The sequence below is a fragment of the Turicimonas muris genome (genome assembly GCF_002221595.1).
Classification (GTDB): domain Bacteria; phylum Pseudomonadota; class Gammaproteobacteria; order Burkholderiales; family Burkholderiaceae_F; genus Turicimonas; species Turicimonas muris.
This window is the reverse complement of the sequence record NZ_NHMP01000007.1, coordinates 1-107,867: the sequence shown is the minus strand read 5'-3', so window position 1 is coordinate 107,867 and position 107,867 is coordinate 1. Positions and strand designations below refer to the sequence as shown.

General features: G+C 43.0%; 92 protein-coding genes, 6 tRNA genes, 1 pseudogene and 2 CRISPR repeat arrays. Of the genes and pseudogenes, 58 read left to right on the top strand and 41 right to left on the bottom strand.

Annotated features, from left to right (window positions below):
* Window positions 1-219 precede the first annotated feature (219 nt).
* From ADH67_RS10545 to ADH67_RS10535, 3 genes are read left to right on the top strand one after another with little or no spacing between them, the layout of a single operon-like run.
* The gene (locus ADH67_RS10545) at window positions 220-1,449 is read left to right on the top strand and encodes a DUF401 family protein (RefSeq protein WP_066592820.1); all 1,230 of its coding nucleotides are present in this window, start codon (window positions 220-222) and stop codon (window positions 1,447-1,449) included.
* Window positions 1,450-1,494: 45 nt separating this feature from the next.
* Window positions 1,495-4,200: a DEAD/DEAH box helicase gene (locus tag ADH67_RS10540; RefSeq protein WP_066592818.1), complete on the top strand. Its 2,706-nt coding sequence runs from the start codon at window positions 1,495-1,497 to the stop codon at window positions 4,198-4,200.
* 19 nt (window positions 4,201-4,219) lie between these two features.
* Window positions 4,220-4,471, top strand: coding sequence for a hypothetical protein (locus tag ADH67_RS10535; protein ID WP_143597744.1), 252 nt, complete (start codon window positions 4,220-4,222; stop codon window positions 4,469-4,471).
* A gap of 252 nt (window positions 4,472-4,723) precedes the next feature.
* On the opposite strand, the gene serB is transcribed toward ADH67_RS10535, so the two are convergent.
* From serB to ADH67_RS10505, 6 genes are read right to left on the bottom strand one after another with little or no spacing between them, the layout of a single operon-like run.
* Complete coding sequence (gene serB, locus ADH67_RS10530; protein WP_066592812.1) at window positions 4,724-5,584, bottom strand: phosphoserine phosphatase SerB; 861 nt, start codon at window positions 5,582-5,584, stop codon at window positions 4,724-4,726.
* Window positions 5,581-9,057 carry a transcription-repair coupling factor gene (gene mfd / locus ADH67_RS10525; RefSeq protein ID WP_066592810.1) on the bottom strand — a complete coding sequence of 1,159 codons (3,477 nt, stop codon included), beginning with the start codon at window positions 9,055-9,057 and terminating at the stop codon, window positions 5,581-5,583. Before mfd ends, serB begins: the two co-directional genes overlap by 4 nt.
* The gene (locus tag ADH67_RS10520; RefSeq protein ID WP_066592807.1) at window positions 9,050-9,922 is read right to left on the bottom strand and encodes a uracil-DNA glycosylase; all 873 of its coding nucleotides are present in this window, start codon (window positions 9,920-9,922) and stop codon (window positions 9,050-9,052) included. Before ADH67_RS10520 ends, mfd begins: the two co-directional genes overlap by 8 nt.
* Window positions 9,916-10,356, bottom strand: coding sequence for a ribosomal protein S18-alanine N-acetyltransferase (gene rimI, locus ADH67_RS10515; RefSeq protein ID WP_158212640.1), 441 nt, complete (start codon window positions 10,354-10,356; stop codon window positions 9,916-9,918). Before rimI ends, ADH67_RS10520 begins: the two co-directional genes overlap by 7 nt.
* Before the next feature lie 40 nt (window positions 10,357-10,396).
* A complete protein-coding gene (gene tsaB / locus ADH67_RS10510; protein WP_066592802.1) occupies window positions 10,397-11,116 on the bottom strand; it encodes a tRNA (adenosine(37)-N6)-threonylcarbamoyltransferase complex dimerization subunit type 1 TsaB in 720 nt (239 codons plus the stop codon).
* 29 nt (window positions 11,117-11,145) lie between these two features.
* Window positions 11,146-11,799: a hypothetical protein gene (locus tag ADH67_RS10505; RefSeq protein WP_143597743.1), complete on the bottom strand. Its 654-nt coding sequence runs from the start codon at window positions 11,797-11,799 to the stop codon at window positions 11,146-11,148.
* A 190-nt stretch (window positions 11,800-11,989) separates the two neighbouring features.
* Between ADH67_RS10505 and ompR the strand changes: the two genes are divergently transcribed.
* A complete protein-coding gene (gene ompR / locus ADH67_RS10500; protein WP_272894039.1) occupies window positions 11,990-12,763 on the top strand; it encodes an osmolarity response regulator transcription factor OmpR in 774 nt (257 codons plus the stop codon).
* 90 nt (window positions 12,764-12,853) lie between these two features.
* Window positions 12,854-14,176, top strand: a complete 1,323-nt coding sequence (locus tag ADH67_RS10495) for an ATP-binding protein (protein WP_236578508.1) — start codon at window positions 12,854-12,856, stop codon at window positions 14,174-14,176.
* A 5-nt stretch (window positions 14,177-14,181) separates the two neighbouring features.
* Here the strand turns inward: ADH67_RS10495 and ispF are convergent, their stop codons facing one another.
* The 7 genes and pseudogenes from ispF to ADH67_RS10465 all read right to left on the bottom strand — a co-directional run bounded on the left by ispF (window position 14,182) and on the right by ADH67_RS10465 (window position 20,334).
* Window positions 14,182-14,667, bottom strand: coding sequence for a 2-C-methyl-D-erythritol 2,4-cyclodiphosphate synthase (ispF, locus tag ADH67_RS10490; protein ID WP_066592790.1), 486 nt, complete (start codon window positions 14,665-14,667; stop codon window positions 14,182-14,184).
* Window positions 14,664-15,371: a 2-C-methyl-D-erythritol 4-phosphate cytidylyltransferase gene (ispD, locus tag ADH67_RS10485; protein ID WP_066592788.1), complete on the bottom strand. Its 708-nt coding sequence runs from the start codon at window positions 15,369-15,371 to the stop codon at window positions 14,664-14,666. The genes ispF and ispD overlap by 4 nt, the downstream gene beginning before the upstream one ends.
* Before the next feature lie 297 nt (window positions 15,372-15,668).
* Window positions 15,669-17,099 carry an FAD-dependent oxidoreductase gene (locus ADH67_RS10480; RefSeq protein ID WP_066592786.1) on the bottom strand — a complete coding sequence of 477 codons (1,431 nt, stop codon included), beginning with the start codon at window positions 17,097-17,099 and terminating at the stop codon, window positions 15,669-15,671.
* Window positions 17,096-17,275, bottom strand: a pseudogene (locus tag ADH67_RS13535) (LuxR C-terminal-related transcriptional regulator); the annotation flags it as partial. The pseudogene ADH67_RS13535 and the gene ADH67_RS10480, both read right to left, overlap by 4 nt.
* A gap of 35 nt (window positions 17,276-17,310) precedes the next feature.
* The gene (locus ADH67_RS10475; RefSeq protein ID WP_236578507.1) at window positions 17,311-17,721 is read right to left on the bottom strand and encodes a response regulator transcription factor; all 411 of its coding nucleotides are present in this window, start codon (window positions 17,719-17,721) and stop codon (window positions 17,311-17,313) included.
* The gene (locus ADH67_RS10470) at window positions 17,722-19,533 is read right to left on the bottom strand and encodes a sensor histidine kinase (RefSeq protein ID WP_066592784.1); all 1,812 of its coding nucleotides are present in this window, start codon (window positions 19,531-19,533) and stop codon (window positions 17,722-17,724) included. It lies immediately after the preceding gene.
* A gap of 156 nt (window positions 19,534-19,689) precedes the next feature.
* On the bottom strand, window positions 19,690-20,334 hold the full coding sequence (locus ADH67_RS10465) for a nitroreductase family protein (protein ID WP_066592783.1): 645 nt from the start codon (window positions 20,332-20,334) through the stop codon (window positions 19,690-19,692).
* Between the two features lie 122 nt (window positions 20,335-20,456).
* Between ADH67_RS10465 and ADH67_RS10460 the strand changes: the two genes are divergently transcribed.
* Window positions 20,457-21,440: an NAD-dependent epimerase/dehydratase family protein gene (locus ADH67_RS10460; RefSeq protein WP_066592781.1), complete on the top strand. Its 984-nt coding sequence runs from the start codon at window positions 20,457-20,459 to the stop codon at window positions 21,438-21,440.
* A gap of 79 nt (window positions 21,441-21,519) precedes the next feature.
* Window positions 21,520-22,281 carry a ZIP family metal transporter gene (locus ADH67_RS10455; protein WP_066592779.1) on the top strand — a complete coding sequence of 254 codons (762 nt, stop codon included), beginning with the start codon at window positions 21,520-21,522 and terminating at the stop codon, window positions 22,279-22,281.
* 63 nt (window positions 22,282-22,344) lie between these two features.
* On the opposite strand, the gene ADH67_RS10450 is transcribed toward ADH67_RS10455, so the two are convergent.
* Window positions 22,345-23,211: a sulfurtransferase gene (locus ADH67_RS10450; protein WP_066592776.1), complete on the bottom strand. Its 867-nt coding sequence runs from the start codon at window positions 23,209-23,211 to the stop codon at window positions 22,345-22,347.
* A 200-nt stretch (window positions 23,212-23,411) separates the two neighbouring features.
* On the opposite strand from ADH67_RS10450, the gene xseB reads away from it, so the two are divergent.
* Genes xseB through murB form a run of 4 tightly spaced genes read left to right on the top strand, consistent with a single transcriptional unit; the run spans window position 23,412 to window position 27,503 of the window.
* Complete coding sequence (gene xseB / locus ADH67_RS10445) at window positions 23,412-23,666, top strand: exodeoxyribonuclease VII small subunit (protein ID WP_066592774.1); 255 nt, start codon at window positions 23,412-23,414, stop codon at window positions 23,664-23,666.
* 18 nt (window positions 23,667-23,684) lie between these two features.
* Window positions 23,685-24,593, top strand: coding sequence for a polyprenyl synthetase family protein (locus ADH67_RS10440; RefSeq protein ID WP_066592771.1), 909 nt, complete (start codon window positions 23,685-23,687; stop codon window positions 24,591-24,593).
* 2 nt (window positions 24,594-24,595) lie between these two features.
* On the top strand, window positions 24,596-26,461 hold the full coding sequence (dxs, locus tag ADH67_RS10435) for a 1-deoxy-D-xylulose-5-phosphate synthase (RefSeq protein WP_066592768.1): 1,866 nt from the start codon (window positions 24,596-24,598) through the stop codon (window positions 26,459-26,461).
* A gap of 10 nt (window positions 26,462-26,471) precedes the next feature.
* Window positions 26,472-27,503, top strand: coding sequence for a UDP-N-acetylmuramate dehydrogenase (murB, locus tag ADH67_RS10430; RefSeq protein WP_286313573.1), 1,032 nt, complete (start codon window positions 26,472-26,474; stop codon window positions 27,501-27,503).
* 71 nt (window positions 27,504-27,574) lie between these two features.
* On the opposite strand, the gene ADH67_RS10425 is transcribed toward murB, so the two are convergent.
* The gene (locus ADH67_RS10425; protein ID WP_066592757.1) at window positions 27,575-28,753 is read right to left on the bottom strand and encodes an aspartate aminotransferase family protein; all 1,179 of its coding nucleotides are present in this window, start codon (window positions 28,751-28,753) and stop codon (window positions 27,575-27,577) included.
* A gap of 179 nt (window positions 28,754-28,932) precedes the next feature.
* Window positions 28,933-29,196 carry a 30S ribosomal protein S20 gene (rpsT, locus tag ADH67_RS10420; protein WP_066592754.1) on the bottom strand — a complete coding sequence of 88 codons (264 nt, stop codon included), beginning with the start codon at window positions 29,194-29,196 and terminating at the stop codon, window positions 28,933-28,935.
* A gap of 496 nt (window positions 29,197-29,692) precedes the next feature.
* Between rpsT and murJ the strand changes: the two genes are divergently transcribed.
* Both murJ and ADH67_RS10410 read left to right on the top strand, forming a co-directional pair.
* Window positions 29,693-31,243 carry a murein biosynthesis integral membrane protein MurJ gene (gene murJ / locus ADH67_RS10415; protein WP_066592751.1) on the top strand — a complete coding sequence of 517 codons (1,551 nt, stop codon included), beginning with the start codon at window positions 29,693-29,695 and terminating at the stop codon, window positions 31,241-31,243.
* A gap of 96 nt (window positions 31,244-31,339) precedes the next feature.
* Window positions 31,340-31,546, top strand: a complete 207-nt coding sequence (locus tag ADH67_RS10410) for a hypothetical protein (RefSeq protein ID WP_066592748.1) — start codon at window positions 31,340-31,342, stop codon at window positions 31,544-31,546.
* A gap of 54 nt (window positions 31,547-31,600) precedes the next feature.
* Here ADH67_RS10410 and aroC read toward each other — a convergent pair whose 3' ends face one another.
* Complete coding sequence (gene aroC, locus ADH67_RS10405) at window positions 31,601-32,671, bottom strand: chorismate synthase (RefSeq protein WP_066592745.1); 1,071 nt, start codon at window positions 32,669-32,671, stop codon at window positions 31,601-31,603.
* Between the two features lie 262 nt (window positions 32,672-32,933).
* On the opposite strand from aroC, the gene ADH67_RS10400 reads away from it, so the two are divergent.
* The 12 genes from ADH67_RS10400 (at window position 32,934) to ADH67_RS10345 (ending at window position 42,332) form a co-directional block, all read left to right on the top strand.
* Window positions 32,934-33,482, top strand: a complete 549-nt coding sequence (locus tag ADH67_RS10400; protein ID WP_084081469.1) for a GNAT family N-acetyltransferase — start codon at window positions 32,934-32,936, stop codon at window positions 33,480-33,482.
* A 42-nt stretch (window positions 33,483-33,524) separates the two neighbouring features.
* Window positions 33,525-33,818, top strand: a complete 294-nt coding sequence (locus ADH67_RS10395; protein WP_066592742.1) for a hypothetical protein — start codon at window positions 33,525-33,527, stop codon at window positions 33,816-33,818.
* A gap of 550 nt (window positions 33,819-34,368) precedes the next feature.
* A complete protein-coding gene (locus ADH67_RS10390; RefSeq protein ID WP_066592740.1) occupies window positions 34,369-35,061 on the top strand; it encodes a hypothetical protein in 693 nt (230 codons plus the stop codon).
* 87 nt (window positions 35,062-35,148) lie between these two features.
* Window positions 35,149-36,063 carry a cation diffusion facilitator family transporter gene (locus ADH67_RS10385; RefSeq protein WP_066592739.1) on the top strand — a complete coding sequence of 305 codons (915 nt, stop codon included), beginning with the start codon at window positions 35,149-35,151 and terminating at the stop codon, window positions 36,061-36,063.
* 27 nt (window positions 36,064-36,090) lie between these two features.
* On the top strand, window positions 36,091-36,540 hold the full coding sequence (locus ADH67_RS10380) for a hypothetical protein (protein WP_066592738.1): 450 nt from the start codon (window positions 36,091-36,093) through the stop codon (window positions 36,538-36,540).
* A gap of 136 nt (window positions 36,541-36,676) precedes the next feature.
* Window positions 36,677-37,435, top strand: a complete 759-nt coding sequence (locus tag ADH67_RS10375; RefSeq protein ID WP_066592737.1) for a sulfite exporter TauE/SafE family protein — start codon at window positions 36,677-36,679, stop codon at window positions 37,433-37,435.
* Between the two features lie 11 nt (window positions 37,436-37,446).
* Window positions 37,447-38,394 carry an NAD-dependent epimerase/dehydratase family protein gene (locus ADH67_RS10370; RefSeq protein ID WP_066592735.1) on the top strand — a complete coding sequence of 316 codons (948 nt, stop codon included), beginning with the start codon at window positions 37,447-37,449 and terminating at the stop codon, window positions 38,392-38,394.
* Window positions 38,395-38,538: 144 nt separating this feature from the next.
* Window positions 38,539-38,865: an FMN-binding protein gene (locus ADH67_RS10365; protein WP_066592733.1), complete on the top strand. Its 327-nt coding sequence runs from the start codon at window positions 38,539-38,541 to the stop codon at window positions 38,863-38,865.
* A gap of 288 nt (window positions 38,866-39,153) precedes the next feature.
* A complete protein-coding gene (locus ADH67_RS10360) occupies window positions 39,154-40,089 on the top strand; it encodes an ABC transporter substrate-binding protein (RefSeq protein ID WP_066592731.1) in 936 nt (311 codons plus the stop codon).
* Complete coding sequence (locus ADH67_RS10355) at window positions 40,090-40,653, top strand: hypothetical protein (protein ID WP_066592729.1); 564 nt, start codon at window positions 40,090-40,092, stop codon at window positions 40,651-40,653.
* Between the two features lie 229 nt (window positions 40,654-40,882).
* Window positions 40,883-41,941, top strand: coding sequence for a response regulator (locus tag ADH67_RS10350; RefSeq protein WP_066592724.1), 1,059 nt, complete (start codon window positions 40,883-40,885; stop codon window positions 41,939-41,941).
* 40 nt (window positions 41,942-41,981) lie between these two features.
* Window positions 41,982-42,332: an Hpt domain-containing protein gene (locus ADH67_RS10345; RefSeq protein WP_066592722.1), complete on the top strand. Its 351-nt coding sequence runs from the start codon at window positions 41,982-41,984 to the stop codon at window positions 42,330-42,332.
* 34 nt (window positions 42,333-42,366) lie between these two features.
* On the opposite strand, the gene ADH67_RS10340 is transcribed toward ADH67_RS10345, so the two are convergent.
* Genes ADH67_RS10340 through ADH67_RS10330 form a run of 3 tightly spaced genes read right to left on the bottom strand, consistent with a single transcriptional unit; the run spans window position 42,367 to window position 44,072 of the window.
* Window positions 42,367-43,161: a peptidylprolyl isomerase gene (locus ADH67_RS10340; RefSeq protein WP_066592719.1), complete on the bottom strand. Its 795-nt coding sequence runs from the start codon at window positions 43,159-43,161 to the stop codon at window positions 42,367-42,369.
* Window positions 43,162-43,188: 27 nt separating this feature from the next.
* Window positions 43,189-43,455, bottom strand: coding sequence for a BolA/IbaG family iron-sulfur metabolism protein (locus tag ADH67_RS10335; RefSeq protein ID WP_084081468.1), 267 nt, complete (start codon window positions 43,453-43,455; stop codon window positions 43,189-43,191).
* Window positions 43,452-44,072, bottom strand: coding sequence for a septation protein A (locus ADH67_RS10330; RefSeq protein WP_066592716.1), 621 nt, complete (start codon window positions 44,070-44,072; stop codon window positions 43,452-43,454). The genes ADH67_RS10335 and ADH67_RS10330 overlap by 4 nt, the downstream gene beginning before the upstream one ends.
* Window positions 44,073-44,345: 273 nt before the next feature.
* On the opposite strand from ADH67_RS10330, the gene ADH67_RS10325 reads away from it, so the two are divergent.
* The 9 genes from ADH67_RS10325 (at window position 44,346) to ADH67_RS10280 (ending at window position 60,658) form a co-directional block, all read left to right on the top strand.
* Window positions 44,346-47,117 carry a M16 family metallopeptidase gene (locus ADH67_RS10325; protein WP_066592714.1) on the top strand — a complete coding sequence of 924 codons (2,772 nt, stop codon included), beginning with the start codon at window positions 44,346-44,348 and terminating at the stop codon, window positions 47,115-47,117.
* 468 nt (window positions 47,118-47,585) lie between these two features.
* Window positions 47,586-51,854, top strand: coding sequence for a type II-B CRISPR-associated RNA-guided endonuclease Cas9/Csx12 (gene cas9, locus ADH67_RS10320; RefSeq protein ID WP_066592711.1), 4,269 nt, complete (start codon window positions 47,586-47,588; stop codon window positions 51,852-51,854).
* Between the two features lie 3 nt (window positions 51,855-51,857).
* Window positions 51,858-52,865: a CRISPR-associated endonuclease Cas1 gene (cas1, locus tag ADH67_RS10315; protein ID WP_066592708.1), complete on the top strand. Its 1,008-nt coding sequence runs from the start codon at window positions 51,858-51,860 to the stop codon at window positions 52,863-52,865.
* A 7-nt stretch (window positions 52,866-52,872) separates the two neighbouring features.
* On the top strand, window positions 52,873-53,163 hold the full coding sequence (gene cas2 / locus ADH67_RS10310; protein WP_066592705.1) for a CRISPR-associated endonuclease Cas2: 291 nt from the start codon (window positions 52,873-52,875) through the stop codon (window positions 53,161-53,163).
* Window positions 53,132-53,743, top strand: coding sequence for a CRISPR-associated protein Cas4 (cas4, locus tag ADH67_RS10305; protein WP_066592703.1), 612 nt, complete (start codon window positions 53,132-53,134; stop codon window positions 53,741-53,743). The genes cas2 and cas4 overlap by 32 nt, the downstream gene beginning before the upstream one ends.
* A 157-nt stretch (window positions 53,744-53,900) precedes the next feature.
* Window positions 53,901-57,178: direct repeats of the CRISPR family, unit length 37 nt; unit sequence GTTTCAGTTGAAGGATGTAAGTTTGTACAATTGAAAC.
* Between the two features lie 388 nt (window positions 57,179-57,566).
* The gene (locus ADH67_RS10295) at window positions 57,567-57,830 is read left to right on the top strand and encodes a FeoA family protein (RefSeq protein ID WP_066592701.1); all 264 of its coding nucleotides are present in this window, start codon (window positions 57,567-57,569) and stop codon (window positions 57,828-57,830) included.
* Window positions 57,820-58,047 (top strand): FeoA family protein, encoded by a 228-nt coding sequence (locus ADH67_RS10290; RefSeq protein WP_066592699.1) that lies wholly within the window; start codon window positions 57,820-57,822, stop codon window positions 58,045-58,047. The genes ADH67_RS10295 and ADH67_RS10290 overlap by 11 nt, the downstream gene beginning before the upstream one ends.
* Before the next feature lie 7 nt (window positions 58,048-58,054).
* Window positions 58,055-60,403, top strand: coding sequence for a Fe(2+) transporter permease subunit FeoB (feoB, locus tag ADH67_RS10285; protein WP_066592697.1), 2,349 nt, complete (start codon window positions 58,055-58,057; stop codon window positions 60,401-60,403).
* A 6-nt stretch (window positions 60,404-60,409) separates the two neighbouring features.
* Window positions 60,410-60,658 (top strand): FeoC-like transcriptional regulator, encoded by a 249-nt coding sequence (locus tag ADH67_RS10280; protein ID WP_066592694.1) that lies wholly within the window; start codon window positions 60,410-60,412, stop codon window positions 60,656-60,658.
* A gap of 89 nt (window positions 60,659-60,747) precedes the next feature.
* Here the strand turns inward: ADH67_RS10280 and ygfZ are convergent, their stop codons facing one another.
* The gene (gene ygfZ / locus ADH67_RS10275; RefSeq protein ID WP_066592691.1) at window positions 60,748-61,662 is read right to left on the bottom strand and encodes a CAF17-like 4Fe-4S cluster assembly/insertion protein YgfZ; all 915 of its coding nucleotides are present in this window, start codon (window positions 61,660-61,662) and stop codon (window positions 60,748-60,750) included.
* 235 nt (window positions 61,663-61,897) lie between these two features.
* Here ygfZ and mltG point away from each other — a divergent pair, with 235 nt between their 5' ends.
* From mltG to holB, 3 genes are read left to right on the top strand one after another with little or no spacing between them, the layout of a single operon-like run.
* A complete protein-coding gene (gene mltG / locus ADH67_RS10270) occupies window positions 61,898-62,908 on the top strand; it encodes an endolytic transglycosylase MltG (RefSeq protein WP_236578505.1) in 1,011 nt (336 codons plus the stop codon).
* A gap of 2 nt (window positions 62,909-62,910) precedes the next feature.
* A complete protein-coding gene (tmk, locus tag ADH67_RS10265; RefSeq protein ID WP_066592685.1) occupies window positions 62,911-63,525 on the top strand; it encodes a dTMP kinase in 615 nt (204 codons plus the stop codon).
* Complete coding sequence (gene holB / locus ADH67_RS10260; protein ID WP_066592683.1) at window positions 63,516-64,553, top strand: DNA polymerase III subunit delta'; 1,038 nt, start codon at window positions 63,516-63,518, stop codon at window positions 64,551-64,553. Before tmk ends, holB begins: the two co-directional genes overlap by 10 nt.
* Before the next feature lie 4 nt (window positions 64,554-64,557).
* Here holB and ADH67_RS10255 read toward each other — a convergent pair whose 3' ends face one another.
* The 3 genes from ADH67_RS10255 to ADH67_RS10245 form a co-directional block, all read right to left on the bottom strand.
* A complete protein-coding gene (locus tag ADH67_RS10255; protein WP_066592676.1) occupies window positions 64,558-66,123 on the bottom strand; it encodes a tyrosine-type recombinase/integrase in 1,566 nt (521 codons plus the stop codon).
* Window positions 66,124-66,401: 278 nt separating this feature from the next.
* Window positions 66,402-66,485 (bottom strand) — tRNA-Leu (locus tag ADH67_RS10250).
* A gap of 287 nt (window positions 66,486-66,772) precedes the next feature.
* On the bottom strand, window positions 66,773-67,330 hold the full coding sequence (locus tag ADH67_RS10245; protein WP_066592673.1) for an NUDIX domain-containing protein: 558 nt from the start codon (window positions 67,328-67,330) through the stop codon (window positions 66,773-66,775).
* Window positions 67,331-67,508: 178 nt separating this feature from the next.
* On the opposite strand from ADH67_RS10245, the gene ADH67_RS10240 reads away from it, so the two are divergent.
* Complete coding sequence (locus tag ADH67_RS10240) at window positions 67,509-67,742, top strand: hypothetical protein (RefSeq protein ID WP_236578504.1); 234 nt, start codon at window positions 67,509-67,511, stop codon at window positions 67,740-67,742.
* Window positions 67,743-68,054: 312 nt separating this feature from the next.
* Here ADH67_RS10240 and ADH67_RS10235 read toward each other — a convergent pair whose 3' ends face one another.
* On the bottom strand, window positions 68,055-68,681 hold the full coding sequence (locus ADH67_RS10235) for a Spy/CpxP family protein refolding chaperone (RefSeq protein ID WP_066592671.1): 627 nt from the start codon (window positions 68,679-68,681) through the stop codon (window positions 68,055-68,057).
* Window positions 68,682-68,918: 237 nt separating this feature from the next.
* The gene (locus ADH67_RS10230) at window positions 68,919-69,326 is read right to left on the bottom strand and encodes a DUF4332 domain-containing protein (RefSeq protein ID WP_066592663.1); all 408 of its coding nucleotides are present in this window, start codon (window positions 69,324-69,326) and stop codon (window positions 68,919-68,921) included.
* 132 nt (window positions 69,327-69,458) lie between these two features.
* Between ADH67_RS10230 and ADH67_RS10225 the strand changes: the two genes are divergently transcribed.
* Genes ADH67_RS10225 through ADH67_RS10215 form a run of 3 tightly spaced genes read left to right on the top strand, consistent with a single transcriptional unit; the run spans window position 69,459 to window position 71,384 of the window.
* Window positions 69,459-70,361, top strand: coding sequence for a DMT family transporter (locus ADH67_RS10225; RefSeq protein ID WP_066592661.1), 903 nt, complete (start codon window positions 69,459-69,461; stop codon window positions 70,359-70,361).
* Between the two features lie 2 nt (window positions 70,362-70,363).
* Entirely contained in the window at window positions 70,364-71,065 is a 702-nt protein-coding gene (locus ADH67_RS10220) for an AzlC family ABC transporter permease (RefSeq protein WP_066592658.1), read from the top strand.
* Window positions 71,058-71,384: a branched-chain amino acid transporter permease gene (locus tag ADH67_RS10215; RefSeq protein ID WP_066592655.1), complete on the top strand. Its 327-nt coding sequence runs from the start codon at window positions 71,058-71,060 to the stop codon at window positions 71,382-71,384. Before ADH67_RS10220 ends, ADH67_RS10215 begins: the two co-directional genes overlap by 8 nt.
* Window positions 71,385-71,435: 51 nt before the next feature.
* On the opposite strand, the gene pckA is transcribed toward ADH67_RS10215, so the two are convergent.
* Both pckA and ADH67_RS10205 read right to left on the bottom strand, forming a co-directional pair.
* Window positions 71,436-73,052 (bottom strand): phosphoenolpyruvate carboxykinase (ATP), encoded by a 1,617-nt coding sequence (pckA, locus tag ADH67_RS10210; RefSeq protein WP_066592653.1) that lies wholly within the window; start codon window positions 73,050-73,052, stop codon window positions 71,436-71,438.
* Window positions 73,053-73,248: 196 nt separating this feature from the next.
* On the bottom strand, window positions 73,249-73,569 hold the full coding sequence (locus ADH67_RS10205; RefSeq protein WP_066592651.1) for a hypothetical protein: 321 nt from the start codon (window positions 73,567-73,569) through the stop codon (window positions 73,249-73,251).
* 127 nt (window positions 73,570-73,696) lie between these two features.
* Here ADH67_RS10205 and ADH67_RS10200 point away from each other — a divergent pair, with 127 nt between their 5' ends.
* Window positions 73,697-74,125, top strand: a complete 429-nt coding sequence (locus ADH67_RS10200; protein ID WP_066592644.1) for a PaaI family thioesterase — start codon at window positions 73,697-73,699, stop codon at window positions 74,123-74,125.
* A gap of 386 nt (window positions 74,126-74,511) precedes the next feature.
* A CRISPR array of direct repeats spans window positions 74,512-78,172; the repeat unit is 37 nt; unit sequence GTTTCAATTGTACAAACTTACATCCTTCAACTGAAAC.
* A gap of 77 nt (window positions 78,173-78,249) precedes the next feature.
* On the opposite strand, the gene ADH67_RS10195 is transcribed toward ADH67_RS10200, so the two are convergent.
* The 3 genes from ADH67_RS10195 to ADH67_RS10185 form a co-directional block, all read right to left on the bottom strand.
* Window positions 78,250-79,542 carry a TRAP transporter large permease gene (locus tag ADH67_RS10195; protein WP_066592642.1) on the bottom strand — a complete coding sequence of 431 codons (1,293 nt, stop codon included), beginning with the start codon at window positions 79,540-79,542 and terminating at the stop codon, window positions 78,250-78,252.
* A gap of 9 nt (window positions 79,543-79,551) precedes the next feature.
* On the bottom strand, window positions 79,552-80,022 hold the full coding sequence (locus ADH67_RS10190) for a TRAP transporter small permease (protein WP_066592640.1): 471 nt from the start codon (window positions 80,020-80,022) through the stop codon (window positions 79,552-79,554).
* A gap of 61 nt (window positions 80,023-80,083) precedes the next feature.
* Complete coding sequence (locus ADH67_RS10185) at window positions 80,084-81,157, bottom strand: DctP family TRAP transporter solute-binding subunit (RefSeq protein ID WP_066592639.1); 1,074 nt, start codon at window positions 81,155-81,157, stop codon at window positions 80,084-80,086.
* A 441-nt stretch (window positions 81,158-81,598) separates the two neighbouring features.
* Between ADH67_RS10185 and ADH67_RS10180 the strand changes: the two genes are divergently transcribed.
* The 12 genes from ADH67_RS10180 to ADH67_RS10130 all read left to right on the top strand — a co-directional run bounded on the left by ADH67_RS10180 (window position 81,599) and on the right by ADH67_RS10130 (window position 92,010).
* A complete protein-coding gene (locus tag ADH67_RS10180; protein WP_236578503.1) occupies window positions 81,599-82,180 on the top strand; it encodes a phosphoribosyltransferase family protein in 582 nt (193 codons plus the stop codon).
* A gap of 13 nt (window positions 82,181-82,193) precedes the next feature.
* Window positions 82,194-82,886 (top strand): 5'-methylthioadenosine/adenosylhomocysteine nucleosidase, encoded by a 693-nt coding sequence (locus ADH67_RS10175; RefSeq protein WP_066592637.1) that lies wholly within the window; start codon window positions 82,194-82,196, stop codon window positions 82,884-82,886.
* 120 nt (window positions 82,887-83,006) lie between these two features.
* Complete coding sequence (locus tag ADH67_RS10170) at window positions 83,007-84,101, top strand: threonine synthase (protein ID WP_066592634.1); 1,095 nt, start codon at window positions 83,007-83,009, stop codon at window positions 84,099-84,101.
* Between the two features lie 126 nt (window positions 84,102-84,227).
* The gene (locus ADH67_RS13265; RefSeq protein WP_157108102.1) at window positions 84,228-84,374 is read left to right on the top strand and encodes a hypothetical protein; all 147 of its coding nucleotides are present in this window, start codon (window positions 84,228-84,230) and stop codon (window positions 84,372-84,374) included.
* Window positions 84,375-84,425: 51 nt separating this feature from the next.
* Window positions 84,426-84,502 (top strand) — tRNA-Gln (locus ADH67_RS10165).
* Window positions 84,503-84,843: 341 nt separating this feature from the next.
* A complete protein-coding gene (gene tig / locus ADH67_RS10160; RefSeq protein WP_066595760.1) occupies window positions 84,844-86,238 on the top strand; it encodes a trigger factor in 1,395 nt (464 codons plus the stop codon).
* A gap of 75 nt (window positions 86,239-86,313) precedes the next feature.
* Window positions 86,314-86,949, top strand: a complete 636-nt coding sequence (gene clpP, locus ADH67_RS10155; protein ID WP_272894033.1) for an ATP-dependent Clp endopeptidase proteolytic subunit ClpP — start codon at window positions 86,314-86,316, stop codon at window positions 86,947-86,949.
* Between the two features lie 15 nt (window positions 86,950-86,964).
* Entirely contained in the window at window positions 86,965-88,314 is a 1,350-nt protein-coding gene (gene clpX, locus ADH67_RS10150) for an ATP-dependent Clp protease ATP-binding subunit ClpX (protein ID WP_066592632.1), read from the top strand.
* A gap of 321 nt (window positions 88,315-88,635) precedes the next feature.
* Window positions 88,636-91,038 carry an endopeptidase La gene (gene lon / locus ADH67_RS10145; protein ID WP_066592629.1) on the top strand — a complete coding sequence of 801 codons (2,403 nt, stop codon included), beginning with the start codon at window positions 88,636-88,638 and terminating at the stop codon, window positions 91,036-91,038.
* 505 nt (window positions 91,039-91,543) lie between these two features.
* Window positions 91,544-91,816, top strand: a complete 273-nt coding sequence (locus tag ADH67_RS10140; RefSeq protein WP_066592625.1) for an HU family DNA-binding protein — start codon at window positions 91,544-91,546, stop codon at window positions 91,814-91,816.
* 38 nt (window positions 91,817-91,854) lie between these two features.
* Window positions 91,855-91,930, top strand: a tRNA-Val gene (locus ADH67_RS10135).
* A gap of 3 nt (window positions 91,931-91,933) precedes the next feature.
* A tRNA-Asp gene (locus tag ADH67_RS10130) sits at window positions 91,934-92,010 on the top strand.
* Between the two features lie 114 nt (window positions 92,011-92,124).
* On the opposite strand, the gene ADH67_RS10125 is transcribed toward ADH67_RS10130, so the two are convergent.
* The 3 genes from ADH67_RS10125 to ADH67_RS10115 all read right to left on the bottom strand — a co-directional run bounded on the left by ADH67_RS10125 (window position 92,125) and on the right by ADH67_RS10115 (window position 96,734).
* A complete protein-coding gene (locus tag ADH67_RS10125; RefSeq protein ID WP_066592622.1) occupies window positions 92,125-93,915 on the bottom strand; it encodes an IS1634 family transposase in 1,791 nt (596 codons plus the stop codon).
* 173 nt (window positions 93,916-94,088) lie between these two features.
* Complete coding sequence (locus tag ADH67_RS10120) at window positions 94,089-95,306, bottom strand: YihY family inner membrane protein (RefSeq protein ID WP_066592620.1); 1,218 nt, start codon at window positions 95,304-95,306, stop codon at window positions 94,089-94,091.
* A 30-nt stretch (window positions 95,307-95,336) separates the two neighbouring features.
* Entirely contained in the window at window positions 95,337-96,734 is a 1,398-nt protein-coding gene (locus tag ADH67_RS10115) for an L-serine ammonia-lyase (RefSeq protein ID WP_066592617.1), read from the bottom strand.
* Between the two features lie 145 nt (window positions 96,735-96,879).
* On the opposite strand from ADH67_RS10115, the gene ADH67_RS10110 reads away from it, so the two are divergent.
* Window positions 96,880-97,209: a hypothetical protein gene (locus ADH67_RS10110; RefSeq protein ID WP_066592616.1), complete on the top strand. Its 330-nt coding sequence runs from the start codon at window positions 96,880-96,882 to the stop codon at window positions 97,207-97,209.
* A 161-nt stretch (window positions 97,210-97,370) separates the two neighbouring features.
* Here ADH67_RS10110 and ADH67_RS10105 read toward each other — a convergent pair whose 3' ends face one another.
* The 3 genes from ADH67_RS10105 to ADH67_RS10095 are packed head-to-tail and all read right to left on the bottom strand — an operon-like array spanning window position 97,371 to window position 100,410.
* Complete coding sequence (locus tag ADH67_RS10105; protein WP_066592613.1) at window positions 97,371-97,694, bottom strand: hypothetical protein; 324 nt, start codon at window positions 97,692-97,694, stop codon at window positions 97,371-97,373.
* A 40-nt stretch (window positions 97,695-97,734) separates the two neighbouring features.
* A complete protein-coding gene (locus ADH67_RS10100) occupies window positions 97,735-99,066 on the bottom strand; it encodes a sodium-dependent transporter (RefSeq protein WP_066592610.1) in 1,332 nt (443 codons plus the stop codon).
* 12 nt (window positions 99,067-99,078) lie between these two features.
* Window positions 99,079-100,410 carry a sodium-dependent transporter gene (locus tag ADH67_RS10095; protein WP_066595754.1) on the bottom strand — a complete coding sequence of 444 codons (1,332 nt, stop codon included), beginning with the start codon at window positions 100,408-100,410 and terminating at the stop codon, window positions 99,079-99,081.
* Window positions 100,411-100,597: 187 nt separating this feature from the next.
* Here ADH67_RS10095 and ADH67_RS10090 point away from each other — a divergent pair, with 187 nt between their 5' ends.
* On the top strand, window positions 100,598-100,825 hold the full coding sequence (locus ADH67_RS10090) for a sulfurtransferase TusA family protein (protein ID WP_369911324.1): 228 nt from the start codon (window positions 100,598-100,600) through the stop codon (window positions 100,823-100,825).
* Window positions 100,826-100,841: 16 nt separating this feature from the next.
* Window positions 100,842-102,161, top strand: a complete 1,320-nt coding sequence (locus ADH67_RS10085; protein WP_236578502.1) for a M20/M25/M40 family metallo-hydrolase — start codon at window positions 100,842-100,844, stop codon at window positions 102,159-102,161.
* Here ADH67_RS10085 and ADH67_RS10080 read toward each other — a convergent pair whose 3' ends face one another.
* From ADH67_RS10080 to ADH67_RS10065, 4 genes are all read right to left on the bottom strand, one after another.
* Complete coding sequence (locus tag ADH67_RS10080; RefSeq protein WP_066592597.1) at window positions 102,162-102,998, bottom strand: hypothetical protein; 837 nt, start codon at window positions 102,996-102,998, stop codon at window positions 102,162-102,164.
* Between the two features lie 60 nt (window positions 102,999-103,058).
* Window positions 103,059-104,468 carry a DASS family sodium-coupled anion symporter gene (locus ADH67_RS10075; RefSeq protein ID WP_066592594.1) on the bottom strand — a complete coding sequence of 470 codons (1,410 nt, stop codon included), beginning with the start codon at window positions 104,466-104,468 and terminating at the stop codon, window positions 103,059-103,061.
* 594 nt (window positions 104,469-105,062) lie between these two features.
* Window positions 105,063-105,139, bottom strand: a tRNA-Asp gene (locus ADH67_RS10070).
* 239 nt (window positions 105,140-105,378) lie between these two features.
* Window positions 105,379-105,455 (bottom strand) — tRNA-Asp (locus ADH67_RS10065).
* A 322-nt stretch (window positions 105,456-105,777) separates the two neighbouring features.
* Here ADH67_RS10065 and ADH67_RS10060 point away from each other — a divergent pair.
* Window positions 105,778-107,700: a peptidylprolyl isomerase gene (locus ADH67_RS10060; protein WP_066592592.1), complete on the top strand. Its 1,923-nt coding sequence runs from the start codon at window positions 105,778-105,780 to the stop codon at window positions 107,698-107,700.
* Window positions 107,701-107,867: the final 167 nt, after the last annotated feature.

The following is a 107,867-nucleotide window of genomic DNA, read 5'->3' as shown; positions in this document are numbered from 1 at the left end:
GTACAGTTTAGAAAAGGCCCTGCGAACCGCATCTGGAACGTAGGGATGTTTACTGGAACCGCCTTGGTGCCGAACGGCATGCCAGGTGGTGTGAGAGGGACGGGTAATAACCGGCCCTACTCGATTGCCTTGCGAAAACAATCTTGTCTTTAGGTTCATCAATCGCAAGACTTTTATAATATTGCAACTCAATAAAACAATAATTCCCAAGGTTTTTCAATGGACTCAGTCTTTTATATTGTGATTGCTGCGATGGCTTTGATCGTTGTTCTTTTGCGTTTCAAAGTCATGATGGGAATTTCCATCCTCTGCGGCGGCCTTTTTATTTGGTTATTCGAATCAAGATCTTTCCCTGATCTTTGGGAGGCGGCAATTCAAGCAGCCAAAATCCAAAGAAATTGGGACTTGATATTTTGTTTGTATTTTGTGATGTGCCTGGAAGTTGAGCTTAGAACCAGTGGCTCTCTCTCCGGTCTGGTGAAAACTTTCAGAAATATTTTCTCCAGCAATAAAGTTACTTTGGCTGTTATGCCTGCTTTTCTTGGCTTACTGCCTTCTATGGGAGGCGCGAGATTTTCTGCCCCTATTGTTGAAGAAGCCTCTCAAGGAATAGCCGTCAACGCAGAACAAAAAAGCGTGATTAATTTGTGGTTCCGCCACATCTTTGAATTTTCCAATCCTTTAATGCCCGGCATGATTCTTGCTTGTGGTATTGCCAACGTCACAATCCAAGACTTAATTATTCAAGTAGGTTGGGTGACGATTCTTTGCTTTGTTCTTGGTTGGATATTATTGGTTCAGCCTTTGAAGATTGTTGACAAAGAAAAAGCAACGAATACGACAAATGATCGCGATATTGATTGGAAGAGTCTCTTCTTAGCTTTCGGTCCGATCATTGCTTCTTTCTTATTAATCGTGAGCTTTGGCATTTCAGCAGCCATTTCTATGGGGCTTGTTGTTGTCGGCTTTATTCCAATTTTTTACGCCTTCGGCAGAAAGATTCCCATTAAGAACGTCTTCTTGGAAAGTCTGGATGTAAAGCTTTTAGTAAACGTGGTTCTTATCCTTTACTTTATACAGCTGCTGACAATCACAGGCATCTTGGATGAAATTGTTAATGCCTTTAATTCTTCGTTTTTACCGCAGGAAGTTATTGTCGCTGCTTTGGCTTTTATTTTCGGCCTCATGACCGGTCAATCACAAGGCTATATTGCTGTTGTGATTCCAATTGTCGCTTTAATGTCGCCGGGAAATATTTTGCTGGTTGCGACCGCTATGGTTTTTGGCCTGGCCGGGCAAATGATGACGCCGGTTCATCTGTGTATTCTGGTAACCGTGGAATATTTCAAAGCTAATATGTGGAACGTCATTGGAAGATGCGGTTTTATTTCCCTAGTTATGCTGATTTGCTATTCAGCATGGACTTATTTCAGATATTATCTCTTCTAGTCCAATTTTCTTGAGCTTTTACGGGAAGCGCTTAACCACTGATACATGAAATTAGATCCCATTGAACTTTCCAACATTCTGAAGTACTGGATGACGGTCGAGGAGCTCACGCCTTTTGAGCTCCAGCCGGATATGTTAATGGCAGATTTGTCAGACGGAATAAATACGCAGAATGCCAATATTTTCATTTGGGATAAAGTAAAAGAGGAGGGCAAAAGATCTTTCCAGATAGAGTTGGATCGACTCACGGAAAAATTTGAAGTTGCTGAATATATGAAGATCTTTACTGTCTGTGTTGGAGTAGTAGAGATTAATGAATATGTTAAGAAGGTCGTTAATATTCTCAGCGCATCCAAGTCTAAAAGAGACCTTGAAGTCAGCGATATTGGTTTTTTCGAGTCAGCCGGCAACGGAAAGATGTGCCTTGCAACTTTTAAAATCAACCATTTCGGAAAGGTCCTCCCTCATACATTTAATGCATCCTCAGCTCTGAGTTGGCTGGCTTTACACAATTCTTCTTTAGGCCCGGAACAATTTGATGGTTCACAACAATTAGCCGTCGGCGATGCTCTCGTTTCTCATTTTTGTTCTTTGTGCCGTGACCATCTAAAGAGCGCTTTGAGCTCTAACGTGCCAGAGAAAGATCTAAAAGAGGTGTATTCGGTTGAGTACACCAAGTCTAAGCACGGTGTAAGAAGGCTGAGAGATCTTCGCCAGACAGATGAGTTAAAAGTTAACGTTGCTTTTTTGGATGAAGTCAGCCGTTATGTTTGTAAGCTTGCCGGTATTGCTGCCGCTGATTCTGTGTGGGTTGTAGAACAATTCCAAAAAAGACCGCATAAAGTCGTCGATGATTTTATGAACTCTCCTTATCTGGAACCGTTAGGCAATCTTTCTTTGGCGGTAAAAGAAAAGAATCCGGAATTACTTTTGAGTAAAGTTCTAACGAATTTCTTTAAATATTCTCATGGGAACAGCGTCCGCAACGATGTGTTAAGAGATCCTCGTGCTCTGTACGAAATTGCCGATCCGCGTTTATTTAATCTTGGACGATGGCCTGATTCTTTAAGCAAGAAGTTGTCTGTTTGCCAGCAAATTGCAGTATCTCGGATTTGTCAGGCTAGTGAATACAATCCCATCGTTACCGTTAACGGTCCTCCGGGAACGGGTAAAACAACTCTTCTCCGAGACGTTTTAGCGGACGTGGTCGTCAGAAGAGGGTATGAAATTGCCGGGATTTCAGATATCAGAAACGAGGAAATTTTTGAAATCACCTATTCCGGCACAACTCCCGTGCAGGTTTTAAAACCGAACTTCACCAAGGACTTTCCGATTATTGTTGTTTCCAACACAAACAACGCGATTGAGAATATCTCTAAAGAAATTCCTCTTCAATATGGTTTTGAAGAAGAGGAAGGAGATTATTTCTCTGATCTTTCCAACGAAATTTTTGGGCAGAATCAATGGTCTTGGGGGCTTCTCTCTCTTCCATTGGGTAAGTCCGCCAACTGGAATAAAGCCTACGATGCGTTGTTCAAGCGGGATAAGAATCGCAAATCCGTTCTCTCAAATGTTTTTGCCGCGGAAGAAGAGAAGCTCGGTGGATTTGCTCAGGTGTGCAAACTCTGGGAGAAGGAAAAAGAAAACTTTTTGAAACTGCATACGCAAGTAAGAGAAAGCCTTGCAGAGCAATACAAAGTTTATTTGAAGGACATTAAAGCTGCCTCTCCCGCATCCTGGCTTGGAAGCAAAATAACGTCTATTCTTCATAAAGAAGAAAGCTTAAAGAGCAGCGATCTTTATTTCGATTTCAGTAAGAGAGAAAATTTAGACCGTCATCTGGAACAAATTTATACCGCACCTGAACTCGACAGTCTTCGAACTAAATTATTTTTGTCTTCTCTGAGACTTCACAAATATACGATTTTGATTCATCGGCAGCGTTTCGTGAATTCAATAGAAAAGTCATTCTTGACGATGGGAAACAGAGAGTTTATTAACGATCCGCTTCCTTTCTTGGGAACCTTTTGTTTCTTTTGCCCCCTGATTTCATCTACTCTGGCTTCTTCTCCGCTGCGCTTCGGTAAATATTTGAAAGGCTCTTTGCCATGGGTTTTAATCGATGAAGCCTCACAGGTTACGCCGCAGTCGGCTGTTCTGATGATGCAGAAGGCAAAGAGGCTAATTGTTGTCGGAGACCCCCAGCAGCTTCAGCCGGTAGTTACATTGCCAAAAGTCATTAATGAACTTTTAACGGATGAGAATAAAAAGTTAAGAAACTGGTCTCCCTTTAATTTCAGTCTGCAAAACCTCTGTGATAACACTCAGACCTACGGCACTCGCATCGGAGAGAACATCGAGACCTCTATTTGGACCGGACTTCCGCTTAGAGCCCAAAGAAGAAGTTTTTCTCCGATGTTTGATATTTCAAATGCTATTTCTTACGAAAACCAAATGGTCTTGGGTAAAGAAAGGCGCAATAGAGGCTCAATTGAAGCGTTGATTCCAAGTTTTTGGCTCGATATTAATCCTGAACAGGAATATTCAACAAACGCTGTAGATGAAGAAATTGACGCGGTTATTGATGTTCTTCGTTATATCTATGGAAGATTGGTCAACGCAAATTTGCGAGGTGTGTTGAGCAAACCTAAGACGTTAATGATCGTCACTCCGTTCCGTGCCGTTGCAGCGGCAGTTCGAGGAAAACTAAAAGGCGCAAGCCGAAGCAACGATTTTTTTCCGCATTGTTAGAATCGGCACCACACACGTCATGCAAGGGCAGCAGGCCGACATCGTGATTTTTGTACTAGGTTCGAAGAAAGGCGAGATGGGCTCACGAGCCAGACTTTGGGCAACAGAGCCTCCGAATCTGATAAATGTGGCGGTCAGCCGTGCTATCGAATCTCTCATTATTATCGGCAACGCCAATGAGTGGGAGGGCCTGGGTCCGATGAGCGAAATTGTTTATCAGCTGCGTTTCAAAGGGGAGGGAGTTCTTTCTGACCTTCCTCAAGATGAGTAATCAATTCGTTAGCAGACTATGCTTTAACCAAAGTTCGATACAAAGAAGAATTGATTGTTTTCTAACAATTTAGTATCATCCCCCCAGAATATTCAGGAGGGTGAAACTATATGATTAAAAACGAAAAAGAACAGTCAGAAGCACTGAAAGTTATTGCAATTTCTTCCTTGTTTTCCACTATTGGAAGCGCAGCAATTTTCTTCGCTGCGCAATGGTTCTAACGGTTTCAATTAAGGCCTTTCGAGGCCTTAATTACTGGTTAAATAAGGCTAAAAGACCAGAGAGTGGTGCGAAGTCAAAAGCATATTTCGCATGAGGACGAACTGCTGGTTTGGCATGCCAAGCAATTGATAAACCCGCGGCTTCGAGCATCGGAATATCGTTTGAACCGTCCCCCATCGTAATGAGCTCATTAAGTTCGATGCCATGCTGAAGAGCATATGCGGAAACGTAGGAGATTTTTCCGCGTCCGTCGATGATCGGCGTCCCGAATGGTCCAGTGACTCTGCCCGTTAGTTTACCGTCCTTAATTTCTAACTCATTGCTGATAACGTGGGTAAACCCATATCTTTCTTTAACCACGTTTGTGACGCAGCTGAACCCGCCGGAGACAAGAAGCATTGGAATGCCGGCTTTTTTCAAAGCAGATACAAGCGATTCGGCCCCAGGATTAGGTTTGATATGGAATTTAATAAGACGATCGACTACCGAAGCATCGACTCCGGCCATTAATTTGACTCGTGCGGTTAAACTTTCTGCGTAGTTGCGGATTTTTCCCTGCATTGTCAGTTCAGTGATGCGTGAGACCTCATCTCCTTTGCCAACGAAAGCAGCCATTTCATCCAAAGTTTCTAAATTCAAGAACGTGGAATCCATATCGGTCGCAAAAAGCCTGAAGTCGGTGAGCTTCATATGAGGATCTACCCAGCAGACATCAATCTGCAAAGCCTGAGCTTTTTCTCTCCAGAGCTTTTCAAACTCTTCACGATTCATTCCGGAAAGTCGGACCGAGCAGGGTTCTTTAATTTTTCCCTTTTTACCAATCGACTTCAGAAACTTCTCGAGTACGTATTCACGACCGATTTTTGTCTGAAGAACCAAGTCCTGTTTCACTTTAGTTCCTTTAAGATTTTTATGATTTTCTCTGTTTTTTTATCGACAGTGTCCATTTTATCCGTTAATTTTAATTTAGTTGGTCCAGCCATTTTTAAGAAACGACTACTTTGCAAGAGCCTGAACAGCTTAGCAGGATCAACCGGAGCGTCCGTGTCAAAAGTAATAATGGCTTCGGATTCACCGGCATCAATTTTTCTAATTCCCAGATCTTTGGCTTCAATGCGGATCAAGTGCGTCTTGATGAGAGTGCGGCTTTCGTCAGTCAGCGGACCGAATCGGTCAGCGATCTCCTCCTGAATAGTGATAATTTCCTCACGCTTCTTAGCGGCAGCTAGTTTTTTGTAGAAATTCAACCTCTGATGGACGTCATGAACATAATCAGAGCGCAACAGGGCAGGAGAATGTAGGTTAATTTCAGTTGTGGCTGCTAAAGGGGCCTCTAGATCCGGTTCTTTTCCGGATTTGAGCGATAGAACCGCCTTTTCCAACATTTGGTTATAAACTTCAAAACCCACGCCGGTAATCAATCCGGATTGATTGTCCCCGAGAATTTCTCCGGCGCCTCGGATTTCCAAGTCATGCATAGCTAGGAAGAATCCGCTTCCTAAGCTTTCCATCTCCTGAATTGCTTCGAGGCGTTTTGCCGCATTCTTTGTAATTGCTCCTTCCCCCGGAGTCAGTAAGTAGGCATAGGCTTGGTGATGAGATCTGCCGACTCGTCCTCGCAACTGATGCAACTGCGCCAAGCCGAATTTGTCGGCACGATGCATGATAATAGTGTTGGCGTTAGGGACGTCAATACCAGTCTCAATAATCGTGGTGCAGAGCAGGATGTTGGTTCTCTGAGCATAGAAGTCACGCATTACCTTTTCCAGTTCTCTCTCGTTCATTTGGCCGTGAGCTACGTCGATACGAGCTTCCGGAATAAGTTTTTGAAGCTGGTCGAGACGGTTTTGGATCGTTTCCACTTCATTGTGAAGGAAGTAGACCTGACCGCCGCGTTTCAGTTCACGTAGTGAAGCCTCTCTGACAAGCGAATCAGTTTCCCTCTGAACGAATGTCTTAATAGCCAGACGTTTTTGAGGAGCGGTAGCGATTACTGAGAAATCCCTAATTCCCTCAAGCGACATCGACAATGTCCTCGGAATTGGTGTCGCCGTTAGAGTCAGAATATCCACTTCGGAGCGCATGGCTTTCAAACGTTCCTTCTGCCGGACTCCGAAACGATGTTCTTCATCGATGATGACAAGACCGAGATTTTTGAACTTGACTTGTTCTGAAAGAAGCTTATGGGTTCCGACCACAATATCGATGGTACCGGTTTCAAGGCCCTCAATGACTTTCTTTACTTCCGTTGAACTTCTGAAGCGAGATAGTTCGGCGACTTTAACCGGCCAGTTTGAGAAGCGATCCCGGAAGGTTTCCGCATGTTGTTCAGCAAGTAGCGTAGTCGGACAGAGCACTGCAACTTGTTTATGGCCCATCACTGCAATAAATGCTGCTCGCAGGGCCACTTCCGTTTTACCAAAACCCACGTCGCCGCAGACCAGGCGATCCATCGGTTTGTCGGATTCCATGTCCTGTTTGACGGCTCTGATTGCAGCGAGCTGATCTTCGGTTTCTTCAAACGGAAAGTCTTCGCAGAAGGCTTCGTAATCTTGCTGGCTGTATTCAAAAGCGTGCCCTTTACGGCTTTCGCGCAAAGCATAGATATTTAAAAGTTCGGCTGCAGTATCTCTGACCATCTTAGCCGCTTTCTTTTTCGCTTTTTCCCAATCTCCTTTTCCTAAAGCGTGAAGCGGAGCATTTTCAGGATCGGCTCCGGAATAGCGGGAAATAAGATGCAAATGCGTGATAGGAACATAGAGCTTCGCTTCTTTTGCATATTCAATCTGCAAAAATTCTGCCGGACCTTCAGGCGTCTCTATAGTAGTGAGTCCGCGGTAACGGCCGATCCCATGTTCAAGGTGAACGATTGGATCTCCGACTTTCAATTCCGAAAGATCCCGGATCATCATGTCAAGATTGGACTCGGTTTCCGTTTTTCTTCTTGTTCTTCTTATCGGTTTACCGCTGTATGCGTAAAGTTCCGCTTCTGTGACAATCGCCAGAACCGGACTGCCCAGCTTCAAGCCGGAATATAGAGGGCCGAACGCTAAACAGCATTGATGTTTTGAAGCAATAAATGAGTTGAAATCTTTGGTTAGTTCAACTTTAAATTTATATTCCTTGAAGAGCTGATGGATGGTTTCTAATCTGCCCGGAGAGTTTGCCAAGATAAGAAGTTTGCCATCTTTCTCTTCGATTGTTTTTGCAAAAGTTTTCAGTCCTGATAGAGGATCCTGATTTTTCCTTTGAATAGCAATAGTTGCTTCAAAAATGGGAGTATTATCATTTGAAGAGGAGAGAGAGAGTCTGGGGAATTTTTTACAAAAATCAAAAAATTCCGGAGATGTCATGTAGAGTTCTTTCAGAGGAAGAACCGGGTGAGAATTTTCTGCTTTTAAGAACTTTGCTCTTTCTTCGTTTTCACGATCGAACTGAATAATTGCTTCTTCTATTTCTCCGATAAGTATGAGCTTGGCGGAATCGCCGATAAAATCGAAAAGAGTATCCGTGTGATCGAAGAAAAGCGGGAGATAGTTTTCTATACCCGGAGAAGCGATTCCGTTCTCGATATCCTTATATGTCGTGTATTTGCTGGGATTTCCTTCAAATCTTTCTCTCCAATTGGAAAGGAAAAACTCTCTGGTATTGTCGTTCATCGGAAATTCATGCGCGGGCAAGAGCCGTATTTCCCGGACTTCTTCTAGGGATCTTTGAGAGTCGGGGTCGAAGTATCGAATTTGTTCAAGTTCATCATCAAAGAAATCTAAGCGGAAGGGGAATTTGGAGCCCATCGGATATAAATCCAGAATACTTCCGCGGCTGGCGAACTCACCTTGCTCGACGACTTGGGTGACGTGTTCGTATCCGGCCTGAACTAACTCAGATTTAAGGTTTTGCGGATCAAGAGTTTCGCCTTTTTTCAACATCAAGGAGTTGGAGCCTATAAACTGCTTCGGTGCCAAACGCTGAGTGGCAGTAGTCGCTGAGACAAGAAGAATGTCAAGTTCTCGATTTTGGCTGTTTCTGTTTAGCAGTGTATATAAAGTCTCAAGCCTTTCACCGACTAAATCTGCATGGGGGCTCAGCACATCGTAGGGAAGGGTTTCCCAATCCGGGAAAGATAAAACTTTGAGAGAGGTATCAAAGAAAGGAATCTCCTCCTGGAGTCGGATGACATCGGCGGGATTCGCACAGATGACGACCAACAGTTCTTTTTTCTCTTTTAGGAGAAGAGCATTTTGCGCGATACACAGAGAAAGTTCAGAACCCTTAGGGCGTTCCTCTTTTTTTCTGGTTGCAGGTTTGATGTCAGCAAGCGAGGTGCCAATCAAAGGAATTTTCTTGATTTCATTCTTACTCATTGCGTGCCTTATTCAGTGTATCGAGAACTAAACACCAATCAACCCATGCTTTTCTTTTATCCGAAGGATTGCGGAGCAAAGCGGCGGGGTGATAAGTAACGATGACCTTTCGGGATTTACCGGCGATAACCATGTCAAATACTTTCTGACGCCGTGAGGTAAGTGTTTCATCGGTTCCGAAAAGCGATTTTGCAGCGGGTTTTCCCATTGCCACAATAACTTTTGGATCCATTAATTCAAGCTGACGTTCCAAGAAACTCCAGCAGGCAGCCATTTCTTCAGCCGACGGATCGGCATTCATCGGAGGACGGCATTTGATGGTATTGAGAATGGCTAGATCTTTTCCTCTTTCCAATCCGATAGCGTGAAGAATAGTCGTGAGAAGTTTTCCGGATGGGCCGCAGAACGGAATGCCTTGTCTGTCTTCTTCCGCACCCGGCGCCTCACCGATGAGCACAAGATCCTTCGGAGGAGTTCCTTCACCGGGGACTGCGCAAATTCTATGCGATGAAATATCACAAATATGGCAATTTTTAACCCCCGAGATGATTTCTGTCCATGAGAAATTCTTAATCTTTTCAGTTCGAACCGGGGAGAATGCGTCAGGGGCTACGCCTCTGCCTTCTTTTCTGCGAGCCGGAGTTTTTTTAGGCTGAGCCGGTACGCGATGTGAAGGTATTGCAGGTGATTGGGGACGGGCAGAAGCTGCAGATGGCTGAAGTAAAGCAGCCGGGGCTGTTGGTGCAGGAGCCGGGACATTGACCTGAGCTTGTTTATGCTGAAGTTCTTGAAGCTCCTCTCTGAGGATCCACTCCGGACCAAGGCCTAAGGCCTGCCATAAAGCAGATTTTCTTTCATCTAACATGCAGTCTCCTTGACCATGATTAATGCATCTTCTCTTCCCGTTGGAGTTTTATAGTAATTCTTTCTTGTTCCTACCGCTTTAAATCCGAATTTTTTATAGAGTGCGACGGCAGGATCATTTGATCGGCGGACTTCCAGAAACCACTTTTTAATTTTATTGGTATTTCCGAATTCATTCATGAAAGAAAGCATTCTTCCGGCAAGACCTTTTTTCTGAAACTCTTTAGAGACGCCGATATGCAGCAATTCTCCCTCGTCAAAGACGGATGAAAAAACGACATACCCGGCAACCGATTCCTTGCTGTCGCTTTTACTGACAATACAGTAAGCGTGATGTTCTTTCATCGAAGAGAGAAAGCTCTTTTCCGTCCAAAAGTCTTGCGGGAACAGAACTTTGTCAATTGCCTCCGTTTCCGGAAGGAGCGCTTCGGTCATGAGAGTTATTCTGTAAGACGTCATGGGTCGCTGCAGAAGGTTAAGAAGATTTAGCTTCTTTTAATTTTTTACGTTCTTCAATGGTTTGAGCGACGTGATTTCTCACATACAACGGGCCTGCTTGTTCAGGGGTAATGAGTCTATCCTCTCCATAGTCAATGAGTGCCGGCACAAGCAGCATTTCTGCATTTGCGTCTTCAACCGAAAGTAGTTGAAGAGCGGGCGGAACCTCAACGGTGTATGCAGCAAAAGCATTTCCGCAAAGGGCAGAACAATTCGATTCCTCTGCGTGACGAACTAAATCTTCAGGGGCGGATAGAAAAGCCGGAATACGTTCAACCAGTCTTTCTCCGCGTTTGGTAAAGACTGCGGTGTAGCATTCATGCATTCTGGCATCCGTAGAGACGAGAATGGAATCTTCTTCTTTGAGTGCGTTTATCTGTCTATACGCTAAGGCAAGGAGGTTGTTAACCGCAATCAGCTTCTTATCCAGTGCCCAGCCGATGCCTTGAGCCATTCCGCAGGCGACTCTCAAGCCGGTAAAAGCGCCGGGGCCTGCACCGAAAACAATGGCATCCAAACTATCTAAAGAGCCTGAAGCTTCTTGGAGTGCATTTCTTATCATGCCAAGGATAACAGAGGTGTGTTTCTGACCTGGTTCAGAAGAGATGAAAGCATTTTTGCCAAATCCGGCGACCGCAATGGAACAAAGGGTTCCGGCAGATTCGATCGAAAGCAGTTTGATAGCAGTATCCGTCATTTATAACCGTCCAATTTAACGGTCATATTCTACTGTTGAGAGGCCGGAGTTTCTTGATTTGGGCTAGCAGGTTGAGCAGATGAAGCGGATAATTCTACAGGGTCTTTCGGAGCAGAAAGTTCCCTGTCGGAGGATTGCTGAACTGCCAAATTGTCTTTCGGTTCCTGAAGAGTCTGTACCGAATTGCTGAAGGAGAACATGATGCATTCAGAGTGCATTCTCTCGTTGAGCTCTTGTATCTTGATTTGAAGTTCAAGATCATTTTCAGCTTCAGCCGGGGTCTTGGAGTTTCTCGACTTTGTAGAGGTTAAGTTCTTTTGCGCGTGAACAATTTGCTCGCGCAGAATCATTCTTTCTTCGTTAGTTAAGCGTTTGCGCCAACCGGTCGGAACATCGCTCATGCCGTCATAAAAATGCTTAGGCGCATAGCGATGAGTCATGGCCTGCTTAGCGTTGTTAGGGAGATGTTTTTTCAGTTCCTGGCGTTCCTCGGTGCTCATGGCTCTCCAATGGAAATCTCGATGGCGAGGGGACATGTCAAGCCAAGCTACGGCCTTTTCTTCCATGGGTAAGGTATCAAACGCGCAGGACGGTCCTCTATGCATCTTATTATGAGCCGATACATTTTGATACACACGTTCTTGGCTAGGGTGTGCCTGTACTACGGCTTCAATAGGTAGCATAATAATCACTACTGTTACAGATATCCCAATTAACGTTTTCAAAGGAAGCCTCGGTTCTGTTTTCTGTTTATTGTTATATGTAATGCTATAAAACTCTGTGCCCAAAAGGAAGTTCTAATTTACAAAAGGGTTAAAAAATAGCATAAATTCTGTTGCAAGCTGTAAAAGCAGTAATTTTTAGGTGATCGATATGCAAGGTATGGAAAATTCAAGAAAAGATTCGTTATCTATTGCGAAGAGGCCTCCGCGTGTTCTGGTAGTCGATGATGACGCTCGTTTGCGCGATTTGCTTCGTCAATTTTTAGTAAACAATGGGTTGCATGTCACTGTTGCTGAAAATGCTCAACAGATGAACCGCCTATGGCTTCGTGAACGATTTGACGCTGTTGTCTTGGACGTCATGATGCCGGGTGAAGACGGCTTCTCCATTCTCAGACGCATCCGCGCCATGAAAGACAATACTCCGATCCTTATGCTGACCGCTAAGGGTGAAGACATTGATCGTATTTTGGGTTTGGATTTGGGTGCCGATGACTACTTGCCGAAACCCTATAATCCACGTGAATTGCTGGCTCGTCTTCATGCCATTATGCGCAGACGTGAACCTGTTGAAGCTCCGGGATCTCCAAGCAAGGGCGATGAGGTTGTACAGTTCGGTGACTTCACATTAGATTTAGGTACACGTAAACTTAAGAAAGGCGAAGAAGAAATTCCTCTGACTACCGGTGAATTTGCCGTGTTGAAGACATTTGCACGCCATCCGAGAGTTCCGCTTTCCAGAGATAAACTGATGGAAATGGCACGCGGAAGGGAATACGAAGCTTTTGACCGTTCTTTGGACGTTCAGGTTTCTCGTTTGCGCAAGATTATCGAAGAGGATCCTTCTAATCCGCGTTACCTCCAGACTGTCTGGGGTTTGGGCTACGTCTTTATTCCGGATGGAAAGAGCGACGCTCTGAAGTAATCAACTTAAATTATGGAAGACCAGCAGCATTCAGATTCTCAACAGCGTACTCCAGTTAGGTCTTCGGGCTTATTTTGGAGAACGTTCGGGATGATGTTGATTCTTGTGGTAACAAGTATCGGGGCGTGGCTTTACGTTTTATCCGTAATGGATGAAGAGCCGCGGGCGAGAGGTATTTCCCAAAGGATTACATCGATCACTACCTTGACCCACTATGCTCTAATCAGCTCAGATACGAGTTACCGATTCGACCTGATCATGGCTTTAGCCCAACGAGAAGGTCTCGTCATCCTTCCTAAAGAGAGCGGAGATATTGTTCGGCCGTTACCAAGTGATCGGGTAAATACGATGGTCGAAGAATTTGTCACCCAACAGCTTGGTGCTAAAACGAAACTTGCCTCGAGCATCAACGGCATGCCCGGTCTTTGGGTAAGTTTTACTATTGACGGTGACGAATACTGGCTTAGAACTGAAAAAGACATCAATCCCGAACGATTAGGCCAGAACTGGATTTTCTGGTTCATCGGCATGCTCTTTGTCGTGACTTTGTTTACGGTCTTATTGACCAGCAGAATTATTGAGCCGTTAGAGCGGTTAGCCCGATTTGCTCGAGAATTAGGCCGAGGAAGGGCTCCCGCACCTCTGCCGATTGAGGGGCCTAAAGAAATTCAGGAAGTAAACGAGAGCTTTAATGTGATGGTGCAGGACCTGAAGCGGCTGGCCAATGACCGAGAGGTCTTGCTTGCCGGCGTCAGCCATGACCTCAGAACGCCTATTACGCGCTTAAGACTGGAAGTCGAATTAGCCCCATTATCGGAAGAAACCCGCGATGCGATGTGTTCTGATTTAGACCAAATGGAAAACATCGTTAAGCAGTTCATGGCTTATGTACGGGAAGGTGAACAACCTCTTGAGGTTGTCAACTTTTCTCAGACGGTTCTCGATGCCATCGCTTCGAGCCGTATGAAAAGCTCGGAGGACGTTCAGCTTACTGAAGAGGTTGATCCGAACCTTGAAATTCGCGCTAATCCGACGGATATTTCCCGTGCCGTTCAGAATCTTATCGTTAATGCCGGTAAGTACGGCAGAAGCACGGACGGTATTTTGCGCTTGAACATTTCTCTCAAGCACAACAAGAAGAGGAACTTGGCGGAATTGACGGTTTCCGATGACGGAGCAGGCTTGCCGGAAGAGCAGTTCGAAAGAGTTCTGCGCCCGTTTGAAAGAGGAGACCAGGCCCGCGGCAACACGACCGGTTCAGGGCTCGGTTTGTCAATTGTAGAAAGAGCAGCAAGAGCTGCCGGCGGTTCAGTGCGCTTGTCTCAGAATATTCCTAACGGTTTAAGTATTCATGTCAGTATTCCGCTGGTAGCCACTAGCCTAATAAACCGCGCGCTGAAACCGGAAAAATAGAAGTCTTAAGCTTTTTCAAGCAATACAACAGCTTGAGCGACCACGCCTAGTTCCTGACCTTCAAAACCTAATTTTTCATTTGTCTTGGCTTTGACGTTGACGCAATCCGCATCAATCCGCAGGATGTTGGCTAGGTTCATGCAAATTTCGTTGATATAAGGAGAAAGCTTTGGTTTTTGTGCAATGACCGTGCTGTCGAGATTGACGAGTTTGTACCCTTTATCGTGAACCTTCTGCATAGCTTCGGCTAAGAGCCATTCACTATCGGCCCCTTTGTATTTGTCATCCGTATCGGGGAAGTGTTTGCCGATATCTCCCAAGGCGGCCGCCCCTAAGACCGCATCCGTGATGGCATGCAAAAGAACGTCAGCGTCCGAATGGCCGAGTAATCCTTTGTCATGAGGAATTTCTACGCCGCCGAGGATTAATTTTCTTCCTTCGACGAGTTTATGGACGTCGTATCCTTGTCCAACTCTTAAATTAACTGTCATTTCAGTCCCTTATTTCTTTTATCGAGGATTGCTTCAGCAAGCCAAAGATCTGTGGGTCTCGTAACTTTGATGTTAGTTTCCGTGCCTTCCACCAGGAGGGGAGAGTCGCCGGCTTTTTCCATCGCACTTGCCTCATCGGTTACGCTTTCCCCAGCTTTCTCCAAGGCATCTATTAGGTCAAATGCTTTGAACATCTGAGGTGTTTGAGCTGCCCATAATCCGTCTCGAGGGACTGTGTGGGAAGCTGTTCCGTTATTAGATTCTTTTTTTAATGTGTCGTTGACCCGAACAGCTAGGAGGCCTCCCTTATCATTTTCAATGCACGTGTCGATGAGTTTTGAGACATCGGAAGCGAGCAGGCAAGGGCGTGCGGCATCATGGACCAAGACCCAATCATTCGAGGTGAATGCGGCATAAGACAATCCGTTTTGAACACTGGAAGCTCGTGTTAAACCGCCCACTCTGGCAACCGTTACGGCATCATTGTCGAAGTTCAATGATTGCGCAAGCATATCGGACGGGGATACTACAACGATAACCCGTGTAATTCTAGGTTCAGCCAATAATGCATAGATTGACAGTTCCAGCATCGTCTTGGTGCCGATTTTTTTATATTGTTTAGGAGACTTATCTCCCATGCGGGAGCCGACTCCTGCCGCAACCACAATAGCGGTCAGATTATTGTTGCCTTGATTCTTAATCATTTCAGTAGGAGTAATTATTAGACCTATATATCTTAACAACCAAAGAAAATTTTTGGTACGAATAATTACTTAAAGAAAAAGCTTTATGTACCAAAGGAGGTATTGAAAGGAAAAAGTTCTCTTTAGAATTTGTCTTGTTGATAGAGAGTGCTCTTTAACGACATTTAGTTCTCCTTAGATTTCGACTGGTTAAGAACATGTTGGCAGCTGTTCTTCCCAGTCTTTTTCTTTTTACCGAAGAGCTATATTTCAAGAGAGAAACGGGCGTTGAGTCTTTAGTTCTGTGCGTCGTTCCGGTTAAGAAGAGAGCTTTGCCGCTTCCTTGCCGGCAATCCTTCCGAAAACAACACATTCCACAAGCGAGCAGCCTCCCATCCTATTTTTCCCGTGAATGCCTCCTGAAGCTTCTCCTGCTACATAAAGACCGCCGATTGGCTCTTCATAGATATCTAGTACTCGGGCTTTTGCATCACACTTTAGGCCTCCGCAGCAGTAGTGAACGGCGAGTTTTTCTTTTCCAACAAAATAGGGAGGAAGGTTGATCTGCTGGAGAACAGTGGTTTTATGAAATTGAGAATCCTTTCCGGATGCGGCATCAAAGTTGTAAGCCATGACAGTATCCCCTAAATTCGATACCGGACAATGCATTACGGCGGCTACTTCTTCCAAAGATGCGCATTTGTTGACGATTCCGTTCTTTACTCGATTTTCGAAATTCGGTCCTTTGTGGGATTTGGAATCCGTGAGGACCCAAATCTCGGGTAACCCTAGAGTTAGGACCGTGTCAGAGATTTCTTTAAGAGTTTCTCCTTCATTCACAAATCTTTTGCCGTTCGGATCTAAATAGATATCGCCGCCGACATAGTCGAGTAAACGTCCTCCGAGATAAAACAACGTCTGAATATGTTCTAAGTCAAAAGTGTCGGCCCCGATTGCCACCGCCATTTTGAGCCCGTCTCCGGTGGCTGTGTCAAGGCCTCGTCCGTAAGGATTGGCGGTACTTGTTAAAGAAGGCGACAGACGAGGATCGTATTTCTGGCGTAGAGCTTTGTCTTCTGTATAGCCGCCGGTTGCAATGATGACGGATTTTCCCAGAAGATATTTCAGCTGTCCTACTTCACCTCTAATTACCACACCGTTGACCCTACCCGTCTTTGAGTCCGTCAGCAAGTCGAGGACTCGATGGCTGAAGAGGAAGGTTACTCCTAATTCTCTGGCGGTACGGTTGACTTTGAGGACGTAATCAAATCCAGGTAAGGGGGCCTGTGCGTGAAAGCCTCGAGGATAAACTGCGCCTACCGGGATAAAGGGTCCCGACCATCGAACTCCCATCGATGCCAGCCACTCGTAAGCACTCCGACTTTGTTCCGCTAGGGTTCTGATGAGCTCAATGTTTCCGATTCTTCCGCCTCCTTCAAATATCTCTTCACCCATTAACTCAGGAGAGTCTTTTCGGCCTTGAGCATCAACATTTGTAGGGAGGCAGGCACAAAAAGAGCCGCTGGAGAACTTAGAGTGTCCTCCCAATAAAGGAGTCTTTTCGATCACTAAGACTCTTTCAGCTCCGTTTTCTTTTGCGGATACCGCCGCGGATAGGCCGGCTAAACCGGAGCCGATGATGATCACATCCCAGAGCTTATCCAGGTGAGCCACACCCTGTGCAGAAGCTAACTGCAGAGGAGCAGCTGCCAGCGCAAGGGAGCCTAGAAACTGTCTTCGCGAGATCATAAAGCCTCACCTAAAGAGACTAATGCTTTAGTGAGTTCTGCTGCAGAGTGGACTTCTAACTTGTCGACGGCGTTGCCGCGGTGCATTTTTACTGTGGTTAACGCCACATTCAGAGATTCTGCTATTTCTTTGTTAGAAAGACCTTTGCTTACAAGCTTGATTACTTCGACTTCCCGAGGGGTAAGAGAGTTGAATTTTCTGCGGAGATCTCTTAGTTCTTTTCCGCGCTTCCTTTCTTTATGCCGATGCTGACGGCTTTTTTTACAGCCTCAGCCAGCCTTTCCGGATCAGCCGGTTTTTCTAAGAAAGTAACTGCCCCGTGGGACATTGTGTGGACGGCCATTTCGATGTCCCCGTGACCTGAGAGAAAGATGATTGGAAAATGGGCGAACCCTCTGCTTTCTAAGAGTTCCTGCAGTTCCAGACCTGTCATCCGAGGCATACGAACGTCTAAGATTAGGCAGCCGGGCAAATTCAAATTATCGCGGTTTAGAAAGTCAACGGCATTGTTGTATGTCACGACTTTCCATCCGAGAGCCTCTAAGTAAATCTGGGTGGAGAAGAGAAGACTCTCATCATCATCGACAATCCTTATGAGAGCTTGTTTTTGAAGGTCTTCCATTTAGTTCTTCCTTTGTAATTTTTCTATTGAAATGCTGGCAGTTACTCCGCCTCCGGGTCTTCTTTCAAAATTTAATGCGGCAGAGTGGTTATCGGCGATCTCACGGACAATTGCCAATCCAAGTCCCAGGCCCTCAGGCTTGACACTTTCGCTGAGGGAGGAGAGGCGAGAAATTTGAGTATCCGAGAGACTTTTGCCTTTGTTGGATATTTTCAGCAGCCATTTATTCCCTAAATCTTCCAGGTCGATCTTTATACTGACTTTACCGGTATCGGACAAACTTGCCGAAGCACCGTTTCGGATAATATTCAGAATTAATAGTTCAAGAGACAAAGGATCTGCAAGGATGGGTGCTTCCTGAACTGATGATTTAAGAGGAATCGATGCCTCCGGATCTTCTTGCTGAGCAAAAGTCCTCAAAGCTTTTTCAGTAATTTTGAGGAGATCGGAAGGGACTTGCGGGGCTTGTTCCTTCTTGGCAAATTTTCTGACGCTGTCGACAATGGAGGAAATTCTCCGGGCTTCGCTGTCAATGTTGGAGATAACCTTTGCGGTAATGTCGTCTCCGGAACCCTGTTGTTTTGCTTTGAGCTTCAGTACGGCCGCATAGTTGATGAGTGCTCCTAAAGGCTGCTTTAGCTCGTGGGCAATAATATTGGACATTTGGGAGATTACTCCCGATCTTTCAATGTGAGAAAGACGTTTGCGTCCTTCGATGGCCTCTTGTTCAGCGGCTTCTTTGGCTTTTAATGCTGAAGAAAGCTGAGCGGTGCGTTTGTCAACAAGACGATGGATTCGGAGCTCGTTCAAGAAAAGGAACAGAAGGACAAGCAGAACGATAAATATTTCCGTTGAATAAGTCTTAAGAAGGTTCTTTACCGAATAATCCCGAAGGTTCTCGAACATGCCGAACTTAAGGTCTTTCATAAGGGCCAACATCTCAGAAAAGTCATTGCTGACTGCCCATTCGCTTTTATTGGTATCTGGCATTGTGAAGAGGGCAACCGTAATGTCTTTAACGACTTTATCCGGAGCATTCTGCATTGAAGCCATAACGGTTCCGGGGTAAAGACCTACGGTTGAACGGGCACAATAAAAGGGTTCCTGTTCACGATTATTAGGAATCGCCTCTATTACTTTAACGGCACCTGGAGAAAGGAGGCCTTCGGCCTGGAGTTGCTCCAGAGCACATGTCGGAAGAATGCCTACATCTGATTTACCTGACAAAACTTCGGCGACTACTCCTGCAAAAAAGAATGGAGCTAGGCGCACTTCAGAAAAAAAGTTCTCCGGATCAAGGCCTCTTCTCTTAATTTCTCCCAAAGCGGCCCACCAATCTCCGACTGTATCGGTATCGGCTGTTGAAACCGTTTTTCCTTTCAGATCCTCAATTGTCTTGATATCGCCTCGATTTTTTGAGGTGATGAAAGCCGAGCCTATCGATCGGGAGGCATCGGAAGAAAAAATCGTCTTCCTAACCGCAATATCATGCGCTCCTAGGCCTTCCGAAGCGGTAATTTGAATGAAGTATTCGCTGGGAACGATAAGAAATTCCGGTTTAATAGATTTAATTTCGCTAATAAGGTTTGAGGAGGTCAGAGCCACTAACCTAAACGAATACTTGTCATTGAGTTTTTCTTGAAGATACTCAACCGTTGGACCAATGGCGTCATCATCTATGTTGGTTGTTGTTTGTCTAACATATCCGATGGTTAAAGAGGGCCTGTCGTCTTTTTCGAGTGCACAGGTTCCTTGGCAAAATACGCTTAAGCCAAAAACAAAGATTGTGAGAAAAAGCTGACCTCTAAACATGTGGTGATTTTCTCAAATCTTGTATAGAAAATTAATGAGTACTTTCGAGAAGAGTTTTTGAAACCGCTCGGAGGAAGAGGAGGGCGATTAGGCTCTAAGTTTTTTGAAAACTGCAAAAAAAGGGAGGCGAAGCTCCCATGCGTTAACGAAGATAGATTACTTCATTTCCCAAATAATCTTATCTAACGGAAGTCTGGATTTAGGACGAGTGGCATTGTGGTCATCGGCGGCGTCGTATCCGAGCGTGACAAGCAAAACCGATTTCAAACCGTAATTATCCAAACCAAGGATCTTGTCCATCGTTTCTTCTTCAAAGCCTTCAATAGGAGTGGAGTTAATTCCTAAGCTCGCTGAGCCGTAGAGAAGGGTAGTCATGGCAATGTAAGCCTGCTTAGCTTCCCAAGTCAAAGTTGTGTGAGCTGAGTCGCGAAGACCGACGAAGTATTTTCTGGATTCTCTTTGTTCTTTGACAATCTGATCGCTCAAAAGTCTTCCGTCCTTAATTTCTTGATCCAGGATTGCTTCCAAATATTTGTCGCTGAGTCCGTCTCTGATGGCGATTACGACAAAGTGCGAGCATGTATCTGTTCTAGGCCAGTTAAAGTCGTTGACGGCCGGACGGATTTTTTTCTTAGCCTGATCGCTGGAACCGAAAATAAATACCCAAGGTTGGCTGTTAACTGAAGAAGGAGATAGTCTGAGAATCTCTTTTAATTTCTTGATGTCGTCCTCCGGAATCTTTTTGGAAGGATCAAATTTTTTAGCTGTGAAGCGCTTCTTGGACAGTTCAAGAAAATCCATCGTTTTTTCTCCTATAGAATACGATTACATGATGATATGGCATAGTATCACCAGCAGTTGCGTTCTCCCGAATGAAAAAATAAACGTTAAATGTACCTAACATTTGGCTAAATACTGAGCACATGAAAACTAAAATCCTCATTACCGGATGCTGCGGATATGTCGGCAACGCCATGGTATTAGATCTATTAAAGCGCAAAAAGGAATTTGACGTGCGCGTGACTTCCCGCATTGGGAAAATGGTGGATCACCCGGAAATTTTATGTTTTTGCTGTGAACCGTTCGAAGAAAGACCGAATCTTCGTGAAGCACTGGAAGGGGTCGATGTCGTGGTGCATGCTAGTGCCTTAGAGAAAGCCAATCACGGAACGCCGGTTGAAATTTCGACATTGCAAAGAATATTTGTGCTTGGTTCAGTCTATCTTGCGCAAGCCGCTGCTCAGGCGGGCGTAAAAAGATTTGTTTTTCTCAGCACCATAGAGGTTGACGGGGAAGTCACGCCGCCGGGCAAAAAGTTCTATGCCGACTCGGTTCCGCGTCCGAAACTTGCTCTTGGCAAGACCATGCTTGCGGCCGAGAGAGAGGTCAGAAAAATAGCGGAAGAAAGCAAAATGGAACTTGTGATCGTCCGCTGTCCTATGGTTTACGGACCCGAGTGCAGCAATCTTTTCAGAGTCGTTCAACTGATGGTTCAGTTCTGCCTGCCGCTTCCATTGGGCAGTACGGGAGATAACGAGCGCTCATTGGTTAGTATTGATAATCTTGTGGATTTTCTAAGGTGCGTCTCCGTGCATGAGAAAGCAGCCAATGAAGTTTTTCTGGTGAGCGACGGTCAGGACTTGTCAACACTGCAGATTTTTAAGCTGCTTGCCAGAACCGGGCATCGTCCGTGCATGTTGTGGCCGTTCCCTAAAAAGCTCCTTTCCCTCTTCAATAGCTACATCGGGAGGCGTACTTGGGGAGAATTTTTCTTTGAAAGCCGCGTTGAAGACATAACTAAAAACCGTTTGCTTTTAAATTGGATCCCGCCGATTAGCGTCGAAGAGGCGTTTGCAAGAAGCTGGTATAAAAAAGAAAAACTTAGCGTTCGCAAAGAAGAAGGATGAAGACTTTTTTCTTGATTTAAGCTCTTTTCAGCGAATTTTTGCTCTTGGCGTAGTACTCTTACGTTCGTAAAGGAAGAGTATGTCAATAGTTCTGCAAATTATCTTAGCAACAACAATCTCCTCGGCACTTTCTATTGTGTTGGCCGGGTTGATTAGTTTTCGATTCTTGGATAGATATATGTCCAAGATGTTATGCCTGTCGGCAGGACTTCTCCTGGCCGTTTCTTTCACGCATCTGCTTCCGGAGGCCTTTGAGCATCATGAAGATGCGACCTATATCGGATGGACCCTTCTTGTAAGCGTTTTGATTCTTTTCGGCATTGAACAATTTTTCTCTCATCATGAAGCAGAAAATGTTTCTCAAATGATCGAAGAGAGCAGAAAAAGCGAAGGCAGAGGCGGCCAAGCGATCCTTCTTGGAGATGCCTTTCACAATTTGACAGACGGCGTATTGATTGCCAGCGCTTTTATGGTGACGCCTAGTTTAGGTTGGATTACGGCATTGGCCATCATGGCTCATGAAATTCCGCAAGAGGTCGGTGACTTTATGGTTCTTCTTCATTCCGGCTTTAGTAAAGGGCGAGCCTTGTTTTATAACCTGCTTTCGGGCTTTACGTCCGTTATTGGCGGGATCCTCGGCTACTTCCTCTTAGACAAAGTCAGCTGGCTTATTCCGTACGCATTTGCCGTGGCTGCGGCAAGCTTTATTTATATTGCTTTGTCCGATTTGATGCCGGAGATGATTAAGAAGGGCAGAGCTGCCTTTTTTACACAGATGCTCTTTATTGTCCTAGGGGTTCTGCTTGCAATCGTAGCGACTGGGTCTTTGCATACGCATTAATCTACATTCTTGAATTTCTCGGGGGTTTGCGGATTCGTAAACCTCCGAGAAAAAAATTGGCCGTTACTTGCAGACAATGGGATTGGATTCATCGTCAATCCACTGGCTCCAAGAACCTGTGTAAAGATGGGACCCGACTAAACCGCACAAATCCATTGCGAACAGATTAACGGAGGCATTGACCCCAGAGCCGCAGCTATTGATGATTTGAGTCGGTTTTCTTCCGTCCAACAACTCAAGAAATTCTTTACGAAGTTCAACCGGAGATTTGAATGCTCCGTCTTTGTTAAAGTTCATAGAGCCCGGACGGCAAACTGACCCAGGGATATGTCCCGCTTTTTTATCAATAGTTTCGCCGATACCGTGGAAGCGGGAATTCGAACGTGCGTCCACGACAAGATATTTGTGAGTATTTAAATTGTCTTGCACCGTTTTCATTTCGGTCGGGATTTCGAGCGGTTCGTTAGCGTTGATTACACCGGCCTCCGGAACCGTTGACTTAGTCGCCACGGGAAATTTGTGATTTACCCATGCTTGATAACCGCCGTCGAGGACAGCGACTTTTTCCAGACCGATCCAGCGAAGCTGGAACCATAACCTAGTTGCGAATCCAAGTCCTCCTTGATCGTAAAGGACAATCTGTTTATCGGAACTTACGCCGAGGGATTCCATGTTCTTGATAAAGATTTCTCGATCTGGCATTGGGTGTCGGCCGCTTCCCTGACAGACTTTGCCTGTAACAACTCTATCAAAATCGCATAGAACCGCTCCCGGGATATGGCCTTCTTTATAAAGCTCAATGCCGACGTCGGGGTTTTCAATGCTGCAGCGGCAGTCAAGAACACAAAGAGGCGCTTTTTTTCCTGTAATCTTTTGATTAACAAGGATTGAGTGGAGTTCCTGAACATTCATCAAAGTGGTATAAATCATAATCTCTCCGGTTATTGCCGAGATTTTAATGTTTGGTAGGAAGACATGGAACGAAACCTTAGTATTTTATGAGGCGAAAGAATTAGTTTGAATATCTTTCAGATCTGAATTCCATACACTTTCTAGACCGTTAACAAATAAAATCCTTTGTAAATAGGATAAAGTTAGGTAAAGTACTACTTTCTGAGAAAAGCAAGAAAATGGCACAAGATAAAACAAAGGAAATTTCTCAAATGTCCTACGAAGAGGCTTTGGCTGAATTGGAACAGCTTTCCAGTAAAATGAGCCAAGGTGGTCTTACTCTGGAAGAGTCTGTGGCGACATATCAGAGAGGTATCGAATTAGGTTCTCATTGTCAAAAACTTTTGGATGAGGCTCAGAAAAAAATTCAGAAGCTGGATTCCGAACTGACTGCAATCACTTCTTCAGACTTAAAAGACGATGTGCCTTTTTAGTTAACAATAAAAAGAAATATGAGTAAAAGTTTTAATGAGTGGGTCAAAGGTTGCCAGCAAAGAGTGGAGGTAGCTGCAGGAGAGCTTTTGCCTCCAACAGATCTTGAACCCAAAATCCTGCATGAAGCCATGCGTTATTCCGTTATAGGAGGCGGAAAAAGAGTCCGTCCTCTCCTGGTATACGCAGTGAGCGAACTATTTGGAGTTGATGAGCACAACGCCGACAGAGTGGCACTTGCCATCGAGTGTGTTCATTCATATTCATTGATCCACGATGACCTCCCGTGTATGGATAATGATATGCTGCGTCACGGAAAGCCCACAACTCACGCAAAATACGGAGAGGCGATGGCAATGCTTGCCGGAGACGCGCTTCAGCCGGAAGCCTTCATTTATATTTCCGAGACTACTCTTAATCCTCACCAAAAGCTTGTTCTTATTTCTTTACTTGCAGACGCCGCTTCGAGCCGCGGTATGTGCGGCGGACAAGCCATCGATTTATCTATGGTCGGTAAAAAGATGACTTTGGAAGAGCTCCGGCATATGCATGCCTTGAAGACAGGGACTCTTCTTCATGCTGCCGTTATGTCGGGCATTTGGTGTGCGAAAGAAGAATCGTCCAGCGAGGAATTGATTGAAGCACTTTCATCCTACGGTAATGCCGTAGGTTTGCTTTTTCAGATTGTCGATGACATTTTGGACGTTGTCTCAAGCGCAGAGAAGCTTGGTAAAACGGCCGGTAAAGATGCATTAGAAAACAAGCCGACTTACGTTTCTATTTTAGGATTAGATAAATCTCGTGAGTTAGCAAAAGAACAATATGAGCTGGCCCTAGCGTCAGTGCAAAAAATTGAAAATATCGTCGGCGGAAATAAAACACTCCGTCTCAGAGAAATTGCCGACTTTATTTATTCCCGGGATCACTAACTATGTATGAGTTGCTTGAAACCGTTAATTCTCCCGGAGATCTAAAAAAACTCAGTATTCCGGAGCTTGAGGTCTTAGCAAAAGAGCTTCGGGCCTTTATTATTGATTCAGTCTCAAAAACCGGAGGGCATCTGTCTTCCTCTTTAGGCTGTGTCGAATTAGCCATTGCAATTCACTATGTTTTTGACACTCCTGAAGACAAGTTGATTTGGGACGTCGGCCATCAGGCATATGCCCATAAGATTCTTACCGGCAGAAGAGAACAGATGGCTCATCTCCGCCAATACCAAGGTTTATCCGGGTTCCCGAAGATTACCGAGAGTGAATTCGATGCATTCGGAACAGGTCACTCTTCAACTTCCATCTCCGCCGCCTTAGGTATGGCAGTCTCCGCACGTGAAAGAGGACTCAGAGACCGGCATCACGTGGCAGTTATCGGCGACGGAGCAATGACCGCAGGCATGGTATTTGAAGCCATGAACTGTGCAGGGGACATGAAAGACATTCGCCTTTTGGTTATCCTAAATGATAATGATTGTTCTATTTCTCCTCCCGTAGGAGCATTGAGCAAGCATTTCTTCAGTTTGATGAGCGGACGCTTTTATGCACAAGCTCGTGAATCAGTAAAGGCTTTGGTTCGTCCGATTCCGCGACTTTATGATTTGACAAGAAAGGCGGAAGAATACAGTAAGGGCATCGTAGCCCCGGCATCCACGCTCTTTGAAGAGTTTGGCCTTAATTATCATGGTCCTATCGACGGACATGATTTGAAAGCTTTGATTCCTTTGCTCAAGAACATGAAAGAGTTACCAGGGCCACTGGTTCTTCATATTGTCACTGAGAAGGGGCACGGTTATGAGCCGGCTGCTCATGACCCGACACAGTACCACGGCATCTCACCGTTTGATGTGAAGGTAGGAATTCAAGCTAAAGCCCATGCAAAGACTTACACGGAAGTTTTTAGTGATTGGCTTTGCGAGATAGGAGCCAAAGATAAGAAGGTTGTTGGGATTACACCGGCAATGGAATCCGGGTCCGGGCTTACTAATTTTGCTAAGAAGTTCCCGGATAGATTTTTTGATGTTGCCATTGCTGAACAGCATGCCGTGACATTTGCCGCCGGCTTGGCAATTGACGGAATGAAGCCTGTCTGTGCGATCTACTCAACTTTTTCTCAGAGAGCCTTCGACCAGATCGTTCATGACGTGGCTCTGCAGAATCTGCCGGTTCTCTTTCCGCTTGACAGAGGCGGCATTGTAGGGGCTGACGGTGCAACCCACCACGGCGCCTTCGATCTTTCTTTCCTGCGCTGCATTCCGAATTTGGTCATCATGGCACCAAGTGATGAGAATGAAGCGCGCCGGATGCTTTATACCGGGTATAAATACAATGGTCCGGCTGTTGTCCGCTATCCGAGAGGGAAGGGACCGGGCGTTGAGATTGTCGAAGAGATGCAGGAGCTGCCGCTTGGTGAAGCAAGAGTGATGAGACAATCAGGGGCGGAAAAAGAAAAACGTGTGGCCATTTTGGCTTTCGGCTCCATGGTTTATCAATTGCTTCCGCTGGCAGAAGAACTTGATGCAACTCTTGTCGACATGAGGTTTGTGAAACCTTTAGATAAAGAAATTATTAAAGAAGCGGCCGAAAATCATGATTTAATTGTGACCGCTGAAGAAAATGTTATTCAAGGCGGAGCAGGTTCTGCTTGTCTGGAAGCCATTGCAGAATTTGGTGGCGCAGTCCCAGTTTTGCAAGTCGGCATTCCCGACAAGTTTGTGGAACAAGGAGACAATTCTTCCTTGTTTAAGGAATGCGGCTTGGATAACGACAGTATTAGAGAGAAAATACTAAATAGATTAAAAGCATAAGAATCGGAGCATCTTTATGAGCTTTTCCGTTAAGAATGACGTTGACCTCACGAAGTTAAATACCTTTAGGATAACTGCGAAAGCCAAAGAATTCGCGGATATTGAAACTGCTGAGGATTTAGACTCAGCGGCAGACTTTCTTGCCCAACATCCGGAGAAAAGATTCTTAATTCTCGGGGGCGGTTCTGATATTTTGTTCAGTCAGGATTTCGATGGAATTATTCTCCGCAACCATCTTTATGGGGTTGAAGCAGCCGGTGAGGATGAGGAGTTCTACTACGTAACAGCAGCTTCCGGTGAAGATTGGCACAGTTTTATTCTAAGAACATTGGATGCGAAAAAGCCCGGTTTAGAAAACCTTACTTTGATTCCGGGAACGGTAGGCGGTGCCCCGATTCAGAATATCGGTGCTTACGGTATGGAAGTGGCCGAGAGAATTCATTGCGTTGAGTACTTTGATCTGAAGACCAAAGAACGCAAAGTCCTTAGGAATGAAGAGTGCGATTTCGGCTATAGAACCTCGGTGTTCAAGAAGCCGGAAATGAAGAATGCTTTTATTACCTCTGTGACTTTCAAGCTGCCTAAGAAATGGGAACCGGTGATTAGCTATAAGGACCTGAGAGAGCATCTGCAGTCCAATCACGCACCCGAGCTTCATCCAACGGATATCTACAACTCCGTGATTGCTATCAGAAAGAGAAAACTTCCATCTCCTCATAAACTTGGAAGTGCAGGCAGTTTCTTCAAGAATCCGGTATTAAGCCGTGAAGAATTTCACGCCCTGCAGGAAAAGAATCCGTCAGTGGTCGCTTATCCGATGGCCGGAGGACGCTATAAAGTGTCGGCAGCTTGGCTTATCGATAATGCGGGATTAAAAGGCTTAAGAATGGGCGATGTCGGCGTCTATGAAAAACAGCCTTTGATTATTGTTAATTACGGCAGTGCCTTCGGCGAAGACGTTGTAGGGATGGCGCAAGATATTCGTGTCCGTGTCAAAAACTGCTTTAACGTAAAGCTTGAGCCGGAAGTCGTTATAGTCTAGTTCTGACTTTTCTTTCCGCCAACAAAAAGCGAACTCATCGGAGTTCGCTTCTTGACATCAGGCGCAGAGCCTTAGACTTTAGGCTGGGCTAAGAAAGCACGAATCAGCGGAGTAAGGCGCTTAACGATTTCTTCAGCTTCAGTTTCCGTAAGGATTAACGGAGGAACAAGTCGGATTACATTGCCGGCTGTGACGCTGAACGTCAAACCTGCTTTAAGAGCTGGTTCCAGCAAATCATGTGCATCACGGTCGAGTACTACACCGAGCATTAAGCCTTTTCCTCTGATTTCCAGAACGCCGGAGAAGCCGTTTAAAGACTTAGAAAGATCTTTCTTAAGCTTCTTACCAACGTTGTAGGCATTTTCAACAAGATTTTCATCTTCGATAATGCTCAAGGTTTCCAATGCCGCACGCATCGCCAGAGGATTGCCACCGAAAGTAGAACCATGGTTGCCTGGCGTGAAGATATTGGCTTTGTTGCCAACAACCACGGCACCAACAGGAACGCCGCCGGCAAGTCCTTTAGCCAAGGTCATGACGTCAGGTTTAATTTCTGCCCATTGATGAGCAAACCATTTGCCGGAACGTCCGAGCCCGCATTGGATTTCATCAACCATTAAAAGCCAATCATTTTCGTCGCAGATTCGGCGGTATTCTTTCATGGCAGACAGATCAATCGGATTGACACCGCCTTCACCTTGAATCGGCTCAAACATCAAAGCAACGATATCTTTATTGGTCTTGGCCAGTTTACGCAGTCCGTCTAAATCATTTTCATCAATTTGAATGATGCCTTCCATGAAGGGATCGAAATCTTTACGAACGCCGGGATTGCCGGTCGCAGACAAAGTAGAGATTGAACGTCCGTGGAATGCTTTTTTGAGAACGACGATGGTAGGAACCTTGATTCCTTTCTGATGACCGTATTTTCGAGCAATCTTAAAGGCACATTCGTTGGCTTCGAGGCCGCTGTTGCAGAAGAAAACAGCGTCTAATCCGGAATGTTCGAGCAGCTTGGCTGCTACCTGTTCTTGAAGGCTGATTTGGAAATAATTAGAGCAGTGAATTAACTTCGATGCTTGATCACTGATGGCCTTTACAAGGCGAGGATGGGCATGTCCGACAGCATTAACAGCGATACCGGCGAGCGCATCTAAGTATTTATTACCTTCTTTATCCCAAAGCCAAACACCTTGTCCATGATCAAATTCGACAGGGAGACGGCCGTAGGTATTCATCAGATTTGACATTGGCAAACCTATCCTTACAAAGATGTTATAAAAAATCCTCAAATTAGAGGTTAATTCTCGAATTATAGATTTAATGTAAAGAAGAATGAATAAGGAAAGAATTTATTTCATGGCATTTGTGGCAAACACGCATGAAAAAAGGGACCGCGTAGGTCCCCTTAACGAATTCGTCCGAATTATTAGGCCATTGCCTTGATAAATGCGGTCAAACGGCTCTTATGACGAGCAGCTGCGTTCTTGTGAAGAACTTTCTTATCAGCCATGGAGTCAATAACGGACTGAGCAGCAGTGTAAGCCTGCTGAGCAGCAGCCTTATCGCCAGTAGCGATAGCTTTGCGGACGGATTTGATTGCTGTACGATAGCGAGAACGCTGAGCAGAGAGGTGCTTGTTGCGAGCAACTGACTGAATAGCGCGCTTGCGAGCTTGTTTAGTATTTGCCATTGTTTAAATTCCTTGCCTATGCGAGTGGCTTGTACAAAAAATCACCGGTTGCCACTGCAATATTAGGGCTAGGCCGGTTGTTAAATAAAATTAATACTAGACGACAGTTCCGAGGCAGCCGTCATCAAACAAGTCCGAAAGTATACAACAAAATTAAAATTAATGGACTATGTGAAAGTATTGTAAAAATGTATCTTTTAGAATATTTCAGGGCGAGATTTTACGAAAAATCGTTCCGCTAAGAACAAACCCGAATTGTTTGTTGCCGAAAAAGATTAGTTTTGAAAACAATATGTTGTTCTAGTTCCTAAAAACTTTTTCATTTACTTAAGAGAGCGGACAAATTTGCACGCAAACTGTTATTTTTAGGACGGATTTGCGGATAAATCCCGAAGTCTGCATTTCACACGATTAGAATGTTGTGCTTTAAAAGCTGAGGACGTCTCGGCACCTGTTTTTAGTTTTCCTATACGCAAAAAGAGATTAAGAGGTAGAAGTGAGTATTTTTAGAAGTGCAGCAGTGATTTCGGGCATGACTCTTATCTCAAGAATCACAGGTCTTATCAGAGATATTTTAATTGCACGATTTTTCGGCGTAAACGGAGATACGGACGCCTACTACGTGGCATTTCGACTTCCGAATTTATTACGCCGTCTTTTTGCGGAAGGTGCTTTTCAGCAAGCTTTTGTACCAATGCTTGCCGATGCAAAGTCTACTAAGACACAAGATGAAGCTAAGACGTTTATTGACAGAGTTGCAAGCTTATTGGCCAGTGTCGTTCTTCTTATCAGCGTTTTAGGCTCTCTATGTGCGCCGATTCTTGTTTGGATTATTGCCTCAGGCTTGTATGAAGAACCGCTGACATTCACTACAGCAAGCCAGTTGACAAGAATTATGTTCCCGTACATTTTTTTTATGTCAATGGTTGCCCTTAGTTCATCCATTTTGAATACATGGAAAGAATTTGCGATTCCGGCGGCTGTTCCAATTCTTTTGAATCTGTCTTTGATTTGCGCTACTTTGTTTTTAGCGCCGCATATGGAAAGGCCGATCTTTGCTTTGGCAATCGGCGTCATGGCAGGCGGCTTTCTGCAGCTGGCTGTTCAAATCCCTGCGTTGTGGAAGAGAGGGTTGCTGCCGAAGCCTGTTTCTCCGCTTACTGCTCTTAAGGATCCGACCGTAAGGAGAGTCCTAAAACTTATGGTTCCGGCTTTGTTTGCGGTCGGCGTTGCACATATTTCTATCCTTATCAATACCAATATCGCTTCTTTCCTAGCGGAAGGTTCGGTTACTTGGCTGACTTATGCCGACCGTTTGATGGAGTTCCCAACTGCTTTGCTTGGTGTGGCTCTCGGTACGGTTCTGCTTCCAAGTCTTTCGGCTGCTTTTGCAAAGGGCTCGATGGATAAATATAACGCGTTGCTCAACTGGGGACTCAAGCTGATTATTGCTTTTGCCATTCCTGCGGCTTTAGGGTTGGCTTTTCTTTCGGATGCTTTGGTATCCGTTCTTTTTCAAAGCAAATTGTTCGGGCCGAACGATGTTGTCCAAACTTCAAATGCAGTCCTGGGCTATTCCATCGGACTTATAGGTTTGATTGGGATTAAGATTCTTGCCCCGGGTTTTTATGCTCAAAAAGACATTAAGACCCCGGTGAAAGTGGCTTGCGCAGCTTTGATTGTCACTCAGCTTTTTAATCTTATTAATGTTCCTTTATTTGCTCATGCCGGATTGGCCTTGTCAGTAGGGCTCGGTGCTTGTTTTAACAGCACAATTCTCCTTTGCATTCTGAGAAAACGAAAGATTTTTACCCCAGTTGAGGGCTGGAGGAAGCTGTTTATGTCGGTATTTGTTTCCTCAGTTGTGTTGTGCGCGATTCTTTTTGCTGCCCAGATGCAGATTGATTGGGCACATCTGCAAATGAGCTGGGCCATGAAAATGACCATCCTCTGCGGACTGATTGCCGTTGCCGGTGTTGCGTATTTATTCATGCTTTTTGTGTGCGGCTATAGGCTTTCTGATTTGCGAGTCAAAGACGTTGAATAGTCCTTCAAGGTCTCATTTTTGTGCATTTTGTCCAATGATCCGAACTTTCTCCTGCACAATCAATATAGATAATCTAACTGTGTAGGAGATTTTCCGATGAGCAAGAAAGAAGAGTTAAAGGAACAAGTAGAAACCGAAGCACTCATGGATGCAGAAGTTGAGGCAGCTACCGACTGCGGTTGCTGTTGTTCTACCAAATCCAAGAAAGAAGCAAAAGAAGAAAAAGAACAGCTGGAAACCGAAGCATTGATGGACGCAGAAGTCGAAGCTGCAACTGACTGCGGATGCGGCTGTTCTAAGTAATTTTGCTGGAAAAGACCTCTGACTGTTGATTCAGCAGAGGTCAAACTTTGGCTTTTACCATCCGGTCTGAGCGTGGTTTTGAAGAATCAGGTCCATGAGAACAAGGGCCATAAGAGCCTCAAGTACCGGAACGGCTCTAATCGAGACACAAGGGTCATGTCTGCCTTTTGTACTCACCGTTGTATCTTGCATCTGAGAATTCAACGTTGCTAAGGGCAAGCGGATGGAAGGGGTAGGTTTGATGGAAACGGTTGCATAAACCGTTTGGCCGGTAGAAATCCCTCCTAAGATGCCGCCGGAATGATTGCTCAAAAAATGATCCTTAGCCTTAGAGTCCATTTGATCGGCGTTTTGGCTGCCTTTTAATCTCGCCGCTTTGATGCCTTCTCCGATTTCAACTCCTTTAACGGCATTGAGTCCCATAAAGGCGAATGCCAATTCTGCATCCAGTCGGTCATAAATAGGCTGACCGATTCCAACGGGAACGTTTTCAGCTTTAACAAAAACTTTTCCGCCGGCGGAATCTCCGGATTTCCTGAGACTATCCATGAAATTTTCCAATTGAGAAATGATTTCTTTATCTGCGCAGAAGAAGCTATTTTGATCGACCTCTTTCCAATCATTAATGGGCAGTTCAATATTTCCTAATTGGATCAAGCATGCTTGAATATTGATATTGAACTGGTCTTTCAGCCATTTCTTGGCGATTGCACCGGCGGCCACCGTCGGAGCAGTCAGACGGGCAGAACTGCGTCCGCCCCCTCTTGGATCGCGGATTCCGTATTTTTGAGCGTATGTCCAGTCGGCATGAGCCGGTCGGTAAAGATTTGCAATTTCAGAATAGTCTTTGCTTTTTTGGTCTTCGTTCCGAATAAGAAGGCCGATAGGAGTACCGGTCGTTACACCGTTGTAGAGGCCGGAAAGAATTTCAACCGTATCGCTTTCTTTTCGTTGCGTAACGTGTCTGGAGGTTCCAGGTTTCCTTCTGTCAAGTTCTACTTGAATATCGTTGACATCCAGCTTCATCCCGGGAGGAACTCCGTCGAGAACGGCACCGATAGCCGGGCCATGAGACTCTCCGAAATTTGTGACTACCAACAATTTACCGATACTTGAACCTGCCATATCTTTCCTCTTTTTAGTCTGTGCTCAAAATTGTAGGAGAGAAAGAAACTCAAAAGACAAGAGAACAGAACTTTTTTGAATTTGGGAAAAGGTTAACTTTATTTTTAGCACTGAGTCGGTTAAAAAAATTGACGAATTCCCCAAACAGAGAAAGATTCAAAAATCGGTTGGATCTAACGCAGTATCGGTACCTATTCAGGTGTGAGGATCTGTTTTTTGTAACAAATTCTTCTTAGAATGTTTTGCATTACAGGAGGAAAAAGTGAGTCTCGAAGTATCAATCAGAAATGCAAGCAAAGACGACATAGAGCCGATGCTGTGTCTCTATAGTCAGATTGTGGTGATGGGAACGGGCAGCTTAGATTTGCAGTTACCCTCTTCTAAGGATATCGAAAGAACAAGAGAATATGCTGAAGAGCATCATTGTCCTTGTTTTGTAGCTGAAGTTTCCGGAGAGGTTGTAGGATTTGCTTATGTTTTACCGTTTAGTCCGGAGCAGGGATATGTTAATACTGTCCGTGACTTCGTTTTTGTCCATCCGGAAGCTCAAGGCGACGGAGTAGGAACGCAGCTCCTTACAGCACTGATCGCAGAGTGTGAAAGCAAGGGCTATCGTCAGATGATTGCTTATATCGGCGATAAAGAAAACAAAGTAGCAATCGCTCTTCATGAGAATTGCAAATTTGAGAGAGTCGGAGAATTGAAATCAGTCGGTTGGAAATTGGGCCGCTGGCTCGATACGTTGGTTTATCAACGAGTTCTTCAGCCTGGTGATGCGGATGCACCGACTTCGTCCGTCGAAGCGAATTAGAATGACGTAATTCGATAATTCTTCTCTTAACTGGAAATAGTCATGAGCGATGAAAAAAAGTACGATGCAGAATGGAGCGTAGCAACCTTAACGGACGCCCTTGAGGCCCTGCAAGATTTGATTGCCGAAATTGAAGACAGTCCTGAGGAAGTCAAAGAGATTTTGGATGAGGGCATCATTAACGTCTATGCAAAGCTGAATTACGCTTATCACAGTGCTGAGGATGGTCCGGAGGCACTGATGCAAATGTCTGATGACGATATTATTTCCTTCCCGCCGGTCCTTCCTATGTATGGAACACCGGCACTTTGTCCGGAAAAGCAACGAAACAATTAAAAAATTTAGGAGCCTTCCTTTCCTCCTGGAGGAAGGTTAATTCTTGAGGCGTTTTGGGAATTTTAAGGTTCTGGAGCGCCTAAATTTTTTCTCTTTTTCCGTCAATGCGTTGCTGAACAAGGCGAGTTTTTTATCGGAAAAAGTCCAGAAATACGACCTCGAAAAACGAAGAAAAACGAAAAAAAGAGCCACCCGCACATAAAGTGTCGAGCGGCATATGTTCCACAGAGTTAACGGGAACTCAATCCTCAAATCCAAGTGGAATTTACTTCAGACTGTTTGAGCAGTCCGGAAAGAAAATTCTCAGCTTGGTAACCTCAAATCCCAAGGAGTGAGGGATAAATAAGTCCCTCGAACGAAATACTAGAACAAACCCGAAAAAAAGTAAAGTAAACCCTAAGAATAGTTATCTAAAAAAAGGTATGCATTTGTTAAATTACGGATGATTTTCTATTGCAAATACGCACCCAAAAGGAGTTCTATGTCTTGAATTTTTTTCGGTGTTTCTTACTTGCTAAAATTCTCTTACTTTTAGAAAAATATTTTGGTCATGACAGAGCAGCATTACGTCCAGGAAGAGACGGACGAAGGTCTTAAGTTCGCCCATTTGCTTTTAAAGCTTATAAAGTCTCCGGATAGAGTAACTAGAAAAGAATGGGATTATTTGGATTCCATTCATATCGGAATGATTGAGCGTGAAGCCGGTTATACGCACGCCCAGGCTCTTCATGTCGCAAATCAGATAGATAGAATTCAAGCTTATGTCAGCAGCTGGGGAAGAATGGAGTTCCTTTCAGATGCTCTGATGATGTGGTTAATCGGCGCCGGCTTTATTTTGGCAGGCGTCTTGTTGGCCCTTTTAGATATTCCGAATTCTTTGTTGGGAAGAACCGTTGTTCCGTGCAGCTTAGGCATTGGAACTTTCTTCTTAGTGATGCCGTTTATCGGCAGAAAGAAAGCCTTTAGCTATAATAAAGACTGTTTCGAAGAAACCTTAATCAGTATTTTGGGTGTAGGACTTCTCAAAAGATGCTGCGAATGCACAGAAGATCTTATTCGCCGTCTCTCTTCGCATGAAAGTAAAGAAGTTCTGGTTAAGGTCGTGGAAAAATTTCTTGAATCCAAGAAAAATAAGCTGACTAAGGCTGAAGAATTGTCGTTGCTTCATCAATTACTGGAGGGTTTCGGGATGACTCTCGCCGATTTGCCGTTTCCGGTAGTACACGAAATTTCTGATCATTGACCATTTTGTACTCGTAATTCGCCGTAAGATTACGCTTTCTTCCTAACATTGTTGAATAGAGGAAAAAACATAATTGCTGGCTGAATTATGAGCGATACATTAAAAAATACAGAGTTGTTGTCCCATAAAAAAGGGGATTCAGCTTATATACATAAAAACACATCATCTTCTAAAAAGCTCCTTGCCTTTGCATCCGCTTTGACCTTGGGTTTTGCCGTGGTGGAAATCATCGGTGGCTACTTGGCCAATTCTTTGGCTCTGTTGTCCGATGCCGGTCATATGGTGACTGACTCGGCTTCTTTGCTGTTTGCTTTTGCTGCTAGTGTCATGGCTCAAAAGGCAGCAAGTGTTAAATACTCCTATGGGTACGCCAAAATGGAAGTTGTCGCGGCGTTAATTAACGGCATCGTGATGTTCTTCGTGGTCGGTTGGATTTTTTATGAAGCAGTCGAACGATTGGCAAATCCGCAGCCCGTTGAAGGCGGCAGCGTCTTTATCGTGGCCTCCATCGGTTTGCTTGTTAATATTTTGGTTGCTTGGATTCTTTCTCACGATTCTAAGAATTTAAATACACGAGCGGCTCTGCTGCATGTAATGGGCGACCTGTTAGGTTCAATTGCCGCTATTCTGGCCGGCTTAATCATTTATTTCGGCGGTCCTATTCAAGCTGACCCGATCCTTTCCATGTTCGTGAGCTGCTTGATTCTGAACTCTTCATACTCCATCATCAAAAAGTCTCTCCGACTCTTGCTTGACGGTGTCCCGGAGGACATTTCTTACGAGGAAGTCGGAACAACGCTGGAAGAGGTACCTGGCGTGAAGTCTGTGCATGATCTTCATGTGTGGAATATGGATGGAAACGAAATAGCTCTTTCCGCTCACGTAACCATTTCGGATTTCCAGAAATGGCCGGAGATTCTGAGCATCGCAAGGAATCAACTGGAAGCTAAATTTGGAATTACTCACGTGACTATTCAGCCTGAAGAAGAGGAGCATGCCTGAGCGGCAAATAATAAAGGAAGAAAGAATATGGATAACGAAGTTACACTCAAAGGCGTTGTCACTGAAGTTATAGACAATGGCAACATGGGAGAGATTAACTGTGGGAAAAATAATATTTTTACTTTCTCCAGCGACCAATTAAGTACCGGCTATTCTCCTGTCCTAAAAGATATTGTTGAATTTACTTTAATTGAAGATAAGCCTTACAACATCACGCTTTACCATCGTCAACAGAATGTTTCTGCGGACCCGACGTCAGTTGATTTGAAAGTTAAGTGTCCTCATTGCGGTGAACGGATCATTCCTAAAGCTAAAGTAGTGAACGGGAAGGTGAGTGCAACGTTTTGCCCTAAGTGTTCTCAGGAGTTAGAGAAATTCAGTACGCGTCCGAAACCTAATTTCTTAAATTGGATTTTGGCAATCATCATCGGTATCTTGATAACTGCTTGTATTTATTTCTTTGCCGTAACGCCATAGTCCTAATTCTCTTGGCCGCCTAGGTCTATAACGAGAGTGACGATAAAATTTTTTCTCCTGAAATAAGCAACAAAAGATTTCTTTTATTACATTAGTATTACAATCCACAAAAATAAAAGACACAAAGGAGAAAAGGATGGAAGTCTCTTTCACTGTCATAGTTATTTGTGTTTTGGCCTTTTTTGTGGCCGGCTTTATAGACTCAATTGCGGGCGGCGCAGGTTTTGTCACCGTTCCATCTCTCTTACTGTGCGGAGTTCCTCCGCACATGGCTCTCGGTACCGGAAAACTTGCAACAAGTATCGGTTCTTTAGCCGCTATTTGGACTTTTTGGCGTGGCAACTTAATCCTAATGAGAGTTGTTCCGGTCGGCATCCTCACATCTATGATAGGGTCGATAACGGGTGGTAAGCTCGCGTTGCTCGTTCCTGATGAAATGATGGGAAAAGTTATTGTCATCATGCTGCCTTTGGCAATTTTGCTGACTATCTTTTCCGGCGGCTTCAAACTTGATGAAGGAGAAATGCCTAAAAAAGGTTTCTGGCTTCGAGTTTGCTTAATCGGGACAATCGTCGGCCTTTATGAAGGATTTTTCGGTCCCGGTGCAGGTACATTCTTTTTAATTGCACTCCATGTTTTTTTAAAGATGGGGATGGTGCAGGCTTCGGGGACGGCTAAAGTTTTTAATTTGGCGGCTAACTTCGGTGCATACCTGGCTTTTGCAGCCGGTGGCTCCGTTATTTATTCCATTGCAATTCCATGCGCAATTTCCAGCATGATTGGAAACAGAGTAGGGGCCTACTATGCGATTAAAATCGGAAGTAAGTTCGTACGAAATATTTTGTATGTTGTCCTTGTCCTATTAATGGGCTCCCTTATTTACAGATTCTTTTAGAAACCTAACCCATGAGAAATGTATTAATAATCGGTTCAACCGGTCAAATAGGAACAGAATTAACGGCCGCATTGAGAGAACATTTAGGTAAGTCCGGTACTGTCTATGCCGGCTACACAAAACGAAGATCAGTGCCGGAATATTTACAAAAGACCGGACCTTCCGTAGAAATTGATATTCTTGATCGAGATGCGCTCGAGAAGATTGTCGAGACATATCAAATTGACACTATCTACAATCTAGCAGCCGTTCTTTCAGCAACCGCAGAAAAGGATCCGGTAAACGCCTGGCACGTCGGCATTGACGGTTTGCTAAATGTTCTTGAAGTTGCTCGAAAATACAACTGTGCGGTATTTACGCCAAGTTCTATCGGTGCTTTCGGGCCGAGCTCTCCAAAGGTCAACACGCCTCAGGACTGCGTCATGAGGCCGACGACGATTTATGGCGTAAGCAAGGTAACCGGAGAGTTGCTTTCAGACTATTACTTCAAAAGATTCGGTGTTGATACCAGAAGCGTTAGGTTCCCGGGCCTAATCTCTTACACAACTCCTCCCGGAGGGGGTACAACCGACTATGCGGTTGATATTTTCTATTCAGCTGTCGAAGGGGAAAAGTTTGTTTGTCCGATTGGACCAGACACAAAAATGGACTTCATGTATATGCCGGATGCCATACGGGCCGCAATAGAGATTATGGAGGCGGATTCTGCAAAGTTAGTTCATCGAAACAGCTTCAATGTCACGGCCATGAGTTTTACTCCGAAAGAAATAGCCGAAGCAATAAGAAGACATATACCCGACTTCCAAATCGAATACCAAATTGATCCTCTTCGTCAAGGAATTGCAGAGAGCTGGCCTGATTTCATGGATCAGAGCTGTGCGGAGACAGAGTGGGGTTGGGAGCCGAGATATCTGCTCGATGCCATGGTGGAAGATATGCTGAAAAATGTAGTTCCATAAAAATACAATTGAGAACACATCTTTTTTCTTTTCAGTTCAACTTGTAGTTTGAAAAATGGTATCTCCTCAAAAAATAGATAAAATTATTGCGGTTAGAGTATTGATGCTCTAAACAAAATTTATTTCAAGTATGGAGATTTTCCGATGAAAAAATTAGTACTTTTGTTAGCTAGCGTTGGTCTTATGACTGCTGCTCAGGCAGCATACAAAGATGGCACTTTCGAAGGCGAAGGTGAAGGCAACCACGGCAAAATTACCGTTGCTGTTACGGTTAAAGGCGGTAAAGTTGCTGACGTTAAGGTCTTGAAGCACACAGAAACAGACATGATTATTCAGGCCCCGATTGATAACCTGATCCCTGAAATCGTTAAGAATGACGGTACAAAGGGCCTCGAAACAATCGCTGGCGCTACAAACTCTTCCAAGGGTATTATTGCTGCCGTCAACGCTGCTTTAGCAAAAGCTCAATAATTTCTCGGTCATCTGAGACAAAGATCCTCCAGCTAACTACTGGGGGATTTCTTTTTAATAAGAAGAGCTTGCTTGCATACTTAGACTTTTCAATAGGCGGATCGGAAAGCAATCTATTTTTTGATTTTCGTATCGCCACTTTCTCTGCTGTTTCCTGAGAGATGAATGTGCTGTGTCCCTTTTAAGTCGTTTCTGCAGAGGAGATTACAAATTTCAATGCTTCCTAATACCTTCGAAAGATTTTCTGATTAGATAGAATACTTGCAATGATAAAAAGGAAGAATCAAAATGCTTAAGTTCATAGTGGCTTTTTCTTTATGTAGCTTTTTGATGACAGCGGCAAATGCAGAACTGCCTGAAACGATTGATATTCTCTATGTTAAAGCGCCGTTTAACCTGCAGAATATCGTGATGAGAAAACATAATCTTTTAGAAAAAGAGCTCTCCAAAGATAATGTCAAAATTAACTGGATTCTCCTCACACAGGGCGGGAAACAGGGTCAGGCATTAGCCAGCAATTCGGCCCAGGTAGCTTCAGTGATGAATTTCTCTTCGCTGGTTTTGGCAAATGCTAATGACAACCAAATAAAAGTGATTGCAGGCGTTGGAAGACCTTCAGAGTTGTTCGGCTTAGTCAGTCTGTCTGGAAAGAAGCCGGGGGAAGGAACTGAGGTTACTGTAGCCGGTCCTAAAGGTACTGCCTTGCACCAACTTTTGGCGGACTACCTCAATAAAGAAAAGGTTCCTGAACGCAGTGTGCATTTCGTTGGAATGAGTCAGCAGGCGGCATTAACCGCTTTACTCACGAGCAGAGTTGACTGTGCTCTCTTGGGAGGAGCTTTGCTGGAAAAAGCCAAGAAAGCAGGCGCTAAAGAAATTGCTAACGCTAAAGACTTTACTGGCGTTAATCTCGTGATGGCCGTAAGCAAAGATTTTGCTGACAAATATCCCGAAGCGCTGGAAAAAATCGCTAATGCTCAGGATAAAGCGGTTCAATGGATTAATGAGAATAAACAGGAAGCCGTTAAAATCGGTGTTTCTGAGTTGGGTATACCGGAAGAGTTGGGAAGCAAATTAGCTTCTGCATACCATTATTATTCTCGTTTAAATCCGGATGATATTGCACAGCTGGAAAAAACTCAGAAGTTTTTAAAAGATTACGGTTTTATCAAGAAAACCGTCCCGGTAGAAGAAATCGTGCTGCCGGTTGCGAAGGAGAAGTAAATGTATTTTCAAATGAAAAATTTTGTCGAGGTCAGAGAGCCGGAAGGAACCTTGGTTTTTCAGCTTGAAGATTTAATGAGATATTCAGGTCCGCGCGGTTTGATTGCGAGCGGCGTAACCATGAAGTTATTAGGCAGAGCGTTCAAAGATCTCTCTCCCCGTGAACCGCCGATGAGACATGAGATTTATATACTTTCTTCTTTCCCAGGTTCCGACGTTGTGGACGGTTTTGAGTTAGTGACTAGGGCTGTTACGAGAGGAAGATACATTCTTGACCTTGATAAAGCTCCGAAAGATGCTCCTCCTTCCCCTGCGGGCGGTTCAATGTATTTCGAAATCGGATATAGAGACAGATGCTTTGCCTACACACTCTCTCCGGAAATTTTTGATAAAGAATGGTTTGAGGCAGTGGCAGCCAAACAAGAAGGATGTAAAACCGAAGAAGAACACGCTAACTATCTGGCCTATAAGTTTTCTGTACTCGGCAAACTCATTGCTTCTTCCGATCCGTTCTTGCGTATTGAACCATGTAAATTGGATGAAAGATTTTCATACAAATACTAGTTATTTTCCCTAACAAATAACCGTCAATAACTTTGTTGTTTTGACGGTTTCTTATTGTTTATAAAAGAAATTTTTTGTATTGTTTTTATCTTCTAATCCCTAACATTTGTGATTGTCTTGGCAAATCTCTTTTATTTTTGTTCCATTTGTTACAATTAGAACATCTCAGGAGATAAAGTTCTTAGCCGCTCCCTAGAGAGAACTTCAATAAATAAAAAGGGAGGTGAACATGTTGCAAAATGACCTGTCCGCTATGACCTTAGAAAAAGGCACTATCTTGATCGTTGACGACAATGAACTCAACTGCGAGATTTTGTCTATTATTTTTTCTGTTCACCCGATTATCATTGCCTCAAACGGTAAAGAAGCTCTTGATGTCATTCGTAAAAAAAAGGGTGAGCTTGATGCTGTTTTGCTGGATTATTTAATGCCTCAAATGGATGGCTTAACCTTCCTTGAGCAAGTAAAAGAAGAAAAACTCTTATCTCGAACGCCTATTTTCTTGATTACATCAGAAGAAGATGACACTCTTGCCGCAAAAGCATTCAAACTTGGCGTTGTCGATTTTATTAAAAGACCGTTATCCGCTTTTATTGTCCAGAAACGCGTCGAATCAATTATTGAGCTATATCAAACACGAGCCATACTAGAAAAGCTCTTAGAAAAAGAAACTAAAAAAGTTAGAGATTTTGGACGAGGGCTGATTAAAACAATCGGAGCGGCGATTGAAGATCGCGTAAAAGACAGCAGAGTGCATAGCCATAATGTCAGAGCTCTTTCTCGAATTCTTTTAACTAAGAGCGAAGTTGGTAAAAATCTTACTCATCAAGAAATCAGCGAGGTATTAGAAGCGATTTCTCTGCAGGATATAGGTAAGCTATCGCAAGATTCTATCCTTCACAACGACTCGGATCACCCGAATAAAGAGCAACAGGAGGAAATTTCCGAAAGAAGCAAGAAAGCCATAATGTTATTGACGGATCTTCAAAAGGTCAGTCACTTTAAGCCTTTTCAATTTGCAAGGGATCTAGCAGAATTCCAAAAAGATAATATGGAAGGACACTATTTTTCTGAGAAAATCGGACATCAGGAAATCCCCTTGTGGGTACAAGGGGTGGCATTTTCGTCTATGATTGACTCGATAATTGCTAATTCTGGAAAGAGCGGAAAAGAAGGTTTTTCAGAAGCTTTGAAAAGAGTAGAAGAGGGAGAGTTCGGAGAATTCAATTCTCACTTACTCAAAGCAGTAAAAGAAAATTTAGATGAACTGCAGGCGGTCTATGGCTAAGGTTTCAGGAGAAAATTGAGCCGGGCCGGGAAGGTTTAAAATGGAAGAGTCCAAAAAACAAATCCTCGCTGAGGCAGGAATTAATGTTACTAAGGCGTTAAACAGTTTCATGCAGATGGAACCGATGTATGAGAAATTTCTTAATAAGTTCTGTCTGGATCCGTCATTTGAAAATTTGGAACAGGCAGTAGAAGTCAAAGACGAGGATCTTGCTCATCTCTCTTCTCATACTTTAAAAGGCATCAGCGCAACGCTGGGGATGGAAAAGCTCTATCAGCTTCTGTTAGAACAGGACAACCATTTTAAAAAGCATGAATTTGAAGCCGGCTATGATATGCTTCCTCAAATCAAAGAGGAGTATTTAAAAATGATTGAAGCCATCAAAAAATAAGGCCTGCCGAAGCAGGCCGAGAAAGCTAAGCGCATTACTTGCCTTTAGCTTTGACTTGTTCAATCTTGGCATTTTTAACTAAGCTGACCAAATAGTTTTGTGCAGCTTGTTGTTTCCAGAGGTTAACGAGCTGAGGTTTAAGTTCAGCTTCAGTCGGGAATGGAACCTCTCTCTTATCGTCGAGTCTGACGATATGGTAACCAGCAGTACTTTTGAAAGGAATCGTCAACAGCTGACCTTTAGTTAGGGAAGCGGCAGCTTCACCTAAACCAGGAATTTGAAAGTGTCTGATGTTGACCATCGGTAATGCACCGCCTGCTTCCTTGGTTCCTGCGTCAAGGCTGTTTTCTTTGGCTAATGCGGCAAAATCTGCTCCTCCTTGGATTTGTTTGATGAGGTCTCTAGCTTTGGACTCTTCTTTTACGAGGATGTGGCTGATTTTGACTTCATGCGGATCGTATGCATCCTGAGCTTTCTTATAAAGTTCAGTGATTTGCGCAGCGGTCGGTTCTTTATCTCCAAGATTCTTCTTAATTAGCTGGTTAACATATACGCGCTGCTTAAGAGCTTCGATTTCTTCCTTAACTTGCGGAAGCTGATCAATTTTTTGCTTTTTTGCTTCTTGGGCGATAACCAGCTGCTCAATAATAAGATTCTTTGCCAAAGCTTCTTGCTGTTTGACGTCAGTTACTCCGCGGGCGGCAATCTGTCCCATGAGATCTTTCTGAGTCTTTGCAGATACAGTCTGCCCGTTAACGGAAAATGCTGTTTGAGCTAAGGTAACTGAGCCGAGTGATGCCAACGCGATGGCAAGAAGTGTTTTTTTCATTTTAATTAGTCCTGTTAAGAAACTGGTTTAGTGTCTAGACTCGCTTGGCGCTAATAGCGTCATAGTTATGTTGTGAATGCCATGTCCGATAAATGGTTTGAGGTATTCAAAGACAAGGCGGTGACGTTCAATTTTTGGGAGGCCTTCAAACCGTCTGGAAATCACAAATAAGTGATAAAGACCCGAAGCGGGCTGCGGGTTGCCTGGAATAAACTGATTGGAAAAACGAAGCTCAATCGGAAACAAAGGTTCAAGAGCGTTTGAAATTCGTTCTAATGATGGAGTGTGGCTCACTGTTCTTTTCCTTTAGTTTTATTTTCAGAGATAAAAGGAGCGATATAAAAACCAATACCGAGCGTGAACAGAAGGGTCAGACCCATAAGCCCGAAGAGCTTAAAGTTGACCCAGAAATCTGTGGAGCAGGTATAGGCCACGATGAGATTTAAAACGCCAACCACTGAAAAAAAGCCGATCCAAGACAGAAGGAGCTTTCTCCAAGCAGGGGCAGGAAGTTCGAGCTGTTTTCCGAGCAATGACTTGATAAAGTTGCGCCCAGTCAGCATTCCGAAGACCAGGATAAGCGCAAAAACCCAATAAAGGATTGTCGGCTTCCACTTAATGAACATCTCGTCATGAAGCCATATAGTCAAAGATCCGAATACCAAAATGATGGCAACAGAAATCCACAGCATGGGTTCCACTTTTTTGCCGCTAACCAAATTAAATACGATTTGCAGAAGAGAGACGAGGATTGCCGCCGCCGTGGCGCAGATGATAGGGGCCTGCGAAGCATCAAATCCGTTGCCAAGCCAAGAATTGCAAAGGCTAGCAGCATAGTCTGGGTTGCCTTGTGCAACTTTGAAAGTGACAAAGAATAAGATGACCGGAAGGAGGTCATAAAAAAACTTCACGTGTTTAGCTCCTACAGACGTTGATTTAGCTAGATTTTACAAAAAAAGCAATTATTTGTTAAATTGTCGTAAATACCTCTCTTAAAATCTTAAGAAAATATTAGACAACACCATAAAAAACAATCAAAATCTCTTTATATCCTTTGGAGCTCAATGGGTTTGATGAGAGTAACCAAATAATACAAAAAAGATTTAAATGAATTGAAAATCTTAGGGTTTGTTAAGGATAAAGGGATATCCTTATCGTATCTTTAATTAGAGTATTATAGCGCGATGAAAACAATAAAAAAATTAGCTGTGGCCGCTTGTGTCGGTGCCTCGCTGATTTCGATGAATAACGAAACAAAAATGATTCCGGAAGTTAGAGCAGAAGTCGTTAAACCTTCCATAGTCCTTCCTGCCGGAGTGACTCAGGGCCCGACCGTTGAAGGTATCACAGAGTATCGTTTGGCCAATGGCTTACGAGTAGTTTTATTTTCCGATCCTTCCAAGCCTACTGCCACAGTCAATATGACTTACTTGGTTGGTTCCCGTCAAGAAAATTATGGCGAAACGGGAATGGCTCACTTGCTTGAGCATCTCATCTTCAAAGGTAGTAAAAATTTTCCGGCTCCAACAAAAGAATTCACTCGCCGCGGATTCCGTATGAACGGTTCCACTTGGTTTGACCGTACTAATTATTACGTTTCTTTCTCTTCAACTGAAGACAATTTGAAATGGGCTTTGGCTTGGAGTGCCGATGCCATGCGCAACTCTTTCATTGCTAAGAAAGATTTAGACAGTGAAATGAGCGTTGTTCGCAATGAATACGAAATGGGAGAAAACTCTCCGACCAGCGTCATGATGAAGCGTATGCAGTCCATGATTTTTGACTGGCATAACTACGGAAAGAGCACCATCGGCAACAAGAGCGATATTGAGAACGTCAGAATCGAAAACCTTCAAGACTTCTATCACCGCTATTATCGTCCCGATAATGCCGTACTCACGGTAAGCGGAAAGTTCGATATCCAAAAAACTCTCAACTGGATTGCGGAAGACTTCGGAAAGATTGAGAATCCGGCTGAGACTCTGCCTCCGGAGTGGACAGTTGAGCCGACAGCCGACGGCGAACGCTCCTTTGAAATCAGAAGAAAAGGGGAATCTCAGTTAGTTGCGGTTGCCTACCGCATTCCAAGCGCTTTGCACGCTGATTCTCCGGCAGTCGAAACTGCAGTAGACATTCTGAGCGACGATCCTAATGGACGTCTTTACCAAAACTTGGTTAAAACCGGTTTGGCAACTAAAGTTTTTGGTTCCGTTATGGGGACTAAACAGCCTGGTTATGTAATTTTTATGGCTGTCGTCAAAAAGGGCGAACCAATCGAGCCGGTTAGAAAAGCTTTAATCGAGACAATTGAAACTTCTTTAGAAAAAACTCCGATCTCCTCTAAGGAGCTGGATAGAACAAAGATTGAAGCTGAAAACTTGTATGAAGTTCTCTTCTCTGATCCTGAAGCTTTTGGCGTTGGATTATCTGAGTTTATTGCCTTAGGTGATTGGAGACTCTTCTTCTACGGACGCGACCAAATTCAGAAGGTGACTGCTAAGGAAGCTGAAAATGCAGCTTCTAAATACTTTGTCAGAGACAACCGAGTTGTCGGCGTTTTCCTGCCTGAAGATAATCCTAAGAGAGCCACGATTCCGGCTTCTCCAACGGCTGAGCAGCTTTTAGTGAATTACACACCTAAGCAAGACTCAGCAGAAGCAGAAACATTCGATTCTTCTTTTGCTAATTTAGACAAGAGAACTATCAAATTTAATGTGGGTGACCTGAAGGTTGCTCTGCTTCCTAAGAAGAACCGAGGAGAAACCGTCACGGTAATGCTGAAGTTTGACTACGGTAATCTCGAGAATCTCTCTGGAAAAGAAACTGCCATGACATTAGCTAATGCCATGCTGACTTATGGTACCGACAAGCTTTCCAGAGGAGAAATCGAAGACGAGATGTCTAAATTAAAGATGACTGGCTCGATTTCTAATTACGTCACTACAAGATCTAATCTGGATGCTTCTTTGAACTTTGTTGCCGATCTCTGGAAGCATTCCGTTTATCCGGAAAACGAATTTAAAGATCTGAAGAAGAAACTGACCGTCATGTTCGAAAGCATGAAGGACAAACCGGATGCTTTAAGTGACGATGCGATGGCTCAGCACTTCAACACCTATCCGAAAGGAGATCCTCGCCATTCTCCTTCTTTGGCAGAAAAGATTGCAGCATTAAATGCTTTGTCCGATGCTGATGTCAAGGCCTTTGCCAAGGAGTACTTCGGAACAGCTCGCGGAGAGATTGCAATTGTCGGCGATTTTGATGCAAAGAAAGCCGAAGAAACAATTAAGAAAGCTTTTGCTGACAACAAGAGTCAAGTAGCGTTCGGCAAGATTTATAAAGAGTTCAAGCCTGTTGCAGCCACTCGAATCACCATCGATACTCCTGAAAAAGAAAATGCAGTTTTAGCGGGAAGAGCTGTATTTCCAATTAAAGACACCGATGCTGATGCTCCAGCCCTGATGATTGCTAACTGGATCTTAGGTGGGGGTACCGGTTTGTCTAACAGACTCATTGACCGTCTGCGTCAAAAAGAGGGCTTATCTTACGGGGCTGGCTCTGGGGTGAAGATTCCGGCTGAAGGTAATGAAGGCGCATTTGTTTTCAGAGCTATCGTAGCTCCTCAAAATCTTTTGAAGGCTGAAGCCAGCGCAAAAGATGTGATTGAGACAGCCGTAAGAGACGGCTTTACTGATCAGGAAGTTGCAGAGGCTAAGAAGGGATTTTTACAGAGCCAAGCCGTTGCTCGTGCTCAGGATCGTGTCATTTCTGCCAGCTGGATCAAAAAGCTTGAGCTCAATAGAGACTGGAAATTTAACAAGGAAATGGAAGACAAGATCAATGCATTAACTACTGCTCAGGTCAATGCAGTCCTGAAGAAGTATATTAAGCCTGATCAAATTACTTACGTTCTTGCAGGTGATTTGAAAAAAACTAAAACGGAAGGGCAAAAATAAATTAGTGCGGGGGAGTTGAAAAATTCTTAACTTTCCCGTACTATGTACATAACAAACTTACATCTTTCAGAAGCCGCTTTTTGCGGGCTGAAATCAACGAAATTAAGTTGTGGCTCCGGCCTCTGGGTTAACCATCCGGAGTTTTTCATTTTCCGATTATCATTTCGCATGTCCTGTGCTTGCACTTCTGTGATTTCAACTCTTGCTCCTGTTAGCTGCCGTAAATTTGCTTAGCTTTCTCGACTCTTTGTTTTCTTTTTCTTAGAAAATCCCTGAAAAACAGTTAGTTGCGTTTTGCTCACCTTTGACTGAGGTCTCCCTTAGAAAATTAGTGTCAATCTGTTAAAAATAGGGGATAATCGGTAAAGCAAAAGAAGAATTTATTTGTAGTGATTTGATCCTGGGGGGAGCTTTTCTTTTTTCTCTCCGACAGATGTCGCTATATAAAACTCATAACAAGGAGAAAAAATGGAATCTTCTAAGTATATTTTCCCTGTGGGAATCGATATGGGCGCAAAGTATACCGGCGTCTTCATGCTTTCTCATCTCGACGGCGTTCTCCCTACTGCTGCCGATGCAACAGCAATGACGATTGTGAACTCCGATAAGATTCACTACTCTATGAAACATAGAACTGCGGTGCGGCACAGAGTCCGATCAAAAAAGAGATTTGTTCTGGCTCGTAGACTGCTTAATCTTATTGTTGACCATCAGCTAATGAAAGCAGGTTTTGTCCTTAGCGCTCAGGAAAAGTCTCAGCTGACAGAAGCTTTGTCAGGATATTTAAAGAGAAGAGGCTATTCACGAATCGAGACAGAAATCGACCTTGATAGCTTGAATGATGTAGATCCGATTGTTTTTGCCATGTGCCCCGGGTTTGAAGATTTCTTTAGTTCAGATATTGAACTTTTAACTCAGTGGAACTCTCTCACAGCTGATTTGTCCGAAGTAAATAAAATAAATTCAAATAAAAAAATTCCGGATGTAAAAACCTTTAAAAAATACGTCAAGGATAATTTTCCTGACTACAGTTCAAAAGAAAGTCTAGAAAGATATCTTGAAGCGAGAAAAACAATTATTGAGGCAGCTCGACAAATTTCTGAGTTAACTTCTCTAGGCCATCTGCACAGAGAAAAGTATTTAGATAATATTCTTCACGATATGGGCCGCGATTCTCGGCTGAAAAAAATTGGAGAAGCTTTCGGGGGCATATGCCGGTTTTGGAACTTGATAGGGAATTTATCAAATCTCCAGCTGAGAGCGCTTCGCTGGTATTTTAACGATCCTTGGATCGAGAAAGTTAAGCCTGTGGAGACTGAAAACTCTCAGCCCTTGAATGAGCAAAAACTCAAGGATATCTGGGTTAGAGCTTATAAGTACTTTCATCCGGATCCTGAAAACAAGGCAAGAATTTCAGACGTGATTAGAGCTCTTTCCAAGGCCGATGACATAATTGACTGCTTGTGTGAATTAGATTGCAAGAGCACAATTCCGCCGTATGAGGACCAAAATAATCGCAGACCTCCTCTTGACTACACTCTTTACCTTAACCCAGCTAAGCTCACTGAGGTCTACGGCGACTCATGGAGGAGTTGGGCTTCTCGTTTGGTTAACGCAGATTCTGATTTGCAAGACAATTTAGATGTTATTTTGCAGAATCGTGATAGAAAATCCAGGAGAACAACTCAAGACTCTTTGGATTTTCGACTTTCTTACATTCTTCAAAGAGCTTTAGACCGCTCCAAGGTAAATGATATTTTCGAAATAAGAAAGATACTTTCGAGCCCTACACTTTATTCTGAAGCTGCTACAAGAAATTTGCTGTTGTTTAAGACATTGGAAGAGCAAAATTTTGGACCATTTTTGGACTTCGCCAGAAGATATTTCTACGAAGTAGCAAAGGCACAGAAAGGGTTGTGGAATGAGAAAGAATCTATTCTGGAAAGATCTGATTTGCATCCAAAACAGAAGAAAAAAGTTTTAGATCGTCTTGTAGCTAATGTCCTAAGAGTTGACGAAGAGACAGCAAAAAGATTTATTGCTGACGTTTGGAACGGAAAGGTCAAAGGCAACAGTACGGTAAAAAGTATTTGTACTCGCATAGAGCAATTAAGAAAAGATCGAGGTTCTGCTTTTAACTTAGAGTACCAAAGTGCCTTGACCAAAGCCGCCCTTGGTAATGAAAAATTAGATTCAGAAGAAAAAGAATATGTGAAGCTGAAGCAGGATGTTTCGTTGACTGCGGCTTTTATTGGGGAGCAGTTGGGACTGTCAGACGAACAAAGAACAAAATTTGCGAATCCCTTCTCTTTAGCACAACTTTATACAATTATCGAGACAGAAAGATCGGGCTTTACCAAAATCACTACTGCTGCTTTATTGGAAAACGCGTGGAGATTAACGTTTAAAAATGGTGCCGCCCAATGCGGACCACTACCCGCTGACTCAGTAAGACCGTTTGACGGGTATATGAGAAGAGTTTTAGAGAGAAATGCTCGCGAAGTAGGTAAACGTCTGATAGAAAAAATCAAGAGGGACACTCAAGATCAAGGCGCCGAGATAGTAGTACCGATTTTAGTTGAAGAGAATAAATTCAATTTTACGGCCTCCTTGCTGGAACTTAAACGGTTAGAGTTATCGGATTCAAGACTTAAAAAGAAACAAGAAAAGATCGAAAAAGCCGGAGAGGCTCAGAAAAAGAAATGGCTCTCTAAAGAAGAAAGAATCAAAGATGATGCTAAGGGAATCTGTGCGTACACAGGTGCGCCTCTAAATAGCGAAGGGGAAGTAGACCATATTATTCCCAGAAGCAAAACTATCAAAAATTATTCTTCAATTTTTAATTCTGAAGTTAATCTCATTTTCGTATCCAGACAGGGAAATGCGGCTAAAAAGGAAAATCTCTACTTCCTTAAACAACTCAATTCCGCTTATTTAACTGCAGTTTTCGGAACATCTGATTTTTCCACTATTGAGAGCAAGATAGAATCAACTGTTCAACAGCTAATCGAAAACAAACGACTCGGATATCTAGATTTGTTAAGCCAAGAGGAAAGGAATTGTGTACGCCACGCTCTATTTCTAAATCCTGGAAGCGATGCCAGAAAAGAGGTGCTCTCAGTTTTGGGAGCTCGCAGAAAAACAGTAGTTAATGGTTCCCAAGCTTGGTTTATACGAACTCTTAGAAGCTACTTAGAAAATGGCTTGCAGAATTGGCTAACAGAGACCGGCAACAAGTTATCTTTTGATGCATTTTCGATTCCCGCTGTCACTGTGAGCTCGTTGCGTTCACAGCTGGGAGAGCTTGAAAACTCCATGTTTAAAGAAGACATTCAATCCGTCTCCTCTCACAGCGTTGATGCGATGTGCGTTTATGCAGCCGCATGTGGAGATGCGAGTGCAGAATGTGTCCTCCATGGGGACGCTCTGCTAGCCGATTCACATAGTATGAGAGCCGCCCAACTTCTTAAAAAGTTATATCCTGAAACGTGTCAAGTGGTTCAGATATCTCCAAAATCTTTTTCTCAAAAAGATCGAATTAATAATTCGGCTATCTTTAAAGACACTATATATGCAGAAAGATTTTTGAATATTTATAAAAAGAAGGAGGAGGTTTTTGTTGGATTTGATAACGATAAAAAAGGCTCTAATGAAAAAGAGAGTCTGACTCAGGTCAAGGGTAAGAATCCTCATCTCTTGTTACAGATTCTTGAACCGTTCTTTGAAAAAAGGAACGAGAGTAAAGACGAAGGCACTTACCGCATTGACAAAACTAAAGCTTTCCAGTTGATGGGCAAAGCCGGTTGTGCTTTATTATCTAACGATGAATCAAGGCAGCTTAGTCTTCTGAATCAGCTTCATTACACTACTTTGAAGCAAGAGGTATTGACAGAATTGGTAGATACGGCCTCTAAAAAAATTAAATTGAAGTCGAAATATCAATCTAACTTCAAGAGAGAATTTTTGCTTAAATTGGAGCTGAGAGACAGAGAAAGACAATTTTCAGCAAAAGGAAATATTGTCTATCCCTCTTATAAGAGATGGCAAGAACTATCAGAGGAATTGAGTAATTTCCTGACTGCTTGCCCAGAAGGAGGATTGGAAGAAGTAAATGCCAGGTTATCTTCTTTATGGACAACATCGGAAAAGAGCAGTGTAAGACATAAAAAAGTTAAAAGATCTATGAGCTTACCCATGCTAGCAAGTCAATCGGGTGCAGTGCGTATAAGAAGAAAAGACTTTCGAGATGGGTACGTTTACCAATCAATTGATGCAAATCAGCTTTATTATGGTTTTTCTAAGAAGGACGGCAAGATTTTATTTAATTCTCCGCTACCACATCCTCGATTAACAACCAAAAATCTAAAAATTTATGAATACCAGTATCAGCCTGTTAACGAGTGTGTAAAAATGGACGAGTGGAAGACCGTTTATGAAAAAGAAGGAGTAATAGTCGAGCACGCACCCGGCACGAAAGCCCGCCGATACATTAGAGCCACGCTACCGTTTGATCTTTATCTATTGTGGGATAAAGAACTGCAAAAAGCCAAAGATAAAAGTTCCTTAACTCTTCCAAGTAAAGTCATACGTGAGACAAAAGATTTTTTTGAGGAGGGCATTTATAAGAACGAAGAACTGGCACAGTTCTTCCCAAAACCTAGGGAGAATAATAAGAAATTTACGATGAATATTGAGCTAGTTGGAAGTACGGTTAAGTTCTCTTACGTGACTGCATAAGCTATGAGACATCTTACAATTTCCTCCGTAGGAAGCTTTGTAGGCCTGAAGGGAAATTTGCTTGTAGTTAAAGAAGACAACCGAGTCATTTATGAAGCTCCACTCTCGCGATTAAGAACTGTGAGGTTGGAGCGACACATTGCGTTGTCTTCTGATCTTGTTTTAGCCTGTGCGGCTCGGGGAATTAAACTTGTGTTTCTTGATTGGAGAGGTGTAGGGGTCAGCGAACTATCTGGAACGTACCAACATGCTGTTGTCAAAGTACGAAAGAGTCAATTCGATTTTATTAATTCAGAAAACAGTTGCTCCCTAGCACAAGAAGTTATAAAGACAAAAATCAAGAATCAACGTGCGGTATTACTCTATTTCAGCAAGTATTTATGCAAAAAAGGACTACCTGCTGGTAAATTGCTGAAGGATAAAGCTGATGACATTAATCCTCTTCTAAACGCTATCAGTTCTATCAACACAAAAGAGACAGAATGGAGAGACAGGCTTCTAGGTATTGAGGGCCGAGTTTCTGTCCACTACTGGCAAGCTCTTCGGGATACTCATCTTCTTCCTTCAACATTTACTAATCGAGAGGGCAGAGGAGCACAAGAGATAACAAATGCAGCTCTCAACTACGCCTACGCAATTCTACAAAGCTATGTGCATTCTGCTCTGGCCAACGCCGGGTTGGAGCTGTATGCCGGATTTTTGCATGTCGATCGACCTGGCAAACCGTCGCTAGCTCTCGATCTGATGGAAGAATATAGGGCTTGGGTTGTGGATCGGACGATTATAAAAATGAAATCCTGTTTAGAAAAAGGTGAAGATGAGAATCGACAGCTTTTGGATAAAAATTTAAAGAAGCAAATTTCAGACAATATTGACGCGGTAATGTCTGGATTGGTGCTATACAAAGGGAAAAAATGCCGCTTAGAAAATGTCCTACAGCGACAGGTTTACCGGCTTTGCGCAACGTTTGTGGGTCAGAAAAGATATAAAGGGTTAACTTTCAAGTGGTGAGGAAGAAATGTATGTAAATTATTTGGTCTGCTATGACGTTTCTGACAGCACGAGAAGGAAGAAGTTTTCGGATTCTCTAAAAGAGTTGGGTTTGGTACCACTGCAAAAATCAGTCTTCTATGGAGGTCTTAACCCGCCAGAGGCTCGAAGTTTAGAGGTTCTCGCAAGAAAAGTTTTATTGGACGAAGAGGACAGGTGCTTGTGGTTCCCTTGCCACTTAGATATAAATAAAGTACGGGCCTGTTTGGGATATAGAGATTTTCAATATGTTGAAGCCGACGGATATCTTTTCCTTTGAAGACAGTATTCCCATTTCTTTAATTCGGCAATATTGTTTTTGTCCAAGAATACCTTTTTTCTATCTCGTTTATGGCATCAGCCCCGAACTAAAACCATGGGTTGAGGAAGGACTGAGCTTTCATGAGAGGATGTCGGTTTTGCAGAGACGTCGAAATCTTTCTTCAGTTCGCTTTGATGAGGGAAGGTTTGTACCCCATGTAGACGTTAAAAGTGAACTTCTTAAGTTTCACGGCAGAGTGGACGGGGTCTTTTTCTTCAACTCGGGAGATATTTGCCCGATCGAGTTTAAATTGGCTGAAAAAGAAGAAATAAGGAGAGCTCATGTGCTCCAGCTCTCAGCTTATGCGCTTGCACTGGAAGAAAAATATTGTAAATCTATACAACAAGGCTTCTTGGTTTTAGGGAAAAAGGGCAAAGTATTTGGCATAAGGATTGATGAGCAGAAAAGAGAAGATGTAAAGAAGTGCTTAGAGTACATCAAAGCCTCCCTTGTTGCAGGTCTATTACCTGAGAGCAGTGCAAGTGAGAGGCAATGTTGCCAATGCGAATATTTAAACTTCTGTGCAGATAGATTTTAGGGGTTTCCCTGGTTCCAATATTTAGAGGACAATAGGAGACTTTGTAAAATCGAAATAAACCCCCTTTTCCCATTTATTTAGCCCTCTTAAATTCTCTCGGGAAAGTATTATGACAACCTATGGATAGGCGACAAGTCTGCGCATTCAGGCTATCCAAGTTTCAGTTGAAGGATGTAAGTTTGTACAATTGAAACAAGGGTGAAAAGAACACCCCGATCACTATTAAGCCGTTTCAGTTGAAGGATGTAAGTTTGTACAATTGAAACCGCATAGCTTCCCGCTGTTGTTCAGCCTGTTTCTGTTTCAGTTGAAGGATGTAAGTTTGTACAATTGAAACTCATCTGCTTTATGTCCTCGGCCGTGAGCCGATTTTGTTTCAGTTGAAGGATGTAAGTTTGTACAATTGAAACATGTCAGCGGTCTAAATATCCACATTGATGAATGGTTTCAGTTGAAGGATGTAAGTTTGTACAATTGAAACTTACCGTGGCGTGATAGATGGACTAACATCGTTTATGTTTCAGTTGAAGGATGTAAGTTTGTACAATTGAAACTTCAATCAATCCTTGCTGGAAGCGTTTTTGTCGTGTTTCAGTTGAAGGATGTAAGTTTGTACAATTGAAACACGGATACCTTAGCGTGGACTATTCGGCCCTCACAGGTTTCAGTTGAAGGATGTAAGTTTGTACAATTGAAACAAAAATCTCATGGCCAGAGCACAAGCCGCTCAGCGTTTCAGTTGAAGGATGTAAGTTTGTACAATTGAAACAGTGTCCAAGAATTGCCCAACGGCCGCAGGAAGATAGTTTCAGTTGAAGGATGTAAGTTTGTACAATTGAAACTATTGGCTGTCGGTTAGCTCGTTCTGCTGATGCAAGTTTCAGTTGAAGGATGTAAGTTTGTACAATTGAAACTTGAAATTCGAAATCGGGTCAGGACCATCACCAGTGTTTCAGTTGAAGGATGTAAGTTTGTACAATTGAAACCTAACGTTAAACCTAACACCCTCAAAACCAACAACGTTTCAGTTGAAGGATGTAAGTTTGTACAATTGAAACCGTATGTGGTCTAGACGTTCTAGATTCGATTTTTACGTTTCAGTTGAAGGATGTAAGTTTGTACAATTGAAACAGATTCGATTTTTATTGGCCGTCTCTTGCTCATTTGTTTCAGTTGAAGGATGTAAGTTTGTACAATTGAAACGCCTAATGAAAGTGCAATGTTCAAGACGTTGCCTCAGTTTCAGTTGAAGGATGTAAGTTTGTACAATTGAAACAAAATCGCAATTGAAAATAATTGCATGGTAATGAGTTTCAGTTGAAGGATGTAAGTTTGTACAATTGAAACCCACAAGAGGTGCGCTGTCTGGGCCGGGATGGGCTTGTTTCAGTTGAAGGATGTAAGTTTGTACAATTGAAACTAAAGAATGCGATCCGCTTGCGTATCTGCTGAGTTTCAGTTGAAGGATGTAAGTTTGTACAATTGAAACCGCATAGCTTCCCGCTGTTGTTCAGCCTGTTTCTGTTTCAGTTGAAGGATGTAAGTTTGTACAATTGAAACTCATCTGCTTTATGTCCTCGGCCGTGAGCCGATTTTGTTTCAGTTGAAGGATGTAAGTTTGTACAATTGAAACATGTCAGCGGTCTAAATATCCACATTGATGAATGGTTTCAGTTGAAGGATGTAAGTTTGTACAATTGAAACTTACCGTGGCGTGATAGATGGACTAACATCGTTTATGTTTCAGTTGAAGGATGTAAGTTTGTACAATTGAAACTTCAATCAATCCTTGCTGGAAGCGTTTTTGTCGTGTTTCAGTTGAAGGATGTAAGTTTGTACAATTGAAACACGGATACCTTAGCGTGGACTATTCGGCCCTCACAGGTTTCAGTTGAAGGATGTAAGTTTGTACAATTGAAACCAAACAGTATTCAGCGGTTAGGAATGGACCAAAAGTTTCAGTTGAAGGATGTAAGTTTGTACAATTGAAACTCATTTGCAAGGGAAAGTGCGCTATTTAAACCAGTACGTTTCAGTTGAAGGATGTAAGTTTGTACAATTGAAACAGTGTCCAAGAATTGCCCAACGGCCGCAGGAAGATAGTTTCAGTTGAAGGATGTAAGTTTGTACAATTGAAACTATTTAGTTCCGTTTTATGTCGATGAAGTTTTGCCGTTTCAGTTGAAGGATGTAAGTTTGTACAATTGAAACTATTGGCTGTCGGTTAGCTCGTTCTGCTGATGCAAGTTTCAGTTGAAGGATGTAAGTTTGTACAATTGAAACTTGAAATTCGAAATCGGGTCAGGACCATCACCAGTGTTTCAGTTGAAGGATGTAAGTTTGTACAATTGAAACCTAACGTTAAACCTAACACCCTCAAAACCAACAACGTTTCAGTTGAAGGATGTAAGTTTGTACAATTGAAACCGTATGTGGTCTAGACGTTCTAGATTCGATTTTTACGTTTCAGTTGAAGGATGTAAGTTTGTACAATTGAAACAGATTCGATTTTTATTGGCCGTCTCTTGCTCATTTGTTTCAGTTGAAGGATGTAAGTTTGTACAATTGAAACGCCTAATGAAAGTGCAATGTTCAAGACGTTGCCTCAGTTTCAGTTGAAGGATGTAAGTTTGTACAATTGAAACAAAATCGCAATTGAAAATAATTGCATGGTAATGAGTTTCAGTTGAAGGATGTAAGTTTGTACAATTGAAACCAACAGACATCGAACACTAACGATGTTTCTCCGCAGTTTCAGTTGAAGGATGTAAGTTTGTACAATTGAAACTTCGAGCATATAACCTTATTTGGAATGAGTGGTTTGTTTCAGTTGAAGGATGTAAGTTTGTACAATTGAAACTTAAATCCGATTTTGTCAGCAAACTCCGGCGGTTGTTTCAGTTGAAGGATGTAAGTTTGTACAATTGAAACTTTGAATCTTTACCTTCGGATATTCGTCTTCAGTTTGTTTCAGTTGAAGGATGTAAGTTTGTACAATTGAAACTTAACCCGTAGACGTTCCCGCAAAGTTTTCCGTAAGTTTCAGTTGAAGGATGTAAGTTTGTACAATTGAAACCTAGTAAAGGCAATCGTGCTATTACTTTTTCTTCTCGTTTCAGTTGAAGGATGTAAGTTTGTACAATTGAAACGCTAAGAAGATCAGAACGATAAGTAATAGCACCGCTGTTTCAGTTGAAGGATGTAAGTTTGTACAATTGAAACTTTTTCCTCCGCAGGCGCGAAATGATGAATGCATGTTTCAGTTGAAGGATGTAAGTTTGTACAATTGAAACACGGAACTTCTTCATTTTTCCGCCACAGTTGACTGTTTCAGTTGAAGGATGTAAGTTTGTACAATTGAAACATCATCGCACGCAGCCACCCGTCAAACCAAGACCGTTTCAGTTGAAGGATGTAAGTTTGTACAATTGAAACCTCAGCTAATGCTATGAAATCTAACAATTTTATTTTGTGTTAGCTGAGGATTTTTTCGAAACACTTCAAACTGCACAAAAAGTGCCGAATTTTTCGAAAATTTTGATTTTTGGATAGATTTACCCACCCATTTTTCAATCAAAAAATCTAATTTATTTTGGTTCGGTTGATTCTTCGTTTCTAGAAATGTCAACTCCTTGTGCAGTCTTTCGTCTTTTAACTACCTAGATTTCCGTTTTACCTAATGCTGGTAGACCAGTTCTTAAATTTTTCGAAACAAAAATCTCGTCAACTCAATCAAAACAGAGTTTGTTCATAACGGCTTTACTGTTGTTGATAATCGTTCTTATTTGCAATATAATCAGCGAATTGAATAACGGAGATTCCGATGCCTCACGCAAATTTAACTCAAGTTTCATTGTGCGATGTACCTGTGAATCAGGTGTGCACTTTGGTCAAATGGGGAGCCTTGGACGAACCAACGGTTCAACGTTTGAATCAAACAGGTATCCTTCTCGGTGTCACTATCCGAGTTGCAGAACAAACCATCTCAGGTCCTGTCGTAGTCGTATTAAATGATTCAAGACTTGCCATTGGCACGGAAATCGCTAAAGAGCTTAAAGTTGTTTTGGGAGAAAGAAATGCTTCTTAAAAATATGCATCCCGGAGAAAAAGGTCAGATCGTTTCTTTTAAAAGAGGTTTGCCTGAATACAGAAAAAGATTGCTTGCCTTGGGCGCTTTGCCCGGCACAGATTTCGAAGTCACTAGAGTGGCTCCTCTTGGCGACCCTGTTGAAATCAAACTGAGAGGTTCATACATCAGTGTCCGAAAGGGCGAAATCGAAATTTTGGACGTTAAACCCATTTAAGTACTAAATGCCTATAAAAAATACTATTTGCGTGGTCGGTAACCCAAACTGTGGTAAGACCACGCTCTTTAATGGTCTGACAGGTTCGAATCAAATCGTCGGAAACTGGCCCGGAGTCACCGTAGAGAAAAAAAGCGGTGACTTTGTTTATAAGAACCGTCACATCACAATTGTCGACCTGCCTGGCATCTATTCTTTACAGCCGAGCTCCGCCGCAAGCATCGATGAAAAAGTCGCGCGTGATTACATCCTCCAAAACGAAGCGGAATTGGTTGTTAATATCGTTGACGCCAGTAATCTGGAAAGAAATCTTTATCTAACGGCACAGCTTATTGAAATGCGTGTTCCAATGATTGTAGTTGTGAACATGCTCGACGTCGCTGCCGCTCATAAGATTGAAATTAATATTGAGAACCTTCAAAGAGATTTGAACTGTAAGGTTGTCGGTATCGTTGCTTCGAAAGAAGAAGGTCTTAAAGAGTTGTGTGAAGCTATCGATGAACAGCTCGATGACCTTAAAACTCCTCCTAATCCAATTGCGTTCCATCCTGATATCACGGAAGCCATTAAGCAAATTGGCGCTTTACTGGCGAAGCAGAATGTTGAGAAACCTCAGTGGGTTGCAGAGCAGCTTCTTGAAGGGGACGAAGAACTTCTCACTCGTCTTCATGGCGTTGACTTAACAGAAGCTAAAAAGATTATCGATGCTCTTAACGAGAAATACCAAGGTGACTTAGATATCGCGATGGCCGATGCTCGTTACAGCTTTGTATCTGAAGTCGCGGCCGACTGCATCATCAGAAAAGGCGAAGTTAATCAGAGCACTACTGAAAAAATCGATAAGTTCGTTCTTAACCGTTGGCTCGGTATTCCGTTCTTCCTGTTTGTGATGTATCTGATGTTTGTTTTCTCAATCAACATCGGCTCTGCATTTATTGATTTCTTTGACATCCTTTTCGGCGCAATCTTTGTAGAAGGTTTTGGAAATCTTCTTACTTCCTGGGGAACGCCGGATTGGTTAAAGACAATTTTGGCTGACGGTATTGGCGGCGGTATTCAAACTGTTTCTACTTTTATTCCGGTAATTGCTTGTTTGTTCTTGAGTTTGTCCTTCTTGGAAGACTCCGGCTATATGGCTCGAGCTGCTTTTGTGATGGACCGCTTGATGAGAACGTTGGGCTTGCCGGGGAAATCCTTTGTTCCATTGATTGTTGGCTTTGGCTGCAGCGTTCCTGCGATCATGGGCGCTAGAACGATGGAAAAGAGATCCGACAGAATTACTACAGTCCTCATGGCTCCGTTTATGAGCTGCGGTGCGAGACTGCCGGTTTATGTTCTCTTTGCAACAGCTTTTTGGCCGTTGGGAGGACAAAACTTAGTTTTCTCTCTTTACCTGATTGGTATTGTTGTTGCCATCATCACCGGCTTTGTACTCAAACGTACCGCTTTGAAAGGTGCACCTACAGCCTTCGTCATGGAGATTCCTCCTTACCATTTACCTACAATCAAGACATTGGCCTACCGTACATGGGATAGATTAAAGAGCTTTATTCTCAAGGCGGGTCAGCTGATTGTTATTATTGTTGCGGTTTTGGCTTTCTTGAACTCTTTAGGCACTGACGGTTCGTTTGGCAACGAGGATACAGACAAGTCTGTACTTTCCAATATCGGTAAGACAATCGTTCCGGCATTTGAACCAATGGGTATGCAGCAAGATAACTGGCCTGCTGCCGTAGGTATCTTTACCGGCATTCTTGCAAAAGAAGCTGTAGTCGGCACACTGGATTCTTTATATTCCGGCATGGGAACTCGTTCTGCTCGAGGTGACGACAGTGAAGTTAACACTGTTAAAGAACCTTCGCCTGCAGTAGAGGAAGAGGAAAAAGAATTCAGTATCTGGGAATCCACAAAAGAAGCTTTTGCCACAATTCCGGAAAATCTTTCAAAGCTTGGAGATTTCTTAGTTGATCCTCTGGGTGTCAATGTAGAAAAAGATCTGACTGACGTTGATGAGCAGGCTGCAGAGCAAGAAGTTGGCGTTGGTACCATCCACAATATGAAGAAGCTTTTTGACGGAGATTTAGGCGCTTTCGCTTATCTCGTTATGGTTCTTCTTTATATCCCATGCTGTGCTTCCATTGGTGCAATGTATCGTGAAATCGGCGCTAAATGGACCATCTTTGCAGCATTCTGGACTTCAGCTCTGGGCTATGGCTCTGCCACATTGATCTATCAGATTGGACGTTTTGGCAATCACCCGGTCTATTCTTCCGTGTGTATTGCTGCCGTCTGCTTAGTGTTCATTTTTACCTTTGCCTATCTGAGAAAAGAAGGTAAAGGTCCGGTGATGGAGTAAAAGCTAATGACATTAAGCGAACTTAAAATCTTGGTGCAGGAGCGGGGACAGATTTCTCTGAAAGAACTCTCCCTCCACTTCGGGTCTGATGAGTCTGCTATTGAAGCCATGATGGATCGTTGGATCCAAAAAGGACTTGTTAAGAAGGTTGAGCCAACAAAAGCTCAATGTTCAGGATGCGCCTTTTGCGGAGATGACGCACGTTTTCATTACGAATGGATTGGACCTAGAGTAGTGAAATTTGTGAATAAATAACCGAGTTTCAAATTAATCCTCCAAAAAAATCGGCTGCTCAAATGACATAAGGTTGAGCAGCCGATTTGTATTAAAACAGCAAAGAAGTTCTAGATCTTGCTTTCAGGCAATGAAACTGTGTACGGGAAATCAATGACCTTGACGGATTCTCCTTTAACGGTGAAGTCAGAATCAAGATAATCAGCCCTGATAACGAAGAGGAAAGTATTTCCAACGCATTGGATAACACGTCCCATCGGTTCGTTAATCATGAATACTTCTGTCCCCTCGTCAACGTTTTCGATGTTGGCCTGACCAAGAAGCATGCGGCGTTTTACACGGCCGAGATGCTGAGTCTTGGCAACGACTTCTTGTCCTGTGTAGCAGCCTTTATTAAAGGAAATAGAACCAATCAAATCCAAGTTCAGGAACTGTGGAAGCCACTCTAAGCTTTCAGCTTTGTCAATCAAAGCGACGCCTTCTTCCATGAGTGCTTTAGGAAGCATATTTTCTTCAGTCTTGCCCGATTCCATCATGTCAGGCAGTTTGCCAAAAGCCACGAACTTGGCGGAAAAGCCGTCGGCTGCTTTGCTGGGAAGACGTACTACGGTTACTGACTTTCCGCGGTAAGCCTTCATCGGTTCTGCTGGAATAGCGGGGCAGACGGTAATTTTTTCAGAGTCTTTTTCTTTTGTTGCGAAGAAAGTGATGGGAACAGACTCGATGGCGATGGTGACTTTACTTCTAAGAATAAACTTAGAGAGTCTTTGAACTTCTGTCTCAGCAATAGAGACAGGCATCATCAAACCGAATCCGTTGGGAATTCTGAAAATTAAAGAGGAAGAAGCAACACGGCCTTGATGATTGCAGCTGGCCGTCCATTTTGCTTCGTCTTCTTTAAAGTGATGAACATCTTGGGTTAATTGGCCCTGAAGAAACGATTCAGCATCGTCCCCGGTGACAGAGACTAAACGGTAGTTAGGTTCATTGCTGAATGTCCATAAATCAGAACTAGACATAGTCATAATTTTCTCCATTTCTAGATTTTGCTAGGTTACCTGCCAGGCAATGTATTGAATGGCATTGCTAAACAAATTAGGCAACGAAGGTTTTAAAGATTGTATCTAATGTTATGAGAAGCTCAAGACCTTAACGGAATTCAATCTCATAAGTAAAATTATTAGCTCCAAAAACTAAAGTCGGAAAGAGTTTGTATAAGTAAACTTGAACTTTTGAACAAAAAGACTGTAGGAGATGACATTGCTCAAGATAATTAAGTATTTTGCACTTGCCGCCGCAGCTGCGGCAGCCCTCGCTGTCTGCTATGGTTACTGGTATGTTCAGGATCGGATTGTGCCTTTTCCGGAGGGACAACAAGAATTAGTATTAAAAGTTCATAAGGGAGATACCACAAGAATCATTGTGAGAGAAATGCAGTCGGAAGGGCTTGATGTGCATCCTGACATATCTGCTTTAGCTTTTAAGCTGTTAGATGCAGATAAAAATATTCATGTCGGCCGGTACCTGATTCCTAAAGGTTGGACTCTTAATGAAATCATTGCTCATCTTAAAAGCGGCAAGGTGATTATGAGCAAGATCACCTTCATTGAAGGAACGGAAACTAAGAAAATTGTAGATAAGGTCAATTCTGATACTAACTTAGAACAGAATTCTGAGCCGATTACTATGGAGAATGTAATGAAGGTGGTCGGGGCACCTGAAAATACACATCCCGAAGGTCAGTTTGCGCCAGATACATTTGTATTTGCCGCCGGCTCTTCTGCTAATTCTATTCTTAAACAATCTTATAACGAACAGCAAAAGAGACTCAAAAAAGTTTGGAACTCTCGCGATCCTTCCATTGCGGTAAAGAATCCTTATGAATTATTGATTCTTGCAAGTATTATCGAAAAAGAGACGGGGCATCCGGAGGACAGAAATCTGGTCGCCAGCGTGTTTAATAATCGTCTGAAGAAAAATATGCTGTTGCAGACAGATCCGACGGTTATTTATGGAACGAAAGACTATCAAGGAAAGATCCTTCGCTCCCATTTAGCAGCCGATCATCCTTACAACACTTATATTCACCCGGGACTTCCTCCAACTCCTATTGCTAATCCGAGCTTGGCTTCTTTAGAGGCCGCTGCACACCCTGCGGACACCAAATATTTATACTTTGTGGCCAAAGGTGAAGGAAAATCTTATTTTTCTCAAACTTTACGGGAGCATAATGCGGCCGTACAGAAATATTTAAGAAGCAAAGGAAAGTAATCGTGAGTGCAAAACCAAGAGGACGTTTTATCACAGTAGAAGGCGTGGACGGTGCAGGTAAAAGCAGTCAAATCGATGTGATAGCACAAGCGATTCGGGACAGAGGAATTGACTTGGTTATCACGAGAGAGCCGGGGGGAACTCCGACAGCAGAAAAAATAAGAGAAATTCTCCTGCACGATGAAATGTCTCCGAAGTGCGAAATGCTTCTTATGTTTGCTTCTCGTCAAGAGAATTTAGACAAGGTCGTTAAGCCGGCAATTGCTGAAGGGAAGTGGGTACTATGCGATCGCTTTACCGACGCTTCTTATGCTTACCAGGCCTATGGGCGTAATCAGCCCAAAGAATGGGTAGATTTGTTAGCTGACTTTGTCCATTCAGATATTTCTCCCGACAGAACGGTTTTGTTCGATATTGACACCGAAATTGCTGCAGCAAGACTTCAAAGAAAACTTGATCGTTTCGAAGCTGAAGAGAAAGACTTTCATAGAAGGGTCCGTGAAGGCTACCTGACTCTGGCAAGAAACGAACCGGAAAGATTTTTAGTTATTGATTCTTCACAGCCAAAGGACGAAATAAGCGCTTTCTTAAAAGAGGAGTTTTCTAAATGGGGTTAGCTCCTTATCCCTGGCTCCAGAAGCCTGCAGAGTTATTGGAGTCCTTCACAAAGAAGCTCCCGAGTTCGATTCTTATTCACGGTCCCAGAGGCAGCGGAACGTATGAGCTTGGAGAAGCATTTGCTAAATTAATCTTATGTAGTTCTCCAGTAGACGGGCATGCCTGTGGGCAATGCGCAGAATGTAAGTTAATTGAAGCGGGTAACCACCCTGATTTCAAACTGCTTCTCTCAGAAGCGGAGGAAGCGATCCATCCGTTGCCATGGCAAAAAGAAGCTAAGCCGGTCACGGGCAAGAAAACTATATCCAGAACGATTTCCATCGAACAGATCCGTGCTTTAAGCGACTTTATCGGAATCAGTTCTCATCGAGGAGGCCGAAGAGTTGTTTTGGTTTATCCGGCTGATACCATGATGGCTGATCAAAGTTCAGCTCTTCTTAAAACTCTGGAAGAGCCGCCTCCAAGCATGGTTTTTATTCTAGTGTCAGACAACTTGGATAGGATGCTGCCGACGATTCGATCAAGATGTCAGCTTGTGCGAGTTGCACCTCCGACACAGGAGCAAGGAGTTCAATTTTTAAAAGAAAAGGGTGTCAAAAATCCCGTCGAGGAACTAGCTAAGCTTGGCGGAATGCCTTTACTTTATTTTGAGCAAGATCAGAAACTGCGCCTAGATCCGGAAAAAGAAGAAAAACTTCTAGACCTATTGGCAAAAGGACCTGCTCTGGATGCCCGAAGCATAATTGATCTTTCTTCGGCGGAATATTCTCTGGTGCCTTTAACTACGCTTCTGCAAAGATGGTGTAATGATCTGGTTTTAGTCTCTCAAGGACTTCAACCGCGTTATTTCTTAAGAAGAGCAAATCAAACAAAATCTATAGCGTCTTCAGTTAATCTCAAAAAACTGTATGCATTTTGGGATGAGCTGAATACAACCAGACGCCACCTGCAGATTGCTTTGAATCCCAGGATGATGACGCAGGATATGTTATTTAAATATAAAGATATCTTTCCAAAAAGACGGTAGTTTTTTATAAGTCCGGTTTCTTCTTCAGAGCCTCTACGATAGTCTGTTCATCCGGAATAATGTACTTACTGGTTGTGCCGACGGAAGCATGCCCAAGAGCAGTTTGTACGACGTTAACCGGCATGACTTCCAAGCTTGTTACGGCAAAGGTATGTCTGAGCCAGTGAGTGGAACTGGTGCGTAGTTTGGCAGCGTCCAATGGACGTTCCTTTTTAATATGGTCAGCGACATCGCCTAAGAAATTAGAAAGGATGACGTAAAGACCTGAACGGGTTACGCCGCCTTCTAAATTCTTTTTAGATTTCCTCATAGAAGCCAGAAGCAGGGATTGAGAACCGGCTTCATCTCCCAGTGGCGGAAGATTGCGGAGTTCTAAGTAATCGGAAATCATTTTTACTTGTTCATTGGATAAAGGAAGGCGTCTTTCTTTGTCTCCTTTTCCAATGACGGTAATAAACATCACGCTGCTGCCGCCGATGTTGCGAGCTGCAATCCATGAAGAGCGGGCATTAATCATTTCGCTGCAGCGCATGCCCAGACCTTTTCCAAGAAGCAGAATAACTTTTAACCTTGCCTTTTGAATGGACTCGGGCATCGCCTCAAGATAAGCAAGGATTTCGTCCCATTGTTCTTTAGACAAAGATCGATCGGCGTATTCTTTTGGCTTTCCTTCCCCCGGAAGGAGCGGTATTTTGGGCGATATCTGATCGAAAGGATTCATTTTCAGGTATCCCGTTTTTTGCAAGAAGGAAAAGAGCTGACGCACAACGGTCATAGCAATTTTTCTGCTGGAATAAGACAAAGCCGAGCTAAAAGGGCGCCAAGCTCCGGACGATCGAGTTGTATTCTTTGGTCCGAGCCAGGTACTTTGAGGCTGGTTCCAGCGGGCACCCCACGTTTCATCGCTGGAGCGTCCGAGCATTTCCAACCAAGTTAAGTATTCGGCGCAGTCTTCCAAGGTAAGGGAGGAGAGGGCAGTTCTTTTTTCGATAATGGCCCAAAGAAGAAATCTTTCGGCTTCTTTTTTATAAGCCGCTTGAGTATTTTGATTTTTTCCTCTTGCTTTCAACCAAGAATGAATGGCCTGTAGGTCATCTTCAGCACTAAGTTGACAGTTGGCTTTGTCTCCGCGGTTTGTCCCTTCTCTTCCGTTAAAAAGATCAGGCACCTTAAAAGATTCGAGAGGAACAATTTGTGAGCGCTCGGAGTGCATGAATCCAGCGCGTTGCGGAACTTTTTTGAAGTGAGTTTCAGGATTAACGACTTCAGTAAATTGGGCTCCTGCTACAACACCGATTTTATGTCCGTAGTAAGGCTTGGTAAGTTCAATGGCCTTTTTTAAAACCGAATCCGGAAGCTCTACTCCTTCTAGGCGATGGTCATACAACCATTTAAGGATTCCATTCGCCGTTTCCTTTTCAAGATGGACGGATTTCCACCAATTATTGTCATTGATATAAATTAAGTCCATTAAGTCATCTAGGTTGTAGATTTCGTTGGACTTAAGGTGTTCGGAGACATCTTCAAAAAAATACTGTGAAAGGGGAGCATCAAAATCTAATTGGGACATAACAATATTGGTTTTTCTGCAAGCTTACGTTTTGGCCTGTGTTGTGTTCGATTATGGTTCCAAAATTCTTCCTCAATAATAAGACGGAAATCAGCAGAAACGAGAAGGTAAGAGTTCAATTGTCTTTTGAGAAAGAGAAAGGTTTCCCGGAGTGCTTGGGGTTATAGTTTATGGATGAGCATTACTCACTTCAAAAAATGCAATCTAAGCTTTGACTTACTTGCTATATAAGAGAAGATTTTTACGCCCTGAGTAGCAACGGATATGAAAGAATTGGTTGGTGCGAGAGGTCGGACTCGAACCGACACGTCTAAGACACTAGAACCTAAATCTAGCGCGTCTACCAATTTCGCCACACTCGCTTTTTGAAGAGCCGTAATTCTACTACAAAATCAAAATTGAATCTTTTGAAATTATTTATTTAATAATCTCAAGGGGTTAAATAAAAAGTGCCTTTGTATGTTTCTAAAACACAAGAAAGCTCGTAAGTTAGGAGTTGATTTGGTGTTTGGTGCAAGAGGTCCGACTCGAACCGACACGTCTAGGATTCTAGAAGCCAAACCTAACGCCTCTACCACTTTCGCCAAATTCGATTTTTGAAGAGTTGAGGTGAGGTTCTAATATAAAATCTAAACTGAGTCTTTTGAAATTATTTTTTAGAGAAGTCAGCGCCGCCCAAGTATTTCTCTAGCCAAAGAGAGCCAATGATGGTTTTTACATCAGTAATCTCGCCGTTCAGAGATTTTTTGACAAGTTCTTTCCATGGAAGAAGGGAGAGTTCTACGAATTCTCCAGGATCAAGATGTTGTTCTTTTTTCACAAGATCTTTGGCGAGGTAGATCCAAATACTTTCGTTTGAATAGCCGATAGCATTATTGATCTTTCCTAGGAAGACCCAGTTTGCTGCTTCGTAGCCGGTTTCTTCTAAAAGTTCGCGTTTGGCACAGACAAGAGGATCTTCATTTGGGTCCAATTTCCCGGCAGGAATTTCTAAAAAAGCTTTTCCGGCTGGGTATCGCCATTGTCTTTCTATAACAACTTGGCCGTCCTTGGTTAGAGGAATAATTGCCGCTGCTCCGGGATGTTTAATATATTCTCTTGTTGTTATTTTTCCGTCCGGAAGTTCAACTTTGTCTTTGTAAATTTTTAAGAAGTTGCCTTTGTAAACTTCCTCAGTTGAAATTTGCTTTTCTTCGAGAGAATCCATTTCAAGTCCTTATAGCTAGTCACTTTTGACGAATCTCAGAAAGCTTATCACGTTGGTATGATGTTTCTTAGTATTTGCCTTAATGCCTAGAATAGGTTCAAGGACTTTATTCTTCCTTATTAACTTGCAATAATTTACAAAGGAAGGGGGTGCAAGAAAAACCCCAAAAGGAATTACGATGAGCACAAACACTATACCTTTAAGAACTTCTCAAAGTTTTGTTAACTGGTTCTCTATCTGCTATTTTGCATGCGCAATCGGCATGTTCATCTACCTCTGGGCTAACACTCCGGTTATTGCAGATTTATGGACAAGCCTATTAGATTTCGCCTTCAACATCATGTATGTTGTAATCGGTGCTCTTTTATGGCCCGGCACTCTGTTGGCCATGTTGGTAATGGGCTTTTATTAATTTTTAGAAAAAACGAACCTTTGGGCTCCATCGAGTTCTTCTCTTTGGAGCTTTGGTCGTTGCTTATTATTTTAGTATTTGCTACAAAGCGGTTCTGAATGGACCGCTTCGCCTTTTCAGGAGAGGGCGCTTCATTTTTTACGTTTTGCAGTTAGGCAAAGCTAATCACTCAAATCTTTTTCTAAACTGTGTCGGTTTTCAGAAACTTAAAACAGGAAAGGCTGCAAACACTTGTTATGTTTGCAGCCTGCGGAGTTAGAGTTTAAAAACTGCGCTTTTTAACTTCCGGCAGTTCCTTCTAACGTTTTCTTATTAGACCGGAGCTTTGGGCATAGGAGCCGGAGCACCTTGTGGACCGAAACCTTGCGGTCCGAAGCCATGATGGCGTTGCGGAGCAAATCCATGATGACGTGGTCCTCTATGGCCTCTGAAGTGGCTCTTGCTTTCGAGAGCTTCTAAAACTTTAACTTGTTCTGGAGTCAGAACCTTAACAAGTTCAGCACGAGCCTTGATCAGGTTTTGAGTAGCCTCGAGTTGCTGCTGGAGTCTGGCGACTCTTGCTTCTAAGCGCTGTTCTTGGCTGAGCTGCCAGCCCGGAGCCTGCTGGTTCGCATTTCTCTGAGCATGAAGAGCGTCGATAGCAGCGGAATAGTTATTCCAAGCGGGCTTCTGAGAATCGTTCAAATTAAGAGAGCCAAGCAAGTAAAGTTTTCTGTCCTGATAGCCGACTGCCGGACCGCGCATTTGATTGCCCTGACCAAAATAGCAAGGAGCGCCGTTGTAAGTGCCGTAACAAGGAGCGCCGCAGTTAGGACCAGGACCCATCATTCCCATACCGCAGCCGGGGCCTGGTACCCACTGAGCAGATGCAGCAGTTGCTAAGAGTGCTAAGGAGCCGATAAGAGATCCCTTGAGAAGGAGCTGAGATGCTTTGTTCATCATGGTTTCCTTTGATTGAATTATTGGAGGTATGGAGCTTCTTGCTCCACGCATACAAGATACACAAAAAGCCCGAAATGTAACATCCTAAATGTTAATTTGATTAACTGAGCGTAATAATTCGTAATACGCAGGGCAATTTATTTACATTTCTCATGCAATAGGTAGCTATTATTAGCTAAGAGAAAGTCCTGGATAGGAAGGGCCCGAAGTATTCGGGCCCGAAATACTAACACATTAATAAGTGAGAGCCGGTTTTAAAGTCTTGGCTTCTTCGACCCATTTTTCCACATCTTTCAATGTTGGAGAACGTTTTGCGAGATGTTTTTCTTCGTTAATTTCAACAACTTTTTTAGCTAGATTTGCCGGAACACGGTTTTTCAACTCGTTAACAGTGTCCACTCCTGCGCGTTCAAGAATTTCAGCGTACTGAGGTCCAATGCCGTTGATGCGAATTAAATCAGCATGGTTGGCGAACTTTAGGATCAATTTCGGAGAAATCTTTGTTTCCTCTGCTAATTTCTTTCTTAAGGCCGGAGTTGCGGTTTTGGAAAGATATTCCGAGGTAGTAAAAATACCAGCGTCATTGAGTTTTTTTGCATATTCCTCACCGACACCTTCAATATCTAAAACTTTATAATCCATAAACTCACCTTAGAAAAAGAGATATACATGCCTTGGAATATAAAGGGTTTGCAAACTAACTAGGTTCCTAATAGCCCAAAATAAGTTCCGTTTTCAAGGTTAAAAACAATAAGATCAAAGTAGTTAAGTATCATGGCTAGTAACAAAGTAGCCCTCGGGATATCATTAGCTCTCGGAGCGGCTGTCAGTTGGGGTGCGATGGGGATCGCTGCCCAATATCTTCTTCACTATTGTCGTTTTGAAGCAATCGATCTAGTTTCTATCCGTCTCGTGTCGGCCGGAATTCTTTTGCTGCTTATCTACCGAATTTTAGGTGGTACAGACGTCATGTCTCCGTTCTCTTCTCGGTGGGCATTTACTCAAGTGGCTATTGCAGGCGTTACTATCCTTGGTTCCCAACTGACATTTATGCTGTCTATCAAAGCTGCAGATGCAGCGCTGGCAACTATTTTATTTACCGTCATTCCTTTGATGTGCGCCGGTTATTACTGCGCTGTGGACAAAAAGTTTCCTTCTCCGGCAATTTGTCTTTGTTTTGTCCTAGCTTCAGCCGGCGTTGCTTTGGTCGTGACGGACGGAGATTTCAGCAAGCTTAACTTCTCTGTTGTGGGATTGCTATGGGGACTGTGTTCCAGTGCTTTATGTGCTTTGTACTCCATTCAGCCTCAGAAAGTTATAAAGAAATTAGGAGTATGCCCGGTTGTCGGATGGGCCATGATAATCGGAGGAATGGTTGCTTGCTGCTTTAATCCTCCTTGGACGCTTCAGGTTGACTGGAATCTTAATTCGATTGCGGCTTTCACTTTTATTGTAACGATTGGAACCGTTTTATCTTTCTGGTGCTATCTTTCCAGTGTCAAATATCTTTCAGCAGTTTTAGTCAGTCTGATTGGGTGTATGGAACCGGTTACGGCTTACATCTTGTCTATCATGTTCTATGGAAAATCCGTTGGTCTTTATGAACTGTTAGGAATTCTTTTTGTATTTGCGAATGTAATGATTATTTCTGTTCAGTCAGAGGAGAAAAAGAACTAAAAATGGAAGAAAATTCCCGGTCACAAGCAATTAAGTGGGCCCTAAAAACTTCTGTCCCTGTGTTTATGGGATATATCCCATTAGGCGTTGTTTTTGGATTTTTGTTTGTTCAGGCAGGTGCTGAATGGTGGCTTGCCCCACTGTCTTCAATCATGATTTATGGAGGAGCAGTTCAGTACATGATGATTCCGATGCTGGCGGAAGGGCTTCCGATTTCTGCCATCGCTTTTGCTACTTTTGTTGTTAATCTCCGTCATGTGTTCTATGGTCTCTCACTGATAGATACCGTTCCGAAAAAAGGTCCGGCTAAGTGGTTTTTATCTTTTCTGCTGACAGACGAGACATACTCTTTATTAACTACTCTTCCAAAATCGGTTCCTCTGAGCAACCGACTCTTTTTAGCTTTCTTTAATTATCTTTGGTGGATTCTTGGAAGTCTGATTGGCGCTCTTTTAGGGTTAGGGATCAAAGTCAACTTAGGCGGTTTTGATTTTGTGCTGACAAGTTTATTTGCAATGCTCTTATGTGAGCAATGGAGACAAAGAGACTCTTCGTGGCCGGTCTGGATAGCATTGGCCTCTTATGGAGCAGCCAGATTAATCAGTGTTGAACATTGTCTGGCCTTGGCTATCGCGTTCTCCAGCATTGGAGCATTGCTGCTGATGCTGCCGCGCAGAAAGATGAAGGAGAAGATTTATGAATGATTACGGTTATCTTTTTGCGACGTTTTTCGCAATGATGATTATTAGTTTCGGGGAGAGAGCACTGCCTTTTGCGGCCGGAGAATGGCTGCAAAAGCAGAAGTGGGCAATTGTGCTGGGGAAGTTCTTGCCGCTGGCTATTATGTTTTTGCTGGTTCTTCACTCTTCGACAGGAGCGGCATTAGCTCACGGCGGATTGCCGATCCCCGAGTTAGCAGCGATTGTTGCAACATTAGTGCTTCAGTGGTTCTGGAAAAATGCGTTGCTTTCTATTTTTACCGGAACTTTAGTTTACGTTGTCCTGTTTAACTCTATGTTTTAATTGTGAAAAACCCGGATTGTTCCGGGTTTTTCTTAGACTCAGTCAACTGAGCTAAATGTGAGGACCAGATTTCTCAAGTTTCTTGCATTTCTCATTTGTTGCCGCAAATTTGGCAAAGTTAGCAATGAATTTAGAAGCGAGTTCCTTAGCTTTTTTGTCCCAAACTGCAGGGTTCTTGTAAGAGCTCCTTGGGTCCAAAACGTCTTTTGTCACTCCAAAGACTTCAGTTGGATATCTCAAATTGAAGAAGGGAATAACTGCAGTCGGTTCTTTCAAAATGGACTGATTCAGAATTGCGTCAATGATTGCTCTCGTTTCTTTAATAGAAATGCGTTTTCCAGTTCCGTTCCATCCGGTATTAACGAGGTAGAACTTGGCATTACTTTTCTCAGCTTTTTTCACCAGCTCTTGGGCATACTTGAAGGGATGAAGAGTTAAGAAAGCTGCTCCGAAGCAGGCAGAAAATGTCGGCTTCGGTTCCGTAATTCCTCTTTCTGTTCCGGCTAATTTGGAGGTATAGCCGGATAAGAAATAATACATAGCTTGATCTGAATCAAGAATGGATACCGGAGGAAGGACTCCAAAGGCATCAGCCGTCAAGAAGATAATGTCTTTAGCGTGCGGACCTTTTGAAATTGGTTCGACGGTATTTTCAATGTGGTAAATCGAATAGGAGACGCGAGTATTTTCTGTAGCTGAAGAATCAGAAAAATCTATCTTTCCGTTTTCATCAACGATGACATTTTCCAGTAAAGCGTCTCTGCGGATTGCTTTGTAAATATCGGGTTCGCTTTCTGCATCGAGATTAATTACCTTCGCGTAGCAGCCTCCCTCGTAATTAAAGACACCTTCATCGTCCCAGCCGTGTTCGTCGTCGCCGATGAGAAGGCGTTTCGGATCAGCGGACAGAGTTGTTTTACCTGTGCCGGATAAACCGAAGAAGATGGCAGTTTCGTTGAGAGATTTATCGGTATTTGCGGAGCAGTGCATAGAAGCAATTCCACGCAATGGATTTAAGTAATTCATTACGGAGAACATACCTTTTTTCATTTCGCCGCCGTACCAAGTATTCAAAATCACTTGGACTTTCTTTTTGAGGTTGAAAGCAATGGCAGTTTCGCTGTGTAAGCCGAGTTCTTTGTAATTTGCTACTTTGGATTTGCTAGCAGTTAAAACTACAAAGTCAGGTTCTCCGAATTTTGCTAATTCTTCAGGTGTGGGACGAATGAACATGTTGGTGACAAAGTGGGCTTGCCAAGCTACTTCCATAACAAACCGGACTTTCAAACGAGTATGTTCGTTGGCTCCGCAGAAGGCATCAACGACGTAAAGTTTTTTGCCTGAAAGTTCTTTGACAGCTTGTTTTTCTAATTCTTCCCAAGTTTCCGGAGTGATAGGCTTATTGTCGTTGGGATATTCCGGAGTATTCCACCAAACTGTTTCTTCCGTTACATCATCTTTGACAATGTACTTGTCTTTGGGAGAGCGGCCGGTGTAAACGCCGGTCATCACATTGAGAGCACCTAACTCAGTTTTGAAGGCTTTTTCGTAGCCGTTTAGTTCAGGATGAGTTTCTTCTTCGTAAAGTTTGTCGAAGGATGGGTTGTAAATGATTTCTTTAACGTTGGTAATCCCGTAGCGGGAAAGGTCAATATTTTTATTATTCATCTTAGCCTTCTTACTTTCTTGTACCTTTTAGAGGCTCAAGGACGTGGTTATGTTACAAAATTTAACTGTTTAAGGTTACTACTTTTTGCATTCCATGAAAAGAAAAATTTTGAATGAGAATTAGTAGCAAGATTGAACAAGTCTTAAAAAAATCCGGTGACGGCTTTCGCTGCACCGGACAAAAAAGGTAGGAGGATTATTTAACTGTTGATTTATCGCTGGAGAATTTGAATTCTTTTAAATCAGACTTCAAATTGGAGGCATCGTTTTTGAGATTCTCTTTGTTTTGTTGAAGAGATTGAAGATCTAGCGATTTTGCATTGTCTTTCAAAGAAGCGGCATGTTCTTTTGCGCTTTGGTAATCAGAGACGAAACCATTGGGCCGGTCCTGAGGAAGCACTGTTTCAGCAGCAGGTACAGAATCGCTCGAGGTTGGAACTTCGAGCTTATCAGCTGCTTGTGCACCGAGAGCGGAAAGTCCTAAGATTAAAGACGAGATCACTAAAATCTTTTTCATGTTGTCTCTCCTATAAATAGAAACAAACTAATGATATAGGGGTTTTATCCTATTTTAAAAATAAAATTTGTAAAGAATGTAAGTGTAAATTAATGTCTTCATTTATCAAATCTATAAAGAGCTAAGAATGCAGGCTAAGTACTCGGATAAATATTCTCTCGAACATTCTATGATTGGCTATTTGGGCATTGAGCTCATCAGTGAGGAAGAAGGGCTTGTAAAGGCCAAGATGCCGGTCAATGAAAAGACTTCTCAACCTTTCGGTGTTTTGTGCGGGGGCGCATCTTTAGCTTTTGCCGAAATTATTGCCGGGTATGGTTCTTTTCTGTATTGCGGCGAAAATGAGATTGCAGTTGGCTCATCCGTCTCGGGGAACCATATTTCTTCCGTTAAGACCGGAGATGGCGTATGGGTCTATGCTGTTGCAAAGTGTTTGCATCATGGACGCCGAACACACATCTGGAATGTAGACATCTTTAATAAAGATGAAAAGTTGATCAGTACTGTCAGAGTCACCAATTTCATTGTTGAAGATAAGTCGAAGAGCTGGAAATAGAAAGAACCTTTCCGAGCTCTCCCAGGAAAGACGATTCGAAAAACTGGGAGCTGAAAACTTCTTTTGCAGTCACGTTCCAGCGATTCTTTCTTATTGTTCGGAAAGATGTCTAACGGAAACTTAACTTCTGGTCTATCTCATTCTTCGGGCAGAAAAAGATTCAATTTTGCTGAAATCGACAAGTTTGAGTACTTTTCAATTAAAAACCAAAACTAACTCGGCGGGAGCTCCTGATTGATAGGGGGTTATATTTTGAAGATGATATAGGGAGGGTGAATATAAGATTTTTCGAAAATTATGGCACTTTTCGTGCAGTTTGAACTGTTTCGAAGAAATCCTCAGCTAACACAAAATAAAATTTATAAATTTCATAGCATTAGCTGAGGGTTTCAATTGTACAAACTTACATCCTTCAACTGAAACATGATATAGCCATGCTCAACAAAAGATTTGTTGAAGTTTCAATTGTACAAACTTACATCCTTCAACTGAAACGTTGAGTAAGTTGCGTCTCTAACATCGCACGATTGAGTTTCAATTGTACAAACTTACATCCTTCAACTGAAACGAGCACGATTGAGCAACTGTTGAGTAAGTTGCGTCGTTTCAATTGTACAAACTTACATCCTTCAACTGAAACTGCGGGGAAACATCGTTCGTATTAGACGTTTGTTGTGTTTCAATTGTACAAACTTACATCCTTCAACTGAAACATCATCCTATGGATTTTAGTCTTGTCTTTCTTGGGTTTCAATTGTACAAACTTACATCCTTCAACTGAAACCGACGGACATCAGAAGCAAGACCATAAGCTGCCAAGTTTCAATTGTACAAACTTACATCCTTCAACTGAAACATGGGTGACGGTCCTGACCCTGTTTCAAATTTCAGTTTCAATTGTACAAACTTACATCCTTCAACTGAAACTTAACAAAGATTAACGGCGAAGAGACATTCAACCGCGTTTCAATTGTACAAACTTACATCCTTCAACTGAAACGTGTAAGGGCCGGATTTGCTAATGTATCCGGTGTCGGTTTCAATTGTACAAACTTACATCCTTCAACTGAAACTAAACAGGCATAGCTCGAGCACACTTGCAGTCAAGTTTCAATTGTACAAACTTACATCCTTCAACTGAAACTCTCTGGCGCACTTAGGCGAACAAGCTATTCTTAGTTTCAATTGTACAAACTTACATCCTTCAACTGAAACTGAGAGGCGGTTTCCGTATTTAACGAAAATCTTATCGTTTCAATTGTACAAACTTACATCCTTCAACTGAAACGAATTAAAATACCTAAATAACGTAGGTTGATTGCGTTTCAATTGTACAAACTTACATCCTTCAACTGAAACGAGGATTGTACTCATTAGCTACAGAATCAAAAATAGCGTTTCAATTGTACAAACTTACATCCTTCAACTGAAACTACTCGCCACAAGCATAATAACGAATTTTACGTCGTTTCAATTGTACAAACTTACATCCTTCAACTGAAACAAATAGATGCCTTGAAAAGAACGAGTAGCATCATCGAAGTTTCAATTGTACAAACTTACATCCTTCAACTGAAACCGGGCATCACGCTCTAGTAACTTCTGAATCTGGAAGTTTCAATTGTACAAACTTACATCCTTCAACTGAAACCTTATTACCGACATCAGTAGGTTGGGGGGTCGAGGTTTCAATTGTACAAACTTACATCCTTCAACTGAAACTACTCGCCACAAGCGAAATAACGAATTTTACGTCGTTTCAATTGTACAAACTTACATCCTTCAACTGAAACATCCAGACAAGACTAAAATCGGAAGGATGATTGGAAAGTTTCAATTGTACAAACTTACATCCTTCAACTGAAACTTCATGGATAACGTCTACTTAGAAACTTTCTTCTTTGTTTCAATTGTACAAACTTACATCCTTCAACTGAAACTACACGCACTTTCAAATTCCTTGCGGTCAGTGTATGTTTCAATTGTACAAACTTACATCCTTCAACTGAAACTTGGTAGTTTTTTATCCGGCGGTGTTGGTGGCGCCGTTTCAATTGTACAAACTTACATCCTTCAACTGAAACGTAGCGTCAGACAGAAGCGAAGAGCCTAAATTAGCAAGTTTCAATTGTACAAACTTACATCCTTCAACTGAAACCCCAAGTACTCCGGCCGTTGCAAACGAGCGTCAGGCGTTTCAATTGTACAAACTTACATCCTTCAACTGAAACAAATGAGACCGGAGAATTTCTGTGTAGCGAGTACCTCGTTTCAATTGTACAAACTTACATCCTTCAACTGAAACTATACGCATTTTCAAATTCCGTGCGGTCAGTGCGTTTCAATTGTACAAACTTACATCCTTCAACTGAAACGTACACCGTAAACCGGCATAGGACGAGCACACTTGCAGTTTCAATTGTACAAACTTACATCCTTCAACTGAAACATAATATAACCATGTTCCACAAAGGACTTGTTAAAGTTTCAATTGTACAAACTTACATCCTTCAACTGAAACCGCTTCAAAAGATTGAAATTCGAAACAGGGTCAGGAGTTTCAATTGTACAAACTTACATCCTTCAACTGAAACAAGTAGTCAAAAACAGTGCCGTTGGCAAAAGAAGTAGTTTCAATTGTACAAACTTACATCCTTCAACTGAAACGTATTGGATCTACTGTGCTTAATCAGCCTGGTATGAGTTTCAATTGTACAAACTTACATCCTTCAACTGAAACCCATATTGTGCACGAGGAATCCGACTAATGTAATCAGTTTCAATTGTACAAACTTACATCCTTCAACTGAAACCATTTTTGACTCATGAATACAGCGAATCATCGCGGTTTCAATTGTACAAACTTACATCCTTCAACTGAAACTTACTAGTCTTCTTAGAGTAGGAATACCACGCGGTTTCAATTGTACAAACTTACATCCTTCAACTGAAACTTTTACGTTGACGAAGTCCTTCCCGGTGATTCATTCAGTTTCAATTGTACAAACTTACATCCTTCAACTGAAACTACTCACCGCAAGCAAAGTAACGAATTTTACGGTTTCAATTGTACAAACTTACATCCTTCAACTGAAACGTCGGAACATTTACAGAATTTTGAAGATTCTCATCGTTTCAATTGTACAAACTTACATCCTTCAACTGAAACGCTACTCTGGTGGATTTGTGGTTGGGACGCCTCTTGGTTTCAATTGTACAAACTTACATCCTTCAACTGAAACAATATTCAGTTTTTAATCGGTTGGACCAAACGGCTGTTAGTTTCAATTGTACAAACTTACATCCTTCAACTGAAACGTCTATGGTGTTCCCGGTCTTGTAGATCATTTCTAGTTTCAATTGTACAAACTTACATCCTTCAACTGAAACAAATAGTCGTAAACAGAACCGGAAGAAAAATTCATAGTTTCAATTGTACAAACTTACATCCTTCAACTGAAACGTGTCAATGCAATTACGATTAATGACCTTCGTCAAGGTTTCAATTGTACAAACTTACATCCTTCAACTGAAACCTTTTCGATGATTCCTTCTGTGAATTTAAAGAGGAGTTTCAATTGTACAAACTTACATCCTTCAACTGAAACTCCCTTGCTCACTTAGGTGAACAAGCAATCCTTAAGTTTCAATTGTACAAACTTACATCCTTCAACTGAAACGAAAGTGGCCTCGTGCAACAAGAAAATTAGTAGAAGTTTCAATTGTACAAACTTACATCCTTCAACTGAAACGCCGAATCCGCTGACTTTTGCTTAGGATCCCGGTAAGAAGTTTCAATTGTACAAACTTACATCCTTCAACTGAAACGCCGAATCCGCTGACTTTTGCTTAGGATCCCGGTAAGAAGTTTCAATTGTACAAACTTACATCCTTCAACTGAAACGTAACCATCTCAATCGACTCTTTTACCGGCTTTAAGTTTCAATTGTACAAACTTACATCCTTCAACTGAAACTGAAGTCTTATTCAGCAGCTTCTGAGTGGAAAAAGTTTCAATTGTACAAACTTACATCCTTCAACTGAAACCTTTCTCCTTTGGAGAAACTCGAGACGCAAGTAGCAAAAGTACAACATACTTGAACTGAAAACTTTATGACGAAGGTTTATAGGCCCCAAAGCGCTGGCAAGAAAGTACTGAACCAGGGTACGTAAATGATTAGTACCAACGCCAAAACCGCAGCTATCAGCAGAGGAATAACCGCAGGTGTAATTTCTTCCATCGTTAGTCCGCTAATCTGAGCTCCCACGTATAAGTTAACCGCCACGGGAGGAGTAATCTGACCGATGGCCAAGTTAACCGTCATCATTACGCCAAACCATACAACGTCCCAGCCGAAGTGCCTGATCAATGGAAGAAGGAAGGGCAGTAAGACGTAGTAAATAGAAATCGCATCTAAAAGCATTCCTGCAAGTAACAGGATGATATTGATAAGCGCAAGGAGAACCCAAGGATTATCAGACAATGCTAATAAGAATTCAGCGCCTTTTTCGACTAAGCCTACGGTACTTGCAACCCATGCAAAAAGCCCGGCGCAGGTCACAACAAACATAATAACGGCAGTCGCTTTGACAGACTCAACCAGAACTTCTAATAAAATTTCAAAAGAATTGAATGTTCTATAAATAAAGACACCAACAAAAAGACCATAGAAAATAGCCACAGCGGCCGCTTCGGTTGGAGTAAAGATACCGCCGTAAATGCCGCCCAAAATCACAACTGGAGTCATGATACCCCAGAAAGCATCTTTGAAAGCTTTCCAAACAGGGACTGAACGAGGAAGACCTCTGTAGCCGTGTTTCTTAGAAATGAGGTAAACGCAAATCATCAGGCATCCGGCAACAAGCAGACCGGGAATGATGCCCGCGGCAAATAGAGCCGGAACGGAGGCATCGGCGATACCGCCGTAAACGATAAATGCGATACTCGGAGGAATAACAATCGCTAGGCCTGAGGTCACGGAGACATTGGCTGCCGCAAAAGGTTTGTCATAGCCGCTTTTAACCATCGCCGGAATCAAAATTAATCCCAACGCAGCTACCGTTGCGGGGCCCGATCCGCTGACTGCACCCCAGAAGGTTGCTACGGCAACGGTTGCAATGGCCAATCCGCCTGTCATGTCTCCTACAATGGTCTCGACTAAGGTGACGATGCGGGCTGCAATACCGGCTCTCTCCATGATGAAGCCGGCAAGAATAAAGAAAGGAATTGCTAGAAGAGGAACTTTTGCTACACCGGCAAAAAAGTTGTAGGGCAGCATATCGATGCCCATGTCGTACATCCAGGCAACAATCGAAGCACTAAGTCCTAGACAAATCGCAATGGGGACACGCAGAGCAAGCGGGATAACAAAGAGCAGAAGTAGAACCAGTGCCGGATCTTGAAAGAGTTCTGTCATTTCTGCCTCCTACACCAATCCAGACTTAAAGTCACTGATGACTTTCTGGATAATGCGAACAATGATTAAAAGGGAAAATAAAGGAGTGGCCATGGTGTAAAGCCAGACCGGAATGTCCAAAGACTCACTGGAAACATTCAGAGAAAACTCATCCCAGACTTCAATGGAGCCGAGATAAACAAGAGCAGCAAAAAAAGCAATGCTGCAGACAACACCGAAGATGTACATCCCTTTTCTTAAAGCAAGCGGACAGGCGTTATAAAGAAGGTTCATGCAGAAGTTGCTTCCCTCTCTGAATGCTCTGGCGGTTCCGAGAAGAACAATCCATACAAAGAAGTTGACCGTCAACTCTTCGGAGGCGGAGAAAGAGAAGTTTGTGCAGTACCTAACAATGACATTGATAAAGGATATGCAAGCCATTAACCCTAAGAGAAAGGCTCCCAGTATTTCTTCAAACCGGGAATTTAAAAAATTCAGCATCTTTTTACTTCTATTTTGAAACGGGCGGCTTTTGCCGCCCGTTAACTACTCAATGGTTCAATTACTGAGCGGCTTTCATGTCTGCTTCAGCGGCTTTAACGAGTTCAGGACCAATCTTCTTTGTCCAGTTGTCGCGAACTTGCTGAGTTGCTTTGTAGAAGGCTTGAATTTGTTCGGGTGTGAAGCTTGTTACTTCCATACCGTTCTTCTTCAATTCAGCATTAGGATCGCTGACGGCAGGAACTTTACCGATCTTCTGCAAGTAAGCTAAGGCTTCGCCATTGTCAAAGCCTAAGCGGGAGAGGGCTTTGCCGTAAAGTTCTGCTTCAGCTGCGCATTCAAGAATGATTTTTTGGTCTTCTTTGGAGAAACCGTTCCAAACTTTCTTGTTTGCCGTCAAGAAGAGTGGGTCGATCATGTAATGCCAATCGGTCATGTGTTTGTGCCATGTCCACATCTTCATTGGGATGTTGATGCCGTTGGTCGGGTTTTCTTGACCGTCAACAATGCCTTGTTGGAAACCGGTAACGGCTTCAGACCAGTTAATAGCCTGTGGATTGGCACCTAAAGCTGTGAAAATATCAATGAAGATTGGGGTGCCGCAAACGCGAAGCTTCATGCCCTTCATATCTTCAGGCTTGTTGATTGGACCCTTGCTGGTTGTCAGTTCGCGGAAACCGTTTTCGGACCAACCGATGAATTTAACGCCTGTTTTTTCAATAGCGTCTTGAAGCATCTTGCCGGACTTTCCGGCTTCGATGGCATCCATAGCTTTGTAACGGTTAGGATTGTTGGCTACAAAGAAAGGAAGAGCAGTCAAGTTAAGTTCTTTGATCTGCGGGGACCAGTTAATTGTGGAGGCAAGAGCAAAGTCGATGGCACCGCGGCGAACCAAAAGAAGCTCGGATGTTTGTTTGCCTGCCATCAGCTGAGCGCCGAAATAAGGCTTAATGTTGACTCTTCCGTCGGTTTTGTTTCTTACGCAGTCAGCAAAGAAAGTTGCTGTTTGACCCCAGCCGGAGGTGGCTCCTGGAACAACGCTTAATTTGTATTCTGCTTTATATGCAGCGGATACGGCTGTCATTAACCCTGCACAGGCGAGGGTAAAAAGCGCTTTGCCGATCAAGTGCTTCATGTTGAATCTCCTATTTGTGTGGATTGAGTTTTTAAAAATTAGAGGCAATACAAAGCCGCTAGTCTTTCTTAGTTTTTATAACTTCACGGCTTATGGCTTCCATCTTGGACAATGGATGTGCAGTTAGGAAAAGGAAGCTTTGTGGGTTCCTGTTCCATTGTCAATATGTTAACAATAATTTCTGCTGTTCTTCAAAACTGAGCTCACTGAAAAGCAGTAATAGATGGAAATTACTTAGGTGGGAGTTGGTCTGAGGGATTTTTCGGAAAAAGAAAGTTCCGTTCTTCTAAGTTTTGCGAATAAATAAGGTTTCTTTGGGCTCATTAATGGGCAGAATTCTTCTTTATTTCCCCCACTTGATCCAATAATGCCTAATCCTGCTTGAGTGCCTGAGCTCCTATTTGGTTTTTAGGCTATTTTTGAAGTAGGATTAACCCATATTTGGTTGAATTTATCGGTGTGATGGTGAAAACATACAAGATTAATATTGCAGGCATGGAAAGAGCATTGCCTCTTTGCGCAATTAATGACGATCTTTACATTGGAGCTTTTATCATAGTCGGGGATCCTTCGCTTTCTGAGCATTGCGCCAGAGAGCTTCTTAAGATCGCTCCTGAATTTGATTACGTTCTTACTGCAGAGACCAAAGGCATCCCTTTAGTCCATGAAATGGCAAGACAAAGGGGAGACGCTAAATATATCGTCGCCAGAAAGAGTAAGAAACTCTACATGGTCGATCCTTTCTTTGTTGAAGTTCAGTCTATTACCACAGCCGCTCGGCAAAAGCTCTATCTAGATCAGCTCGATGTCGAAACCATGAAGGGGAAGAAAGTATTAATCGTTGACGACGTTATTTCAACCGGAAAATCTTTGGAGGCATTGGAAGAGCTGGCTGAAAGATGCGGAGCTAACGTTGTTGGGAAGATGGCTATTCTTGCTGAAGGGGAAGCGGCTGATCGCGACGATATCCTTTTCTTAGAAAAATTGCCTCTTTTCAATGCAGAAGGCGAACCGATTTCTTAATTAAGGAAAAGCAATGATTGGCATTATTGGAGCGATGAAAGTTGAGGTTGAAGGCCTCAAAAAAGAACTGAAAGATCTGAAGGTAACTACTATCAGCGGCATCGAATTCAACCAAGGATTTTTGAACGGAACTTCTGTTGTTATCGCTGTGTGCGGCATCGGGAAAGTCTTTGCAGCTATCTGTGCACAGACAATGATTTTGAAGTTCGGCGTGGACAAAATTATTAATACCGGTGTGGCCGGATCCCTTTCTCCTGACTTGGAGGTGGGAGACATGGTTGTTGCCACTGCAGTTTGCCAGCATGATATGGATACTTCCGGCTTAGGCGATCCTGTCGGAATGGTTTCGGGCCTCAATCAGATTTTCTTTGAGACCGATAAAGCTCTTCAAGAGCTTGCTCTTGAAAGTGCCAGAGACAAGGACTTCAAGTGCGTAACCGGAGTTATTGCGACCGGCGATCAGTTTATGAAAGACACCGTCAAGGGAGAATTAATTGCATCTACCTTTAAGGCAGTTGCCGTAGAAATGGAAGGCGGTGCTATCGGCCAAGTCTGCGCGGTAAATAAGATTCCATTCTTAGTTATTAGAGTTATGTCTGACTGCGCCGATGACGGAGCAAACGTGGATTATGCTGTGTTCCTTGATGGAGCGGCTAAAGAATCGATGGAAGTTGTCAAAGGAATAGCTGAAAGCTACGCATCATAATTTCGTTATTTTCAACTTAGAGAGCTCGCAAATCGCGGGCTTTTTTGTTGAGGCAATGTGATAACGGTTTGTCCAACGATTATTATTCTTGTATCTCAACTCAGCTCTCAAGGATTTTTTATGAATTTCATTTGCAGCAAATGTGGAAAATTAACACCGACACATACTCCTCAAGCTTCATGCTCTTGCGGCGGATTGTTTTCTCTTCCTAATGAGTTTCCAAAATTTGAAGAAAAGCTAATCGATAAAAATGAATGGAGTCTTTTCCGCTATCGGGTTTTTATGAACATCGAAGGGGAAAGCTGGCGCGATGTCACGATGGGAGAGGGCAGAACCCCGATCATCTCATTTGACAAGGATGTCATGGTCAAGATGGATTACATGATGCCGACTCTTTCTTTTAAAGATAGAGGCGCAGCAGCGCTGGTGGCTCATATGAAAGAAATCGGCGTCAAAAAATGCGTTCAGGATTCCAGCGGAAATGCCGGTGTGGCTGTTGCTGCTTATTGCGCAAGAGTTGGCATCGAATGCGAAATTTATGTGCCGGAAGGAACAAGTCCTAAAAAGATTTCTATGATTGAGGCATTCGGAGCTAAAGCGGTCGTTGTACCCGGAACCCGAGATCATTGTGCAGATGTATGTAGAGAAAAAGTAGTTACTGAAGGAGCCTATTACGCCAACCACGTTTTTAATCCATTCTTCTATGAGGGAACAAAGACTTATATCTACGAGACCTATGAACAATTGAAACGAGTTCCGGAAAATATTTTTATTGAATTAGGAAACGGAACATTGTTTATCGGAGCTGTGTTGGCTTTAGAACATCTTCTGGCTTCAGGTGTTATATCTCATTTTCCGCAGGTTATTGCTATCCAAGCAAGCGGTTGTGCCCCTTTCTTTGAAACTGTTGAAAAACAATTAGATCATCTCGCCGAAATTACTCCTGTCCCCACTTTGGCCGAGGGAATTGCGATTGGCAAGCCAGCAAGAGCAGAGGAGATCATGGACATGATTAAACGGCATAACATTCGTGTTGTGACGGCACCGGAAGAAGAAATTCTTCCCGCACGCCGCAAACTGGCTGCTAGGGGTATTTACGCCGAGCATACAACGGCGGCGGCTCTGGCTGCCTATGAGCAATATTGCAAAATTTACGGGGCTACTCCGGACTCTTTACTGTCAATGTGCGGAGCAGGTATTAAAAGCGACCATTAAAGGCCGATTTACACAATCTATTTGAGCAATTGAAAAGACCAATATAAGAAATCGTTGCAATCTTTTAAGTGGAAATACTAAGTAGATATTGGTAAAATCCCTATAGAGAAACTTTGGGGGTAGATTATGAGATATCCGAAAGAGTACCAAGCTCAAGAAAGAATTGAAGCTAGAAAAGATTTACAACTTATTGAAAAAATGATGAAAGTTAATTTTGCATTCTTATGTGCAGGATTTATTCTCATGCAGGTCATCGGTCTTTTGATAAATTAAAAGAAGATTTGCATTTTTTTTTAGAGTTGTGTAATATCACGCTTCACTTGCAGGGGAATCGCCAAGCTGGTTAAGGCACCGGATTCTGATTCCGGCATTCGAGGGTTCGAATCCTTCTTCCCCTGCCAGCCTCTTTCAAGTCAGCCGCTTCAAAATTCGAAGCAAAGTTCTAGAGCATATTTTCACTTTTAAGCGAAAGACGTTCTCGAATGTTTTTCCAATCTTTGTCTGCTTTCTAGCAGGCTTTGCGTTGTCAAACTTCGTGCTTTTCAACATCTTAGAAAAAAACAAGAAAAGATTCTTAACATTGACGGAAAGTTTTTAAGCAACAAAATTGTGTAATTCAAGGAAGTCGTTATAATTAACCGTTTACTAAATGGCTTAGTGATTTTTAAGCCTCTTTATTGATACTAAAGAATATTTTTATTTGGACGGCTCGGCTCTTCCGGGTCGAGAGGAAAAACAGAAAATGACAGAAACAAAAGATCAAGTTGAAGCAGCTCCAGCCGCTGAAGAAGTTAAAGCTGAAACCGCAGTTGCTGAATCTGCCAAAGAAGAAGCAGTTAAAGTTGAACCGAATCCGCTTGAAAGAAAGGTTGAAGTCTCCGTTTCTCGCGCTGATATCGAAAAAGAAGTTCAGAAGCGCTTGAAGCAGTATGCCAAGAAGGCAAAATTTCATGGTTTCCGTCCAGGCAAAGCTCCGATGAGCATGGTTGCCGCCACTTATGGTTTCGAAGCTGAACAAGAAGCTATCAACCAGTTGGCTGTTGATGCAGCTTCTAAAGCTTTGCAGGAAGGCAAGTTTGAAATTGTCGGCCAGCCCTCTATCTATCCGGCTGAAAAGCAGGACGAAGAAGGCCTTGTTAAGTTCGAAGTTGCTTTCGAAGTTTTCCCGGAAGTTAAGGTGCCTGACCTCAAAGGCGTTAAGGTTACTGAATTCGAATGTGCTCTTACTGAAGAAGACGTAAACAAGACATTGGACGTAATGCGCAAACAGCGTACAACTTACTCCAAGGTGGAAAGACCGGCCCAAGATAACGACCTGGTTACAGTTGATTTCGAAGGCAAACTTAACGGTGAAGTTTTCAAAGGCGGTAAGGCTGACAACTACAAGTTCGTTCTCGGCGCAGGTCAGATGCTCCCGGCTTTTGAAGATGCTATCAAGGGCATGGCTATCGGTGAAGAAAAGACTTTCCCGCTCACATTCCCTGCAGAATATCCTTCTCAGGAATTGGCCGGAAAAGAAGTTTCCTTCACAGTCAAACTCACTGGAGTTGAAGAGCCTCATCTTCCAGAATTGAATGATGAATTTGCTTCTTCTTTGGGTATCACTGAAGGCGGGGTTGCTCAGTTGACAGCTGATGTTAAAGAAAACCTTGAACGCGAACTCAAGAACAGATTGACCAACAAGACAAAACAGAGCGTTATGGATGCTCTCTTGAAGGCCTCTGAATTCCCGGTTCCTCACGCTTTGGTTGAAGAAGAACGTTTGAAGATGGTTGAGGCCCAGAAAGAAATGCTCAAGGCCCGCGGCCTGACTCTTCCTGACACTGTTTTCGCCAACAAGGAATTGATGCTTGATGCAGCTACTAACCGTGTTCGTTTAGGTCTCCTGATTCAGGAAATCATCAAGGCAGAAGACATTAAGGCTACTCCGGAAGAAGTTAAAGCATTGGCTACAGATATCTCCAAGAGCTTCGAAGATCCGGAAGAAGTTATCAACTGGTACTTGAATGATCCACAGCGTAAATCCGAATTGATCGGTGTTGTTCTTGAAAACAATGTCGTAAATTGGGCATTGAAGAATGCTGATACTCAGAAAGAAACTGTTAAATTTGAAGATTTGATGGCTGCACAGGCTTAATTCAAATTCTTGATTTAGGTTTTTAATTGGGCGGGGGCTGCGAAGTCATCGCCCATTTGTCTTTAGGAATAAAACATGCAAGATAAGATTTTCACTCCTCCTACTATGAACAATTTGATCCCAATGGTAATCGAGCAGAGCGGAAGAGGTGAACGCTCCTTCGACATCTATTCCAGACTGTTGAGAGATCGTGTGATTTTTCTTGTTGGACCTGTGACTGAACAGAGTGCTAATTTGGTCGTTGCTCAGCTTCTTTTCTTAGAAAGCGAAAATCCTGATAAAGACATCTCTCTTTATATTGACTCTCCGGGAGGAAGCGTTTACGCCGGTCTATCTATTTACGACACTATGCAGTTTATTAAGCCTGATGTTTCAACAATCTGCTTAGGTATGGCCGCCTCAATGGGCGCTTTCTTGTTGGCTTCAGGAGCCGCAGGTAAGCGTTATGCTCTCCCGAACTCCAGAATTATGATTCATCAGCCTTCCGGCGGTTCTCAAGGTACCGCAGCTGATATCGAGATTCAGGCCAAAGAAATTTTGGAATTGAGAAGCCGCTTAAACGGAATCCTTGCTTCTCATACAGGTCAGACCATCGAAAAGATTGCTAAAGACACCGAGAGAGATAATTTTATGAGCAGCTTGGAAGCTAAAGAGTACGGCATTATTGACCGTGTATTTACAAAACGTTCAGAAATCCAGGCTAAGGCGTAATTCCGGGGTGAGACAATGAAGTTTGGAAGCAAAGATCCAGTGTGCTCCTTTTGCGGAGCCAAGAAAGGGCAGTACGAGGCGATTTACAAATCCAGCGAAGGGGACAGCTATATTTGCAAAGACTGCACTCGCCAGCTGGCTGAATACTCCGGCGTTATTGCCGAAGCAATGAAGCAATCCGGTCTGTCTGCTTCTTCTCCTGCGTCTGCAAAAGATTCTGAGGCAGCGGGAGCTGCAGCAGTAAGCGAATCTATTCTGAATAAGAAGATCCCGACTCCAAGGGAAATTTGCGAGAACCTTGACCAGTACGTGATTGGACAGGCAGAGGCTAAAAAAGTTCTTTCTGTTGCCGTCTACAACCACTATAAGAGACTGAAGAACAAGTTTCAGGGGAACGGTGACGGCGAGGATCTGGAAATTCAAAAGAGCAATATCCTGCTTTTAGGCCCGACAGGTTCCGGCAAAACACTTCTTGCTCAGACAATGGCAAAGATGCTGAATGTTCCCTTTGCTATTGCCGATGCAACAACTTTGACCGAAGCCGGCTATGTTGGAGAAGACGTAGAAAACGTTATTCTGAAGCTCCTTCAGAGTTGTGATTTTGATGTTAAGAAGGCCGAGACCGGCATTATTTACTTAGACGAAATTGATAAGATTGCTCGTAAAAGTGAAAATCCTTCCATCACCAGAGACGTTTCCGGTGAAGGCGTTCAGCAGGCACTTCTTAAGTTGGTAGAAGGCACTGTTGCTTCTGTTCCTCCCGGAGGCGGAAGGAAACACCTTAACGGAAAGAATATTCAGGTCGACACTACAAATATTCTTTTTATTTGCGGTGGTGCATTTGAGGGCTTGGATAAGATTATCCGCAGAAGAACAGAAAAGAGCGGTATAGGCTTTGAGGCTGAAGTTCGCGGCGAAGATGAAAGAAGTGAAGGAGAGATTCTTCACGATATCGAAGCTAAAGATTTAGTGCATTTCGGTTTAATTCCGGAATTGGTAGGCCGACTTCCCATCATCACAACCTTGGACAATTTGGATGAAGATGCTTTGATTCGTATTTTGACCGAACCGAAAAATGCGGTTATCAAGCAATTTGCCAAGTTGTTCGAAATGGAAAATGTGATTTTGGAAGTCAAACCTGAAGCGCTCAAAGAAGCTGCTTTACTGGCTAAGGAAAGAAAGACCGGTGCCAGAGGTCTTAGATCGATTATTGAAAAGGCATTGATGGCAGCCATGTACGAAGTGCCCGACAATAAACAAGTTAAGAAAGTTGTAGTTACGGCCGAGACAATCAGAAATGGAAAGGCTGAGTATGAAGAGTTTTTGGATAGTGAACCGAATTCAAGAATTTCGTCAGACTCATAGTCTTTAAGACGTTACCTGAAAGGCCTTGGCAGAGATGCTGAGGCCTTTTCTGCAAAAAGCGCTTATGACTGATTAACTATCCCGGGGTTGAGTTAGAAAGGCGTAAAAATTACGATAAATCGCCGTTTTTGTTACTCATTTTCTTTTCTTCTGAGGCCTTCAATTTCTAAATGCCGTTTTATACTCAAAAGTAAGTTCGAAGAAATACAGAGGGGTGTGGTTGATTATACAAAAGTGAGTAACTGTAAAAGTAGACTTGAATAATTTAGGAAAGCCCCCATCTGGACATTGTGAAATGGAAAAAATAACGTTAGGAAATCAATGACAAATAGAGTTTCAAAAGCAATTCCTGTTTTGCCGTTAAGAGATGTTGTGCTTTTCCCGCACATGATTATGCCTCTTTACGTAGGAAGGTCCAAGTCATTGGCAGCTTTACGTAGAGCAACAGAAAGCAGCACAGGAAAAAATAGAATTCTTCTTCTCTCACAGAAAGAAGCTTCGACAGAAGATCCGACTGCTTCTGATCTTTTTGATGTGGGAACAGTTGCAAGAGTTATTCAGACATTAAAACTTCCGGACGGAACTCATAAGGTTTTAGTGGAAGGCCTTTTCCGCTGTAAGGTTAAAAACCTCAGAACATTAAATGACGGAGCTTTAACTGCAACTTATGAAGAAGTCCAAGAAATCCCTGTAGACGATCCTTCCTTCGAAGCCGTTAGAAGGGCATTGCTCTCAACATTTGATACTTATCAGAAGAACAACAAACGCATCACTCCGGATCAATTAAACAAGATTCAAACGTTGTCTGACGGACACCAGCTGGTCGATATGATCGCCCAGCTCCTTATGATTGCCCCGAACAGAAAACAGACTCTTCTTGAAGGGACGAATGCAGTTAAGAGAATGGAAACTCTTCTGACTCTTCTTGAACAAGAGTTAGATATTCAGCAAACTGAAAAGCGCATCAGAGGACGAGTAAAACAGTCAATGGAGAAGAGTCAAAGGGACTATTATCTCCATGAACAGGTTAAAGCCATTCAGAAAGAACTTGGTCAGAATGAACAAGAGTTCACTGAATATGAAGAGAAGATCGTTTCAGCCAAGATGAGCGAAGAGGCTACTGAGAAGGCAAATTCTGAACTTAAAAAGTTAAGAATGATGGGTTCGAATAGTGCGGAAGCCAACGTTATACGCAACTATTTGGATACTATGCTCGGATTGCCGTGGTCCAAGAGAAGCAGGATTAACTGTAATTTAACAAGAGCAGCTAAGGTTCTCGATGAAGATCACTATGGCTTGGAGAAAGTCAAAGAAAGAATTATAGAGTATTTAGCAGTTCAGAGTCGTGCCAAAAAAGTCCGCTCTCCAATTCTTTGCTTAGTTGGTGCTCCCGGTGTTGGAAAGACCTCCTTAGGCCAGTCTATTGCCCGAGCAACAGGAAGAAAGTTTGTTCGTATGGCTTTAGGCGGCGTGAGGGATGAAAGTGAAATCAGAGGTCACAGGAGAACTTACGTTGGCTCTATGCCCGGTCGTATTTTGCAGAGTATCAATAAGGTCGGAGTAAATAACCCGTTGTTCCTTCTTGATGAAGTTGACAAGATGGGAATGGACTATAGAGGAGATCCTGCAGCGGCTGTGCTGGAAGTACTGGATCCGGAACAAAACAGTACTTTCCAAGATCACTATTTAGAAGTCGAGTTTGACTTGTCTGATGTGATGTTTATTGCCACAAGCAACTCTATGAACATTCCGGCTCCTCTCCTGGACAGAATGGAAGTTATTTTCCTTTCTGGCTATACAGAGGATGAAAAGGTTCATATCGCTCAACGTCACCTGATCCCTAAGCAGGTGAAGCTTAACGGCGTAATGGCCAAAGAGCTAAAGATAGAAAAGGATGCAATAGTTGATATTGTTCGTTTCTACACTAGAGAAGCGGGTGTCCGCGGTCTGGAAAAAGAAATCAGCAAGATTTGCCGTAAAGTGGTCAAAGATCTTTTGTTAAAGAAAACTTCCGGCAGAACTGTAGTTACGTCAAAGAACCTCGGAGATTATTTAGGGGTTAAACGCTTTAACTTCGGCATGAAGAATAAAAAAGACTTGGTGGGTCAAGTTACAGGTCTAGCTTGGACAGAGGTCGGCGGAGATCTTCTTACTATTGAAGTTGCCACAATGCCGGGCAAAGGCGTTATTACTCGTACCGGCTCTCTTGGTGACGTCATGAAAGAATCAATTGAAGCTGCCCGCACAGTGGTTCGTTCAAGAGCATCTCGTTTGGGAATCTCTTATAAGCAGATTAGCGAGACGGACATTCACGTTCACTTCCCTGAAGGAGCTATTCCCAAGGATGGACCAAGCGCAGGTTCTGCGATTACTTTGGGTTTAGTTTCTGCGTTGACCGGTATTCCCGTTAAAGCCGATGTCGCCATGACCGGTGAAATCACACTTCGCGGAGAAGTCTTGCCGATTGGTGGTTTGAAGGAAAAACTTCTGGCTGCATTAAGAGGCGGCATTAAGACTGTTCTGATTCCGGAAGAAAACATTAAAGATCTGGAAGAAGTTCCGGCTAATGTCAAAGAAGGTTTGGACATTCTTCCTGTTCGTACCATCGATCAGGTTTTAGAAAATGGTTTGGAACATCTGCCGGAACCTTTGAAAGAAGAACCGGCCATCCAGCCTATAACGGTTCCTGAACCTTTATTAAGTCGTTCGACTTCGCACGTCTAATTCGTTGAACTATTAACCTCCTTGGTAAAAGTCTGGGAGGTTTTCTTTTGCTCGTTTGTTTAAACCACAATAGTCGTCAAATTTCTTGCAAAAATCATCAGAAAGACAGTTTTATTTCTATGCAGATTTTGATCTTTCGGATACTGAAATACATCAGTTTTTTGTCTTTTGAAGAATCAAGAAATCGAATGAGAGAGAGGGGATCCCCTTTGTTTTGGGTATTTTTACTCACTTGTTTTGTGATTTTTTGAAAAAATTTGAGATAAAACCCAAAAAGAGATCGAAAAAGCATTGATTTTCAGTCAAAAAATCATCATTGTGGTAATTTAACAACGTTCAGATAGTTATAATTACCGAGATTGCTTTGGAGCACTAAAAAGCACTTTTTCATATTGTTAATAATTGTAAAGAAAACTCTGCTTAAAAGTGTTTTACAACAGACAAGATGAATCCTGCTTTGCGCCAAAATTTTGACAAGTAGTTTTATTCCTAAAGGGAGTTTAAATTGAATAAAAGCGAAATGATCGAAGCAATTGCTTCTGAGTGCGAAATCTCTAAGGCCTCAGCCCAAAGGGCTTTGGACGCTTTCACCAACAATGTATTAAATGCTTTGAAAAAAGGTGATGAAGTTGTTTTGGCTGGATTCGGTACATTTTCTGTTGCTGAAAGAGCTCCAAGAAAAGCAAGAAATCTTCACACTAATGAAGAAATTGAAATCCCAGCTAAAAAAGTTCCTAAATTTAAGGCTGGTAAATTTTTAAAAGATGCTGTAGAATAACGTTCTGTTGTTGATGAGAACCCAGTCGTTCTCGCAACGGATGCTTAGCTCAGTTGGTAGAGCGGCGCCCTTACAAGGCGTAGGTCGGGAGTTCGAGACTCTCAGCATCCACCAAATGGAGTGGTAGTTCAGTTGGTTAGAATATCGGCCTGTCACGCCGAGGGTCGCGGGTTCGAGTCCCGTCCACTCCGCCAAAATTCTGGTCCGGAATCGAAAAAAATTGATTCCGGATTTTCTCTTTTCTGGAGCTGACTTAAGGACTATTTGCAGCAGATTCCTTCTTCCCTGGCCCCTGAATTCCGGACCTCCTAGGTGATAAATCTAGGAGGTTCTTTGATTCCTATGGCTTCCAAAGTTAATCTTATTTTCTTTGGAATTAAGTCCCAATAAAAGAATTGATTGTTTTCTGATTTCCGGCTTGTGACATCTATCACACTCAGGCTTCTTAAGAAGTCGGGGACATCGTCAGGCAAAAATTTTGCTTTTTCTTCCTGACAGTTTTCTTCTTCTCTTGCCCGGTGGAAACGCATTTTTAAATTCATCAGCAAAATCAAGCTTAGAAATAGAACAAATACTTTTCCTTCTAAAGCGCTTTCCTGGCAACGCATGCGGCGTCCCGAACATCTCTCTTTGAGGTTATTGAAGTTCTTCTCCACAATGTCTCTTTGCCGGTAAATTCTCAAAGCTTCAGCTGCCGAAGATACTGAGCTGGACACCAATACGAATAGCCCTAGTAGTTTTTCATTTTGCTGCCACAGTTCTTTGTCGTAAGCCCATCCTAGAGGGCCCTTGATAAAGAACTGTTTACGCAAGTCTGCTTCCGGTTTATTTAAGGGAGATTTAGCTTTAATTTTTTTCTGCAGTTTTTTCAGCTTTTTCAACAATGTTTCTCTTTCTCCGGCGGCACGGAATGGGTCAAGATAAACATGGATATACAGTGGCTTCCTTTCACGATAACCTGTTGAAGGATCGTAGTAAGACCAAGTAGTTGAAGATGTTTTGGCTTGCAGTCCATATTCTTCTAAGAATGTATCCACGCCTCCTAACTGCAATTCCCTGGCAAAACTGTTAATAACCGATTTGCAGTAATTAAGGTTGGTCTTAGAGCCGCAGATAAATCCAAGATTGTTTTTATAAAGTTGGTCAAGCAAAGAAGGTGAGCTAAAGGCTCTATCCATGACTAAGCTAACGTTGGAGGTATCCAATTGAGCGGTGTCTACCAACAACTGCCTTAAAGCCAGAGGATCAGAAATTGAACCTTCCAGAACTTTGTAATACAGAGGTTCTCCGGAATTTTCGGAAACGATCAGACCCAAGTTTAACTGAGGCAGTTCTGGATTTTCTTTGCTGTAACCATAGGCAGTTTTTCGGATGGTTTCAGAGTAAGAAGAGATAGAGGTGGTGTCAAAGCTCCAATAAAGAGAATTCTGCTCGGAAGATTTAGAGTGTTGAATCCTTTTGTGAAGAAATCGCATGACTTCTGGATTTAAGATGCTTTGAAAAACTTCGGAGACTTCCTGAGAGCTCAAGGGAGAGCAAGGCAGCCAAGTGTGATGGCTGTAGATCTCAAATTCTGAGGCAACGGCGCCCGGATCGGAGGCAAAGAAAATAGCCAAAGACAGAAGAACTGCCGCACGGTTTTTCCCAAATACATCCTCAAGATCAGTCAGCAGATGGTTTTGTTGGGCTATTTGCCACAAGACATAGGAGGCTCCGGCAGAAAGTCGAGTGTTCTGATCGAGTTCATCAAAGAAAGCCTGACGTTGTTGAGCCATGGGCTCAAGAGGTGGAAGCACCGCAATATTTGGACCGGCAAGACGTATTGTTCTTCCAGATAAGGTGGCCTTGCAGTCCTTTAAAGCAGGAAACTGACTTAAGAATTTCTTTCCTAGCTCTACTGAGTCATCATCAAAAATTCTTCCTACCGTTTTCTGGAATTGTTTCTGGCAAGTGGAGCCTTCCCATTTATTTCTGTAGAAAATCGCGTATCTAATCCCATGATTGTTCTTAATAAAAATGGGTGAGATAACTCCTGACTCAATGAAATAGTTTTCTTGAGCCGAAGGATCAAAATTTGTTTGAGAAGTATCGGTTTTCATAGGAGATAATTATCACCTATGAAATATATAAAAAAGCTGATTCGTAACTCAAAAAGAGCACTAAATCAGCAAGTTATTAAGAAAAAGCAAGAAATTGTTAAATATGCACCTAGATTAACGGGAATTCAGGCTGGCCCCGACGAATTTCCTTTTCCGAGAATATTTTCTGAGAGTTACTTTGAGAAAATCTGAGCAATAGGAGTGTTGAGCCATTGGTCGTTCAGACCCGATTCAATCCAAACTCTTTCAGATTCATCCGAGGTCAGCAAAGAATTGCTTGTATCAACGGCAAATTCTTCAAAGACTTCCTTGAGGGTGGCTTTGTTTCCATCTACCAACAATGCCCAGCTCACGGAGTATTTTCCCCCAATTCTTACGACATAGTGTTTAGCTAAAAGACGAGAAAGAATATGGTCGACAGCATTGGGATAACTCCCCGATTTATCGGCAAGCTCTATGTCTGTCATGATTGGATTGCCGTTTTGCTTGGCTTCGTATAACAATTTAATTAAAGCCACCGCAGAGAGAAGTTTATTCCCGGTTTTATTAAAGTCAGAGTATCTAGTGGCGCGCAGCATCGGTAAAGTTGCTGTTAAAGCAGCTCCGCCAAGCACAAGCATCCACATAATATACATCCAGGTCAAAAGAACAGGGATAGCAGCAAAGGCTCCATAGATTGTCGTGTATGAGCCTCGGAGGATGTACACTCCAAATCCCCATCGGAATATTGCCATTACAGTGGCTGTCACACAGCCGCCGATAATCGCGTCTTTCCACAAAACTCTGCAGTTAGGGACGTATTTATATAGACAGGCTAAGATAACTCCTTGAATAAGGGCTTGAACAGGTTGGTAAATCCATTGGAATTCCGCTGTCAATTTTCCCATGACAGCTAAACCGGTGACATAAGAGGAGGCGGCCAAGCTCATGGCTAAAATGACGGGCCCAAGAGTGAGAAGTGCCCAGTAAAGCAAGAAACGGCTTACCCAGTTTCTAAGATGTTTAACTTGGAATGTCCTGTTTAAACCTTCGTCAATGGTGGCAATACAAAGAATTGCTGATACGCCGAGACCTATTACACCGAATATCGTCAAGCCGGTGGCTTTTTCTGCAAATTCTTTGATATATCCCATTATTTGTACGCTGTATTGTTCCGGAAGCAGGGTGGAAAAAAGAAACTGCTCCAGACTTTCTCGGTAAGTAGCAAATAACGGGAAGGCGGCAAAGGCCGCCATAATGACGGCAATAGCGGGAACAATCGAAAGAATAGTAGTCAGCGTCAACGTTGAAGCAACTTGCTTTAACTGTGCCTCTTCTATTCTTCCGGTTACAAACTTGTAAAGCTCGAATAACTTTGATTGGTGTTTTAATTTTTTTAAGATACTAATCATGTAACCTCCTGCTACATGTTAGTTATAACATTAACACTCTACAATGCACACGGCTAAGCCGCCTAAACTAGTCTCTTTGTACTTTGTCTTCATGTCTTTGCCCGTGGCTAACATGGTTTTGATGACTTGGTCAAGACTAATATAGTGAGAACCATCACCTTGAACAGCAAGACGGACGGAGTTCACTGCTTTGACGGCGCTGACAGCATTACGTTCAATACATGGAATCTGCACTTGGCCTGCGACAGGATCACACGTGAGACCAAGGTGATGCTCCATAGCAATTTCTGCTGCATTTTCAATTTGGTTATTTGTTGCGCCTAAAGCTGCCGCAAGTCCGGCTGCGGCCATTGAACAAGCGACACCGATTTCTCCTTGACATCCGACTTCTGCGCCCGATATAGATGCATTTGTTTTGTACAGAGCGCCGATGGCGCCTGCAGTAAGAAGAAAGTTTCTGATTCCCTCTTGAGAACTGCCTTTAACAAAGGTTCTGTAATAAGCTAAGACAGCTGGTATAACACCGGCTGCTCCATTTGTCGGAGCAGTGACTACACGGCCTCCGGCTGCATTTTCTTCACTGACGGCAAGTGCAAAAGCATTTATCCAGTCGATAATTTGAAGAGGATCTTGGTCTAAAGAAAGACGGCTGTTTTTAAGCTTTTCGAAAAGTGTCTTGGCTCTTCTCTTTACCTTTAACGGTCCCGGAAGGACTTCCGAGTTTCTAAGTCCTCTCTGCAGACATTCGTCCATAACTGAAGCAATGTAATCTAATTGTTTGTCGATTTCTTCATTGCTCTTTCTTGAGAGCTCATTTTCTCGAACTAATTCAGCAATAGTCTTGTTGTGCTTCTTGCATAAGTTGATTAGTTCTCTGGCAGTTGAATAAGGATAGGGGACTGATACTGGTTCCTTGTCCATTGTGTAGGACAACTTTTTGTTCTCTGCTTTAGCCTCTTCTTCGGTTTCAATAAAACCGCCGCCTACGGAATAGATCTTTTCTTGCAGAAGAATATTTCCTTGTTTATCGAATGCTTTAAATAACAATGTATTTGTGTGGTAAGGATCTTCAACGGTCGGTTTAAAGACGAGATCTGTGTCGTAATCAAATTTAACCTTATGCTGCTTTGCAAGGTTAATGATCTTATTTTCTTTAATTGATTTAATTGTTGCGGGGATGCTGTCAATATCTACTTCAGACGGGCTTTCCAACATCAAACCGAGAAGTACTGCCTGATCCGTGGAGTGGCCAATACCGGTGGCGGCTAAACTTCCAAGTAAATCGATTTGAAGCCGATGAACTTTGTCTAGAAGTCCGTTCTCGACCAGACGGTTTGCAAATTTTCGGGCAGCTCTCATTGGGCCGACGGTGTGAGATGATGAAGGTCCTACTCCGACCCGAAACATATCAAATATAGATATCGTCATTTCTTTTAGTTCAATTAAGTTAGAACGCTATTTTAGTGGAAGCTTAATTTTTAATGAAGAAGGCTCAATATAGGAGAAAAGCAAGAAATGAGACGAGATGAGAACTATGCTCATAAATGATATATGCTTTGGCTTGGAGGTATCAATGTCAATCAAACTACTCATTAGCAGTTTCTTAGCCACAGCCATTATTTCTACAACCGCCGTTGCTTCAGAAAACTTAATCTCTAATATTCTTACAGATCCCGATCAGACAGTTAAGGGGGAGTGGATTGTTCAAACAGAACAACTTCTTCCTCAAAAGAATATAGACTTGCTTGATATGGAAAATAATCCCATTCGAGACAATCCCTGCGTAAAAATTAATCTCGTCCGAGAACAAAAGGGTTCTTTGTGGATTCAGCAAGTTGTCATTGAGCCGATAAAGAATCCGGAATTCTGCACTATGGAAGCAAGTGCGCTGTTAGGTCGTTAAGCTCAGTTGGTTGAAACTACGGTTCATCTTCCTCCCAGCGCTGGGCTCGAACGTTAACGCTCTCACATTCAAAATATGGTTTAGCTTTTATTTTTTTTGTTAACTTTCGAATAAAAAATCCCGCGCTTTTCGGCACGGGATCTCAAATAATTTTTCGGAAATTATGCTTTCATCTTATCTGCGATGTAATCAGAAAGTTCCTTTGCAGCGAGTTTTGCTCGAGCATCTGAACCAACAAAAATCTCCGAAAGAAGTCTTTCGCTTACAAGTTCCGGATTGTAGGTAATATGGAGATCATTGCCTTTAAGTTCGCAGCTGTTAAAAGCTGAGTCTGGGCTGCATTGTTCCGCAATTTCTTGAATTTTTCCTTTGGCCAGCATGGCAACAATTGGATTCTTAAAGGTGAGTTCAATGTGTTCACCTGAAATATTCTTCAGATCCACAAAATCTCTTGCTTTAAAAAGATTTTCAATGCTCAAAGACATTTTGTTTCCTTTAATCAAAACCTGTTATGCCGCAAGTTTACTAAATTAAGCCGGCGATCATAATAACCAGCACTAAAGCAGGACAAAAGACTCCGATAAGAATACGTAACCATTTCTTCCATGCCGGATAGCCTTCTTTGGTCGGCCATTGAGTATGTACTTTGTCCCAAGCAAACCAAGCAGCTAAGATGGCGGAAATAATGCCGCCGACGGGAAGGGCAAGGTTAGAGACGAAGAAGTCTGCTAAATCGAAAGGAGTTTTGCCAAATAACTTTGTATCCGCGAGAACTCCGAAGGAGAGGGCACACGGAATACTAAGGATGAGCATAAAGAGCAGGCAGATGACTACTGACTTCGGTCGGGAAATCTTAAGCTCTTGAACCATCCAAGTAATATCAATTTCCAGCATTGAAACAGCAGAGGTCAAAGCTGCAACAATTAAGCAGGCAAAGAAAACAACTGCAAAGAATTGTCCTCCCGGCAACTGACTGAAGATAGCTGGCATCGTAATAAAAGTTAGGCCTGGGCCTGCGGTGGGATCCATTCCGAAAGCAAAGTTTGCCGGAAGAATCATAAGGCCTGCCATTAAGGAAACTATTAAGGATAAAGTGATAATCCAGAAGCTGCTGTTGATGAGATCTGTTTTGTCATCAAGGTATGCTCCATAGGTCAGCATGCAGCCGGCACCGACGGAATAAGAGAAAAATACCAGTCCCATTGCGTCAACAAGAGCTTTAAAGCTGAATTTGCTGAAATCCGGATAGAAAAGATATTTCACTCCCTCCCAAGATCCTTCTTGCATGAGCCCCGTAACAATGAGAACGATCATGAAGAGAAACAGCAAAGGCATGAGTATTCTGGAACAAAGCTCAATCCCTTTACGAATTCCGCCGCCGACGACAATTCCCACTAAGGCGAGGAACCCAACCTGCGCTGAAACTGCTACGTAAGGAGAAGAAGATAGTTCTCCGAACAATGCGCCTAAAGCGGCAGGAGTGGCTTCCGGAAACCCAATCACTGCTTCGTAAAAATAAAGAAGGCACCATCCGCCGACTACTGAGTAGAAAGAGAGAACAACGAAACCGATTATGATTCCAAGGTAACCCAAAAAGGCCCAGAAAGGTCCGCCAAGGTTGCGGTAAGCAGTGACTATGCCTCCTTTGCCGGCTTTACCCAGCGTAATTTCCGCTAAGAGAAGACCTAAGGCCAAGGTAAAGGAAAGAATGACATAAGGAAGCAAAAATGCTGCGCCTCCCTCAGCCCCGGCCATGTACGGGAATTTCCAGATGGCTCCCAGACCTACGGCAGCACCAACGCTGGCTAGAACAAAGCCTAATTTGCCGGTCCAAGAGTTAGAGGGTTGCGAAGACATTCTGAAAAACTCCTACATTAAGTTGAAGACCGCAATGACTGCGATAAAACAAGGTGCTACGAAAGCCAAAAGGAATCGGAAAACCTTCATCCATGTTTCGTTGCGCTCTTTAGTTAAATTGACTTCATATTTTGATTTGTCGAAGAAGAACCAGCCGGTAATTGCAATGACAAACAAAGCAGAAACAGGCATGAGGATGTTGCAAGCGACAAAATCGGCGAAGTCAAAGAAATTTTTCCCGAAAATCTTAATATCTGACCACGGACCCATTGCAAGCGCACAAGGAATGCTGCAGATAGTTAGAGAGACAAATAAAAGAATTGCTGCAGATTTGCGTTTTAAGTGCCATTCATCCATGAGATATGCCAAAGGTACTTCAAATAAGGAGATCATTGAAGTAAGAGCGGCCACGAACAAACAGCCGTAGAAGCAAAATGCAAAGAAATTAGGGAAGGGAAAATTTGCAAAGACTGCAGGCATGGTAATGAAAGTAAGTCCGGGACCTGCACTTGGATTTAATCCGAAAGCTAATACTGGCGGAATAACCATTAAACCTGCGAGCAATGCTGATACCAAGGCAAGGAAGGCAACCCAAATGGCAGATGAGGGAAGGTCTTCTTTATGACTGATGTAAGAGCCGTAGGTAATCATAATGCCCATGCCCAAAGACAATGAGAAGAAAGTAAAACCCATTGCATTCAGCAAGGAGTTGGCTGTTACCTGATCCCAGCGAGGAGCAAAAAGGAACTTAAGCCCCTCCGTTGCGCCCGGAAGAGTCAAACCTTTGACAATAAGAATGATCATGAGCACGAAGAGCAATGGCATGAGAATCTTTGAAATTCTTTCAATACCTTTATTGACGCCGAAGATCAAAATGCCGGCGGTAATAGCCAAGAATAAGGTTTGATAAATAATGGCAGACAAAGGCGTGCTGACCGTGTCAGTGAAAGTCTTTTCCAGGAGAGCCAAATCAGTAGATGCGGCTTTTCCCATGACGGATTCGAATAGATAAGTTAAGCACCAGCCTCCTACGTTGCTGTAGTAGGTCATGATTAAGAAGGCGCAAAAGACGCCTATGAAACCTAAAGGTGCCCAAAGAGGACCGGCAATTCTTTTGAAGCTGGTGACAACGCTCCCTCTTCCTGCACGTCCGATAATGAACTCTGCCAAAATCAGAACTACTCCCATGGTAAAGACCATAAGAATGAAAGGAAGTAGGAAAGCACTTCCTCCATTTGCACCAACCATATATGGGAACTTCCATATGGCGCCCAAACCTACCGCCGAACCGGTAGCTGCAAGAATAAAGCCGAGTTTTGAACCCCAATTACTTCTATCGGACATTTCTAACTTTCTAAAAACGTAAATATTGTTATAAATAAACTGAATTATTGAGTTTACTGTTGGATTTTCAAAAAAAAAAAGATCTTGGTGGAAATTTGACCTAAAAATCATTTCTCGAGTTCTTGAGAAGTAAAATCTGACATAAGAACCAATTAAATGGCATTCAAGGAAGTGAGATATGGAAGATTTGACTGTGAATTCTGAAATAGACACAAAAGGTACAAAATGCCCGATGCCGATGTTAAAGACGAAAAAAGCTTTGGCAAAAATGCTATCCGGTGAAGTTCTGAGAATATTAGCGACAGATCCTCATGCAGAGATTGATTTAAAGCAGTTTGCTCAGCAGACCGGACATGAATTTATCTCTTCGAATTTAGAAGACGGTGTTTACGTTATTTTGATGCGCCGCAAATAATCCAAGGACAGATTTGATGGAAAAGATTATGCAAGACAGAGATAGGATGCTGAACGTCTCGGAACACTCCCAAAAGGTAGTGAGAGCTATTTACGGGACTGAATCCGTACAAAAAGCCTTGGAGATGGCTAAACTCCAAGAACCTTATGCCATTGAAGAACAAATTGAGATCTGCGAGGTTCCCGCCCCTCCGATGAAAGAACTCCAAAGGGGAGAACTAATCAAAGAAAAAATGCGTGCATACGGACTCGAAGCGGAAATGGATCCTGTAGGAAACGTAATTGCCCGCTATAAAGGGAGTTGCTCTGAAGCACCTGTCTGCGTCATTACTGCCCACTTAGATACAGTTTTTGGAGAAGAAGTAGAAATTAAGGTTAGAAGAAAAGAAGGACGTCTTTATGCTCCTGGAATTTCTGATGACACACGTGGTCTGGCCAGTATGCTGCAAGTTATTCGCTGCTTGGTGAGCAACAATATCAAGACGCAGGGAGATATTCTCTTCGTAGCTACCGTGGGAGAAGAGGCTGAAGGAGATCTCCGAGGAGTAAAAAGACTTTTCTATACTTCCGGAATTCATATTGACGGAATGTTGGCTCTGGATTCAGCTGACCCTGGACGACTTTTATGGGGATCAACAGGCTCCAAGAGATACAAAATCGAATTCACGGGCCCCGGAGGTCACAGCTATTTGAACTTCGGTCAATGTCCAAGTGCTACCCAAGCCCTTTGCAGAGCAGGAAGTCTTCTTGCGGAATTAGAAGTTCCCGACAGTCCGCGTACTACATTTACGATCGGCACAATGAAAGGCGGTACATCCGTCAACTCGATAGCTGAACACGCTGAATGCGAAATTGATTTGAGAAGTACTGACAATGAAACTCTCTACAGCTTGGTTGATTCAGTTCTTCCTCTTTTCTCGGAAGGTGCTGAATTAGAAAACCAGAGGTGGGGCATTACTCAAGAGGAGCTGAAGGTTAAATGCAAAGTAACTCCTCTCGGTCATCGTCCGGCAGGTATGCAGGATGACTCAAGTTCAGTTCTACAGGCTGCAGGAGCGGCAATGGAAGCTCTTGGCATCGAACTGACTAACTATACCAGCGCTTCTACCGATCAAAACGTACCCATGTCAATGGGTATTCCGTCAACGACGCTCGGTACAGGCGGCCGAGAAGGGCTTAGTCACTCGTTAAACGAATGGTACGAACCTTATCGCTCTTTCGAGGGTCCGCAGCTTGCTTTGCTGACGGTTTTGGCTTTAGTCGGAATTGAAAACGGTCCGGCTCCAATGCTAGGAATTTATTCGGGCCAGTCTCAGCACCACTATAAATTTCAATAATTAGTTGACAGTATCAGCTTGCCGGGTTTTGTCGCCCGGCATTTCTTTTTGAGTTTCCAAGATTACAACTTCTTCAAGGATGTCCGGTTTTTCTGACGATGTTTTCTTTTGTGTTTTTGTGATGAGATAAGGTGTTCCCGGTTCGTTGAAGAATGCGTTTAAGTTGACGGATTCTTGAATCTTGAAAAGGGCTCTTTTAAGAAGTTGTTCGTTAAGTTTATCCAGGGCAACGGATTCGCCTTTTATGGTGTAGTCCAAACGCGGAACTTCGAAAGGTTCAACTTTTTCAGGGCTGCTTGGGGAGTCAGCGAACAAACCTGACTGGACATAAACATCGCCTTCAACGATTCGCGAGGTCACTTCCTCACCGTTTTTATTCCTGAAGGTTACCCGAAGTTTTCCAACCTTTCTTTCTGTTAGCCGGATAGCGCCGATATATGGCAAGAAGCGCATGCCTAAATTTTCCATTGTATTAGAGGCTTCAACGTATATTTCTCCGTCTAATCCTCGATCGTTAATAAGAGCAAAATTATTTCTTTCTAAAAACTGGGTTATCTGGTTTTTAAAGTTGTCTTCAAAGAACATAGACACGGATTCTTCCATTATTCCTTCACCATCGGCGTCTACCCCTTGAATAATATATCTGGTTGAGAGAGAAAGGTTAAGGGGGGCCGGAGTCGGCTTTATTTCTTCATCTTTTATATAGGGCGAATCGGAAGGAAACCAACCATGCTTTGGCGTTCCGATAGAAAGTCCTGTGGAGGCGACTCCAATGACAGTGCAGCCCGTATTCAGACAGGCTAGGACAAATAATAAAAGAAGCGTAATAAATCTCATGGCTAAAAATAAGGCGCCCGTTCGGACGCCTTATTTTAACCTAGGTTGGGTAATTTGAAATTAGTATAAACCGATGACCTTCCACCAAGCCATACCAATTGTGAGCCAAATCACAACGTTGATAGTGCAAATTACGAAACCGTTTCTCCACCATTCGCTCTGAGAGACATAACCGGCACCGAAGTAAACAGGGCCGCAACCGTTACCGTAGTGAGTAAGAGAAATCGGGCAGTTGGCGAAGAAGCCGAATGCCAAAGCGACTAACAAACCCGGAACACCGCAGGCTGCAGCAACAGCGATGAATGCTGCATACATGGCGGAAATACGAGTTGTAACGGACGCGAAGCAATAGTGAGAGTATGTGTAAATAAGGGTGATAGCGATAAAGGAAGCAATCCAGCCAAGATTTGCAGCAGCGATTGCTGTGCCGATAATCTTAGCGATCCAAGCAATAAATCCGGATTTTGCTAATGCGGTTGCTAATGCTACCAAGCCGCCCATCCAGAACATTGCGTCCCATGCGCCTTTTTCAGAAAGGATGTCTTTCCAATCTAAAACTTTGAAGACCAGCATAATAGACACAGCAAGCATAGCGACAGGTGTTGCGCCCAGCTTTGTCCAGCTTCCGGTTGCCCACAGGATAAGGCAAAGAACGAAAACAAATGCCAAAACCTTTTCTTGGAGAGTCATTGGACCCATATTTTCGAGTTCTTTAACGGCCAAATTATGAGCGTCAGGCATCGCTTTAAGTTCCGGAGGAGAGAGCTTGAGCATGACCAAAGGTACTAGGAACAAAGAAATCAAGCCCGGGACAATTGCGGCAACAGCCCAACCCATCCAAGTGACTTCTACGCCTAAAGTGCTTTCAGCTAATCCTACGCACAAGGGGTTGCCGGCCATAGATGTCAAGAACATCATACAAGTGACGGCGTCTGTGTGATAACCGACTTGCATCAAGTACTTACCGATTTTACCGGCTGTCGGTCCCGGGGAGGAGCCGAAAGCGTTGCTTAAGGACTGAACGATCGGATAAAACACACCGCCTCCGCGTGCTGTCGCCGAAGGCATAGCCGGAGAGATAACCAGTTCTGAAAGAGCGATGGAATAGCCCAAAGAGAGAGAGGAGCGGCCAATGTATTTAATGATGACGAAAGCGATTCTCTTTCCAAAGCCGGTCTTGATAAAGCCTCTGGAAAGGAAGAAGGCGCAGACGATCAACCAGATGGTGCCGTTGCCGAAACCCATCAATGCTTCGCCGGTCTTAAGAACGCCGGTTACCGCACAGAATGTGAGAGCTAAGAAAGCAACCGCACCCATGGAAATAGGCTGCAGGATAAATCCAGCGATGGTTGCTATAAAGATGGCAAACAGATGCCATGCCATAGGAGTCAAGCCTTCGGGGGTAGGACAGATCCAGACGATCAGTTCTAGTCCTAAGACTATGATCCAATTCCGTGATGTTTTACTCATTTTTTCTTCCTGAAAGTTTTGAGGTCGTGTTACTTATTGAGAATTTCTTAACAATTCGTAACATAAGCGGTTTATTCTTAGCCAGATAAATAAGCCAGTAAAAAGTATTAAGGGTAAACGATTGGTAACGTTAAAAATCAAGTAGTTATGTATTCTTTGAGAGAGACGGAAAACAACAAGGAGACAATCTCTCGATTTTGAGAAAATACACAGAGAAGGAAGGCATCTGTCCCAGTGCATGCGCCTGGTTGTCCAAAGACGGTAGGAACAATCTAAGAAAAATCCGCTGAATTTGCCCAGAATTATCGATGAACTGAACAGCATCATTTCGTTCTCCCACTAGGCAGAGAGAGAAGTGGGTTACTATTTATTGGCAAGAATGGCTGAAACGATGTAGGGAACTGCTAAAAGAGTGGAAGTCAAAACTCCCGCTCCTCTTGTTTTGTAATCTAGGAGCAGGTCTTTAGGCTACAACAGGAACCATTAAAGAGAAAAGGCAGGAATCAAACCTTGCCTTAAATTTTCGCGTCCGGTACACAAAATGGTACACAGATTAAAACTAACGATTTATATTCAATAAGTTATATAAAATTCTGGCGGAGTGGACGGGACTCGAACCCGCGACCCTCGGCGTGACAGGCCGATATTCTAACCAACTGAACTACCACTCCTCTCTGTCGAAACGAATTTTTGTTTGCTTCGTTTCGTGAGAGAAGCGCATTGTACAGACTTTTTGAAATACTGCAAGTCCAGTCCCAAATTTTTTCAGATTTGTTGGATTTTGGGATTTGCAGGACATGGAAGTTTTCATTCTTAAAAAAAAAGGGGAGGGGGTAAAAATCAGATTAAAAGAACAAACAAAGGAAAAATGAAAAGGTCCGAACTTATTCATAAATTCGGACCAAAATTTTGGCGGAGTGGACGGGACTCGAACCCGCGACCCTCGGCGTGACAGGCCGATATTCTAACCAACTGAACTACCACTCCTCTCTGTCGAAACGAATTTTTGTTTGCTTCGTTTCGTGAGAGAAGCGCATTGTACAGGCTTTTTGAAATCATGCAAGTTAAATTTCAAAAACAATTCTAAATTTTTCTGGTTTTCAAAAAATTATTGAATTTTCAAATGGTTGTTGTGCATTGGAAAAGTTATTCAAAAAGTAACAAAGAAAAGGACTGCTCACAAATGCAATATGAATCACTCAACGCTTTCTAAAATCGACATTTTTCGATGTGTGCTCGTGGTTAATAATCGCAAAATAGAGGATAATCAAAAGAATTTTTTAAACGTACCTGAAAGGAAGAGGACTAGATGTTCCAATCTTTTAGAAATCAAAAAAGATGGTTGATGCTCTTAGCGATGATTCTTATCATCCCGGCGTTTGTATTTATTGGTATTAACGGATACAGCCGTCTGAATCCTGACGCAAACGCAATCGCTAAAGTTGACGGCAAAGGGATCCAGCCTGAAGAATTTGATGCTGCTAAGCGCAATCATATTGAAAGAATCCGAGTCCAACAGGGTGGTTCGGTGGATTCTTCATTGTTTGACACTCCGGAAGCAAATGCAGCAATTCTTTATAACTTGACTACCGAAAAAGCCGTTAACGCTTTGCTTCAACATCATTACATCAATATTTCTGAACAAGAAGCTATCAACTTTATTAAAAATGCTAAAGCTTTCCAGAAAGATGGGAAATTCAGCCCTGAACTTTACCAAAATTATTTAGCAGCAACTGGCAAGAGCGACGAACAATTCGTTTACGAATTAAGAAGAGATTTGGCCAAAGACCTCGTTATTAATGCTGTTTCAAGAACTGTAATCGTTCCTGCTAAAACTGCTGAATTCTTAAATGCAGCTTTGCGGGAAGAAAGAGAGGTCAGAACTTTGGTGTTCTCTCCGGACGCTTATAGAAAGGACGTTAAGATTACTGAAGAGCAGATTCAGAAGTTCTATGACGATAACAAAGAAATGTTCCGAGTCCCGCAAACTTTGGACATTGAATACGTAGTGTTCTCTCCGGAAACTATCAAAGTTCAAGATAAACCGTCACAAGAAGTCCTCAAACAATATTACGAACAGAATAAGAGCAAGTTCAGCCAGGAAGAAACCCGCCGCGCTTCTCATATTTTGATCGTTGCAGACGAAAATGAAAAAGATGCGGCTAAGGCAGATGCAGAAGCTAAGGCTAAAGCGGAAAAACTCTATGCTGAAGTTAAAGCAAATCCGGCATCCTTTGCTGAAGTAGCAAAAGAAAATTCTGCTGATCCGGGAAGCGCTCGAAACGGTGGTGATTTAGACTTTTTCACTAAAGGCATGATGGTCCCTGAATTTGAAAATGCAGTATTCTCAGCAAAGAAAGGCGACATCGTCGGACCTGTTAAATCTGAATTCGGTTACCATATCATTGAAGTGACAGACGTTCGTCCTGCCTCTATTAAGCCGTTCGAGGAAGTTGAACCTGAAATTTTGACTACCTGGCAAAATCAGCAGAGACATAATGTGTTTGCTGAAAATGCCGATACGTTCTCTAATATGGTTTACGAACAGAGCGAATCTTTGCAGCCCGTAGTTGAAAAGTTTGGCTTAAGTCTTCATAAGGCTCCCGGACTGACGGAAAACGGTTTCTTGGATCCTTCCCTAAATACTCCCGATATTAATAAGAGAGTAATTGCTGAACTCTTCCAGCCAGACTCAATTGCAGATAAGAGAAATATTTCTGCTGTAGAAATCAACAGTAATACAATCGTCTCCGCGAGAGTTGTTAAAGAAAATCCTGAGCATATTCGTCCTCTGAGCGAAGTTAAGAATGAAATCAAAGATTCTCTTGAACTCTCCGCTGCAACCGAATTAGCACGTCAAGCCGGCGAAGAAAAATTAAAAGAACTCCAAAACAAATCCAATCTCGCAGGCTTTGGAAAAACTATTACGGTATCCCGGGTCAATTCTTTGGGTCAGTCTCAGGATTTGATTTCGGCAGAGATGGCTATTCCTGTTAAGAATCTCCCTGCCTATACTGGAGCTATGAACCACGAAGATTACGTTATCTCTTATGTTGAATCTAGTAAAAGCGCTCCTAAGGATGACCAAGACTTTCAGAGAATCAAAGAAGAGTTAGCTCAAGCCGACTCTATGGGTGAAGAACTTGCTTATTATGATGCTTTGAAGAAACTCTACACATTAGAAATATTGAAACCTGAGTATGATTACAAGCTTCCTACTGTTTTGAAATAATTAATTCTATTGTTTTATCAAGTCCTCCTTAGTGGGAGGATTTTTGTGTGCTCGGCATGAGTGCAATCTAAAGGGTGAAAGTCCCGAGCTCGCCCGCTAGTGGGAAGAGCTAGCGAATCTGCAAGGTGTGTGCAGTGATGTACAGGCTGAAAGAAGCAGATAGCAAA

Bases quoted from the DNA above. Each gene is read 5' to 3' on its own strand.
- ADH67_RS10365 (WP_066592733.1), top strand. From the start codon at position 38,539: ATGAAAAAATTAGTACTTTTGTTAGCTAGCGTTGGTCTTATGACTGCT.
- cas2 (WP_066592705.1), top strand. From the start codon at position 52,873: ATGTATGTAAATTATTTGGTCTGCTATGACGTTTCTGACAGCACGAGA.
- ADH67_RS10060 (WP_066592592.1), top strand. From the start codon at position 105,778: ATGTTCCAATCTTTTAGAAATCAAAAAAGATGGTTGATGCTCTTAGCG.
- ADH67_RS10080 (WP_066592597.1), bottom strand. From the start codon at position 102,998: ATGAGATTTATTACGCTTCTTTTATTATTTGTCCTAGCCTGTCTGAAT.
- ADH67_RS10280 (WP_066592694.1), top strand. From the start codon at position 60,410: ATGACATTAAGCGAACTTAAAATCTTGGTGCAGGAGCGGGGACAGATT.
- ADH67_RS10395 (WP_066592742.1), top strand. From the start codon at position 33,525: ATGAGCGATGAAAAAAAGTACGATGCAGAATGGAGCGTAGCAACCTTA.
- rpsT (WP_066592754.1), bottom strand. From the start codon at position 29,196: ATGGCAAATACTAAACAAGCTCGCAAGCGCGCTATTCAGTCAGTTGCT.
- ADH67_RS10190 (WP_066592640.1), bottom strand. From the start codon at position 80,022: ATGCTGAATTTTTTAAATTCCCGGTTTGAAGAAATACTGGGAGCCTTT.
- ADH67_RS10390 (WP_066592740.1), top strand. From the start codon at position 34,369: ATGACAGAGCAGCATTACGTCCAGGAAGAGACGGACGAAGGTCTTAAG.
- ADH67_RS10340 (WP_066592719.1), bottom strand. From the start codon at position 43,161: ATGAAAAAAACACTTCTTGCCATCGCGTTGGCATCACTCGGCTCAGTT.
- ADH67_RS10295 (WP_066592701.1), top strand. From the start codon at position 57,567: ATGCCTCACGCAAATTTAACTCAAGTTTCATTGTGCGATGTACCTGTG.
- ADH67_RS10425 (WP_066592757.1), bottom strand. From the start codon at position 28,753: ATGTCAAATCTGATGAATACCTACGGCCGTCTCCCTGTCGAATTTGAT.
- ADH67_RS10370 (WP_066592735.1), top strand. From the start codon at position 37,447: ATGAGAAATGTATTAATAATCGGTTCAACCGGTCAAATAGGAACAGAA.
- ADH67_RS10110 (WP_066592616.1), top strand. From the start codon at position 96,880: ATGTCAATCAAACTACTCATTAGCAGTTTCTTAGCCACAGCCATTATT.
- ADH67_RS10220 (WP_066592658.1), top strand. From the start codon at position 70,364: ATGGAAGAAAATTCCCGGTCACAAGCAATTAAGTGGGCCCTAAAAACT.
- mfd (WP_066592810.1), bottom strand. From the start codon at position 9,057: ATGAGTAAGAATGAAATCAAGAAAATTCCTTTGATTGGCACCTCGCTT.
- lon (WP_066592629.1), top strand. From the start codon at position 88,636: ATGACAAATAGAGTTTCAAAAGCAATTCCTGTTTTGCCGTTAAGAGAT.
- ADH67_RS10540 (WP_066592818.1), top strand. From the start codon at position 1,495: ATGAAATTAGATCCCATTGAACTTTCCAACATTCTGAAGTACTGGATG.
- ispD (WP_066592788.1), bottom strand. From the start codon at position 15,371: ATGATTAAGAATCAAGGCAACAATAATCTGACCGCTATTGTGGTTGCG.
- ADH67_RS10230 (WP_066592663.1), bottom strand. From the start codon at position 69,326: ATGGATTATAAAGTTTTAGATATTGAAGGTGTCGGTGAGGAATATGCA.
- ygfZ (WP_066592691.1), bottom strand. From the start codon at position 61,662: ATGACTATGTCTAGTTCTGATTTATGGACATTCAGCAATGAACCTAAC.
- ADH67_RS13265 (WP_157108102.1), top strand. From the start codon at position 84,228: ATGAGATATCCGAAAGAGTACCAAGCTCAAGAAAGAATTGAAGCTAGA.
- ADH67_RS10450 (WP_066592776.1), bottom strand. From the start codon at position 23,211: ATGATTTATACCACTTTGATGAATGTTCAGGAACTCCACTCAATCCTT.
- ADH67_RS10535 (WP_143597744.1), top strand. From the start codon at position 4,220: ATGCAAGGGCAGCAGGCCGACATCGTGATTTTTGTACTAGGTTCGAAG.
- ADH67_RS10105 (WP_066592613.1), bottom strand. From the start codon at position 97,694: ATGTCTTTGAGCATTGAAAATCTTTTTAAAGCAAGAGATTTTGTGGAT.
- ADH67_RS10075 (WP_066592594.1), bottom strand. From the start codon at position 104,468: ATGAGTAAAACATCACGGAATTGGATCATAGTCTTAGGACTAGAACTG.
- ADH67_RS10225 (WP_066592661.1), top strand. From the start codon at position 69,459: ATGGCTAGTAACAAAGTAGCCCTCGGGATATCATTAGCTCTCGGAGCG.
- clpP (WP_272894033.1), top strand. From the start codon at position 86,314: ATGCAAGATAAGATTTTCACTCCTCCTACTATGAACAATTTGATCCCA.
- ADH67_RS10175 (WP_066592637.1), top strand. From the start codon at position 82,194: ATGATTGGCATTATTGGAGCGATGAAAGTTGAGGTTGAAGGCCTCAAA.
- ADH67_RS10350 (WP_066592724.1), top strand. From the start codon at position 40,883: ATGTTGCAAAATGACCTGTCCGCTATGACCTTAGAAAAAGGCACTATC.
- ADH67_RS10170 (WP_066592634.1), top strand. From the start codon at position 83,007: ATGAATTTCATTTGCAGCAAATGTGGAAAATTAACACCGACACATACT.
- ADH67_RS10200 (WP_066592644.1), top strand. From the start codon at position 73,697: ATGCAGGCTAAGTACTCGGATAAATATTCTCTCGAACATTCTATGATT.
- ADH67_RS10475 (WP_236578507.1), bottom strand. From the start codon at position 17,721: ATGGAAGACCTTCAAAAACAAGCTCTCATAAGGATTGTCGATGATGAT.
- ADH67_RS10380 (WP_066592738.1), top strand. From the start codon at position 36,091: ATGGATAACGAAGTTACACTCAAAGGCGTTGTCACTGAAGTTATAGAC.
- ADH67_RS10545 (WP_066592820.1), top strand. From the start codon at position 220: ATGGACTCAGTCTTTTATATTGTGATTGCTGCGATGGCTTTGATCGTT.
- ADH67_RS10495 (WP_236578508.1), top strand. From the start codon at position 12,854: ATGATGTTGATTCTTGTGGTAACAAGTATCGGGGCGTGGCTTTACGTT.
- ADH67_RS10185 (WP_066592639.1), bottom strand. From the start codon at position 81,157: ATGAAGCACTTGATCGGCAAAGCGCTTTTTACCCTCGCCTGTGCAGGG.
- ompR (WP_272894039.1), top strand. From the start codon at position 11,990: ATGCAAGGTATGGAAAATTCAAGAAAAGATTCGTTATCTATTGCGAAG.
- clpX (WP_066592632.1), top strand. From the start codon at position 86,965: ATGAAGTTTGGAAGCAAAGATCCAGTGTGCTCCTTTTGCGGAGCCAAG.
- xseB (WP_066592774.1), top strand. From the start codon at position 23,412: ATGGCACAAGATAAAACAAAGGAAATTTCTCAAATGTCCTACGAAGAG.
- ADH67_RS10290 (WP_066592699.1), top strand. From the start codon at position 57,820: ATGCTTCTTAAAAATATGCATCCCGGAGAAAAAGGTCAGATCGTTTCT.
- ADH67_RS10470 (WP_066592784.1), bottom strand. From the start codon at position 19,533: ATGTTTAGAGGTCAGCTTTTTCTCACAATCTTTGTTTTTGGCTTAAGC.
- ADH67_RS10505 (WP_143597743.1), bottom strand. From the start codon at position 11,799: ATGCTACCTATTGAAGCCGTAGTACAGGCACACCCTAGCCAAGAACGT.
- ADH67_RS10440 (WP_066592771.1), top strand. From the start codon at position 23,685: ATGAGTAAAAGTTTTAATGAGTGGGTCAAAGGTTGCCAGCAAAGAGTG.
- feoB (WP_066592697.1), top strand. From the start codon at position 58,055: ATGCCTATAAAAAATACTATTTGCGTGGTCGGTAACCCAAACTGTGGT.
- ispF (WP_066592790.1), bottom strand. From the start codon at position 14,667: ATGACAGTTAATTTAAGAGTTGGACAAGGATACGACGTCCATAAACTC.
- holB (WP_066592683.1), top strand. From the start codon at position 63,516: ATGGGGTTAGCTCCTTATCCCTGGCTCCAGAAGCCTGCAGAGTTATTG.
- ADH67_RS10120 (WP_066592620.1), bottom strand. From the start codon at position 95,306: ATGATTAGTATCTTAAAAAAATTAAAACACCAATCAAAGTTATTCGAG.
- ADH67_RS10085 (WP_236578502.1), top strand. From the start codon at position 100,842: ATGGAAAAGATTATGCAAGACAGAGATAGGATGCTGAACGTCTCGGAA.
- cas9 (WP_066592711.1), top strand. From the start codon at position 47,586: ATGGAATCTTCTAAGTATATTTTCCCTGTGGGAATCGATATGGGCGCA.
- cas4 (WP_066592703.1), top strand. From the start codon at position 53,132: ATGTTGAAGCCGACGGATATCTTTTCCTTTGAAGACAGTATTCCCATT.
- cas1 (WP_066592708.1), top strand. From the start codon at position 51,858: ATGAGACATCTTACAATTTCCTCCGTAGGAAGCTTTGTAGGCCTGAAG.
- ADH67_RS10410 (WP_066592748.1), top strand. From the start codon at position 31,340: ATGAGCAAGAAAGAAGAGTTAAAGGAACAAGTAGAAACCGAAGCACTC.
- tig (WP_066595760.1), top strand. From the start codon at position 84,844: ATGACAGAAACAAAAGATCAAGTTGAAGCAGCTCCAGCCGCTGAAGAA.
- ADH67_RS10480 (WP_066592786.1), bottom strand. From the start codon at position 17,099: ATGATCTCGCGAAGACAGTTTCTAGGCTCCCTTGCGCTGGCAGCTGCT.
- ADH67_RS10215 (WP_066592655.1), top strand. From the start codon at position 71,058: ATGAATGATTACGGTTATCTTTTTGCGACGTTTTTCGCAATGATGATT.
- ADH67_RS10245 (WP_066592673.1), bottom strand. From the start codon at position 67,330: ATGGATTCTCTCGAAGAAAAGCAAATTTCAACTGAGGAAGTTTACAAA.
- rimI (WP_158212640.1), bottom strand. From the start codon at position 10,356: ATGACCGAAGCGCTCCTTCCGGAAACGGAGGCAATTGACAAAGTTCTG.
- ADH67_RS10195 (WP_066592642.1), bottom strand. From the start codon at position 79,542: ATGACAGAACTCTTTCAAGATCCGGCACTGGTTCTACTTCTGCTCTTT.
- ADH67_RS10355 (WP_066592729.1), top strand. From the start codon at position 40,090: ATGTATTTTCAAATGAAAAATTTTGTCGAGGTCAGAGAGCCGGAAGGA.
- ADH67_RS10360 (WP_066592731.1), top strand. From the start codon at position 39,154: ATGCTTAAGTTCATAGTGGCTTTTTCTTTATGTAGCTTTTTGATGACA.
- ADH67_RS10255 (WP_066592676.1), bottom strand. From the start codon at position 66,123: ATGTCCCAATTAGATTTTGATGCTCCCCTTTCACAGTATTTTTTTGAA.
- ADH67_RS10375 (WP_066592737.1), top strand. From the start codon at position 36,677: ATGGAAGTCTCTTTCACTGTCATAGTTATTTGTGTTTTGGCCTTTTTT.
- ADH67_RS10465 (WP_066592783.1), bottom strand. From the start codon at position 20,334: ATGGATTTTCTTGAACTGTCCAAGAAGCGCTTCACAGCTAAAAAATTT.
- ADH67_RS10125 (WP_066592622.1), bottom strand. From the start codon at position 93,915: ATGAAAACCGATACTTCTCAAACAAATTTTGATCCTTCGGCTCAAGAA.
- dxs (WP_066592768.1), top strand. From the start codon at position 24,596: ATGTATGAGTTGCTTGAAACCGTTAATTCTCCCGGAGATCTAAAAAAA.
- ADH67_RS10100 (WP_066592610.1), bottom strand. From the start codon at position 99,066: ATGTCTTCGCAACCCTCTAACTCTTGGACCGGCAAATTAGGCTTTGTT.
- ADH67_RS10240 (WP_236578504.1), top strand. From the start codon at position 67,509: ATGAGCACAAACACTATACCTTTAAGAACTTCTCAAAGTTTTGTTAAC.
- ADH67_RS10455 (WP_066592779.1), top strand. From the start codon at position 21,520: ATGTCAATAGTTCTGCAAATTATCTTAGCAACAACAATCTCCTCGGCA.
- ADH67_RS10345 (WP_066592722.1), top strand. From the start codon at position 41,982: ATGGAAGAGTCCAAAAAACAAATCCTCGCTGAGGCAGGAATTAATGTT.
- ADH67_RS10520 (WP_066592807.1), bottom strand. From the start codon at position 9,922: ATGTTAGATGAAAGAAAATCTGCTTTATGGCAGGCCTTAGGCCTTGGT.
- ADH67_RS10460 (WP_066592781.1), top strand. From the start codon at position 20,457: ATGAAAACTAAAATCCTCATTACCGGATGCTGCGGATATGTCGGCAAC.
- ADH67_RS10235 (WP_066592671.1), bottom strand. From the start codon at position 68,681: ATGAACAAAGCATCTCAGCTCCTTCTCAAGGGATCTCTTATCGGCTCC.
- aroC (WP_066592745.1), bottom strand. From the start codon at position 32,671: ATGGCAGGTTCAAGTATCGGTAAATTGTTGGTAGTCACAAATTTCGGA.
- ADH67_RS10205 (WP_066592651.1), bottom strand. From the start codon at position 73,569: ATGAAAAAGATTTTAGTGATCTCGTCTTTAATCTTAGGACTTTCCGCT.
- ADH67_RS10115 (WP_066592617.1), bottom strand. From the start codon at position 96,734: ATGACGATATCTATATTTGATATGTTTCGGGTCGGAGTAGGACCTTCA.
- ADH67_RS10325 (WP_066592714.1), top strand. From the start codon at position 44,346: ATGAAAACAATAAAAAAATTAGCTGTGGCCGCTTGTGTCGGTGCCTCG.
- ADH67_RS10385 (WP_066592739.1), top strand. From the start codon at position 35,149: ATGAGCGATACATTAAAAAATACAGAGTTGTTGTCCCATAAAAAAGGG.
- ADH67_RS10095 (WP_066595754.1), bottom strand. From the start codon at position 100,410: ATGTCCGATAGAAGTAATTGGGGTTCAAAACTCGGCTTTATTCTTGCA.
- tsaB (WP_066592802.1), bottom strand. From the start codon at position 11,116: ATGACGGATACTGCTATCAAACTGCTTTCGATCGAATCTGCCGGAACC.
- pckA (WP_066592653.1), bottom strand. From the start codon at position 73,052: ATGAATAATAAAAATATTGACCTTTCCCGCTACGGGATTACCAACGTT.